The following is a 101,679-nucleotide window of genomic DNA, read 5'->3' as shown; positions in this document are numbered from 1 at the left end:
ACACTTCGGGGAGGGGGTCGTGGAGGTCCGGCTTTTTCCTCTTCCCCCCCCTGCATTCCAACGCCATCCCCCCCCCCCCCCCCCGTTTTCTCCTCCCGCCCCCCGCCTTCGCGTGCGGTGTGGGCGGCGCGGGCGGCGAGGCCGGCCCGGCGGTCAGACGACCAGGCCGGCCAGCTTGCGCAGCGACTCGTTCAGTGCGGCGGTGGCCGAGTCCTTGAGCTTGCCCGCCATCAGGGAGACGGCGGCCCCGGTGAACTCGCCGTCGATGCGGACGGTGGTGGCCTCGCCGTCCGGGGTCAGGGTGTACCGGGTGAGGACCGCCACCCCCATCGGGCCCTTGCCGGTGATGGCGAAGAGGCGCTCGGCCTCCAGCTCCGAGACGGTCCAGACGACCTCGGCCGGGAAACCCATCATCTTCATGTTCTCGGCGAAGGTGGCGCCGACCGCGAGGGTTTCGGGTCCGCCCTTGGGGAAGTTCGTGTGGGTCATGCTCCACTGCCCGTACGCGTCCCAGTCCGTCAGCTGGGACCAGAGCTGCGCGGCGGACGCCTCGATGCGTGATTCCGCGGTGACTTCAGCCATGCGACCACCCCTTCTCGTCGGGTACGTGCGGCGGAAGGTAGCCCCGGCGGGCAGAACATTCAATACTGACGACCTGTCAGATATTGCCGGTGCCGGCGGTGCGTGATCTCGACTCCGTCTCAACAGGTGTCATCCCCGTGACGGTCCTGACCTGCCCTGTCATGATGGCTGGATGCAAGCGTCAGGGAGAAATGCCGGACTGGGCCTCGCCCTCGTCTCGGCGTTCGCGTTCGGTGGTTCCGGAGTGGCGGCGAAGCCGCTGATCGAGGCGGGTCTGGATCCCCTCCACATGGTCTGGCTCAGGGTGGCCGGGGCAGCGCTCGTGCTGTCCCCGCTGGCCTGGCGCCACCGTGACCTCGTGCTGCGCAGGCCCGCGCTGCTCGCGGGCTTCGGGCTGGTCGCCGTCGCGGGTGTGCAGGCCTTCTACTTCGCCTCCCTGTCCCGCATTCCCGTCGGCGTGGCCCTGCTGCTTGAGTACCTGGGCCCGGCGCTGCTGCTCGGCTACATCCGCTTCGTGCAGCGCAAGCCCGTGACGCGCGGCGCCGCCGCGGGCGCGGCCGTGGCCGTCGTCGGACTGGCCTGCGTGGTCGAGATCTGGGCCGGGCTGAGCCTGGACCTGCTCGGCGTGCTCTTCGGTCTCGCCGCCGCCTGCTGCCAGGCCTTCTACTTCGTCTTCGCCGACCAGGGCGCCGACGGGGACGACGCCCCCGACCCGCTCGGGGTGATCGCGTACGGCATGCTCGTCGGCGCCCTGGTGATGACCGTGATCGCCCGGCCCTGGGAGATGGACTGGCAGGTGCTGGGCGGCGACGCCTCCGTGGGCGGCACGATGGTGCCCGCGCCGGTGCTGCTCGCCTGGGTGGTGCTGGTCGCGACCGTCTTCGCCTACCTGACCGGTGTGGTCTCGGTGCGCCGGCTCTCGCCCCAGGTCGCCGGCGTTGTGGCCTTCCTGGAGGCGGTCGTCGCCACCGTGTTCGCCTGGATCCTGCTCGGCGAACACCTTTCCACCTGGCAGATCGTCGGCGGCGGCCTGGTGCTCGGCGGCGCCTTCATCGCGCAGTCCTCCCGGCCCGCCGCCCCGCCGGTGCCGGCCGTGGCCGACCAGGCCGTACCGGTGCGTGAGACGACCGCGGCCGGCAAGGGTTAGACGACTCGTCCAGGGCGCGTCTTGTCGGGTCAGGCCGGGCTCGCGGCGCGACCGACAGGACAGCCCCTAAGGGCTGTCCCGCAATCCCCGGCGGGCGCACGACGTCAGCTACGGTACCTCGCTGCGTTGTCGGAGCGCCCGAATACGCCCAGTATGGGGACGCCCCTCCGCCTTGCGATGCACCGCATCTGACGCCGTGCGCTGATCCACCGGGGATTACGGGACAGCCCTTAGGATGACGGTCATGCATTCGACCGTGCTTCCGCCTCCCGCCGCCTAGCGCGGGCGGCGCCACCACGTCAGGTATCCGGCCCGGGGAGCCCCGGGCGGGTCCGTGCTGCCCGCGAAGCGATGACCTGCTTCTTTCATCCTTCACGCATGCGCGGAGACATCTCGTGTCGAACCATTCGCCCGCCGCCGGGCGCAGTCTGCTGTATCTCGTCGTCGCCGGAGCCGCCTGGGGCACCGCCGGGGCGGCCGCCTCCCTCCTCTTCCTGGCCAGTGACCTGGGCCCGCTCGCCCTGTCCTTCTGGCGGTGCGCGGGCGGGCTCGTGGTGCTGCTCGGGGTGCTCGCCGTACGCGGGTCCCGCCCCGCCACCGGCCGGGTGCGGCCCTCAGTGGCTTCGCTGATCGGGACCGGGCTCCTCTTCACCCTCTTCCAGGCCGCGTACTTCGCCGCCGTGCGCGAGACCGGCCTCGCGGTGGGCACCGTGGTCACCCTCGGCGCCGGGCCCGTGATCATCGCGCTGGGGGCCCGGTCCTGGATGGGCGAGCGGCTCGGCCGCGGTGGCGTGGCCGCCGTCGTGGGGGCGCTGGCCGGGCTGGCCGTCCTGGTGCTGGGCAGCGGCGGCGGCGAGGTGCGGCCGCTCGGCGTCGGCTGGGCGCTGCTGTCGGCCGCCGGGTACGCGGGGATGACCCTGCGGGCGCGGTGGCTCGGGCAGCGCGGGGCGGGCGGGGACCCGCTGGTGACCACGGCCTGGTCGGTCGCGGTGGGCACGGTGTGCCTCCTGCCGCTCGCCGCGGTGGAGGGGCTGCTGCCGCACACCGCCGACCTCGGCCGGGTGCTCTGGCTGCTGGTGTACGTCGCCACCGTGCCGACCGCGCTGGCGTACGCGCTCTACTTCACGGGTGCCGCGGCCGTACGGGCCGCCACCGTGTCGGTGATCATGCTGATCGAGCCGGTGAGTGCGGCGGTGATCGCGGTCCTGCTGCTCGGGGAGCGGCTGACCGGCGCCGTGGTGCTGGGCACCGTACTGCTGCTGACGGCGGTCGGCGCGCTGATCGTGGCGGAGGCCCGTCGACCGGTGGCTGCGCCCACCCCCGTGCGGCGCAGCCCTCAGAGCGCGCTGAGGTAGTCCGGGACGGCGATGCCGGGGGTCAGGTCCGCGGCGGGCACCGGGGTTCCGTACGCCGGGGCCACCGGAACCACGCCCGCCCAGTGGGGCAGGTCCAGGTCCTCGGCGTCGTCGTTCACCGGTCCGCTGCGGATCTTCGCGGACACCTCGGCGAGGTCCACGCGGATCACCGCGGTGGCGGCGAGTTCCCGGGCGTTGGCCGGCCGGGTGTCGGCGGAGCGGCCCGGGGCGACGGCGTCGACCATGGCGTCCAGGGCCGTCCGGCACTCCGCCTCGTCGGTGACCTGGTGGGCGGTGCCGTGCACGACCACCGAGCGGTAGTTGAGCGAGTGGTGGAAGGCCGAGCGGGCCAGGACCAGTCCGTCGACGTGGGTCACGGTCACGCAGACGGGCAGGCCCGGGTCGGTGCGGCGGGCCGCGAGCAGCGGGCGGGAGCCGGTCGAGCCGTGCATGTAGAGCGATTCGCCGACCCGGGCGAACAGCGTGGGCAGGACCACGGGCGCACCGTCGCGGACGAAGCCGAGGTGGCAGATGTAGGCCTGGTCGAGTATCGAGTGCACCGTCTCGCGGTCGTAGCGCGCCCGGTCGCGGGAGCGGCTGGGGACGGTGCGGTCGGTGGGCTCGTAGCTTGCGGGCGATGCGTCCCCCGGGGGCGGCGTCCCGGGCGTCTCCGTGGCAGGCGTGGGGGTCATGGTGCGGACTCCATTGCACTAGTGCATACTGGGGTTTGTGCTAGGAGACTATCGGATCACAGGGCGTCGCGCAGCGGATATCGCCGCCGGCGTGGAGGCGGGCGTGGCTTCGGGCGCGCTCCCGCCGGGTTCACTGCTGCCGCCGATGCGGGAGCTGGCGGGCGATCTGGGGGTGAACCCCAACACCGTGGCCGCCGCCTACCGGACGCTGCGCGAGCGCGGAGTCATCGAAACCGACGGGCGGCGCGGCAGCCGGGTGCGGTCCCGCCCGTCGAGCACGCCGCGGGACGCGCTGCGCATGGTGGTGCCGGAGGGCGTACGGGACCTCGCGGAGGGCAGCCCGGACGTATCCCTGCTCCCCGCGCTGGAGGGGCCGCTGGCGGCGGCCGCCCGGCGGTACGGGCAGGCGCCGACCCTCTACGGGGCGGACCCGGTCGCTCCGGAGCTCGCGGAACTGGCCCGGGCCGGCTTCGACGCGGACGGGGTGCCGCCGGGACCCGTGGCGGTGACCTCGGGCGCGCTGGACGGCATCGAACGGGTACTCACCGCCCATCTGCGGGCGGGCGACGCGGTGGCGGTCGAGGACCCGGGATGGGGCGGGGCGCTGGACCTGGTCCCGGCGCTCGGGCTGCGCGTGCTGCCGGTGGCGGTGGACGACGACGGACCCCGGCCCGAGGCGGTGGCCCGGGCCCTGGCGGCAGGGGCGCGGGCGCTGGTGGTGACCGCGCGGGCGCAGAACCCGACCGGGGCCGCGGTGGGCGCGGAGCGGGCGCGGGAGCTGCGGGCCCTGCTGGCGGACCACCCCGAGGTGCTGCTGATCGAGGACGACCACGGGAACGGGATCGTCGACCTGCCGTTGCATCCGCTGGGCGGGGTGACCCGGCACTGGGTGCTGGTGCGGTCCACGGCGAAGGCGTACGGGCCGGACCTGCGGCTCGCGGTGCTGACCGGCGATGCGGTCACGCTGGACCGACTGCGGGGGCGGCAGCGGCTGGGGCCGGGCTGGGTGAGCCGGCTGCTCCAGTACGCGGTGGTGGAGCTGTGGGCCTCGGGCGCGGTCGACCCGGTGGCGGTGGCCCGCTCGTACGCGGGGCGGCGGGACGCGCTGGTCGAGGCGCTGCGGCGGCGGGGGGTCCGGGCGCACGGGCGCAGCGGCCTGAACGTCTGGGTGCCGGTGGTCGACGAGACGGTGGTGGTGACACGGCTGCTCACCGCCGGATGGGCGGTGTCCCCCGGGGCCGTCTTCCGGGTCGAGGCGGGGCCGGGGATCCGGCTGACGGTCTCGCAGCTGACGGTCGGCGAGGTGCCGGGTCTGGCGGACGCGGTGGCCGCGGCGGTCAGTGTGGGTGCGGCGGGGGTGCGGTACGACTGACGGCGGGCCGCCTGGCCCGCCCCGGCCGCTCGGTCCTGCCCACGGGACCTCGGGGTGGTCAGGCGGCGAGCTCCGGCAGGCCGCCCGGCGCGAGGACCGACCCGGCCAGGGCGATCACGGTGCAGAGGGTGCGGTACAGGCCGCGCGCCATGTGCAAGGGCGCCGGGCCGGGCTTGCCTTGTGCCTGTGTGCGCAGCTCCGCGTCGGCGGCCGCCCGGCGTTCCAGGGACACCGCCTGGCGCTGATCAGGCGGGCCTGCGCGCCCCGGGGCGGGTCTGGGTGAGGGCCGCGCCGGCCAGCACGATCGCGGCGCCGACCGGGGTGTTCCAGTGGAGCTGCTCGCCGAGGACCAGGACGCCCGCCGTGGTGGCGATGACCGGGATGAAGTAGGTGACCATCTGGGCGGTGGTCGGGCCGACCTCCGTCACCAGCCCGTACTGCATCTGCAGGGCCATGCCCGTGCCGAGGGCGCCCAGCGCGATCACCGACAGGGTGGGCCAGAGCGGGAACGAGCTCGGCGCCGAGGTGAACGCGGCGCTCACGAGTGCGAGCTGGAGCGTGGAGACCATGAGCTGGCCGCCGGTCAGGGCCACCGGGGAGCCGGGGGTCCCGGCCAGCGTGCGGCGGACGTAGATCCAGCCGATGGGGTAGCAGAGGGACGCCAGCAGGGCGAACGCGGTGCCCTTGGCGTCGACACCGGAGAAGCCCTGCCAGGCGCCGAGCACGGTCAGGACGCCGAGGAAGCCCAGGCCCAGCCCCGCGAAGCGGCGGCGCGTCGGGCGGTCCTCGGACAGGGCGACCAGCGACAGCGCCATGCCCCACAGCGGCGAGGTGGCGTTGCAGATGCCGGCCAGGCTGGAGGGGATGCTCAGCTCCGCGTACGCGAAGAGCGAGAACGGGGCGGTGTTGAGCAGCAGCGCCGCCACGGTCAGGTGGCCCCAGGTGCGCAGTCCGCGGGGGAGCGGCTCGCGGCGGACCAGCAGCACGGTGAGCAGGGCGAGCGCGCCGAACAGGACCCGGCCCAGCGCCACCTGGAAGGGCGCGTACGCCTCCGTGCCGACCTTGATCAGGAGAAAGCTGAAGCCCCAGATGACCGAGAGGATCGCGAACCGGACCCGCCAGTCCAGGAGGCCGCCCCGGCGCCGGCCGGTGGTGGAGGCGGCGGCGGTCGTGGTGGGGGAGGCCGGGGAGGGGGAGGCGGCCGGGACGGTCGGCCCGGAGGTGGTCGGTGCGCTCATGCCCCTTACTGTGCTCGTATCAACTTCGTAGGACAAGCGAGAGTTTCTCGGGGTATCGCCGTAGCATTGCTTACATGTTGAACCTGGAGCGCCTGCGCACCCTGGACGCCCTCGCCCGCCACGGCTCGGTCAGCGGCGCGGCCGACGGCCTCCACGTCACCACCTCCGCCGTGTCCCAGCAGCTGGCCAAGCTGGAGCGCGAGGTCGGACAGCCGCTGCTGGCCAGGAACGGGCGCGGGGTCCGGCTCACCGACGCCGGGCGGCTGCTCGCCGATCACGCCGCCCGGATCATCTCCCAGGTGGAACTCGCCCAGGCCGACGTCGAGGCCCAGCGGGGCTGCGCCGTGGGCGAGTTGCGGATCGGCGCCTTCCCGACCGCCATGCGCGGGCTGCTGCCCCAAACCCTGGCCGCGCTGCGGGCCGGGCATCCGGAGCTGCGGGTCCGGGTGCGCGAGCAGGAGCCCGAGGAGAGCATGGCGGCCGTCGTGCGCGGGGACCTCGACCTGGCCCTGGCGATCGACTGGCACAACAAGCGGATGCCGGTGCCCGCCGAGCTCACCCGGACCCACCTGCTGGACGACACCGTCGACATCGCCGTCCCGGCCGGCCACCGGCTGGCCGACCGGGCCGGGGGCTCCACGAAGTCCGGGATCTCCCTCGCCGAATGCGGCGACGACGACTGGATCTCCTGGAACGAGGGGCAGTTCTGCCACGAGTGGCTGGTCTTCACCCTGCGCGGTACGGGCATCGAGCCGCGCATCGCCCACATCGCCGAGGAGCACCACACCCAGCTGGCCTTCGTGGAGGCCGGACTCGGCGTGTGCGTGGCGCCGAAGCTGGGCCGCGGCCCGGTGCCGCCGGGCGTGCGGCTGCTGCCGGTGTGCGACAGCGTACGCCGCCACGTGTACGCCGTCTGGCGCGCGGACGCCGACCGCCGGCCCTCCATCCGGGCCGCGGTCGACGCCCTGCGGCAGGCGGCCGCCGGACTTCGGTAGGTCCGCCGTTGCGTGGCCGCCTACAGCTTGCGGAAGTCCCAGGAGACGATCGAGTCGGGGGTCAGCCGGATCCAGGCGTGCCGCCCGTCGTGCGGCATCTCCTCGATGCCGAAGTTCTTGACCGGGAAGATCCGCTCGGCCTCCGCGAGCTCGGGGCAGGGCTCGCCGGTGCGCGGGGCCTCGCCCACGAAGACGGCGCTGCCGGACAGCTCCACTCCGCGCAGTTCGTCGTACGACTCGCCGGAATCCACGACCACCGAGATCCGCGGATCCTTCCTCAGGTCGGACCAGCGGCGGCTGCGCGTGATCGAGTACAGCCACAGTGAGCCGCCGTCCCACGCGAACCACAGGGCGCCCACGTGCGGGCGCCCGTCGGGGGAGACCGTCGCGACCCGGCAGGTCTTCTGCTCGCGCAGGAAGGAGTCCACTTCCGCGTCGCTCATCATGATGCGCCGGCCCCGCCGCTGTGAGGTTCCGGTTCGTGCCCCGTCCACGTCCATCCGTCCTGCACCCCTTCACATCTGACTGTGTGTCAGGAATCATGAGGGCTCTTCCGTCGCCACGCCAGGGGGAGCCATGCCGGATCTCGATCCCGCCACCACCGCGCTGCTCACCGTCGAATGCCAGAACGGTGTCGTCGGCGAGGAGAGCGCGCTGCCGGAGCTGGCCAAGGAGGCCCGGGACTCGGGGATGCTGGAACGGGTGGCCGCGCTGGTCGACGCCGCGCGCGGGGCCGGCGTACAGGTGCTGCACGCGGTCGCCGAGCGGCGGCCCGACGGGCTCGGCGCGAACACCAACGCCCGGCTGTTCCGGGCCGCGGAGAGGCTGCCCGTGCGCCAGCTGACCGGGAGCCGGGCGGTGGAGGTCGCCGCGCCCATCGTCGTCGCCGGGCAGGACCTGGTGGTCCGCCGGCTGCACGGGCTCTCCCCGATGGCCGGTACCGATCTCGACCCCCTGCTGCGCAATCTCGGCATCCGCACCCTCGTCGTCACCGGGGTCTCCTCCAACATCGCCATCCCGAACACCGTCTTCGACGCCGTGAACCTCGGCTACCGGGTGGTGGTCCCGGCCGACGCCATCGCCGGGGTGCCCGCCTCCTGCACCGCCGAGGTGATCCGCAACTCCCTCGCACTGGTTGCGGCCGTCACCACCGCCGAAGAGCTGCTCATGCAGTGGGCTCCCGCGACCTGACCCCCGTAACCTGGGCGGATGCTGTCCGAAGTGATCGCGACCCGTTACGTCACGCCCCTGCGTGAGGGCGGCTCGCTCCCGGGGATCGTCGAGGCCGACGACCTCGGTACCTACGTCATGAAATTCACCGGAGCCGGCCAGGGTCGCAAGACCCTGGTCGCCGAGGTCATCTGCGGCCGCCTGGCCCAGCGGCTGGGGCTGAGGGTCCCACGGCTGGTGCAGATGCAGCTCGACCCCGTGATCGGGCTCGGCGAGCCCGACCAGGAGGTCCAGGAGCTGCTCAAGGCCAGCGGCGGGCTCAACCTCGGCATGGACTACCTGCCCGGCTCGATCGGCTTCGACCCGCTGGCGTACCAGGTGGACCCGGTCGAGGCGGGGCGCGTCGTCTGGTTCGACGCCCTCATCAACAACGTCGACCGCTCCTGGCGCAACCCGAACATGCTGGTCTGGCACGGGGACCTCTGGCTCATCGACCACGGCGCCACCATGATCTGGCACCACAACTGGCCCACCGCCGTGGCGGCGGCCGCCAAGCCCTACAACGCCTCCGACCACGTACTGGCCCCCGTGGGCCCGGACATCGCCGCCGCGTCCGCCGCGCTCGCGCCGCTGGTCACCGAGGAACTGCTCACGGAGGTCGCGGCCGACGTCCCCGACGAGTGGCTCGTCGACGAGCCGGGCTTCGACTCCACCGACGCGCTGCGCCGCGCCTATGTGGAGGCGTTGCTGCCGCGCGCGGCCACGATCCACGAGAGGATCTCGCTGGAGGCCGAGGTGAAGACGCCTGCCGGACCTCCCGGCTGGCTCACCGACCACCTGCCGGGATGGCCCCACAAGACCCACAAGAAGAAGAGCGACATCGAGTGACCAAGCGGGACGTGTTCGAGTACGCGCTGGTGCGCGTGGTGCCCCGGATGGAACGGGGCGAGTGCTTCAACGCCGGCGTGATCGTCTACTGCCGGGCGCACACGTACGTCGCCGCGCGCACCCACCTCGACGAGGCGAAGCTCCTCGCACTGGACCCCGGGGCCGATGTGGCCGGGGTACGGGCCGCCCTGCGCGGGGTCGAGGGCGTGTGCAGCGGCGGCGCCGAGGCGGGGCAGGCGGCGGGTGACGACGCGGGACGGCGGTTCCGCTGGCTCATCGCCCCGCGGAGCACCGTGGTGCAGCCGGGTCCGGTGCACACCGGCCTGACGGCCGATCCGGCGGCGGAGGTGGAGCGGCTGCTGGACCTGCTGGTCCGCTGAGGCGGTCCGGGGGCTCCGCCCCCGGACCCCGGCGCCCGAAACGCAGGCGGGGCCGGATCGGCTGGCGTTGACACCGGGTGCCAGGGCTCCTAGCGTCTCCTCAGCTGAAGCTACTAAGCGGTTGCTCACCTCTGGGCGGCCGCCTCTCAAGGGCGAGGAGATCCAGCATGTCCACCACCGAGCAGCGCGTCGCGATCGTGACCGGGGCGGCCCGGGGCATCGGCGCCGCCACCGCCGTACGCCTGGCCGCCGAGGGCCGGGCCGTCGCCGTACTCGACCTCGACGAGGCAGCCTGCAAGGACACCGTGGAGGCCATCACGGCGGCCGGCGGCAAGGCGCTCGCGGTCGGCTGCGACGTCTCCGACGGCGCACAGGTGGAGGCGGCCGTCGCGCGCGTCGCGAGCGAGCTCGGCGCCCCGACCATCCTGGTCAACAATGCGGGTGTGCTGCGCGACAACCTGCTGTTCAAGATGACCGAGACCGACTGGGACACGGTCATGAACGTGCACCTGCGCGGTGCGTTCCTGATGTCGAAGGCCTGTCAGAAGTACATGGTGGAGGCCAAGTTCGGCCGCATCGTGAACCTCTCCAGCAGCTCGGCGCTCGGCAACCGCGGCCAGGTCAACTACTCCGCCGCCAAGGCCGGACTGCAGGGCTTCACCAAGACCCTGGCCATCGAGCTCGGCAAGTTCGGCGTCACCGCCAACGCAGTCGCCCCCGGTTTCATCGCCACCGAGATGACCGCCCAGACGGCCGCCCGCGTCGGCATGGGCTTCGAGGACTTCCAGGCCGCGGCCGCCACCCAGATCCCGGTCCAGCGCGTCGGCCGCCCGGACGACATCGCCAACGCCATCGCCTTCTTCACGGGCGAAGCCGCGGGCTTCGTCTCCGGCCAGGTCATGTACGTGGCCGGCGGCCCGCTCAACTGACGAGTCCACGAGAGGCAGGGCGTACGACATGACGTACAGCGGTATCGACAGCGGCAAGGTCGCTCTGATCACCGGGGCGAGCCGGGGCATCGGCTACGGCATCGCCGAGGCGCTGGTCGCCCGCGGCGACCGGCTCTGCATCACCGGGCGCAACGAGGAGGCCCTCAAGGAGGCCGTCGAGCGGCTCGGCGCGGACCGGGTGATCGGTGTCGCCGGCAAGGCGCACGACGAGGCCCACCAGGCCGTCGCCGTCGAGCGCACGATGGAGGCCTTCGGCCGCGTCGACTTCCTGGTGAACAACGCGGGCACCAATCCCGTCTTCGGTCCGATCGCGGACCTGGACCTCGGGGTCGCGCGGAAGGTCTTCGAGACCAATGTGATTTCGGCGCTCGGCTTCGCCCAGCGGACCTGGCACGCCTGGCAGAAGGACAACGGCGGCGCGATCGTGAACATCGCGTCCATCGCCGGCGTCTCCGCCTCGCCCTTCATCGGCGCGTACGGGATGAGCAAGGCCGCCATGGTCAACCTCACCCTCCAGCTCGCGCACGAGATGGCGCCCGGGGTCCGGGTGAACGCGATCGCCCCCGCGGTGGTCAAGACGAAGTTCGCGCAGGCGCTGTACGAGGGCCGGGAACAGGAGGCCGCGGCGGCCTATCCGCTCGGCCGACTGGGGCTCCCGGAGGACATCGGCGGGGCGGCGGCGTTCCTCACATCTGCACAAGCGGAATGGATCACCGGGCAAACTCTCGTCGTCGACGGTGGGATGTTCCTCAATGCCGGGGTCCACTGACCGATAATCGGACGTATTTGCCTCCGAAAGAGAGGTAAATGCGTATCGAATATGCACGGAACCGGTCAAGTGCCTCACGAAACCAACCCATTGGATTCGTGGGGCACTGCGGTAGGGTCTGCCGCACCCCTGGCTGATCGAGGAGCGTGCACGTGTTCAACCGGACCAGATGCCTGCAGATCACTGCGGCCCTTGCGTCCATATCCCTGCTCGCCGGATGCGGCCTGCTGTCGGAGGACGACGGCGACGAGATGAAGAGGATCGTCGTCGGTACCACGAGCGCACCGAGCACCCTCGATCCCGCGGCCGCGTGGGACGGCTCCTGGGAGCTGTACCGGAACGTCTACCAGACCCTGCTGGCCTTCCCGACGGGCTCCAGCAAGCCCCAGCCCGACGCGGCCCAGAGCTGCGAGTTCACGGACGCGGCGAGCCAGGCCTACCGGTGCACCCTGCGCAAGGGCCTGAAGTTCTCCAACGGCGAGCCGCTCGACGCCAAGGCGGTCAAGTACTCCCTCGACCGGATCAAGACCATCGGCTCCAACGTCGGCCCCAAGGGCCTCTTCGGCACCCTCGACAAGATCGAGACGCCGGACGCGCTGACGGTCGTCTTCCACCTGAACACCTCGGACGCCACCTTCCCGTACGTCCTCGGCTCGCCCGCCGCCTCGCTCGTCGCGCCCAAGGACTACCCGGCCGACAAGGTCCGCGAGGGCGACAAGGTCACCGGCTCCGGCCCGTACGTGCTCGACTCGTACAAGGAGGGCGCCGAGGCGGTGCTCACCGGCAACACGAGCTACACCGGCTTCGCCAACCGCAAGAACAAGGCGGTGACCATCCGCTACTTCGCGGACTCGCCGAAGATGATCGCGGCGATGAAGGCGAAGGAGATCGACGCCACCTACCGAGGCCTGTCGGCTCCGGAGATCACCGACCTCCAGACCCCCGCGGCGCACGCACTGGGCGTCCAGGTCGTCGAGAACGTCGGCGCCGAGATCCGCTACCTGGTCTTCAACCCCAAGGACCCCCAGGTCGCCAAGCTCCCGGTCCGCCAGGCCATCGCCCAGATCGTCGACCGCGGTGCGCTCGTCTCCAAGGTCTACCAGGGCACAGCCGAGCCGCTGTACTCGATGGTCCCCAAGGGGGTCGTCGGCCACAAGACGCCCTTCTACGACAAGTACGGCGCCGCGGACGTCGCCAAGGCCAAGAAGATCCTCAGGGACGCCGGGATCACCCAGCCGGTCGAGCTGACCTTCTGGTACACCACCGACCGCTACGGCTCCTCGACCGCGGACGAGTTCACCGAGCTCAAGCGGCAGCTGGACGAGAGCCAGCTGTTCCGGATCACCCTGCGCAGCCAGCCCTGGAAGACCTTCCAGACCGGCTACAAGACCGGTGAGTACCCGGTCTTCGGCCGCGGCTGGTTCCCCGACTTCCCGGACCCGGACAACTTCATCGCGCCGTTCGTCGGCAAGGAGAACGCGGTCGGCACCCCGTACGAGCCCGCCGAGATCGTGAACGAGCTGCTGCCCAAGACCCGCCGCGAGGGTGACCGCTCGGCGGGCGTCCAGGAGTTCGAGCAGGCCCAGAAGATCTTCGCCGACGACGTCCGGCTGCTGCCCCTGTGGCAGGGCAAGCTGTACGTCGCGGCGCGCGAGGACATCGCGGGCGCCGAGCGGGCGCTGGACCCGCAGACCGTCATGCAGATGTGGGAGTTCTACCGCAAGACCAGCTGGTAGAACCGGCACCGGTGCGTCGGCCGCCATGGGCGGCCGACGCATTGTCAGTGGGTCCCGGTAGGTTCTGGAGCAGTTGCACGAGCAGTTGCACGAACTTGTACCGGAGGTTGTCGCCGTGACCCAGATGCTGCCCGAGTCCTGGCTCCCCGTCCTCGGCGGAGAGCTGGACCAGCCCTACTTCAAAGAGCTCACCGAGTTCGTCGAGAAGGAACGGGCGAACGGGCCGGTCTACCCGCCCCGCGAGCAGGTGTTCGCGGCCCTGGAAGCCACTCCCTTCGACCGGGTGAAGGTCCTCGTCCTCGGCCAGGACCCGTACCACGGCGCCGGCCAGGGTCACGGCCTGTGCTTCTCCGTGCAGCCCGGGGTCAAGACCCCGCCCTCGCTGCGCAACATCTACAAGGAGATGAAGGAGGAGCTCGACCTGCCGATCCCGGACAACGGGTACCTGATGCCGTGGGCCGAGCAGGGCGTCCTGCTGCTCAACGCGGTGCTCACGGTCCGGGAGGCCGAGCCCAATTCGCACAAGGGCAAGGGCTGGGAGAAGTTCACCGACGCCGTGATCCGCGCGGTGTCCGAGCGGCCCGACCCGGCCGTCTTCGTCCTGTGGGGCGCCTACGCCCAGAAGAAGCTCCCGCTGATCGACGAGGAGCGGCACGTGGTCGTCAAGGGCGCCCACCCCTCCCCGCTGTCCGCCAAGAAGTTCTTCGGATCCCGGCCCTTCACGCAGATCAACGAGGCCATCGCCGCCCAGGGACATGAGCCGATCGACTGGCGGATCCCGAACCTCGGCTGACGTCCCCCCGCGCCTCGGCGCCATTGCCGGTACCTCCGGCTAGCTTCTAGATGATCAGACCGGAGCAGGTCTGGCAGAGCAAGCCGGAGGCCGCCGTGTCGGAGCAGCAGGAGGCGTCGGAGGACGCCGTCATGACCAGGATCGGCCAGGCGGTCATCCTGCTGCACGCCGGGGACCGTGAGGAGGCCCGCAACCGGCTCGGGGAGATCTGGTCCGAGATCGGCGAGGAGGGGGACTCCCTCCACCGCTGCACCCTGGCCCACTACATGGCCGACGCCCAGGACGATCCGGCTGACGAGCTGGCCTGGGACCTGCGGGCCTTGACCGCCGCCGCCGACGTGCCGGGCGACCTGCCGGGCGACAGGCCCGGGACCAGACCGCCCCAGGACGGGCGGCCCGCGCGGTGGGAGCCGCATCCGGCGATGCGCGTGTTCTACCCGTCGCTGCACCTGAACCTGGCAGCCGACTACGTGAAACTGCAGCGGCCGGAGGCGGCCCGGGTCCACCTGGCCCGGGCCCGCGCGGCCACCGGAGCGCTGTCCGACGACGGGTACGGGAACGGCGTACGGGCCGCCATCGCGCGGCTGGAGCGGCGCCTGGCCGCGGAACCGGGAGCCGGACCCGGACCTGGTCCCGGACCCCGGCCGTTCCCCGAGCAGTCCCCGTAGGCCCCAGGGGGCCCGCCGGCGGTCAGTCCCCGTGGACGCCCGAGCAGATGCGGGCCTCCGGGCTGTCGGGCTGCCAGTGGCCGTGCCTGCGGCCCAGCGCGCACACATCGGCCGGCCGCACCGGCAGCTTCCGGACCAGCTCACGCTCCACCTCGGCGTCGCGCCGGGGACGCTGCGGACGGCCTCCCGGGTGCCCGGTGACGGGCTCGGCGGCCCGCCGGGGTTCCGGGATGTCCGGGACGGGCGGAGCCTCCTGAGCGGGCCCGCCGGAGCCGCCCGGTACGGGGCGCTGTGCGGACCGCCGGGCGGGCGCGGGGCCCGCCGGGGCCGCGGGCCGCTCCGGGGCGGTCTCCAACGCCTCCAGCGCCTCCAGGGCGGGCGCGCGGACGGCCACGGGGGCGGCCTCCGGCCCGCCGCGCGGCTCACGGCGGGGCGGTACCCCGGCGGCGGGGGCCGCCGCGGGCTGCACGGGTCCGGGGCTCACACTCACACAGCCGGAGACCGCCGAGACGGCGCAGGCGACTCCGAGCAGCAGCGTTGTCGTGGTTCGGGTTGGATGCACTCGCGCAACTCTGCTGTGCCAGGACCCCGTTGCGAAAACCCGGAGCCGATATTCACCCCGCACGGGTGACGTACCCACCCGCCGGACAGGGCCCCAGGGCCGGTCCGGGACGGCCTTCAGTCGCCGGTGGCGCCGTCGATCTGCTCGCGCAGCAGGTCCGCGTGGCCGTTGTGGCGCGCGTACTCCTCGATCATGTGGGTGTAGACCCAGCGCAGGCTGAACACCTCGCCGCGGTGGTGGCTCCCGGCCTGCGAGACCGCGTCCAGCGAACGGCCCGCGGCGGCCTGGCGTGCCAGCTCGACCTCCGTCTGCCAGACCTGCTCGGCCTCGGCCCAGGTGGCCCCCTCGGGGAAGCGGAAGTCGCCGTCCGGGTCCTCGCTCGTGGAGTACAGCTCGGGGAGGTCCTCGCCCAGCGCGATCTCCCGGAACCAGTACCGCTCCACCTCCGCCATATGCCGTACGAGGCCCAGGAGGCTCAGCTCGGAGGGCGCGAGCGGGGTGTGGCGCAGCTGTTCGTCCTGGAGCCCCTCGCACTTCCAGACGAGGGTGGCACGGTGGTAGTCGAGCCATCCGTCCAGCATGTCCCGCTCGTCGGCGGTGGTGGCGGGTTCGCTGCGATGTGATCCTGAACTGGTGGTCATGGGGCTCATCCTCGGCGAACCGGGCCCCCTTCACCAGGGATTAAGCTGCGGGAATCCCACAAGGAACCAACCTGGAGGCGCCCGGTGAAGGTCGGCTGCATCGGACTCGGCGACATCGCGCAGAAGGCGTACCTGCCCGTCCTCACCACCCGCCCGGGCATCGAACTGCACCTGCAGACGCGTAACCCCGACACCCTGGAGCGGGTCGGCGACACCCACCACGTCCCGGCCGCGCGCCGGCACACCGATCTCGGCGCGCTGCTCGCCGAGGGGCTGGACGCGGCCTTCGTGCACGCCGCCACCGTGGCCCACCCCGAGATCGTCACACGGCTGCTGGAGGCCGGCGTGCCCACGTACGTGGACAAGCCGCTCGCCTACGAACTCGCGCACTCGCGGCAGCTCGTGGAACGGGCCGAGCAGCTCGGGGTCTCCCTCGCCGTCGGTTTCAACCGCCGCTTCGCGCCTGCCTACGCGCAGTGCGCCGACCACGCCCGCGAGCTGATCATCATGCAGAAGAACCGGGTCGGGCTGCCCGAGGACCCGCGCACCCTGGTGCTGGACGACTTCATCCACGTCGTCGACACCCTGCGGTTCCTGCTGCCCGGCGAGGCCGACCACCTCGACGTCCGGGCGGTGGTGCGCGAGGGGCTGATGCACCAAGTGGTGCTCCAGCTGTCCGGCGCCGGGTTCACCGCCCTCGGCATCATGAACCGGCTGTCCGGCTCCACCGAGGAGATCCTGGAGGTGTCCGGCCGCGACACCAAGCGGCAGGTCGTCAACCTCGCGGAGGTCATCGACCACAAGGGCCAGCCGACCGTGCGGCGCCGCGGGGACTGGGTCTCCGTCGCCCGCCAGCGCGGCATCGAGCAGGTCGTCGACCACTTCCTGGAGGCGGTCGCGTCGGGCACCACGCTCAGCGCCCGCGACGCCCTGCGAACCCACGAGCTGTGCGAGCGGGTGGTGAGTTCGGCTCTGGAGCAGGCCTCCTGAGCGAACGGCTGCCCGCCACCGCGCAGTACACCGCCAGGGCGGCGAGGGCGGCGGTCACCGGCCAGTCCCCGAAACGGACGTAGAGGGTCGTGCCGCGGGCGAGCGGCACTTCGTACACGGCCGCCGTGCTCGCGGAAGTGGGCAGGGCCGCGCCGACCCGCGCGCCGGACGGGCCGTTCACGACGCTGATGCCCGTGAGGGTGGCGTGGACCATCGGGCGGCCGTTCTCGGCCGCCCGCAGCGCGGCCAGCGAGGCGTGCTGGGCCGGCGCCCAGCTCTCCTGGAACGAGGAGGTCGCCGACTGGGCGACGAGCAGGGAGGCCCCGTCCAGGGTGAGGCGCCGGCTCATGTCGGGAAAGGCCGACTCGAAGCACACCAGCGGGCCGACGCGGACCCGGCCGGGCCCGTCCGGCCGCCCGGGCAGGTTCATGACCACCGGGGTGTCGCCGCGCACCCGGTCCTCGCCCGCCGCCTTGCCGACCGAGGTGGCCCAGCCGAACAGCGCACGGGCCGGTACGTACTCCCCGAACGGGACGAGCCGCATCTTGTCGTACCGGTCACCGGTGGGGCCCTGGGGGCCCACGAGGACCGCGCTCTTGTAGATCCCGGGGCGGTCCGCCCGCCGTGCGTCCACATTCACCAGCAGCGGGGCCCCGACCTCCGCCGACAGCGCGGCCAGCCGCCCGGCCAGGTCCGGGCGGGCCGTCAGGTCCGCGCCGACGCTGCTCTCACCCCAGACCACCAGATCGACCCGCTGCCGCGCCAGCGGCCGCGTCAGCCGCTCACCGATGTCGAACCGCAGCTCCGCACTGTCCGGGCCGTCCGTCACCGGGCCGGGCTGTACGACGGCCACGCGCAGCCGGCCCGATTCCTCGGGTCGCGCCGCCCACACCCACACCGCTCCCGTCAGCACCGCGCACCCGGTCATGCCCGCCACCGCGGGGATCCGCGCCCCCGGCACCGCGATCAGCAGCACCAGCGCGCAGTTCACCGCCACCACCAGCAGGCTGACCAGCCACACCCCGCCCACCGAGGCCAGGCGCAGGGCGGGCGCCACCTGCCACTGGCTCGCGCCCAGCAGGCCCCACGGCCCGCCCAGCCCCTGCCAGGACCGGACCAGCTCCGACAGCAGCCACCCCGCCGGTACGAGGACGAGCGCGCAGCAGGCCCGGCCCGCCGGCGGGGTCCCGCCGAGGAGCTCCCGCACCAGCAGGGCCCAGGGGATCCAGAGCAGCCCGAGCAGCGCGGCCACCGGGATCAGGAACACGTGCAGGCTGGGCAGCAGCCAGTGGTGGACGGCCAGGATGAACCCCGCGCCGCCGAGCCAGCCCTCCAGCACGGCCCGCCGCCCGGTGGGGGCCGACCGCAGCAGCAGCATCCAGGGCACGAGGGAGGCGTAGGCGAACCACCAGAGCGCGGGGGCCGGGAACGCGAGGGCGGGCAGCGCCCCGGCGGCCACGGCGGCGGGCGCACGCCATCGAGGGGACCACCACCGCATGCGCATCGTGATCATGGCGTGCCTCCGTTTCCAGTGTGGCAGTGCCTGACGTGGCGGCCGAGTCGAGCGGCTCCGGCCCGCTCAGGCGGTCATGTGCCGCCACTTCTCGTGCACGGTGACGCGGGTGAGCCGCCAGCCGTCACGGGTGCGGGCCAGCGCGAAGCCGTAGCGCCCGGCGGCGACGAAGTTGGGCGAGGTGACCGAGGCGTCGGAGTCCGGCCCGGCGAGCCGCATCGGATTGAGGAAATCCGCCCGGACCTCGGCGCTGTCCCCGGGGGAGCCGCCCAGGTCCTCCAGCCGGATCAGCCGGTTCACGATCAGGTGCTGGCGGACGGGGAAGAGCGTCATCGTCTGCGCCAGCCAGTCCGCGACCTCCGCCACCGGACCCTCGATCCCGCCGGCCGAGCTGTAGTCGACCCTTCCGCCGGCGGTGAACAGGGCCCGGTACGCGTCCCAGTCACCGTCGTCGACGGCCACCGCGTAGCCCGTGACCACTTCGTCGATCGCCAGCCGGTCCATCACCGTCGCGAGATCCACACGCTGAGTCATCGGGTCAGTGTGGGGCTGCGCGGGCGCGAGGCCAAGGGCCGTGCGCCCACCGGATCTTCCCGGCGGCGTTCAGTGACCGGAACGGGACTCCCGCTGCCGGACCACGACGAGGAACGCGTCGCTGTCCAGGTCCATGACCACCTCCGCCGGCACGCCCTCGCGCATCCGCTGCGCCGCGTACTCCTCGGCGGGCCAGCTTCCCCGCGGACTTCCGGCGGGAAATCGCTCCAGCACCACTCGACCCATGGGACACCCCCTGCTGTTTGCCTTCCGCTCTCTTCAGGCACAACGACGCGCAGGCCGCCCGGGAACGTTCCCGAACGGCCTGCGGTTCACGCGAAGAGGTGGAGCGGGGGCTCCGCTAGGAACCGGACTCGCCCGCGTGCGGGCTCAGCACGTCCGTGCCGATCAGCACGAACAGCAGGATGCCCAGGAGGATCCGGTAGATCACGAAGGGCATGAAGCTCTTGGTCGAGATGAACTTCATGAACCAGTTGAAGTCGAGGTTCTGAGCGGCTCTGACCTGCTGTTTCCACCACTCTTCAAGATTGAATGGGAGAGCAGTGGGAGATGGCACTTTCCAGTGCTCTCCCTCGCCGGCCACGAAGCGCAGCCACCTGGTTTGCAGCGAATCGGCGATCTCCTGCTCCATGGTCAGGGGAACGTGCGAGTAGAGACCTTCCACGCCGGCGACCTCGCGGCCCATGCGGGTCTCCACGGCTATGCGGCTGTGTCGATCTTCGTCCAGCCACGCCTTGCCGCCGTGACGAAGCAGGTACAGCCGCTTCCCGGCGTACGCGGTCGCAGGGACCTCCGGAAGGGGACGGCGGGAGGTGACCAGCTGGGGCTGGCCCAGGCGAACCCTCTCGAACTCCTCGTTTGCAGGCGTCTCAAGCAGATGATGCTGCAGGCGAGTTGGAGCAGGCCGAGGTGGAGATCGGCGCGTATCTGGTAGCGGATCCGCAGTCGCTTGAACTGGTGCAGCCAGGCGAAGGTCCGCTCCACGACCCAGCGCGTCTTGCTCAGCCCGGAACCGTGCGGGACGCCACGCCGGGCGATCTTGGGTGTAATTCCGCGCCCCCGGAGGAGGCGGCGGTACTTGTCGTAGTCGTAGCCGCGGTCGGCGAACAGCCGGCCCGGCCGGTGACGAGGCCGGCCGACCAGGCCGCGGATGCGGGGAATCGCGTCCAGCAGGGGCGTCAGTTGAGTGACATCGTGCCGGTTTCCGCCGGTCAGGGAGACGGCGAGAGGTGTGCCCTGCCGGTCGACGATCAGGTGGTGCTTGCTGCCCGGCCGCGCGCGGTCGACCGGCGAAGGTCCGGCGTGAGCCCCCTTTCAGCGCTCTGACATGCGAGCCGTCGATCGCGCAGTCGTCCATGTCCAGCAGACCTGCCTTGCGCAGTTCGGCCAGGAGCACTTCGTGCAGGCGGGGCCAGACGCCGGCCTCGGTCCAGTCCGACAGTCGCCGCCGGGCCGTCACCCCACTGCAGCCGGTCCGCTCGGCCGGCACGTCTCTCCAGCTCACGTTCTTGCGCAGCACGTAAACGATGCCCCGCAGGGCGGCGCGGTCATCGGCCGGGCAGACGTCCGGGATACCGATGACGCCGCGGCGGCCGGGGCGGCAGTAGCGGAGCGATGCGTTCCCACAGCTCATCAGGCACAAGATCATCCGACACCCGCCCCACTCTGCCGCCACCAGACCCGACCGCCAAGCCCTCGCGCCGAACTCATTCTGAAACGATCAGTTAAGTGCTCACGTGATGTGTTCCCTGCATTGACGGGCGTTTGCCGCCGTGCGCGCGATGTTCATTGCGTGGATGCAGCGCCTGTCCGGGGCCGTATTGCGAGCACTGAGCTCGCGCTGGGATACGTGCGAGCTTGAGCGGCGACCTTGACGCTGCACGTGTTCATGGATGACGGGGTCCTCGCGCCGCCGGCGCCTTCAGTGATCTCCTTGCCAAGGCGTGCATCCTCGACGACGGCGGCCGTGATGCTGGAGCGCGGTGTTGCTGGGCTGGTTGGTTCGCGGCTTGCATTCCGGCTGGATCGGCCGGCAGGGGAGTGGGGCGGCTCCGGGGGCTCCGGCAGCGTCGGCCCGTCGTCCGGCTTCCCGGGGACCGAAGCGCGCTTTGGTCAGGGCATCAGTGTCCGTGCGCTGTGCGGCTGCGGTCTGGGGTGTTGGTTCGCAGTCGCTGTGGGTTGGGCGCGGTGCCTGCTCGGTACCGGCTGCCGCCTTGCGAGTCCGGCCTGCCGGGGCCGTCAGCCCTGCGCGGTGTGCGGCTGTCGAAGCGGCAACGGCGCCCCCGGCCTGGATGGCCAGTGCGGGGATCGGACGGAGGGCGACAGTGGCCGCAGCTGCAGTCTGTGAGTTGCTGGGGCGCTCGGCAGGCGTCGCAAGGTCAGGGCGGGAAACGGTCCTTGACGAATGCTGCGTGTCGTCCCTGGGCAGAGGGCCGGAGCGTGGCTGCGGGGCCAGCCGTGGATGGGGCGGTGTTGCCGAGAGCGTTGCCATGCTTCCGCGATTCCATCGCGCGGAGTCCCCGATGTGTATTTTTCCTGAATGAGCCTTTTTCATCTTCACTCTGAGCTGGTCAGATGCAGGGTGAGGATGGCTTGGACGAGGCTGGTGATTCGGGTGGTCGAGCACCGCAGTTTGCGCAGGAGTCGCAAGGACTTGAGGGTGGCGACGGCCTGCTCGACGAGGGCCCGGATCTTTGCGTGGGACCGGTTGACCGCTTGCTGGCCTGCGGAGAGGGTTTCCCACCGTCCCCAGCATGGGATGCGGACCGTGCCGTCGGCGCCTCGGCATGCCTTGTCGGCCCAGCATGGGATGTCTGCCTCGGCGAGGGCGTCTATGATGCCGTGTTCGCGGGCTGCGCGGATGTCGTGGACGGCGCCGGGCAGGGCGGGTGAGGCCCACAGCAGCCGGCCGAAGGGGTCGGCGAGGATCTGCACGTTCATCCCGTGCTTCTTGTGCTTGCCGGAGTAGAACGGCCGGTCCGCGGCGATGCGGTCGATGGGCAGGAGGGTGCCGTCCAGGATCAGGTACGCCTTCGCCGACGCGGCCCGGACCGCGTCGGCCAGGCTCGGGGCGAGAGCGGCCAGGAGGTCGACCGCCTCGGTGACGTAGCGGTGGGCCGTCGTGGTGCCGATGCCGAACCCGGCTGCGAGCTGGGCGTAGGTGTGGCCCATCCGCAGATGGGCGAGGGTGAGCAGGGCCTGGCGGCCGGCGGTCAGGCGCCGCCACCGGGAGCCGATCGCGCGGCGGTGGCGCCGCAGCTGCTGCGTGAGGAAGCGGAGGGCGGAGCTGGACACGTCGATGCCCGACGGGTAGACAAGCACGTGAAGCCTCTGGTGGAGACGGTTCTCTTGGTCGAAAACCCATCTACCAGGGGCTTCACCACGTTGTCAGCCCAACTGTGTTACTCCAGCAGCAGGTTGGAAAAGGCTCAGTGATCCTTTCGCGAGACTCTAATCTGGGTGTGTTGACTTTCGTGAGTGCCTGCGGCTCGGGCGGACGCCAGTGTGCGGTTCGACTGGCAGGGGAGGCCCCATGCGGATGGCTCGCTTGCTCACCGGGGCGCTCGCCTTGGCACTTCTCCTGGTGGCGTGCGCAGGAGGTGACCCACCGGTGCGCGTGTCGGGCGGGATCACGGTATCCACCGGCAACCCGGGCGGTGTGTACGCGGAGTACGGAGCCGGCTATGCCGATGTCGTGGAGCGACGGTCGCCCGGGGCGACCGCGCGGGTGTTGCACACCGGCGGAAGCGTGGAAAATCTGCGCCAGGTGGATGCCGGACAGGCCCAGGTCGGCTTCGCCCTGGCCGACGCCGCAGCCGACGCCACCGCCGGACGCCCACCCTTCTCCCGTCCGCTGTCCCTGGTCACGCTCGCCGCGCTGTACGACAACTACGTGCAGCTGGTGGTGCCAGCGGACAGCACGGTGCGCAGCGCGAAGGGACTGCGCGGGTTGCGTGTCTTGGTGGGTTCGGACGGTTCGGGTACGGCGTTGATCGCGGAACGCATCCTGAAGGTCGCTGGCCTTGCACCCGACAAGGACCTCACCTCGCTGCGGCTGGACGTTCGGGAGTCTGCTGCCGCCCTGTCGGCGGGGCGATCGATGCCTTCTTCTGGAGTGGGGGCCTGCCGACAGGCGCGATCACCGAGCTCCGCAGGAGCACTCGGATCCGGTTGGTCGACCTGCAGGACGTGGTGGGGAACTCACCCGGTCCTACGGGGAGCTCTACACCGAGACCGCGGTGTCTGCCGTGGTCTATGGTGCGCAGAGCGCGGTGACGACGGTCAGCGTGCCGAACTTCTTGGTGGTGCGGCGTGACATGCCGGAGGCGGTCGCGTACTGGCTGACTCGGTGGTTGTTCGAGGAGCAGTCGCAGCTCATCCGTGCCCATCCGGAGGCCCGCCGTCTGGACCGGCGATCTGCCGTTGCCACCTATCCGCTGGAGTCGCACCCCGGTGCTGCCCGCTGGTACCGGGAGTCGCATCCCTGAGGCAGGGGTCAGGGCGGATCGGGCTGGGGGGCCGCAGGCAGTCGTACGGTCACGGCGAGTCCGTGCGGCCGGGCGGCCGCCAGGCGCAGTTCGCCGCCGCCGGCTTCGACCAGCAGGCGGGTGAGGGCGAGTCCAAGGCCCGTACCGCGGACGTTCTGGTGGCGCGTGCTGCGCCAGAATCTGCCTCCCGCCTGAGTCGGTTCCGCCTCGGTGAGCCCGGGGCCTGCGTCGCTGACCGTCATCTCGACGATGCCGCTGTCCGGAGAAGGAGGCGTACTGCCGAGGGGGCCGGCGTTGGTGATGGTGGTGCCGGGGAGATGGGCGACTGTGATGTCCACGGGTGTGCCGTCCCCGAACTTGAGTGCGTTGTCGAGGAGGGTGTCCAGGGCGTGGTCGAGGCAGTCGGGCAGTGACAGCGCGCTGACCCGTTCGGGAATCTGCATGGTGAGAGAGACCTCTTCCGCTCCGAAGGCAGCCCGCCAGGCGTCGGCCCGGTGGGTCACCACGGCGGAGACGTCGATGGTCTGTCGTTCTGTGTCGGATGCCTCGGCCCGCGCCATCCGCAGCAGGCCGTCGAGGATCCCCCCGAAGCGGTCGGCTTCTTCCACGGCGCAGTGCAGTTCGTGCAGGCCCTGGGGGTCTTGCACGAAGTCTTCCAGGTTCTCCCCCCTCAGCCGGAGCACGGTCAGTGGGTTGCGGAGCTGGTGGGAGGCCTGTGCCACGAACGCCCGCTGCTGCTCTTGGGAGGAGTACATGCTGTCCGCCATCACGTTGAAGCTGTGGGCGAGGCGGCGCAGCTCGGGGGCGCCGATACGGTCGGAGACGTGGGTCTTCAGGCGCCCCAGGGACACCTCGAGGGTGGCGCGGTCCAGTTCGTGGACGGGGCGCAGTACCCAGCGGACCACAGGGACTCCCACTGCGATCATGACGATGACGAGGGCTGCGAGGCTGCCGAGGGATACGAGTGTCAGGTGGCCGGTGACTTCGCTGCGCGTCCGATCGGCGGGCGAGATGATCAGTACGGCGCCGAGGATCCGGCCGTCACGTTTGACGGTCTGGGCCTGGATGAAGGGCCGGTTGTCCCACGGCCACACGATGTGGGGCTGCTGGGCGGGTCGGTCGGCCAGGGCTTGCAGCAGCGCGGTCCGGATGCGCGGTTGGCCCCCGGCGCGGGAAGCATGTGGGTGCCCGCGCCGGTGAGGTCGCGGCTGGAGCCGGAGGGCAGCCAGCACGCTCGCAGCACAACGCCGGTGAACCAGGGCCTCACCGCCCATGCCCTCGCGGCGCATGTCCAGTTGCTGGTCGGAGGCGGCGTCTTCGGAACTCTGCCCCGAGGGCGGAGCCGCTCGGAGCTGCCGAGGTCACAGACCATTGACACGGGCGATCGCCACCGCAGTCTCCGGGGCGGGGTTCGCCGTAAAGGCACGGCTGCGCCGGCCGCCCTGCCGCACGTAGGCCATTCGAGCCTGGACTATCCGAGCCTGGGCCATCAGCCGTCGGCTGCGCAGAATCAACTCCAGTTCGAATCGGATACGAGGGTCGCGCAGCTGCGGCCCGAAGAGTTTCTCCAGTTGCCGCATGCGGTATCGGATGGTCTGGGGATGCACGCTCAGGCTCTTCGCGGCTTCCGGGGCGCCGCCGCCTTCGAACCAGGCCAGCAGAGTCGCTTCGAGCCGCTCGCTCTGGCGTGACGTCAGGTCGCCCAACGGGCGCAGCCAATGGGCGGCCAGCGCCTGTGTCAGTGGCTCGTCCTGGAGGAGGAGCAGAGTGGAGAAATGGTCCTCGACGAAAACGGGGCGCGTCTCGACCCCGCGGTCGGGGGTGAGTGTGAGCAGGCGGTGGGCCCAGCGCAGGGAGGATGGGGTGTCCTTCAACGAGACCTCGTGGCCCACGGCTGCGAGCCGGCCGCCCATGGGAAGTTCCAGCCGAGCCCGGGCGTCCTCGACATGGCTGGGAACGAGCAGGCAGGGCCGGCCCGCGAACATTCCCGTGAGGGAGTCGCCGAGTAGGGCTGCCAGCTGCTGCGTCTCGCCGGGTGTGGCCATGACGACCCCCCGCACGACCGGCGGGAGAGGCCAGCCGGCCGCCTCCGCCAGATCGGGCAGGGACTGCGGCAGGGTTGCCCTTGCGTCGGCGAGCGCGTTGAACAGATCCTGCCGCCTCTGGACGGGTGGTGTGGCTTGCTCCTCACTTGCGGTGGTGCCTGAGGGTGGGAGTCCGTCCTGGTGCGGGGCTTCGAGGCCGGAATGGCAGACGGGCCCCCCGGTATCGGGGGCACCCGGCTGCCTGCTGCTGAGGACGTCGAGGAGGGCCGTTTCCAGTGACTGCCTGAGAGATCTCTCGTCGATGTCAGCCTCATCGTCGAGGCACGCGGACAGTCCCGGAGTCTTCTGCAGGAGCTGTTGTGCGACCTCGTCTGCCAGTACGTCGAGCTCCGCGCCAAGGACACCGGTCGACCCGCCTGGGTGGCGGGACCGGATGCGGTCCTGGAGTTCACACATCGTTATCTCGTTCCTGCCGGAAGGGGGGAGGGTGACGAGCCAGCCAACCGGTGGTCTGCTCCGGCGTCAGATGCTTTCACTGCTGTGCGGTTCCGCGAGGCGGGGTGGGGTTGGGTAGAGCGGTGGCTGCCGTGACCTTGGTGCAGGATTGTTCGACGCACCGACGCATACGCGACGATTGTCACCTTTCGATAAATTTGTCGGAGGTGCGGTATGGTTCCCCGATCCTGTCGCTCCTGCCTCGTCACGCCGATGCCTTAGAAGGCCAACAGTCGGCGCAGCCGCTGCGTCGGGGCAGTGTGCCAGAGCGGCAGATCGGTGGAGCCGAAGAATTCGCGTCTCCTCGCCGCCGGCTCATACCCGTGCGCCGGGCACCGGCCGCGCGGCCTGTCTGCTCAGCGCCCGAGACCTCCTAGCACCTCCGCGTAATACGGCTCGAAGGTCGGGCTCTCCGGGTCCGCGCCCATGGTGCTCGGAGCCGGGCCGCCGGTGCACCGGCCAGACGACCTGCGCACGTAGGCGCCGCGCGCGGGGCGGTGGATCGACACGGCGGTCATGCCGCTCGGCTTGCCTGCCCGTCTGCGCGTCAGGCCGCCGTAAGACCGGCCTTCGGCGGTCGACGGCATCGGACGGGCGTGCCGTGCCAGGACCTGGCTAAGGCATGCGCAGCCAGCGGAAGGCCGCCGGCGAGAGCTTCGGCGACTCGGTCCCTGTCATCTCCGACGCGCATGGCAACCACCCCCGTCCAGTGTTTCCCCGCTTGCCTCACGCCCGCGGAGTGGTCGGTGCGGTGCAAGAGGCGCAGGGCCTGGGGGCCAGCGTAGAAGTGATCCAGGTCACTGAATCCTAAACCTACGTTAAGAATGCGGGCCTTCTCCCTGTCGCCTTCGTGTCACGGCTGTCACGGTCTGAGGAATCGCACCGTTCAGCCCGAGAAGGCCGCCATGGGCATGATGGAAGTGCCGTCCGAGCCGGTGCAGCGGACAGCCGAGGAACTGGTGGCCGAGTTCGACCAGGAGCGGCCGGCCCGCAAGCTCTCCCTCACGGTGTCCGCGGCCGTCTCCAGGATGTGTGCAGCGTTGTCGGTCTTCGCCCTGTACACGGTCTTCTTTCCGCTGGCCGAGGGCGGTGTTCACCATCCTGGCGCCGTGCTCGACGGGGCCAGCAAGTTTTTCATCGACCTGTCATTCGCGGCCTTCCGCGGCTCGCGCAGCGCCCCCGGGCGCACGGTGACAGCTGCCGGATTTCTGCTCGGCACGGTCTCGGGTTCCGGCACCGCTACCGCAGTCAGCCTGGGATCGGTCGCATGGCCCGTGCTGCGCCGGGCCGGATACAGCAAGGAGCCGGGCGGCGGAGTGCTCGCGGCGGCCGGCATCGGAGCGATCCTCTCCCCGCCCAGGCTGGGTGCGGCGGCGTTCATCATCGCCGAGTACCTCAAGGAGAGCTACCTCACCGTCCTGTATGCGCTGATTCCCACGCTGCTGTACTGCCTGGGCATCCTCCTCGCGGTGGAGATCGACGCCCGCAACCACCAGGCGGCTCCCATGGTCGACGAGGGGAGTACCTCGGCCCTGCGGCTGCTGGGCCGGTTCGGCTACTTGGGTGCGGAGCGGCATCGTGCAGACATGCAGCATCTCCATAGGATTTAGCTAAATCTGACAATTTCTCGCAGCGCGTCTCAGGTGCGTCGAACAATCCGAAAGATCCCCTCCATCCGGAGTTGCGATAGGCCACCGCGCCCTGCCACTACGCGTCCGACGGCAGAAGCGAGGCGAAGCTGCGGGATCGTGAGCATGCGAGCACTCGGAAGGCGGTACGAAGGTCTCACCCACCTCGCAGTCACGAGGGCTGACGACTCGGCCGTCCTCGGTGCTTGTCGCCCTCCCACCGGACAACCACCCTGGCATGAACGAGGAAACGTGTGTGAACTTCTGAGCCGCGTCTGGTCCCGCCCCCGAGGCGAGTGGACCCGCGTACGCGGCCCGCCATGGTGGATGAGTGTTGACCAGAAGCCTCACGCTGCCACGACGCGCCCCGGGCATTTCTTTCTCGCAGGCCGTCCATAACCGTGCCTGCTGGTTGCGAAATTTCCGGCCGCGCACGACGGCACCAGCCACCTTGCTGTCCGCCGGTGGCAGTGCGCCCTCTTGCCGGGACGTCATCCGACAGCAGCTGTATCCGAAGGGCACCGTAGATTCTCATGAGTACACCCAAAGGGCTCCAGGCGAACGTCCTGGGCACTTTCGACAGCATCGTCATGGCGGTAGCCGGCAGCGCCCCCGCCTATTCCCTGGCGGCGACCACAGCCGTACTCGTCGGCACGGTCGGTTTCGCCGCCCCTGCCGCGCTGCTCTACTGTGCGATACCCATGTTCGGCATCGCCTGGGCGTTCAACTACCTCGGCAGGCTCGACATCAATGCCGGCGCCAGCTACTCATGGGTGGCCCGTGCCCTCCATCCCTCCCTCGGCTTCCTCAGCGGCTGGGCGCTGGTGGTCTCGGCCACGATCTTCATGGTCGCGGGCTCTCTGCCGGCCGGCAGCATGACGCTGTCCCTGTTCGCCCCGGACCTGGCCGAGAACACCGCGCTGGCCACCGTGGTCGGCGCGATGTGGTTCCTGGTGATGCTCGTCGTCGTGCTCAAGGGAGCGCGACTGACGGTCCACGCCCAGCTGATCATGTCTGGCATCGAGCTGCTCATACTGCTCGCCTTCGCCGTGGCGGCCTTGTTCCATGACAATGCGGTTCAGCACTTCTCCTGGTCCTGGCTGGGCTTCAGCCACTTCGATGGCGTCCAGGGCTTCGCAGCCGGAGCGTTGATCGCGGCGTTCTACTACTGGGGCTGGGACGTCACCAGCAACCTCAGCGAGGAGACTCGCAACAGCCGCAAGACGTCAGGGCTGGCCGGCTTGGTTGGCCTCGCCGTCGTCTTCGTCCTGTTCGAGGTCTTCACGATCTCTGTGAACCTGCTGCTCACCGCCGAGGAGATCGAGGCCAACAGCGCCAACGTCCTGGCGCTGCTCGGCGAGCGTCTCTGGCCCGGCTGGGGCGGCAAACTGTTGATCGTCGCCGTCATGCTGTCCACGATTGCCACCCTGGAGACCACCCTCATCCAGGTGACCCGCTCCCTGTTCGCGATGGGCCGCGACCGCACCATGCCGACCGCCCTCGGCGCCTCTCACCCCCGCTACCGGACACCCTGGGTTGCGCTGGTGGTTGTCGGTGCGGTCGCCCTCGGGCTCTTCGTGGCGTCCAATGCGCTGGGCTCGGTCGGCGACATCCTGGAGAGCGCTGTGGCCGCCATCGGACTCCAGATCGCCGTCTACTACGGGCTGTCCGGAGTTGCGGTCGTCGTCGCCTACCGCAAAGTGCTGCTGAAGACCCCGGCGAACTTCATCTTCGGCGGGCTGTGGCCGCTGACCGGGGCGCTGTTCCTGTTCTGGGTGTTCGTCGAGTCGCTGGGCGCACTCGATGCCACCGCCATCTGGATCGGCATCGGCGGTCTCGCCGTGGGCCTGGTGCCGATGTTCGTGTACCGGCAGAGCCCCTACTACCGCCCGGATCGGCTCGACGCCGCAAAGACCGAGCGAATCAAACAAGAATACGAAGGCCTGGAACCCGTGTCTGCCTCGTCCGCTGACAACACCATAGCCACGGACTTCTGAAGGGCGCAGCCATGACACCGGGAAGCAAGCCCTTCACTCCCGAATTCGACGCGACGCTCAGGGACCGGGACCTTGCGAAGGCGCGCCAAGACATCGCCATCGGCCGGTGGCAGGGTCTTCCCGAGCTGCTCCACTCCACCGGGCGCGACTGGGACCGCCGCACCCACCGGGTGCGCCTGCTCGCCCAGTCCACGGCCGGCACGACCATCGCCGAGGAGTGGTACACCGCCCGGCCGGGTGATCCGGACGCGCTGGTGCTGCGCGCGGATACAGAGGTGCTGCGCTGCTTCAACCTCGCCGTGGCCGCGGGGGACCCTGGCGCCGCCGGCCAGGACCGGCTGGACATGGCCGTACGGACCTGCCTCCGCGCGGCCGACGCACATCCTTACGACCCTGTGCCCTGGGTATCGCTCCTCACCCTCGCCCGGCTTTACCCGGGTGGGCACCGCCAATTCAACCGCTGGTGGAAGGAGCTGATACTTCGGCACCGGGACAACCGCGAAGCGCACAACCAGGCGCTGCGCCACGTGTCCGCTCGCTGGCACGGCACGCACGGGACCATGTACGACTTCGCCCGGGACGTGGTGGACAGCACTGCGCCGGGCTCGCCACTCGCCGTACTCCTGCAGGTCTCGCGGCTGGAGGAGTACCGCTACCGCCTTGAACGTGAGGGTGACATGGCACTCTTCCTACGTCGGCATTGGAGTTCCGACGTAGCACTCGCCGACACCCGTCGCACCTGGGATACATGGGTCGTCAAGTGGGACGGCATCTACCGGGCGCAGGACGTCGCCGACTTCAACTACTTGCTGCACGCGACGTGCGCCGGCGGGCTGTACAACGAAGCGGGTTACCTCTTCAAGCTACTCGCCGGCCAGGCAACGGTGGTGCCCTGGTCCTATTTTGGCGATCCCGCGACTGTCATCACGCGGTGGCACCGCACTGTCATGCGTCAACTGGGAGTGTAGAACGAAACGAATGGTGTAACCCTTGATCGAGGAACGCGCAGGCGCGGCGTGCGACCGTGCTGGGCAGGCCCATCGAGCACAACCAGTCGCCGGCCACCGAGAAGGCCAAGGAGCGCTCGTCGTGGCTGGCCATGGATGTGGCCTTCCGGGCGCCGTCGTCGCATTCGTGTTCGCTGGCGGCTCCCACGCCGCCAGACCACCGCGTCCGCGCCGTGCTCCTGCAGGTGGATGAGCGTGGTCACCACGACGGGGATGACCGAGTGGTAGGCGGGGGCCCGGAAGTGCGGGTGGTACCGGCGGCCCACTGGGGCGACGACGGCACCCTGTGCGCGTCTGCCAGAAGCAGAAGTTCGCCACGGAGATGGCGGCGGTGATCACGCGGAGCGTCCCGGCGGAGCCGGCCACCGCGGAGGAGCCAGGCACCGAGCCGCCCAAGGGGCTCGGGCGCCGCCGCGGTCTCGCGTGGTTGGGATGCTGGTGGTCGGCGGGGTCGCTGGGCCACCGAGGACGTGCTGCAGCAGCTTGGGGAGGCCGCGCACTTGCCGAGCGCACTCATCGGCACAGGCTGTCCGTTCGCTGGTCTACGCCACGCGGGTCAGCGCATCATACGGCTGCGCCGGGGCAATCACATTGCGGACAGTAAGGGGGCGCACGCGTAATCGCGGCAACGGTGTCCACTATGCGGACGTGCAGCAGGCATGTTGAGGTGTCTCTCTACCCTCACCCGTCGGGGTGAATACTCACAATGCCCTTCAGATGCTGGAATGGCCACCTTGCGGCGGCACTAGTGCCTCGCCTGCCGTGCCCGGCGTCTGTGTCGGCCGTTTCTTGAGGGGGCAGCAAGGAGCAATTTGCTGATGCGGACCAGTCCGCGATGCCAGGGGAACCTTCCTGCCGATATGACGAGTTTCGTGGGCCGTCGTGAGGAACTTGCCGCTGGGCGTGCGGTGCTGTCGCGGACCAGGTTGCTGACGTTGACCGGTGCCGGTGGTATCGGGAAGACGCGCTTGGCTCTGCGCCTTGCTGCCCAGGTTGCACGTGCTTACGCCTTCGGGGTCTGGAGGGTGGACCTTGCGGCTGTGGAACAGCCGGACCTGGTCGGACACGCCGTGCTGGAGAGCCTTGGCCTTGACCACGAGGCGGGACGGCCGATCACGGCCGCTCTGGCCCGTCAGTTGCAGGGCCGACGGATGCTGTTGGTCGTCGACAACTGCGAGCACTTGCTGGAGGCCTCCGCAACAGCGATCGCCACGCTGCTGGCTGCGCTGCCCGACCTGCAGGTGATCGCTACCAGCCGACAGGCCCTCGCGGTCGAGGGGGAGCACCTGCTGACCGTGCCGCCCCTTCGAGCGCCGCACCCCGATGCCCTCGTACCAGCCGATGCAACGGTGGTGAACGACGCGCTTGAGCTGTTCACCCTGCGCGGCGCCGCCGCGATCGGCGCGTTCGCGCCCACAGAGTCGGACGCCCACGCCGCCGCGCTCATCTGTCACCGTCTCGACGGAATCCCCTTGGCCGTCGAACTCGCCGCTGCTCGCCTTCGGACGATGACCTGCCAGGAGATCCTGCAGCATCTGGACGACCGTTTCTACCTACTCTCCCGAGGCAGTCGGACCGCCTTGCCCCGCCACCATACGCTGCTCGCTGCATTGGACTGGAGCTTCGACCACTGCACCCCTGCGGAACAACTGCTGTGGGCGCGCATGTCCGTATTCGCCGGCAGCGCTGATCGCGACGCTGTCGAAGCAGTGTGCACCGACAGCGTGGTGGGTGCTGCCGAGCTACTTGACCTGGTGGCCGGCCTGGTCGACAAGTCGGTTCTCATCCGCGAGGACGGTATCGCCGGTGTGCGCTTCCGCATGCTGGAGACCGTCCGTGCTTACGCCCGCCGACACCTGGAGACACGCAGCGAGCTTGCCACCTGGCGCCGCCGCCACCGCGACCACTACCACCAGCTGGTCCTGCGCGCCGACCAGGAGTGGTTCACCCAACGGCAGACCATATGGATGGCACGTCTGCACGAAGAGCGGTCCAATCTGCGCGCTGCCCTGTCCTTCTGTCTCGAAGAACCGGGTGAAAGTGAGCCCGGCCTGGACATGGCCGCCGCCCTGTGGAGTCACCGGCTGGGGGCGGGCGGCCTGGAGGAGGAACGTCACTGGCTTGCGCAAACCCTCACCATGTCTCCAGAGCCCAACCGTGCCAAGGCATCTGCAGTGTGGTCAGACGGCTGGCTCGCCCTCCTACGCGGTGACCACGATGCCGCCGCCTCACGAGTGGCTCAATGCCGTGCTCTCGCCGAAACCCTGGGCGATGAACGTGCCAGCACAGACGCAGAGCAGCTCGCCGCCCTGGCCGCGCTCTTCCAGGACGACTTCACAACAGCCATACCGCTGCTCGAGAACGTCCTCTCCCGGTACCGGGTACAGGGCGCGCTCGGTGAGACCTGGTCCACGCTCTTCCTCCTGGGACTCGCCTGCTGTCTGGCCGGCGACCCGCGTGCCGCCGACCTCAGTCGTGAAGGCCTTGAACTATGCGAGAGACACGACGCCCGGTGGTCCCGCTCCTGGTCGCTGTGGCTGAGCGGCCTGTTGCACCTGTTGCATGCAGAATACGAACAGGCCGCTGATCTGCTCCAGGAGAGCCTGCGCCTTGGCTGGCCCGCCCACAATCGCCTGGGTGTCGCCCAATGCCTGGAAGTCCTCGCCTGGACCAGGACGCTGCAGGGCCGAGCCCTGGAAGGGGCCCAGCTGCTGGGCTCGGCACAGCGTTTGTGGCGGCAGATCGGAAGCACGTTGCCCGGCGTGGGGTGCCTGCTCCACCACCGCACCGAGTGCGAGGCTCGGCTGCGCCGGGAGCTGGGGGAGGACCGCTTCCTGTCCGTGCTGCAGGCGGGCGAGGCTGTGATGCCCCATCAGGCTGTCGAACAGGCTATCGGTGTTCCGAAGAGCCTCAGGCAGCCGCAGGAGGCGCCTGCGGCATCGCTGACGGCCCGCGAACGGCAGGTTGCCGAGTTGGTCTCTCAGGGACTGGCCGACAAGCAGATCGCTGCCCTTCTGGTCCTGTCGCCCCGCACGGTTCAAGGTCACGTCCAGCGGATCCTCGTCAAGCTCGGCTTCACATCCCGCACACAGGTAGCGAAATGGGCTGACCGCCAATCTTCATCCGCGCCCTGACGAAGCGCCAGGCGCTGCAGCACGCAGGGCACGTGGCGCGCCCTGGTCAGGGGCGAAGCACAGGCCAGGGCTCGGCCATCCACGGGGGCTCAGCACCTTCGCCCGGGTGAGCTCGATCCGGGAGCGCTCTCCCGAGGCGCAAGGCAGGTAAGCGAACGGGTAATTGTGCGCAGGCGCCTGCCCGGCATGAGGGCCGATGCTTCTTCCGCCCCCTCCTGCGGCCGGCGCTCGGCCGATCGCGGGAGGGGCGTGAGAAGAAAGGGACAAGCCCCCGTGGCACCGACTATGACCGCGAGTTCGGGCGTGCCGTCAGCGCCTTCACCTCGCCTGATCACCCTGCTGGCCGCCGCCTTCCTGGCCCTGGCAATTTCCCTGTCGCCGCTGCCTGCAGGCCAGGCTCATGCCGCGACGTGCACATTTACCTCCTCGAACCTGGACTGTCTGAGCTTCGTCGCCATCAACGGAAGGAACATCGACGTGGAGGGCGCCTCCACCAGCGACGGAGCCCGAATCGTCACGATCGACTCAGGACGTCCGGCCACGAGAAACACGGCGAAGTGGCGCTTCAACGTCAACCAGGACAACACGTTCCAGATTGTGAACTCGGGGACGGGCAAGTGCATCGACGTCGGGTGGGGGGACGACGGTCTGCGCCAGTGGACCTGCCAAGGGCAGGCCACCCAGAGGTGGGCGATCCAGCCGACATCCATCGGCTGGAGAATGCGCCACATCAACTCCGGCAAATGCATGGACCTGCTAAACCGCAGCGACCATGACAACGCCTGGGTCGGCCTCTACAACTGCCACAGCGGCGACAACCAAATGTTCTTCTTCGTCGGCAGCAACCCTGCCGACCAGGCCAAGGCCGTGGCCGTGAAGTACGCCGCGGACAGGTGCCAGACCCAGACGTGGTCGTGTTACTGGACGGAGGAGAGCGAATCGGAGGCGGCCCCGCTGCCGACCAAGTGCATCTCAACGCAGTGGTACAACCCGTATGACAATCCGTACAACTACACCTTCACGGTGTCGACGGCGAAGGGCTTCAATTCCACTCTCGGCGTCACTGTCACGGCGGGATTCGAGACCGGCGCGCTCTCGTCCGTCGTCGCGAAGGTAACGTCCTCGCTGAGCGTGTCGAACGAATTCACGTGGACCAGCTCCACAACCACAGCCAACAGCGTCACCCTGTCGGCCCAGCCTCACAAGTACAACTGGGTGGCCCGAGCGGTGCAGGCGAAGACGGTGACCGGCACGTTCACCTTCGATGCCGACGGATTCCCGTGGGAAGCCAACGACAAGATCACCGTCCCCCTCAAGGGCGGCTCCAACGACCCCGTGTTCTACAGCCCGATGAGCACGGCCACGCCCGCCTCCGGTTGCGCGGCTCTTTGAGGATTCTCCCTGATCACCGGTCGCCTGACACTCGCCAAGTGTCAGGCGACCACGAAGATGACCGCTCCGGGATCGGTGGAGGCTCCACCCCGGCCAGGGCCGCCCGGATCACCCTCGCCCAGCTGCGGTCCGGCCTCAAACACATCGGTCGCACCCGCTCCTTAGCTTGACTCTGTCGGGGATCTTGGAGGGCTCGAGTCTGTGCTGGAGCCTGCTGCTTGGCGGCGACTGCCTGACGGTCCGTCCCCCGCGCGAGCGACAACAAGGGCGACAGGGTGTCCCCCCTCGCGAGGGGGGACACCCTGTCCCCTGACCGGGCGTCATGTCACCCTACGGTCGACATCATGGCGCAGCCGGAGTACCGCGATACTTTCGAGTTCCCCGCCAACCTGCTCAGAACGGTCTTCACTGATCTGTCTCGGTAAGGGCGGCGGGTGACGGCGTTGGTGGTGCACCGCCACCCCGAGTCGGGCAAGGAACTCAAGCGGATGGCGTACCTGCGTCGCGTGGATGCCAGCGGCGGCCGAGAGTGCGAGATCCCACTGGCCACCCTGCACGAGACGGCGGAGGTAGACCGATGACGATGACGTTCAAGGACCGTGCGGAGCGATCCGCCCGGCAGGACGACGCGATGCGCGCCGGGGAAGCCGCCGCGGCAGGCATGAAGGAGGCGCTCGCCCGCGTAGGCATTATCGTCCCAAGCCCCGGGGCCGGATACTCGGTCAACGGCACCGGAAGGGTCGAGCTGGGAGGCTGCAACGCGGGGCTGGCCACTCGGTTGGCCGAAGTCCTCAACACGGCCGCGGACGCCCTGCCCGAGCTCCGGGGCAGCCCGTGAGCGCCAGCAGCCTGGCCGGCACTCCACGCGTCGCGGTGACCGTACGGGACGGGGACCTTGTCCGGCTGGAGGACGGCACGCTGCATACCGTGCAGGGCACACCCTCCTCCGCAGCCGGCCCCGAAGGAGACGCCGCGCCGGGTTCCGCGCCCGCCTCTTTCCTCCACGTCCGCCGAGAGGCATGGGTGTCGAGGCGGTCATGCCGCCCCGTATGTTTCAAGGGCGGCGTCGCGGGCGGGGTATGGCAGTTTGGGTGTGGGCGTCGTCGGTTTTTTGGGGCTTGTCTGGAAAGAGGTCGTGGCTGTTTCCGTGGGGGGTGGGGGCGGTGGTGTCATCTCGAACCAGACGGCTTTTCCCGTCGGGGTGGGTGTGGTGCCCCAGTCGGTGGCGATGGCGGCGATCAGCATGAGGCCGCGGCCGCTCTCGGCGTGGTGTGTGCATCCTCGTGGGAAGGGCAACTCGGGTGCGGTGTCGGTGACCTCGACGCGTAGTCGTGTGCCGGTCCACAGGACGGTGACGGTGGATGGTCCGGTGGTGTGCCGTACGGCGTTGGCGATGATCTCGCTGCACAGCAGGGCGAGTTCGTCGAGTGTTTCGCCGGTCAGTCGCAGGTTCCATCCGCGGACGACGGCGAGTACGAGCCGGCGGGTTTTCGGTACTGCCTGTATGTCCGCGGCTATCGGGAAGCTGCGGGAGTGTGACGGTCTGGTGGCGCACATCGTGATCACCCTTGGGGGAGGGCGGCGGTCGGGCACGTGGGCCGGGGAACGCGGGCGCCCTGGGCAGCGGATCGCGGGGGAGTGGGCGGAAAGATTGCTGGTGGTCTGGAGGCCGCCGGTCGGGGTCGAGGTCTGGGTCGTGGGTTGGGGTGTGGGTTTTCAGGGCCTTTGGGTGAGGGCCTTGAGCGCGTTTGCGGCGCCGGGGTTGAGGGGGACGGGGGCGGTGTTGCCGGCCTGGGCGGGGTCGATTTCGGTGGCGGCGGCGTTGACTTTCTCAAGGGCGTTCTTCTTGGCGTAGACGAGGTCGGCGATCTTTCCCGCGAGTCGGGGGTCGAAGCCCTTCTTGACGAGCAGAACGTTGGGCACCACGATCGTGGGCACGTCCGCCGGCTGGTGGTATACGGCCGCGGGGATGGTCCCCTTTTGGTAGACGCCGCCGTGGGTGTTGCTCAGTGCCGGGAGTTGCGCGGTGACGTCGAGGAAGCGGACTTTGTCCTTGAGGCTGGTGACGAGGTCGGTGATGCCGCCGGTGGGCAGGCCGCCGGACCAGATGAGCGCGTCGATCGTGTTGTCCTTCATGGCGTCCACCGATTCGGGCAGGGCCAGTCGTTGCGCCGAGACGTCCTTGACGGGATCCAGGCCGGCGGCGCTCAGCAGCCGTCTGGCGATGACCTCGGTGCCGGAGTTGGGCGCCCCGGTGGAGATTCGTTTACCTCTCATGTCCTGGAGGGAGGCGATCCCGGAGTCTGCTCGGACCAGGATCTGGGTGTAGTTGGGGTACAGGCGGGTGAGGGCTTCGACGGTTTGTGGTTTGTCGAAGCTCCCCTTGCCTTCGACGGCGTCTTGCGCGGTGTCGAGCAGGGAGAAGGCGATGTCGTAGCTTCCGGCCTGGAGGCCTTGGATGTTCTGCACGGACGCGCCCGTGGTGGCGGCGGTGGCTCGGTAGCCGTCGAGGTTGTCGGAGATCAGTTCGGCCAGTCCGCCGCCGATCTGGTAGTAGACGCCGGTGGTGGGTCCGGTGGCGATGGTGAGCCGCCCTCCCTTTCCACTGTTCGCGGCCCCCTTGTCGTCCTGTTTGCCTCCCGCGCAGGCGGTCGCGGCGAGCGCGAGCGCGAAGGCCAGGGCGGGGACGGCCAGGCGTGTGGTTCGCGTGTGGTGCTTCATGAGGGGAGGTGTCCTTCCGTGACGGCTTCGGTTTGAAGGCCGGGACCTGTCGGATCTGTGGTGTGGGGTGTGGGGGAGCGCTGCCCGCGCCGTACCAGGCGGATACCGACGGCGAGAGCCAGGGCGATGAGGCCGGTGGTGATCGCGGCGGGTTCGAGGTAGAGCAGGCACAGGGCGGCGATGACGCACAGCCCACGCTCCAAGGGGCCTGCCGGGCCGAGCAGGCGGCCTCCAGTGGCGACGGCGAGCGCGGCGACCGCGAGGGCGGAGACCGCTGTCGTCCACAGGACGCCTGTCAGGCTTCCGGTGCCCAGGAGTCGGGAGCCGTTGTCGGTGAGGACGAACGCGAACGGTACGAGGAACGCGGGCAGCGAGTATTTCCAGGTCGCCACCATGGTGCGCATCGGGTTGCCGCCGGTGATGGCGGCCGCGGCGGCCGCAGCAAGCGCCGTGGGCGGGCTGACCTCGGACAGTACGGCGTAGTAGAAGATGAACATGTACGCCTCGGGCATGCTCACGCCCAAGGCGAGCAGCGCGGGCGCGATGATGACCGCGGAGATGATGAACGAGGCGGTGACCGGGACCGCGAGCCCGAGGACCGACACGGCCAGGGCCGCGAAGATGACGGTCATGACCAGTTCCACCGTCGGGTTGTCACCGAACATGCCGGCGGCGTCGACGATGACGGAGGCCAGGTTCAGGCCGAGGCCGGTCTGGGTGACGACGGCGACGATGATGCCCGCCGCGGCGCAGGTGGCGACCACCGGGAGTACGGACCTGCTGCCCTCGGCGAGCGCCGTGTACAGCCGGCGCGGGGTCATCCGGTGTCGGGAGTCGAGGAAGGACAGCAGGAACTGCAGGGCGGTGGCGTAGACCACCGCCCGGAAGGGGGGCAGCCCCATCGCCATGAAACCGATGATCATGAAGAGGGACAGGAAGTGGTAGCCGAACCGGCCCAGCAGCCTCCACGCCGAGACGGCTTCCTCGTCGATCACGGGCCGCGCCTGGTGTTTGCGGGCGTCGATCTCCACAGCCAGGAGGATGCCCAGGTAGTACAGCAGCGTGGGCACCAGGGCGTACAGCAGGACGGTGAGGTAGCCGGTCTTGAGGTACTCGGCGATGATGAACGCCGCGGCTCCCAGCGTCGGCGGGGAGAGGATCGCTCCGATGCCCGCGGCGGCCAGGACTCCACCGCCCGCCTCCTTGCTGTAGCCGGCCCTGCGCAGTAGGGGCCAGGCGACCGATCCCAGGCTGACGGCGGTGGCGGTACCGGAACCCGAGACGGTGCCGAGGAGGAAACCGGCCGCCGTCACGGTGCGTCCGGGGGCGCTGCGGGAGCCGCGGAACGCCGCGAACGACAGGTCGATGAAGAACTTGCCGGCCCCTGACATGTCGAGCACGGCGCCGAAGATGGTGAACAGCACGATGTAGGTGGCGGCCACATTCAGCGGTACGCCGTAGACCCCGTCGGTGCTCATGAAGAAGTGGGCGGAGATCGCGTTGACGTCGAAGCCGCCGTGCGCCAGCGACCACTGGTAGGGGAGCAGCCCGCCGTAGTACGCGTACAGCAGGAACGCCGTACAGAACGCGGGGAGTACCCAGCCGGTGGTCCGCCGGCACGCCTCCAGCACCAGCATGATCATGGCGATGCCCATGGTCACGTCGAGCGAGGTGGGCAGCTGACGCCGCTCGATGAAGGCGTCGAACTCCAGCAGCGGGTAGAGGCACACCGCGAGGGCGCAGGCGGCCAGCATCCAGTCGAACAGGCCCGGGTCGTCACGCCGTGCCGTTCTCACCGCCTTCACTGCCCCCGTGGAGGTATCCGTTGCCGCGCCCCGACGCCACGGCAGCGCCAAAGCCGGCACCCGCACCGTTCCGCGGTGTGTCAAGAAGATCAGTGGCAGTGTCGCGGCGAGGAAGAGCGTCAGGTAGTACTGGCCGCCCCTGGCGACCGGGAAGAACACTGCATACAGCACGAAGGCCGACAGCACGGCACACATCGCGGACACAGTCGCGGACACCGCGGGCGAGAGCTTGCGGGCGGGCCGCTCCTGGTCGAACTCGGCCACCAGGTCCTCGGCTGTCCGCTGTCGCGGTTCAGACGGCGCTTCCACCATGCCCATGACGGCCTCCTCGGACTGAACGCTGCGATACCTCAGACCGTGGCAGCCGTGACCGGAAGGGGACAGAGAACGCCGGCCCTCTTAACGTAGGTTTAGGATTCAGTGACCTGGATCACTCCTACGCTGGTATCCAAGGCCGCACCCTGCACCGACCGCACACATTCCCCCGGGCGCAGGACCAGCCAGGAAGCACCGGGAGGACGCGTTGCGCATACTCGTCGTCGAAGACGACAACCGAGTCGCCGAAGCCCTCGCCGGCGCCCTGCGCCGCAACGGCTACGACGTGCAACGCGCCGCCAACGCCGCGCAAGCCCTCAACGCACCCCCCGTCGACCTCGTCCTACTCGACCTGGGCCTGCCGGACCGCGACGGAATCGAGGTCTGCCGGGAACTGCGAGCCAGAGGCGGCGTCCCCGTCATCGCCGTCACCGCCCGAGGAGGCGAGCCCGACCGCGTCCGCGGACTACGCAGCGGCGCGGACGACTACGTGGTGAAACCCTTCGGCACCGCCGAACTCCTCGCCCGCATCGAAGCAGTCCTGCGACGCAGCATGAACCACCCCACCCACCAGGACCGCCCCCTCACCCTCGACGGCCTCGAAATAGACCTCGCACAGCGCACGGTCACCCTCGACGGACAACCCGTACCCCTGACGCGCAAGGAGTACGACATCCTGGCCGTACTGGCACGCGCCGGCGGCGCCGCCGTAGCCCGCGATCAAATCCTGGTCGAGGTATGGCAAACCACCTACGACGGCATGTCACGCACCCTCGACGTACACCTAGCCACCCTCCGCGGCAAGCTGGGTCGCACCGGAAGCCTCGTGCGGACAGTCCGCGGCTTCGGCTACCGCCTCACCATCCCCGACCCCACCCCGCCACCCCCGGCGACCGGCCCCTGAGCCCCCCATGCACCGCCGCCTCCTCGCCATCGTCTGCGCCCTCGTCGCCGGCCTCATTCTTGCCCTCAGCGTGCCCCTGGTACGCACCACTGCCGAACACACGATCCAGACCTCCTTCACCGGCCGTGTCCAGGACACCGCCTGGTTCGCCGACATGGCCGCCACCGCCCTCGAAACAGGACGCACCAGCCGCCTCGAAGCCGCCGCCACCCGCTACACCCACCTCTACGACTCACAAGTCGCCATCGTCGACGCCGACCGAGAAATCGTCGTCGCCCCAACCCCCGTCAACCTGAAAGAACCCCACGTACGCTCCGCACTCCTCCAGGCCCTCGCCGACCGGCCCCCCGAACAACCCACCGTCGTCTGGCCATGGGACAACCGCCCCTTCATCCACGCCGACGCCATCAAACGAGACGGCCACATCCTCGGCGCCGTACTGATCATCTCCCCCACCGACCGAGCACGCTCCGAGGTCGCCGACTACCTCACCTTCGTCATACTCGGCAGCCTCACCGCCCTCACCATCGTCCTGATCGCCGTCGCGACCCCCATCGTCCGCTGGGTACTACGCCCCATCCACGAACTCGACCGCGCCACCCACGAAGTCGCCCAAGGCCGATTGCAAACCCACGTCTCAGACCGGGCCGGCGCCCCGGAACTGCGCCGCCTCGCCAACAGCTTCAACGCGATGGCCGACAGCATGCACGCCTCCCAGGAACAACAACGCGCCTTCGTCGCACAAGCCTCCCACCAGCTACGCAACCCTCTGACCGCGCTGCGGCTGCGGGTGGAGAACGTAGAAGACTATGTGAACGACCCCCAGGGCCTTCACGAACTCCACAGCGCGGTCGAAGAGGCCGACCGATTCGGCAAAATGCTCGACGGACTGCTGCGCATGGCCAGAGCAGAAGCCTCCGAAGCAGAACGAACCCCCATCGACGTATCAGCCGTCGTCACCCACCGCGCCGACGCCTGGCGAGCCGCCTTCGACGCCGAAGGCATCTCCCTCACCACACGGATACCCACCAACATCAACGCACTGTCCCTGCCCGGCTGCCTCGATCAAACACTCGACGCCCTCCTCGACAACGCCCTCAAGTTCGGCGACGGCTCACCGGTGGACGTCTCCGTGACCCGCACCCCCGCCCCCCGCGACGACGACACCGCCAACCGGCGCAGCACCGCGGACGAGGCATACGACCGGGTAGAGGTGACCGTACGGGACCAAGGCTCCGGACTGACCGCGGAGGAACTCTCCCAGGCGGGCGGAAGATTCTGGCGCAGCACACGGCATCAGAACATTCCCGGCACCGGCCTCGGACTCGCACTCACGCGAATCCTGGTCGAAGCCGGAGGCGGCGAACTTCACCTGGCCTCGGCGCAACCCCACGGACTCACCGCAACCGTACGACTACCAACTGCCCCCCACCCCCACGACCACCGCCTGAACCCGGCCACCCCTCAAGGGTGCGACTCCTGATACCAGCGGGCCGCACCCGGATGCAGCTCCAACGGATCAGTGGCGATCGCCGACCGCCGATCCAGCCGCCGAGCCTCCGGATGCGCCCGTATCAACTGCGACTGCCCATCGAACAACAACCGCGTCAGCCAATACGCCTCCGACGCCGGCATGTCACGACGCACAACCAGGAAGTTGGGCACGCTCACAGTCGTCACCGCGCTCTGCGCCCCATAGACCACAGAAGGAACCGTGGTCTCGGTGTAAAGCTCCCCATACGACCGGGTGAGCTCCCCGACCACATCACCCAGGTCCACCAACCTGATCTCGGTGCCACGCCGCAGCTCCGTGATCGCAGCCGTCGGCAGACCCCCACTCCAAAAGAACGCATCAATCCGCCCCGCGGCCAGAGCTGCCGCGGACTCGCGCACATCCAGCCGCAGCGACGTCACATCCTTCTCCGGCGAAAGCCCCGCAACCTTCAAAACGCGCTCGGCGATCAGCCCCGTACCCGACCCGTCAGAACCCACCGACACCCGCAGACCCCGCAGCGCCTTCACACTGCGCACCGGGCTGTCCGCACGAACAACGAGCTGTACATAGTTGTCGTACAACGCAGCGAGCGCCACGACGGGCAGCGGCCGGGAGAAAGGCGGATGCCCGGCCACGGCGTCAGCCGCGGCATCCGCCAAGGCGAAGCCCACCCGCGCCTGCCCGCCATCCACCCTACGCAGGTTGTCGACGCTTCCACCTGTGTGCACAACCTGGGCCGAGACACTCGGCAAACGCCGCCCGATCACCTCGGCGTAGCCGGCCCCGTACTCCGCGTACACCCCGCCCGGGTTGCCAGTGGCCACAACCATCCCACCGGACGGACGATCCGGCACGTCACTTCCCGTGCACGCCGTGGCCGACAGCATCACGGCGAGCGCAATGGCGAGCAGACGTGCCACCCACATGGGACCAACTCCCTCAACAGCGCACCGCCGGCTCGGGACACAGGCAGGGACACCGAGACAGCCGCCTGAAACAGACTATCGCTGCTTTGCGCCTCCAACGGGGACGCTGCTCTGCTTCGACCCCTTTCCGAGACGGTCGGAACCGTTCTGACTTCTGTGCCGCTCTGGTATGAGCCATCAGACAGACGGGCCTCGTGCCCATCGAGATGGGGGCGCTGGCGGTCGTTACCGGGCGGTTAGGCTGACCGAGCATCGTGCGGAGTACTCATCCGAGCGTGGACTGCACATGTCCCGGGAGTCCGTGCGGCGCTGGGTGAGAGTACGAGATGAACGCGGCCCAGGTGGCGGCCGTACACACGGACGAGCGGGAAGAACTGCACAGGAGGAGGGCGGAGAGCAAGGGCGCCTGCGTCGGGGCGACGAGGTCCTGAAGCCCGCGACGATTCTCTTCGCCCGGGAAACGCGCCCCCGAAACCGCTGATCGTGGCCTGCGCCGATCGGATGCAGGTCACCGGGTGTGCCGTCGAGTCGATGCTCACCGCCGTGAAACAGGCGGGGCTGAAGATCACGGCACGAACCTTGCGGCCTGGTGAGCCCCAGTCGGCCCGCGAACCGGGTCGCGGCCCGGACCCCGGCCGAGCTCGCTCGAGGACGCGCCTTTTCGGTTGCCCTTCACCGCCAACGGGAGCTCCCGAAGGCCTATATGGCTGGCACGGAATGCCGGCTCTCGTCCGCCGCACCTCTGTCCGAGGCGCGTTCGGCGTCGTCGACCGCGCCATGCGCTCCCTCCGTCCGCGGCGCCTCGGATGTCTCTTCCGCTCCTAGCTAGGTTTGTACAGCAGTCTGATAAGTCGGCACCTGCCGGCCGACCTGCCGGCCGACCTGCCGGCCGACCTGCCGGCCGACCTGCAGGGCGCGCTTGGCCGCGGCGACGGGCGTAGTTTGGAGGGACAGGCGACAAAACACGCGCCCCGTTCCGCAGCGGCCTCGCACGGTTCCCCGCGGGGCCTGGCCGGACCCTCGCCGTGTGGGCGCCCGCCTCTCGCCCCGGGCGGGGGCTCCTCCGGACAGTTCCGTCGCCCCTCTCAGATTGACCGCCTTCTCCTCAGTAGCCTGACGCGTCGACTGTGTTCACGGCCGTGTGGACAGCAGCTGTGGGACGCGGCTGTTCTGTCCGAGCCACGCGGCGACGTCCTTGTCGATGTACTCGACCAGGCGCAGTACCTCGGCTTGGGCGGCGGGGAGGGTGAGCCGGCGGCCGTGGCCACGACGGTCGGTCTGACCGGGCAGGGGAACGCCACGTACGGCGCGCCGGGTGGGCAGGCTGGCCGAGGTCAAGCGGCGGTGAGCCAGTCGTGGTAGGCGTCTGCGAGGTCGTCGTCGCGGCGTGTGCCGCGTTCGCTGCAGGAGATCACTGCTGGCCAGACGCCGAAGTGTTCGGCGACGGTGGTGAGGGTTTTTGGACTGGCGTGCCGGGCGGAGGTCGGAGACGTCCGGGACTGTGACTGGTGTCGTGAGGTAGCGGAAGACCTCCCGGGCGATCGCCCGCTTGAGCAGGCTGCGTCTCTGCAGGTTGGCGTGGTCAGCGCTCCCGACCCCTACCGGAATGATAGGTAGCTGGTATCATTGAGTCATGCTGTATAAGACTCCCGCGCTCGACGCCGCGGACCTCAAGGTTCTGCACGAGGTTGACGGCCTGCGCGAGCGCCTGCGTGACGCGGTGCAGCAGGCGCCGATGAAGTGGACACAGGATCTGCGCAAGGCGCTGACCGCGAGCGCGATCGCGGCCTCGAACACGATCGAGGGCTACCAGGTCGACGCGAAGGACGTCGCCGACCTGATGGACGGCGAACGCGAGGTCGACGCCAGCGAGGAGAACAAGGCGGAGACCCTCGCCTGCCAGCAGGCGATGACGTACATCCAGTCACTCCACGACGTCGCCGACTCCCGGTACAGCAAGGAACTACTCAACGCGCTGCACTGGATGCTCCAGGGCCACCATCACCCGCTGCGCACCGCCGGGCAGTGGCGCAAGACCTCGATCCGGATCACCGCGCCCGGCGACGAGCTCGCCACCGACTACGACGGCCCCGACCAGGAGCTCGTGCCTGGCCTGATGGCCGAGCTCGTGGACTGGCTCAACGACGGCGACACCGAAGCGCACGTCCTGATCCGGGCGGCGATGGCGCACCTGAACCTGGTGAAGATCCACCCGTGGTCTGACGGGAACGGCCGCCTGTCCCGCTCCCTGCAGACCCTGCTGATCGCCCGCGGCGGTGTACTCGCACCTGAGTTCTCCTCGATCGAGGAATGGCTCGGGATGCCCGGCAACACCTGGGAGTACTACAAGGTGCTCCGCGAGGTCGGCGGTCCGGTGTACTCGCCCGAACGCGACACCCTGCCCTGGATCAAGTTCAACCTGCGGGCCTACCACGAGCAGGCGCAGCGGGTGCAGCACCGGGTCGACCGCTCGAACCAGGTCTGGATCGAGCTGATGGAGCACGCCGACGCCAACGGGATCAGCGAGCGGCAAGTGACTGCCCTCCACGAGGTCGCGATGGTGGGCCGGGTGCGCCGCTCGCGCTACGAGCGGCAGGAAGCGATCAACACCCAGCAGGCAACCCGGGACCTGCAGGCCCTCACGAAGGCCGACGTCCTCACCGCGATCGGGCAGACGAAGGGACGCCACTACGTGGCCGGCCCCCGCTTCCCGCAGAACGTCATGGCGACCTCCCGCCGACCGCACCGCATCATCAACCCCTACGCCACCGCATAGCGCCAAGGCAGCTGGGCTCGGGCTGATCGAACTGCGGCGATGAGCGTCGCCGAACACCTCGGACTCGGCAACTGGACCAGCTCCGGCAAGCTCATGGGCCTGGCCGACTACGGCAACCCCGACCGCTACACCCTCGACTTCCTCACCGCCCGCGCTGGCGGCTCGTCGAGAAGGAGCTGAGCGCCGTGATCGTGACGGCCGCAGTGGCACTTGCCACCATCAGCCCGGACCCGGAGAAGGCGCTCGCCGGCCGTGTCCAGGGCCTGCTGGCGCGCCTCAGCCTCGACTGACCTGGGCCGGCCGCCACGCGGAAGGGCCCGCACGGACGTGCGGGCCCTTCCGCGTGATCCCCTACTTTGCGGACGCACACGTCCTAGTGGGGTGTATCCCGCCTCCCCGGTGGGAGATGAGTGGGAGACAAGTGGGAGATGATCATGGCGTGGTGCTGCAATCAGGCGCTAGGAAATGCTAGATAGCGCGACCTGTACGGCCCTGGTTCAGCCTCCGGATTCGCCCGCGTGCGGGCTCAGGACACCTGCTCCCACCAGCACGAACAGCAGGATTCCGAGCAGGATCCGGTAGATCACGAACGGCATGAAGCTCTTCGTAGTGATGAATTTCATGAACCACGCGATCACGGCGTAGCCCACGAAGAAGGCGATGACCGTCGCGAAGATCGTCGGACCCCAGGAGATGTGACCCGGGTTCTCCATGACGTCCTTGATCTCGAACGCCCCCGAGGCCAGCACGGCCGGGATCGCGAGGAGGAAGGAGTAACGGGCCGCGGCCTCGCGGGTGAAGCCGAGCAGCAGACCACCGGAGATCGTCGCGCCGGACCGGGAGACGCCGGGGATCAGGGCCATCGCCTGGCAGACGCCGAAGATCAGACCGTCCTTGACGCCCAGCTGCTGCAGCGTCTTGCGCTCACGGATCGCGCGGTGCCGGCCGCCTTCCTCGTCGCGGGCGGCCAGCCGGTCGGCGACGCCGAGCACGATGCCCATGAGGATCAGGGTGGTGGCCGTCAGCCGCAGGTCGCGGGCCGGGCCCACGATCGCGTCCTTGAAGACCAGACCGAGGACGCCGATCGGGATCGAGCCGACGATCACCAGCCAGCCCATCTTGGCGTCCTGCTCGGAGCGCAGGGCCTTCGTGTACAGGGAGCGGAACCAGGTGGAGACGATCCGCGCGATGTCCTTGCGGAAGTAGATCAGCACGGCGGCCTCGGTGCCGATCTGGGTGATCGCGGTGAAGGCCGCTCCTGGGTCGTGCCAGCCGGCGAACGCCGCGGTCAGCCGCAGGTGGGCGCTGGAGGAGATCGGGAGGAACTCCGTAAGCCCCTGGACGAGACCGAGGATTAGGGATTCGAACCAGCTCATGTCGGGGTGCGCTCGTCCTTGTGATCGTCGGGCAGTTCGCGTCCGATGCTAGGGCCCGTGCGAAGCGGCGCTGAACACAGGGGGGTGCTGGGGCACCAGTTCGGTCACTCGATCCTCGGTTCGAGGGGGTGCCAGACGGTGTCGCTTGCGCCATCCGAAGACCGCGCCGCCCACCACGGAGACGACGATGAAGCCGAACGAGACGAGGAACGCGGGCGATCCGGGCGAGGAGGCACTGGCGCCCGCGATCACGTACGCGGCGGTGTTCGGGACGACCCCGATCGACGTGGCGAGGAGGAAGGGGCCCCAGCCGCACCGCGACACCGCAGCACAGTAGTTGGCCACCACGAACGGCAGTCCGGGGAAGAGCCGGACCGCGAGCATCGAGCGGAAACCGTGCCGGCTGAGCTGCCCGTCGGCCGCCTGGAGCCAGCGCCCGCGCAGGAACGGCCGCAAAGCCTCCTGGCCCAGGATCCGGCCCAGTCCGAAGGAGATCGCGCCGCCGAGCACCGTGCCGCCGACCGCCGCGACGAGGCCGAACTGGGTGCCGAAGACGGCTCCCGCGGCCAGATTGAGCAGGGGGCGCGGCACGAAGGCGGCCGTGCACACACCGTACGCGGCAGCGAACAGCAGGACCGCCATGCCCACCGGGAGCCCCGGGGGCCAGCCCTCCGAGAGGATGCGCTGGGGCTCGTACAGCAGCACGCACACGCCGGCCGCGACGAGCAGCACGACGAGCACCGACAGCCGGGTCCACGGCGCGAGGAGGAGGGACATCCCGGGAGACTAGCCCACGTATACGGCGGGGCGCCGTAATCTGGGCCTCATGCTGTCGAACGACCGGCGACCCCCGCGAGTTCCCCGCAGCGCCCTCGCGGACACCCTGCTGGAGCGGCTGCCCGGAGCGTACGGGGCGGCCGCCGATCCGGTACGGGCCCGGGCCATGGCCGCGTACATGAAGGACGTCGCGCCCTTCCTCGGCATCCCCACCCCGCTGCGCCGGGAACTGTCGAAGACCGTGACCAAGAACACCCCGGAACCGACCGAGACGGACTGCGCGGCGCTCGCGCTGCGCTGCTGGCTGCTCCCGGAGCGCGAGTACCAGTACTTCGCGGTGGACTACCTGCGCCGCCACGCCGCCCGCTGTTCCTCCGGCTTCCTGCCGGTGGTCCGGCACCTGATCGTCACCGTCCCCTGGTGGGACACCGTCGACCTGCTGGCCGCGCACACGGTCGGCCCGCTGGTGGCCGCCGACCCGGAACTCGCGGCCGTGATGGACGAGTGGATCGAGGACGAGAACCTCTGGCTCGCCCGCACCGCGCTGCTCCACCAGCTCCGCTTCACGTCCGCCACCGACACCGGACGGCTCTTCGCCTACTGCCGTCGCCGGGCCGGCCACCCGGACTTCTTCGTGCGCAAGGCCATCGGCTGGGCCCTGCGCGAGTACGCGAAGACGGACCCCGGAGCGGTACGCGCCTTCGTCGGGGCCGAACGCGGCTCCCTGGCCCCGCTGTCCGTGCGCGAGGCGCTCAAGAACCTCTGACCACGCCGTAATTCGTTCGACGTGCCCCGGAGCGTCCGGCAGGATCAGGGGCATGAACCGGTATGCCTTCCTCGCAGCGCGGTCCGCAGTCGCGGACGCGCCGAAGGCTGCCGCGACCGCAGGCGCACCGGCAGGCGCACCTGCGTACGCACCCGTCTTCGCCGCATTCGACGGCGCACGAAGCTGACCCTTCCCGGATCGTCCGGCGGACCCCGCAGGGGGAGGGTCGGCTCGACCTCGGGGTCCCGTTCCAGCTTCCAGACACGGGAATGAATCATGGCCAAGACGGCCTTCGTGCGCACCAAGCCGCACCTCAACATCGGCACCATGGGTCACGTCGACCACGGCAAGACCACCCTCACCGCCGCCATCACCAAGGTCCTCGCCGAGCACGGCGGCGCCTCCTTCGTGCCCTTCGACCGCATCGACCGGGCCCCCGAGGAGTCCCGGCGCGGCATCACCATCAACCTCACGCACGTCGAGTACGAGACCGACACCCGGCACTACGCCCACGTGGACATGCCAGGTCACGCCGACTACATCAAGAACATGGTCACGGGCGCCGCCCAACTCGACGGCGCGATCCTCGTCGTCTCCGCGCTCGACGGGGTCATGCCGCAGACCGCCGAGCACGTGCTCCTCGCCCGGCAGGTCGGCGTCGACCACATCGTGGTGGCGCTCAACAAGGCCGACGCCGGGGACCCCGAGCTGACCGACCTGGTCGAGCTGGAGGTCCGCGAGCTGCTCACCGCGCACGGATACGGCGGTGACAGCGCGCCGGTCGTACGGGTCTCCGGACTCGGGGCGCTGGAGGGCGACCCGCGGTGGACGGAGGCGATCCAGGCGCTGCTGGACGCGGTGGACACGTACGTACCGACCCCGGTGCGCTACACGGACGCGCCGTTCCTGCTGCCGGTGGAGAACGTGCTGACCATCACCGGGCGCGGCACCGTCGTGACCGGCGCCGTCGAGCGCGGCACCGTACGGCTCGGGGACCGCGTGGCGGTCCTCGGCGGCGACGGCGAGCCGGCCCTGACGGTCGTCACCGGGCTGGAGACCTTCGGGAAGCCGATGGAGTCCGCCGAGGCCGGGGACAACGTCGCGCTGCTGCTGCGCGGGGTGCCGCGCGACGGCGTGCGCCGCGGGCACGTGGTGGCCGCGCCCGGCAGCGTGACGCCGCAGCGCCGGTTCACCGCGCAGGTGTACGTGCTCTCCGGGCGCGAGGGCGGCCGTACGACACCGGTCGCCAGCGGCTACCGGCCGCAGTTCTACATCCGCACCGCCGACGTGGTGGGGGACGTCGACCTGGGTGAGGCCGCCGTGGCCCGGCCCGGGGAGACGGTCACGATGACCGTCGAGCTCGGCCGGGACGTCCCGCTGGAGTCGGGGCTCGGCTTCGCGATCCGCGAGGGCGGTCGGACCGTCGGCGCGGGGACGGTGACGGCGGTACTGGGGTGACGGCCGTATCGGGGTGACGGCCGTATCGGGGTGACGGCCGTACCGGGGTGATCCGGGCCTGATCCGGACCCCTCTGTGGTGGCGGTGGCCTGGCTGCGCCAGACTGCCGTCACCACAGGCATGAGCGGAGGGGCGGGCGGAGATGAGCGCGGACACGGCACTGGTGCTCGGCGGCGGGGGACTGACCGGCATCGGCTGGGAGTGCGGAATCCTGTACGGCCTCGCCCGCGCGGGCGTGGACCTCACCACCGCGGACCTGGTCGTCGGCACCTCGGCCGGTTCGGTGGTCGGGGCGCAGCTCACCTCCGGACTGCTCAGCGCGCAGGAGCTGTACGAGCGTCAGCTCGGGGACCCCGCCGGGGAGGCCACGGCGAAACTGGGAGCCGGTGCCCTCGCCCGGTACGCCGTCGCGATGGCGCGCTCGCGCACCGCCACGGCCTACCGGCAGCGGGTCGGCGCCATGGCGCTGGCCGCCGACACCGGCGCCGAGGCCGAGCGGCGCAAGGTGCTGGCCGCCCGGCTGGTCTCGCACGAGTGGCCCGAGCGGCGGCTCGTCGTCACGGCGGTGGACGCGCTCAGCGGTGAGCTCAAGGCGTTCGAACGGGGGAGCGGCGACGGGCTCGTCGACGCGGTCTCGGCGAGCTGCGCGGTGCCCGGGGTGTGGCCGCCGGTCACGGTCGGCGGCCGCCGCTTCATCGACGGCGGAATCCGCTCCGCCACCAATGCGGACCTGGCCGCCGGCTACGCGCGCGTGGTGATCCTCGCCCCGATGTCGCTCGGCTCCGGGCTGGTCCCCTCGCCGTCGGCGCAGGCCGAGCGGCTCCGGGAGGCGGGCGCGCAGGTCCTGCTGATCACCCCGTCGGCGGCCGCCCGCAAGGCCTTCGGGCGCAACGTGCTGGATCCGGCGCGGCGGGACCCGGCCGCCCGCGCGGGCCTGGCGCAGGCCGAGGAGCACGCGGGGGAGACGGCGGCGGTCTGGTCGGCCGGGGCCGCCTGAGGTCTGTTCGAAGCCCGCCCGGCCGCTGCCGGACAATGGAGCGGTGAGCGACGAACAGATCCCGGTCGTCCGGGACGTGGGCCAGGGCACCGCCAAGCTGATGCCGGACGTGGACCGGGACCGGGCCTGGCTGCTGACCGTCGACGGGGCGCCGCAGTCGTACGTGGACCTGGACGATCCGCAGCACCTGGAATTCGAGTACGTACGCCGCCTCGCGCACGTCCTGGACTGCGCCGCCGAGCCGGGGCTCGCGCTGGACCTCCTGCACCTCGGCGGCGGAGCGCTCACCCTGCCGCGCTACGCCGCGGCCACCCGGCCCGGCTCCCGGCAGACGGTCGTCGAGTTCGACGCGGGTCTGGTCGACCTGGTGGCCGAGCACCTGCCGCTCGCGGCGGGCTCCGGTGTCACCGTGCACACTGCCGACGCCCGCGCCTGGCTGGAGGCGGCGCCCGCGGCGAGCGCGGACCTGGTGGTGGCCGATGTGTTCGGCGGCTCGCGGGTGCCGGCGCAGCTGACGTCGGTGGAGTACGCCCGGGCGGCCGCGCGGGTGCTGCGGCCCGGCGGGCTGTACGCGGCGAACCTGGCCGACGGGGCGCCCTTCGACTTCCTGCGGGCGCAGGTGGCGAACTTCGCCGAGGCGTTCGCGGAGCTGGCGCTGATCGCCGAGCCGGCGGTGCTGCGGGGGAGGCGGTTCGGGAACGCCGTACTGCTGGCCTCCGACACCCCGCTGGAGGTGGGCGCGCTGGCCCGCAGGTGCGCGGCCGACGCGTTTGCCGCCAGGGTGGAGTACGGGGACGGGCTGGTCCGGTTCAGGAAGGGCGCGGCACCGGTGGCCGACGCGGACGCGGCCCCTTCCCCGGCGCCGCCGGAGGGTGCGTTCAGCCTGGGGTGAGCGGCTGGGGTGAGCGGCTGGGGTGAGCGCCTGGGGTGAGCGGCCTGGGCCGACGGTGCGTCAGCGGCCGGCGGCGTCGGCGGGGGTCTGCTCGGCCGGGGCCGCGGCGGCCCCGGTGACCGTCTTGACGTGGGCCTTGCGGGTCATGCGGCGGACGTCCGGGACCAGCAGGACGAGGGCGGTGGGCACGACGACCAGGACCGCGCAGCCCCACAGGGCCTGGGTACGCCCGAAGGCCGATTCGGCGGGCCCGGCCAGGGCGGTGGCCAGCGGAAGCATCGACACCGAGCCGAACCAGTCGTAGGCGGTGACCCGGGAGAACTTCTCCTCCGGGATCTCCTGGTGCATCGCGGTCATCCAGTTCACGCCGAAGACCTCGATCGCGGCACCGCTGACGAACATCACCACGCACAGCCCCCATACGGGCAGCGGCACGGCGAGTCCCGCCGAGGGCAGCGCCAGCGGGAACACGCACAGGGTGCCGACGAGCAGCAGACGGCGCGGTTTCCACGTCATCATCAGGACGGCCCCGGCGATGGTGCCGACGCCGAAGAAGGCCAGGGCCACGCCCCAGGGCGCGGGCCCGCCCAGCTGGTCCCGGGCGACCAGCGGTCCGTAGACCGCGTCGGCGGCGCCGACGACGGCCACCACGACGGAGAACTGGAGCACGATGCTCCACAGCCAGGGGCGGGTCCGGACCTCCACCCAGCCCTCGCGCAGATCGGCCAGCAGGCCGCCGCCGGGGGCCCGGTCGGGTACGTGGCTGACGTCGAGGAAGGTCCGCAGGGCGCCGGCGACGGCGAAGGCCGCCGCGTCGGCGGCCAGGACCCAGCCCGGGCCCACCGCGGCGATCATCGCTCCGCCGAGGGCCGCGCCCCCGATGCCGGCGCCGTTGATCGCCATGCGGAAGAGTGCGAACGCCCGGTTGGAGTGTTCGCCGGAGACGGTGGAGAGCAGCATGCCCTCGGCCGCGGGATTGAAGAAGGCCGTACCGGTGCCGCACAGGGCGGTCAGCAGCATCATCTGCCACAGCTGGGGTTCGCCCGCGAGGACGAGGACGGCGAAGGCGGCCTGCGAGAGGCAGTTCAGGACGTTGGCCGCGACCATCACGCGATGGCGGGGCAGCCGGTCGGCGATGGCGCCGCCGATGAGCAGGAAGAGGACGAGCGGCAGCGTGCGGGCGGCCGCGATCAGGCCCACGTCGCCGACGGACCCGCCGGCCTGCATGACCGCGAAGGCGGCCGCGATGTGTGCTCCGTGGCTCCCCAGGTTCGTGATGATCGCCGCACCTGTGAGCAGGCTGTAGTTGCGGCCGGCCCACTCGGGCCGGCGGCGGTTCGCGGGCGTACGGGGTGCTGCGGTGCGGGGAGAGCTCACCCCGGGACTATCCCCGCCCCGGGCCGGGAATCCAAACGGATTGCCGGCCCGGGACACGGGACGGGGGGATCACGGGGTGGTGAGCCGGATGGAACTGATGATCTTGTCGGAGACGTCGGTCGGAACCTCGTCCTTCACGCCGGCCGCGCTGATGAGCACGAAGCTGGCGAAGTCACCGACGGCGTTCTTGAAGCCGAAGCCGACCGTCTTGCCGTCGGTGGAGCACTTGTGCTCCTTCTTCAGGTTCGGAGCGGTCGCCACCACCAGGTGGCCCTTGACCCCGGAGGAGGTCGTGTACTCCTTGGGAGCGGCCACCTTGACCGTTCCCTTGGGCTCCTTCTGGGCGAAGGCCGCCCAGGCCCAGGCACTGGTGTTGTCGGTCGCCACCTGTGCGGTGTCCTTGGCGCCCTGGGCGCCCTTGATTCCGGTGTCCGCGAGGGAGAACTTCTCGACCCTGCCGTCCGCGTCCTTGTCGACCGTGCACCACTCCTCCTTGAGGGTGGCGGTGCCGCTCATCGTGATGAGGGGCGTGCCGTCGTTCTTGACCTCGTCGTGGAAGGAGAGGATCACGCCGGATTCGTTGACGTTCCACTCGGGGGGCACGTCGTAGCTGACGCCGTACTTCGTGTTCACCACGACCTTCCAGCCCGGGATGACGGGCTGGGCGCTGCCGCCGGCCCGCGGGTTCGGGCTGCTGCCGGCCGGGGCGGGTGCCTCGGACGCCGGCGCCGAAGGGCTGGCCGCCGGCTTGTCGTCGGCCTCGGTCTTCTTGTCGTCCCGGGTCAGGACGAACGCGCCGGTCGCGGCGGCCGCCACGATGACGGCGGCCGCGGCGACGATCGCCACGGTCTTGGTCGAGTACGGGCTCCCGCCGCCGCTGCCGGCGGCGGGCTGGGGCTGCTGAGGCAGCTGGGGCTGGCCCCACTGCTGGCCGGGAACGCCCTGGGGCTGCTGGTACCCCGGCTGCTGCGGGTATCCGTAACCGGGCTGCTGCTGGTACGGGTTCGGCTGCCCCGGCTGTCCCGGCTGCTGCTGGTACGGGTTCTGTTGCGCGTCCTGAGGGTTCTGTTCGCCCCCGGGCGGCTGCTGCTGTCCTGGCCACATGGCCGGTAACGATAGTGGCCGTGGCGGCGGGGAGCCACGGCCGCCCCCTTGGGAGCTCTGGTCAATCAGGACTACTCGTGGGTAACATCGCGTTCCATGAGCGCAGATCAGATGAACGTGGGCGAACTGCTCGCCGCGACCGTACCGATGGCCCGGACCCTGAACCTCCAGTTCCTGGAGACCACCCCCGAGCGCGCGGTCGTCCGGCTTCCGGACCAGCCCGATTACCACAACCACGTCGGCGGCCCGCACGCCGGCGCGATGTTCACCCTCGCCGAGTCCGCGAGCGGCGCGATCGTCCTGGCCGCCTTCGGTGACCAGCTCTCGCGCGCCGTCCCGCTCGCCGTGAAGGCCGAGATCGGCTACAAGAAGCTCGCCAAGGGCGTCGTGACCGCCACCGCCACGCTCGGCCGCCCTGCCGCGGAGGTCATCGCCGAACTCGACGCCGGCGGCCGCCCCGAGTTCCCGGTCACCATCGCCATCCAGCGCGAGGACGAGGCCGTGACCGGCGAGATGACGGTCGTCTGGACCCTGCGTCCCAACGCCTGACGACCGGCCGACGGCAACCGCTGCGGCCACGGTCCGCCACGTCCTGGGGGGTGTCTTGCCGGTAAGGCCGGGCTCGCGGTGTCCGGCACGCACGCTCGCCGCGTTCTCGTCGGTCACCGACGCTCCGAGTCGACTCCCTCCTCGGCCTTGCGATCGCACGCACCAGGCACCGCTCCCTGATCCGGCCCGACCGGCAAGACACCCCCTGAGCTCCATCGCACGACGACGGAGGGAACGCCCGTGGCCAAGGTGGACATCAGCCTCGACGCCGAGCTCGTGGTGGAGGTGATGGTGCTCGCCGGAGTCGGCTCGCCGCAGGACGCGGTGGAGGCCGTCGTACGGGACTACATCGCCCGCGGCCACCGCACCGAGGCACGGGTGCAGCGCCAGGACGAGACCCGGCGCGGCGCCGGCAGTGCGCCGCCGCTGCCGGAGGGCTGAACCTCGGCGCCGCGGTGGCGCGTCTCGGCCGACCCGGCGGGCGCGCGGCGCACAGTGGGCGCGGGAGCGGTCCGGCGCGGGCCGCTCCCGCCGACCCACGCCGCAGGGAGCGCCCATGAGCGAGGCCGTGTCCAGACGTTCCGCGATGCGACTGCTCGCGGCGGCGGGCACGGCGGGCACGGCCCTCGGAGCGGGCGCCTGCGCGCCCGGGGTGCCGCCGGGCGCGGGAGCCCGCAAGGCGCCGCCCGCCGCACCGGCCGCCGCCGAGGCCAAGGGCGCCGCGCGCATCGACGCGCTGCTGGAGCGCCTCACCCTCGACGAGAAGACCAGCCTGCTGCACGGAGCCCCCGATCCCGCCTCCCTCGGCCAGGCCGGCTACGTGCCCGGCGTACCGCGCCTGGGCATCCCGGCGCTGCGCCTCGCCGACGGGCCCGCCGGGGTACGGGTCGCCCGACCCGCCACCGCACTGCCCGCGCCGGTCCTGCTCGCCTCCGCCTTCGACCCGGCGCTGGCCCGCGAGTACGGCCGCGTCATCGGCCGCGAGGGCCGGGCGCTCGGCCAGGACGTCCTGCTGTCACCCATGGTCAACCTCATCCGCACCCCGTACGCGGGCCGGAACTTCGAGACCTTCGCCGAGGACCCGCACCTGACCGCCGACCTGGTGGGCGAGATGATCCGCGGCATCCAGGACGAGGGCCTCATCGCCACCGTCAAGCACTTCGCCCTCAACAACCAGGAGCACGGCCGCGACACCGTCGACGTGATCGCCGCCGAGCAGACCCTGCACGAGACCGAGCTACGGGGCTTCGAGGCCGCCGTGGCAGCCGGCGCGGGCGCCGTCATGGGCGCCTACAACAAGGTCAACGGCGTCCACGCCTGCGAGAGCAAGGCGCTGCTCGACGAACTGCTGCGCGGCAGCTGGGGGTTCGACGGCTGGGTGATGTCCGACTGGGACGCCACCCACAGCACCGTCGCCGCCATCGGCGCCGGCCTCGACATGGAGATGCCCGGGGGCACCCACTTCGGCGGACCGCTGCGCGAGGCGGTGCGCGGCGGCTCCGTACCGGTGGACGCCGTCGACCTCGCCGTCCACCGGATCCTGACCACCATGGACCGCTTCGGACTGCTCGCGGCCCCGTCCGCCGCCCGGCCCCCGCGCGACGCCGCCGCCGGGGCGCGGACCGCCCGCAAGGTGGCCACCGCGGGAGCGGTGCTGCTGCGCAACGAACACGGCACCCTGCCGCTGACCGGCGCCGCCGCCCGCTCGATCGCGGTGATCGGACCGACCGGCCAGGTGCCCTTCGTCGGCGGCGGCGGCAGCGCGCACGTGGTCCCCGACGGGGCGGCCGCCCCGCTCACGGCCATCCGGCGACGGGCCGGGAACGGTTCGACCGTCCGCTACGCCCTCGGTGAGGACCTGTACGGGCGGCCGCTCCCGGCGAAGCTGCTGATCCCGGCCGCCGACCTGGACGCGCGGGCCGTGGACCCCGGGCGCGTCTGGAGCCACGAGGGGGAGTTCCGCCTCGCGGACGACGACGAGTGGACCCTGCTCGTCCACTACACCGGGAAGCGGCCCGTCGTACGCCTCGACGGGGAGGAGCTGTTCCCCGTCCGGCAGGGCGTGGCCGAGTGCTTCGCCGGCGGCCTGCTCGGCTCCGCACCCGACGGGATGAGCGTCCGCCGCACCACCCTCGCCCTCAAGGCGGGCGCCCACCGGCTCGCCGTGACCGCCGAGGGCGGGGACAAGGGCCAGCGCTTCCGGCTCCGGCACACCACCGGGGAGATCCGCGCCGCGGACCTCGCCGAGGCCGTGAAGACCGCGAAGTCGGCCCGCAGTGTGGTGCTGTTCGCCTACGAGGACGCCACCGAGGGCCGGGACCGGACCTCCCTGGCGCTCCCGGGCGGGCAGGAGCGGCTGATCGAGGCGGTGGCCGCCGCGAACCCCCGTACGACCGTCGTGCTCAACACTTCCTCCAGTACGACGATGCCGTGGCTCTCCCGTACCGGGGCGGTCCTCCAGATGTACTACCCGGGCCAGGAGGGCGCGGGAGCCGCCGCCGACCTCCTCTTCGGGGACGTGGACCCCGGAGGCCGCCTCACCCAGACCTTCCCGGCCGACGAGCAGGCCACCCCGGTCGGCGGCGACCCGCTGCGTTACCCGGGCGTGGGCGGCCGGCAGGAGTACTCCGAGGGCATCCACGTCGGCCACCGCTGGTACGACGCCCAGCTGGTGGCCCCGCTGTTCCCCTTCGGGCACGGGCTCTCGTACACCACCTGGCAGTACGAGAAGCTCACCGTCCGGCCGGAGCGGGGAGGGCTGCGCGTGGAGTTCACCGTCCGCAACACCGGTCGCCGCAAGGGCACCGAGGTGGCCCAGGTGTATGTCGGCCCGTCCGCGGAGCTGGAGCTCGACCAGCCGGTGCGCGCGCTGGCCGGCTACCGGCGACTGGTCCTGGCACCGGGCGAGGCGGAGCGGGTCACCCTGGACATCACCGCGCGGGCGCTGTCGTCGTGGGACCCGGAGCGGCATGCCTGGGTGCTGGGTTCCGGCCGACGGCAGGTGTTCGTGGGCCGTTCGTCGCGTGAACTGCCACTGAGGTCCAAGGCGGTCGTGACGAGCCGATAGGCTGCCCGTTCGGCGTGTCACAGGGGGCGCGCCGGGGACGACACGGGAGGACGTACCGGTGCACATCCAGGAATGGCTGGAGACGATTCCGGCGGTCAGCATCTATCTCCTGGTGGGTCTGGTCATCGGGCTGGAGAGCCTCGGCATCCCGCTGCCGGGAGAGATCATCCTGGTCAGCTCGGCGCTGCTGGCCTCGCAGCACGGGGAGATCGACCCCGTGATCCTGGGGCTCTGCGCGATCACCGGGGCGATCGTGGGCGACTCGATCGGCTACGCGATCGGCCGCCGGGGCGGCAAGCCGCTTCTGGAGCGGCTGGGCCGGCGCTTCCCGAAGCACTTCGGCCCCCAGCAGGTGGCGCTGGCGGAACGCTCCTTCGAGAAGTGGGGCATGTGGGCCGTCTTCTTCGGACGGTTCGTGGCCCTGCTGCGGATCTTTGCCGGGCCGCTGGCGGGCGTGCTGCACATGCCCTACTGGCGCTTCCTGGTCGCCAACGTCCTCGGTGGCATCCTCTGGGCCGGCGGCACCACGGCCGTCATCTACTCGGTCGGAATCGTCGCCGAGCCGTGGCTGAAGCGGTTCTCCTGGCTGGCCCTGGCGCTCGCCGTGCTGTTCGGGCTCGCGGTGACGCTCGTGGTGCGCAGCCGGATGAAGAAGGCGGCCGCGGCCGCCGGGGCTGCCGAAGCGGAGATCCCCTCGCAGGCGGCGGCCCGGGCCACCGTAGGCGAGTGACGGCAGTGGCGGGACCGGAAGGGGACTGGTCCGACGAGGGCCGGTCGGACCACTACAACCCGCTGGTCAACGGGCAGGGGTGAGCGGCCGACAGCGGCGACACGTACATCGCCCGGGCCCCCTCGACGCGGGAGCCCCGCCCGGCGGTCCCGCCGGACGGATACGCTACGTGCCGCTGGTCCTGGCGGCCACGCGCAGGGACCGCAAGCACACGGAGCGCGTGGACCTGCTGCTGGACCGGGGCGCCGTCCCCACCGAGCGGACCTTCCGGGAGGGGACGGCGGGGCAGTGGATCACCGCCCGCCGGGGACCCTTCTCGCACGACCGGGACCACAAGGCCGTCAGGACCCTGCTCGCAGCCGCGTGGGCGGCCCGGCAAGATCCGGAAGAGACGGCCTAGCCCTCCGGGGTCACCGACGCGCGGTGCTGCTTGGCCAGCTCCACGTACATCAGGGCGTTGACCTTGATGCCCTCGCGCTCCTCGTCGGTCAGCTCACGGCGCACCTTGGCGGGCACGCCCGCCACCAGTGAGCCGGGCGGGACGACCATGCCCTGCGGGACCAGGGCCTGCGCGGCCACCAGCGAACCGGCGCCGATCACCGCGCCGTTCAGCACGGTCGCACCCATGCCGATCAGGCAGTCGTCCTCGACGGTGCAGCCGTGCACGACGGCGTTGTGGCCGATGGAGACGCGCTCGCCGATCGAGACCGGGAAGCCGGGGTCCACGTGCACCGTGCAGTTGTCCTGCAGGTTGCTGTCCGCGCCGAGCGTGATCGGGCCGCAGTCGGCGCGCAGCACCGCCGAGTACCAGATGCTCGCGCCCGCGGCGAGGGTGACGTCGCCGACCACGACCGAGGTCGGAGCCGTGAAGGCCGTCGGGTCGATGTCCGGGTTCTTGCCGCCGACACCCGCCACGAGTGCCTGGGCCGCCTGGTGCGTCATGTTCTCTTCCTCTGCGTCCGTCGTCCGGTTGCCGCGCTAACGGCACCGTAGGCCACGCGTGCCGCCGCACCGGCGATGGGGTGAAGATCACAGGAGTGTGGCCGGGGCGAGCGGGGCCCGGCGCACTACCGTGGCCGGGTGCCGAAGAAACAGAACACGTTCTCATCTCTGACGGCCGCGCGCCGCCGGCTGGCGAGCCGCGTGGTCCACACCGGCTGGCGCTGGATGCAGCAGGCCGGTGCGGTCACCGCGCAGACCCCGGGGCGGCTCAGGTTCGGCGCGATCGGGGACGGCACCCGGCTCGCCTTCCCACAGGGCACCGTCTTCGGCGAGCGGTGGATCCGGCTCGGCGGGCACTGCATCATCGGCGAGCAGGTCACCCTCACCGCCGGGATGATGCCGGACCTCGACCTGGGCGCCGAGCCGATGCTGGTGCTCGGCGACGGGGTGGTCATAGGCCGCAACAGCCATGTCATCGCCGACGCCCGGATCACCATCGGCTCGAACACCTTCTGCGGCCCCGGTGTCTACATCACGTCCACCAACCACAGCTACGACGACCCGCACGAGCCCGTCGGCCGGCAGTGGCCGCGCAGCGCACCCGTCGAGATCGGCCCGGGGTGCTGGCTCGGCACCGGCGCGGTGATCCTGCCGGGCGCGCGCCTCGGCCGCAACGTGGTCGTGGCCGCGGGCGCCGTCGTACGGGGCGAGGTTCCGGACCACGCCGTGGTGGCGGGGGCGCCGGCGCGCATCGTACGGCGCTGGGAGCCGGAGACGGGCTGGCAGCCGCCGCTGCGCACGCCGACGCCGGTGCCGATCCCCGACGGGATGACCCCGGAGCAGCTGCGCGGTCTGGCCGAGCTGTCGGAGGCCGAGCTCGCGGAGGCCGAGCACTCCTAGGTCGTGCCGGTCAGCCCGCGGCCAGGAGAACCGTTCCGGCGAGGGCCAGCCCGGCGCCCGCGGCCTGCACCGTGCGCAGCCGTTCCTTGAGTACGGCGAAGGCGGCGAGCGCGGTGATCACCGGGTAGAGCGAGGACAGTACGGCGGCCATGGTGACCGGGCCGTTCTGGGCGGCTATGGAGTACGTGCCGTTCGCCGCGACATCCGCGAGGCCGACGAACGCCAGGGCGGGCAGCAGCCCCCACAGGAGCTTCGGGCCGGTGCCAGCCGGAAGGGCGGGGATGCCGCGCCGGGTCTGCGTCCACAGGGCGGCGCCACCCACGGCGACATTGGTGACCCGCTGTACGAACAGTGCGAGGAACAGTCCGGTGACGCTGCTGGACGCCTCCGAGATCAGGGCCATCACCGCGCCGAAGCCGAAGGCCGCGACCAGGGTGAGGATGACGGCCTGCCGCTGGACCGGCGCGCCGCGCAGCTCCGGGCCGCCCGCGAGGACGATGCCGACGACGGCCACCGCGATCCCCGCGAACTGGCCGAGGCCGGGCCGCTCGCCCAGGAGCAGCCCCGCGGCGACGGGCACGACCACGCCGAGGGAGCCCAGCGGCGAGACCACGCCCATCGGGCCGAGGGCCAGCGCCTTGTAGAAGCTGAGCATGGCGACCGGGCCGACCAGGCCCGCGCCGACCGCGAACCACAGCTGCGGACTGGCCTCCCGCCAGGCGCCGGTGCCGAGGACCACCGCGCCGAGCACGACCACGGCGACGACCTGCGAGACGACGACCACCGTGAGTGCCGGGATCCGGCGGGTCAGCAGCCCGCCGCCGAAGTCGGCGAGCCCCCACAGCACGGCTGTGGCCAGGGCGAAGAGGGCGGTCATGGAGCCTCGCAGTACAGTGCAGTGAACGCTGGAGTGCAGCATCGAATACAGAACACGTTAGTGCACTCTGTTGGACTGTGTCATCCAAAATATTGGACGGAATGGTGTCGGATCTCGAACAGCTCACCCAGGCGCTCGCAAGGAACCTCAAGCGGTGGCGCGGCGAGCGCGGTTTCACCCTGGACTCCCTGGCGGCCCGCGCGGGAGTGAGCCGCGGGATGATCATCCAGATCGAGCAGGCCCGTACGAACCCCAGCGTGGGCACCACGGTCAGGCTGGCCGACGCGCTGGGCGTCAGCATCTCCGCGCTGCTCGACCACGACCGGGGCCCGCAGGTCCGCGTCGTCCCGCCGGACCAGGTCGTGCGGATCTGGTCCAGCGAGGCGGGCAGTTCGACGACGATGCTGATCGGCACCGACGAGCGCGGGCCGATGGAGCTGTGGACCTGGCACCTGGTGCCGGGCGAGGGGACGGACTCCGTCCCGCACCCGTCCGGCACCATCGAGATGCTGCACGTCACGGCCGGGGAGCTGACCCTGGTGGTCGGCGAGGAGGAATTCCGCGTTCCGGCCGGGGCCGCGGCCGCCTTCGAGGCGAACCTCGCGCACTCCTACCGCAACGACGGCTCCGTACCGATGGAGATGACCCTCGCGGTGTCGGTCCCGCCGGTCTCGGCCCCGGTGCCCGCGCATGCCCCCGCGCACGCGCACGGGGGCAACGGCAAGGGCACCGGTGCCGGCGCGTCCGCCGGCTAGAGCGCCGGGATCTCGATCGCGGGGCAGCGGTCCATGACCATCGTCAGCCCCGCCTCGCGGGTGCGGGCGTACGCGGCTTCGTCGATCACGCCGAGCTGGAACCAGACCGCCTCGGCGCCGACGGACGCCGCCTGGTCGGCGACGGGGCCGGCCAGCTCGCTGTTCACGAAGACGTCCACCACGTCCACCTTGAACGGGATGTCCGCCAGCGAGGCGTACCCGGGCTCACCGTGCACGGTCTCGGCCTTGGGGTGCACGGGGATCACGCGCTTGCCGAACCGCTGGAGCACCCGGGCAACCCCGTAGGCCGCGCGGTCCTGGTTGTTCGAGAGCCCCACCACGGCCCAGGTGTCGCCGAGCTCGGTGAGGATCTTGCGGATGGTTGCCGGATCGCCGTACACGTGTGCCGCCTCCTGATGCCCTTTGTCCCCGCCGGCCCTGTCCGCTGCTTCTCCACCGCGTCGGACCGGCCGGCGCTCAGCGGCGTCAACCGAAAACTCCCGGGCGCCATTCCCACGGCGCCCCTGTTCATCGGCATGCGGGCGGGCATGCCGGATCGTGCGCGAGAGGTTCCGGGCCGTGCTGGGCTGCCCACCCCGCTGACGGGTCCACGTTCCAGGCCGGTGGCAGGGATGCGTCGCAGAAGACGCAGACGAAGTGCTCCTCCCGGACGATGTTCAGCTGCGCGCAGGCCGGGCAGCGGCGGAAGGCCACCTCGTGGGTGAAGCCGTCCGGGCGCAGGCCGAGTCCGGCCGCGTCCAGGGCGTCCGCGACGGCCGGCCACGAGCCGGTGTCCGGGCAGTATCCGGTCGACTGGTTGCTCACCGCTCGGACCATCCACCGCCCGGACTCCCGCCCGAAGGTGATCTCCCCGGCGCTCAGCACCGTGCCGCCGCCGGCGCAGACCACGTGCTCGCTCCGCCGCGGCGCGAGCCGCAGCACGCCGGCGCGGTCCACGATGAACGTGACGGGCTCGGAGAGCTCGGCCGCCGCCGGGCCGGAGGCCCAGTCCTCGAACTCCGCGGCCGAGCGGATGCTCCGGCCCTCGCCCTCCGGCCGGACGAGCGCCCTCAGCTCGGCCGGTCCCACGTACCGGTAGTTCCGCCCCCGCAGCTCCATGTCCGCCAACCTACCCCCGGCCCTGCCACGGACGGGCGGGAGCCCGTTCTGCACCGCTTAGGGTGGTGAGGTGAAGGCAGACCAGTACGTGACGGTGGCCCGTGAGGGCGTGCACGAGTCCGAGATCAACCGCTCGCGCTTCCTGTGCTCGCTCGCGCCCGCCGCGACCGAGCAGGAGGCCCAGGACTTCGTCGCGCGCATCCGCAAGGAGCACCCCACCGCCACGCACAACTGCTTCGCCTACGTCGTCGGCGCGGACGCCTCCGTCCAGAAGGCCAGCGACGACGGCGAGCCCGGCGGCACCGCCGGGGTGCCCATGCTGCAGATGCTCATGCGCCGCGACATCCGCTACGCGGTCGCCGTCGTCACCCGCTACTACGGCGGCGTGAAGCTCGGCGCCGGCGGCCTGATCAGGGCCTACGGCGGGGTCGTCGGCGAGGCCCTCGACGAGCTCGGCACCGTCACCCGGCGCCGCTACCGGCTGGCCACCGTCACCGTCGACCACCAGCGGGCCGGCAAGACCCAGAACGATCTGCGCTCCACCGGCCGGACCGTGGTGGACCTGCGCTACGGGGCCGAGGTGGAGATCGAGGTGGCCCTCCCGGAGGCGGACCTGCCCGCCTTCGAGGCCTGGCTCGCCGACACCACCGCGGGCAGCGCCGGTCTCACCCTCGGCGGAGAGACGTACGCGCCCTGAGCGCCCCCGGGGACGGGTTAGCGTAGAGGGGTTCAGCGAGCGGGAGACGACCAGGGGGAGACGGCATGCGCGGCGGGGCCGGCGAGTGAAGTTCCTGCACACCTCCGACTGGCACCTCGGCCGGGCCTTCCACCGGGTCAACCTGCTGGGCGCCCAGGCGGTCTTCATCGACCACCTCGTCGAGACCGTGCGCGAGCGCGAGGTCGACGCCGTCCTCGTCGCCGGTGACATCTACGACCGGGCCGTGCCCCCGCTGCCCGCCGTCGAGCTGTACGACCGGGCCCTGCACCGCCTCGCAGACCTCGGCGTACCCACCGTGATGATCTCCGGCAACCACGACTCCGCGCGCCGCCTCGGCGTCGGCGCCGGGCTGATCGACCGGGCCGGGATCCACCTGCGGACCGACCCGGCCGGCTGCGCCGACCCCGTCGTCCTGGCCGACGTACACGGTGACGTGGCGCTGTACGGCCTGCCGTACCTGGAGCCCGCCCTGGTCAAGGACCAGTTCGGCGCGGAGAAGGTGAGCCACGAGGCGGTCCTCGGCGCCGCCATGGACCGGATCCGGGCCGACCTGGCCACCCGCACGCCCGGCACCCGCTCGATCGTCCTCGCACACGCCTTCGTCACGGGCGGACAGGCCAGCGACAGCGAACGCGACATCACCGTCGGCGGCGTCGAGGCCGTACCCGCCTCCGTCTTCGACGGCGTGGACTACGCCGCCCTCGGCCACCTCCACGGCTGCCAGACGATCGGCGAACGGGTCCGCTACTCCGGTTCCCCGCTCGCCTACTCCTTCTCCGAGGCCGACCACCGCAAGACCATGTGGCTGATCGAACTCGGCGCGCAGGGCGAGATCGCCGCCGCCGAGCGCATCAACACCCCCGTCCCGCGCACCCTCGCCCGGCTCCGCGGACGGCTGGAGGACCTGCTGCAGGATCCGGCGCACCAGGTCCACGAGGACGCCTGGGTCGAGGCCACCCTCACCGACCCGGTCCGCCCCGACGACCCCATGGCCCGCCTCGCCGCACGCTTCCCGCACACCCTCACCCTCGCCTTCGACCCCGAGGGCCGCCCGGAGGAGACCGGCGCCTCCTACGCCCAGCGGCTCAAGGGCCGCAGCGACCAGGAGATCGCCGAGGACTTCGTCGCCCACGTGCGCGGCGGCGGCCACGCCGACGAGGCCGAACGGGCCGTTCTCCAGGGCGCCTTCGACGACGTACGCGCCGACGACAGCCACCGGGAGATCCACCGATGAGGCTGCACCGGCTGGCCGTGACCGCCTTCGGACCGTTCGCCGAGCCCCAGGAGATCGATTTCGACGCCCTGTCCGGCGCCGGCATCTTCCTGTTGCACGGACCCACCGGCGCCGGGAAGACCTCCGTGCTCGACGCCGTCTGCTACGCGCTCTACGGTTCCGTGCCCGGCCCCCGCCAGGCCCCCGGCACGAGCCTGCGCAGCGACCATGCCGCCGCCCACACCCCGACCGAGGTCACCCTCGAACTCACCGCGGGCGGCCGCCGCCTGGAGATCACCCGGCGGCCCGAACAGGAGCGCCCGAAGAAGCGCGGCACGGGCACCACCAAGGACAAGGCCCAGAGCCGGCTGCGCGAGCACACCGGCGCGGGCTGGGAGCCGCTCAGCCGCTCCCACCAGGAGATCGGCGAGGAGATCGAGCAGCTGCTCGGCATGAGCCGCGAGCAGTTCTGCCAGGTCGTACTGCTGCCGCAAGGGGAGTTCGCACGCTTCCTGCGCGCCGACGAGGCGGCCCGCGGCCGGCTGCTCGGCCGGCTCTTCGACACCCGCCGCTTCGCCGCCGTCGAGGCCCTGCTCGGCGAGCGCCGCCGGGCCGCCGAGGCCAAGGTCCGGGCCGGCGACGAGAAGGTGCTCCACACCGCCCAGCGGCTCGCCCAGGCCGCCGGGGACAGTGCCGACCTGCGGGCCTGGCCCATGCCCCGACACCAGCCGGGCGACCCCGGGCTCGCCGAGGCCGTCCGGGCCTGGGCGGCCGTCGCCCGGTGTGCGGCCCGCGAGCGCCTCGACGTCGCCGAGTACGCACTGGCCGCCGTCGAGAGCCGGCACGCCGCCGCCCGGCACGCGGCCGAGGACGCACGGGAGCTCGACCGGCTCCAGCGCCGGCACGCGGAGACCCTCCGCCGGGCCGCCCTGCTCGCCGAGGCGGCCCCCGAGCGGGACCGGGTACGCGGCCTGCTGGACCGGGCCCGGCGCGGCGCCCTGGTGGCCCCCGCCCTGGAACTGCGCGGCGCCGCCTCCGCCGCGCACCTCGCCGCCGCGCACGCCGAGACCTCCGCCCGCGCGCAGCTCCCGCCCACGCTGAAGGAGGCGGGAGCCGAGCAGCTGGCCGACATCGAGCAGCGGCTGCGCGAGGCCCTCGGCGCGCTCGGCGCGGCGCAGCGGACCGAACAGCGCAGCGCCGAGATCGGCCGTGAACGGGCCGACCTGGAACGGGAGTCCCGGGCCGCCGAGGAGCAGCACCAGGAGTCCGCCGAATGGCTGGAGCGCTGGGAGGCGACCCGGACGGCGCTGCAGGAGCGCGCGGACGCCGCCCAGCAGGCCGCCACCCTGGCCGAGCAGCTCGCGGGCCGGCTGGAACCCGCCCGCATGCAGCTGAACGCCGCCCGCCGACGGGACGAGCTCGACGCCGACGCGGCGCGCGCCTCGGCCGAACTGCTCACCCTGCGCGAGGAGTCGGCCGCCGCCCGGGAGCGCTGGCTGGAGCTCAAGGAGGCCCGCCTGCGCGGGATCGCCGCCGAGCTCGCCGAGGCACTGGTGGCCGGGGAGGCCTGCACCGTGTGCGGGTCCGCGGAACACCCCGATCCGGCCCGCCCGGCCCCCGGTCACGTGGACCGGGCGGCCGAGGACGCGGCCCACACCCACTTCGAACGGGCCGAGCAGACCCGGGCCGCCGTCGAGCGCCGGCTCGCCGCCGCGCAGGAGGCCCGCGCCGAGGCCGCGGCCGCCGCCGGCGAGGCCACCACCGCCGAACTCCTGGACCTGACCGCCGACCTGAGTGCCCGCCATGCCGCCGCCCACGCCGCGGCCGCCGGCCTGCACGCCGCCCGTGAGCAGCTCGCCCGGGCCGAGCGGGAGCACGACGCGCGCAGCGCCGACCGGCAGGGCGCCGAGACCCGGGCCGCCGCCAGGGCCTCCCGGCGCGAGGCCCTGGACCGCGAGCAGGCCGGACTGGAGGCCGAACTCGCCCTCGTACGGGACGGCGCGCCCAGCGTCGCGGCCCGCGCCCGCACCCTGGAGGACCGGGTCCGGATGGTCTCCGGCGCGGCCGGCTCGCTGCGCCGGGCCGAGACCACCGCGGCCCGGCTGAAGGAGGCCGACGACCAGCTCGCCGACGCCGCGTTCAAGGCCGGCTTCGACACCATCGAGGCCGCCGCCGACGCGGTGCTCCCCGAGTACGAGCGCACCGCGCTCCAGCACCGGCTGGACGCCTGGCAGACGGAGGAGGCCCTGCTGGCGGACCGCCGTCGCGAGACCGGCGCCGCCGAAGCGGCAGCCCTGCCTCCGGCCGCACCGGATGCGGCCGAGGCGTACGAGGCCAAGGCCGCGGCGAAGCTTCGTACGGCAGGGTCGGCGGCCGACGCGGCCCGGGTGCGCTGCGCGGAGCTCGACCGGCTCTCCCGGCAGGCCGAGCAGGAACTGCGCGCGCTCGGCCCGCTGCGCGAGGCCTACGAGCGGGTCGCCCGGCTGGCCGGACTCACCGCCGGCACCTCCGCCGACAACGAGCGCAAGATGCGCCTGGAGGCCTACGTACTGGCCGCCCGCCTGGAACAGGTGGCCGCCGCCGCGACGGTACGGCTGCTGCGCATGTCCGGCGGCCGCTACACCCTGCTCCACTCCGACGCGCGGGCGAGCGGACGGGGGCGCTCCGGCCTCGGACTGCACGTGGTCGACGCGTGGACCGGCAGTGAGCGGGACACCGCCACCCTGTCGGGCGGCGAGACCTTTTTCGCCTCGCTCGCCCTGGCGCTCGGCCTCGCGGACGTGGTCACCGACGAGGCGGGCGGGATGCGCCTCGACACCCTCTTCATCGACGAGGGTTTCGGCAGCCTCGACGACCAGGCGCTGGACGAGGTGCTCGACGTCCTGGACTCGCTGCGCGAGCGGGACCGGAGTGTCGGCATCGTCAGCCACGTCGCCGACCTGCGGACGCGGGTCCAGGCCCAGCTGGAGATCGTCAAGCAGCGCGGCGGCTCCGTGGTGCGCCACCGGACTGCTGCGCTCACGGACTGAGCGGCCTGCGGGGCAGCGGAGAGGAGTAGACGATGCTCGTCGTCACCGAACCGAGCCCCGCGATCCGGCCCGTGACCTCCTCCAGGTGCGACATCGAGCGGGTCGCGACCTTGAGGACGAAGCAGTCGTCGCCCGTGACGTGGTGGGCCTCCAGGATCTCCGGGGTGGCCTCCAGGAAGTCGTGGAAGGGCTTGTAGTTGCCGTGCGGGTAGCGCAGCCGCACCAGGGCGAGGATCGACTTGCCGAGCCTTTCCGGATCCACCACCGCCGTGTAGCCGGTGATGATGCCGGTCTCCTCCAGCCGGCGGACCCGCTCGGTGACGGCGCTCGCGGACATGGACACGGAGCGGGCGAGCTCGGTGAAACTGGCGCGGCCGTCCCGCTGGAGCGCTTCGAGGATCCGCCAGTCAGTGGCGTCAGGGGAATAGTCGGTCATGATGCAGGTCTAGCAGGGGATTCCCCGGTCGGACAAGGAAAAGCCCGGGGAAACCCACTTCCGGCGATGATCAACAGATCGTAGATTTCTTGCCATGACGACGACGCAGACGCACACGGATCAGTCGGGCTCCGCCGCCCCCGCCCCCACCAACCCCGTGCTCCGGGTGCCCCCGGCCTCCCCGGCCGCGGCCGCCGCGTACTTCTCCGCGAGCCTGGCCTTCCACGCGGACGTGTCGGACGTGGCCGCCGCCTTCAAGGCCCACCGCGAGCAGGGCGCCGAGCTCGGCTTCCAGCTCGTCGACTCCCGCTCCACCCCGTCCTGGGACCAGGCCCACGTGCCCGGCGCCGTCCACCTGCCCACCGCCCTCATCCCCGAGCAGGCCGAGCGGCTCCTGGACAAGAACGTCCCCGTGGTCACGTACTGCTGGGGCCCCGGCTGCAACGGAGGCACCCGCTCCGCCCTCGCCCTGGCCGAACTCGGCTTCCAGGTCAAGGAGATGCTCGGCGGCATCGAGTACTGGATCCGCGAGGGCTTCGAGGTCGAGACCTGGCAGGGCAGCCAGCAGCGCGCCGAGGCCGACCCGCTGACCGCGCCGACCGACTCGGACGACTGCGGCTGCTGAGGTGAGCGCCTTACGGGGCCGAGGGCCGGCACCGGGCCCGAGTGCCGGTGCCGGGCCGAGCGCCTGTACCGGGCCCATGCGGACGGGCCGCCCATCCCCCGGGGATGAGCGGCCCGTCCGTCGTTCGCCGCCGGGCGGCCGGGCCGGGCCCAGCCGGCCCGGTCCGGGCTGTCAGAGCTTCGACAGCTCGTCCACCAGGTCGTCCAGTCCCAGCGAACCCTGCGACAGCGCCGCCATGTGCCAGGCCTTCAGGTCGAAGGAATCGCCGTGCGCGGCACGCGCGTTGTCCCGGCCCAGGAGCCAGGCGCGCTCACCCAGCTTGTAGCCGATCGCCTGTCCCGGCATCGACAGGTAGCGGGTCAGCTCGCTCTCGACGAAGTCCGCCGGCCGGCCGCTGTGCAGGCCGAAGAACTCCTGCGCCAGGTCCACCGTCCACTTCTCGCCCGGGTGGAACGGCGAGTCCGCAGGGATCTCCAGACCCACGTGCATGCCGATGTCCACGATGACCCGGGCCGCGCGCATCATCTGGCAGTCCAGGTAACCCAGGCGCTGCTCGGCGTCCTTGAGGTAGCCCAGCTCGTCCATCAGCCGCTCCGCGTACAGCGCCCAGCCCTCGGCGTTGGCGCTGACCATGCCGACGGTGGCCTGGTAGCGCGAGAGCTGGTCCGCCACGTGCGTCCACTGCGCGAGCTGCAGGTGGTGGCCCGGCACGCCCTCGTGGTACCAGGTGGACACCAGGTCGTACACGGGGAAGCGGGTCAGGCCCATGGTGGGCAGCCAGGTGCGGCCCGGGCGGGAGAAGTCCTCGGAAGGGGACGTGTAGTACGGGGCCGCGGGGCCGCCCGGCGGGGCGATGCGGGACTCCACCTTGCGGACGCGCTCGGCGAGTTCGAAGTGCGTGCCGTCGAGGTTCTCGATGGCCTCGTCCATCAGGCCCTGCAGCCAGGCCTGGACCTCGTCCACGCCCTCGATGTGGGTGCCGTGCTGGTCCAGGTGCTTGAGCGCCTCCCAGGGGCCGGCGCCCGGGAGGATCTTGGCGGCCTCGGACTTCATCTCGGCGAGCAGCCGGTGGTACTCCGACCAGCCGTAGGCGTACGCCTCTTCCAGGTCCAGGTCGGTGCCGTTGAAGAAACGGGCCCAGCGGGCGTAGCGCTCGCGGCCCACGGTGTCGGGCTTGCCCTCGACGGCAGGGGCGTACACCGAGCTCATCCAGTCGCGCAGTTCGGCGACGGCGGCGGTCGCGCCGGCGGCCGCGGCGTCCAGTTCGGCGCGCAGGGAGTCCGGACCGGCGGAGACGAAGCCCTCGAAGAAGGGCGCCTCGGAGCCGTCCTGGCCGACCCAGGTCGTGAGCTGGCCGATCATGGTGGTGGTGGCGCGGGGGCTACCGTACAGGCCGCGCTCCAGGCCGAGTCCGAGGCTCTCGCGGTAGCCGTCGAAGGCGGCGGGGACGGCGCGCAGGCGCGCGGCGATCGCCGCCCAGTCCTCGTCGGTGTCGGCGGGGGTCAGGGAGAAGATCTCACGGACGGAGTGCGCGGGGCTGTGGATGTTGCTGACCGCGCACAGGTCCTCGTCGGCCTCGAGTACGGCGAGCTCGGCAGTGAGGCGCTCGCGCAGCAGCCGGGCGCAGCGGCGTTCGGCGTCGCTGTCGGCGCCGGGCGCCGACTCGGCGGCGTCGAGGCGCGTGAGGGTCTCGCGGATGAGCTCGGCTACGGCCGCACGGCCCGCCGGGGAGAAGTCCGGGAGCTTGCTCGAACTCGCGGCGACACCGAGGTAGGTGCCCGTGATCGGGTCGAGGGCGATGAGGTCGTCGACGTACGCGTCGGCCACCTGGCGGGGCAGCCGCGGTGCACTGCCGTTGTGGAGGGTCTCTGACATGCGGACATCTTCGTATGCGGGACGGGTTCCCGTCATCACCGATTGCCGTCGGACTGCTGACGTGGGCCGGAGCAGGGTCGGTAATGCGTGCGAGAAATCTTCAACCACCGTGCCGGACAAGCGACTTCACGTCCCCGGTGCGGTGGCCGCCGGGGACGTGGCGCGCGTAGCTTGGCCGGATTCCGCCGGAGCCGGTGCCCGGTCAGGGCCCCGGTCCGGACGGATCGTCAACGGCGGCGGCGCGGAGCCGACTGCTCGTGCGGGAGCTCGCGGGGATGCTCGTAGGGAAGTTCGTAGGGCGGCCGGGAGCTGACCGGGGTCGCGTCCAGCCGGGCGGTGATCACCAGGGTGCCCTCCTCGATCTGGTAGTCGAGGGGGAGGCCGAGGCCGCGCATGGCGGCGACCATGCCGGTGTTGGAGGCCTGGGTGACGGCGTACACGCTGTCGCACCCGGCCTCGACGGCCATCGAGATGAGCCGGCGCAGCAGCTCGGAGCCGATGCCGCGGCGCTGCCAGTCGTCCTCGATGAGCAGGGCGACCTCGGTCTCGTCGCCGTCCCACAGCAGGTGGCCGAGGGCGACGAGCTTCCCGGAGGCGGTGGTCGCGGCGAGGGTGCGGCCGAAGCGGGGGCTCAGCAGGTGGCCGAGGTAGCGGTCGGCGTCGTGGACGGGGCCGTGGTAGCGCAGCGACAGGGTGCGCTCGGAGCAGCGGTCGTGCATGGCGCGGGCCGCCGGCCGGTCGGAGCCGTCGGCGCGGCGCACGGTGATCTCGTTGCCCTCGGGCAGGGTCAGTACGTCCTGACTGCGCGGGACGCGGGGGCCGAGCCGGGCGTCGAGCTCGACGAGCGCGCGGGCCCGGGCGAACTCGGTCGGGGTGAAGGGAAGGTAGGGCCGCTCCACGGTGATCGCACCGCCGGAGGGGTCGCGCAGCCGCATGACCGTGGCCTCCAGCACCCCCTCGACCGGGGAGTCCGCGCCGGCGTTGGGGCGGCCGGAGAGGGTGGTCGCCGGGATCGAGTGGATCGTGCAGCGGCCGAGCAGCTGGCGCAGGGCGAGGGGCAGCTCGGCGGCGTCCAGGGCGGTGCGGGTGGCGAGACCGAGGACCCGCGTCGGGGTGTCGACCAGGTCGTGGGCGTCGGCGCGCTCGGTCCAGGTGCTGTGGCCGCCGGCCCGGGAGATCGCCCGGGCGAGGTCGGCGGAGGGCAGCTCCTGCGGGGCGCGCAGCAGGAACTCGTCGACCGTGCCGCCCTCGGGGAGCGGGTGTGTCTGGAGGGTCAGGATGTCGACGCCGTTGCGGGCGAGGGCGGTGCACAGGGCGGCCAGGGAGCCGGGCTCGTCCCGTACGGTCGTGCGCATCCGCCAGAGCGTGGTGCTGCTGGCGGTCGCGGTCGCGGTTGCCGTTGCTGTCGCGGTCGCGCCGGAGGTCGTCGACGGGAGCGGCTCCGGATCGGTGGGGGCTGTGCTCCGCGGCGGGGGCGCATGGCTGTGGCGCCGTGCCCACCAGGTGTGGAAGGCCGCCGTCACCAGGAGTACGACGGCCGAGGCCACCAGCAGGACCGGGCCCCTCGGGCCGTGCACGACGAGATTGGCGATGGCGTCGGCCACCGCGACGGCGCAGAACATTGCGGCGAGTTCGACGACGTCGCGGCGCCAGTGGTGACGGTGGGAACGGTGGGCGGAGGCGGGGTTACGGTCAGTCATGCACACCACTGTGGCGCAGGGGTGTTGCGTGATCACGAACGATCTGTGACCGACTGGTTAAGTGTCCATCTGGCCGATTTCACCCAGTTTTCGGGGCCATTTCCGGATCGCGGGTCGGAGGGGCCGGCGGTGCCGGCGGCATCTGGGCGTCACTGACCCACACGCCCGGGCTGGAGCGTCCGGGTGAAGAGTACGTCCCCTCCCTGACGGCGCAGGCGGACGGTGAGTTCCCCGCTGCCGCCGTCGATGTCGACCTCGCCGTAGTACGGAGGGTTCTCGGACGGTGACATGTTGGCGAAGGGAGCCGACTGTACGAAGGCCGTCTCCGGGCCGAAGGTGGTATCGAGCCGCCCGGCCGGGAAGCCGCCGGCGCCGATCGGGCCGGACACGAACTCCCAGAACGGTGCGAAGTCGGTGAAGGCCGCCCGCTCGGGCGCGTAGTGGTTCGCGGCGGTGTAGTGGACGTCGGCCGTGACCCAGACGGTGCCCGTGATGCGCTGGTGCTTGATGTGTCGCAGGAGTTCGGCGATCTGGAGCTCGCGGCCCAGCGGAGCGCCCGGGTCGCCCTGGGCGACGGCCTCGAAGTTCGCGGCCCCGTCGGGGACGACGATGCCGAGCGGCATGTCGGCGGCGATGACCTTCCAGGTGGCGCGGGAGCGGGAGAGCTCGCGCTTGACCCAGGCCAGCTGCTCGGGGCCGAGGATGCCGATGGGGTCCTCGGTCTGGGTGCCGGGGGAGTTGGCGTTGCGGTAGGTCCGCATGTCGAGCACGAAGACGTCGAGCAGCGGGCCGTACCGCATCACCCGGTACATCCGGCCCTCGGCGCGGCCTCCGCGCAGGTCGGTGACGGGGAAGTACTCGCCGAAGGCCTGGCGGGCGCGGGCGGCGAGGGTGTCGGCCTCCTTGACGGTGTAGCGGGGGTCGTCGATGAGCTGGCCGGGGTACCAGTTGTTGCGCACCTCGTGGTCGTCCCACTGGGCGAGGACCGGGACCTGGGCGTTGAAGCCGAGCAGATTGCGATCGAGCAGGTTGTAGCGGAAGTTCCCGCGGAACTCGGCGAGCGTCTCGGCGACCTTCGCCTTCTCCTCGGTGGTGACGTTCCGCCAGAGGCTGCCGTCGCGGAGCGGGGCGGTGGCCTTGATCGGCCCGTCGGCGTAGATCGTGTCTCCGCTGAAGAGGAAGAAGTCGGGGTTGCGCAGCCGCATCTCCTCGAAGACGCGGTAGCCGCCGAGATCGGGGTTGATGCCCCAGCCCTGGCCCGCCAGGTCGCCGGACCACAGGAAGCGCACGTCGTGGCGGCGGGAGACGGGGGTGGTGCGGAAGGTGCCGTGGACCGGCGCGGAGCTGCGGCGGGGGTCGTCGGGGTCGGTCAGGACGACCCGGTAGTGGATCTGCCGGCCGGGCGGCAGGTCGCGCAGCACGGTGGTTCCGGTGAAATCGCTCGACGGGCCGAGCAGCGGGCCGCGGTGGCGGCGTACGGCGTAGCGGAACGCCTCGCTCGGGGAGGTCTCGACGTACATCCGCGCCAGGCGGTCGGAACGGGTCCACACGGTGGCCGAGTGGGCGGTGATCTCGCCGGACTGGACGCCCCAGAGCGCGCCCGGCCGGCCGGAGCGGGCGAAGGCGGGGACGGCGAGCGCCGGGGCGGCGATCAGCGCGGAGGACAGGGCGAGGGAACCGCCGATGAGGGACCGTCGGGTGTGCGGGATCGATGCCATCGGTACGTCTCCTGGGGCCGGCGAGGACGGGTCGGACCAGCGTGCCGTCGCACACCGGCCCGGCCGCGTCGCCCACGCGAACCGCGGATGAACAGCCGTCAGCCGCTCATTCGTTCATCTGTTCAGGTGTTTGGCCGATTCAGCCAACTCGGCGGAATCGGTCGGTCCGGGATCCGGGCCGATCGGCCCGACCGACCGACTGGCCCGACCGACCGACCGACCGACTGGCCCGCCCGACCGGTCCGGCTGCCCGGTCCGGCCCTTCAGGCGGCGACGAGCCGCACGCTGCGGACCGTGTCCAGCACCACCCGGGACACGAGCGCCGGATCGTCGTTCATAGGGACGTGGCCGCAGCCCGGGAGCCGGACCAGCCGGGCGCCGGGGACGGTGTGCTTGGCGCGGATGCCTTGGCGGCGCAGCAGCAGCCGGTCGCGGGTGCCCCAGGCGATGGTGACCGGCAGGCCGGGCACGTCGTCGGTGAACCGCACGGAGCCGCCCGCGGCCAGGGTGTCCTCGAAGCCGGTGGCATCGCGCAGGGCGAGGGTCTCGGCGACGACCGCCTCGGCCGGACGGCGGGACGGGCGGGCGTAGATGGTGCCGGTGAGCGCGGCGCGGCCGGCGGCGGTGCGCGAGAGCCGCCGTACGGCGGGCAGGGGCAGCGCCTTGGCGCCGGCGCGCATCGCGAGGAGGGTGGCGAAGGCGTAGCGGCGCTCGGCCTCGGTCCAGAACCCGGCGGGGGAGAGGGCGGTGACGGAGCGGACGAGGTTGCTCCGGCCCATCTCGAGCGCGAGCAGACCGCCGAGCGAGTTGCCCGCGACGTGCGGGCGCTCGACGCCGAGGGCCGCGCAGAGCGCCCCGAGTGCCGGAGCCACGGTCCCCAGGGAGTACGGAACGCCCTTGGGCAGGGGCTCCGAGGCGCCGAAGCCGGGCAGGTCGACGGCGATCACGTCGTGCTCGGCGGCCAGGATGTCGATCACCGGGTGCCAGGCCTGGAGGTGATGGCCTATGCCGTGCAGCAGGAGGAGCGGTTCGCCGGCGCCTTTGCGCTCGTAGGCGACGGTGGTGGGGCGGGGGCCGAGCGGCGAATCGATCGTGAAGGAGACCGTGGCGGTCATGCTGCTCCTCGTCGGTTGGACGCGTGCGAGACAGGATGTCAGTAGTGCCTACCGCCATGATTACCGTCCGGTAGCCCTTGACTACAAGCCTTCCGCGCCGACGAGAACATCCTATGAACGGCTTGATACGTATGCCCGTTCTGCCCGGCAAAGGTATGAGCATTGGTCTTGACCAAGGGGGTGTGCCGTCCTATCGTCGCAGGGATAGTGCAGGAACCTTTAATAAACAAAGGCGCGGAACTGCCGCTGGAACACACGGCGAGTGCAGCGATGGCAGGAGGAGTCAGGGTGGGGACCACGCAGCTCGAAACGGCACCGGAGCCGAAGTACTGGCACCTCAAGACCGTCCTCAGCGAGGCGCTCGACCAGGACTTCGCCGTCGGCGAGGTGCTGCCCAACGAGCGTGAGCTCGCGGCCCGTTTCGGAGTCGCCCGCGCGACGCTGCGTCAGGCGCTGGAGCAGCTGGAGCTCGAAGGCCGGCTGCAGCGCCGCCGTGGCGTGGGCACCACCGTCGCCCCGCCGCGTGTCGGTGTCGCCGTGGGCACCGCGCAGCACAGTTGGCCCGGCGAGAGCGTCGACGGCTGGGAGCCGGTCGACGCGGCCGAGACCCTGCCGACGGCCGCGGTGCTGAAACTCCTCGGTACCGGGGGCGCCTTCGCCGCCGACCAGCCGGTGCACACGGTGCGCCGGACCCGGGTCACCCACGGCCAGGCCGTCGCCGCCGAACTGCTCTACGTCCCCGCCGCGTCCGTGCCCGGACTCCCCGCCATCGAGGCCCCGGCCGGACCGGCCCGCGCCCGCGCCGTCCTGCGCGAACTGCAGCGGCTGGTACTCGAAGGCCAGGACCGCTCGGTGGAACTCGGCTCCGCCCGCGCCGACGACGCCAAGGAACTGGACCGCCTGCCCGGCGCCCCGGTGCTCCTGGTCACCACGCGCTACTTCACCACCGCGGGCACGGCGGCGGTCTCGGTGGCCACCTACCGCGCGGACACCTGCCGTCTCACCTTCGGCGACTCGGGCAACGTCGAGATCACCCACGAGCCGCGCGTCGCCTCCTGACGCCGTCCGGGGCGACTCTTCGGTCCCCGGTCCTTCCGAGTACGCGGACACGGACGCGGTCACGGCCCGGCCCCAGCCACTGCTGGGGCCGGGCCGTTGCCGCGTGTGCGGGAGGGCGCGGAGCGGGGTCAGCGGCGGGCCGTGACCGTCTTCTCCACCGCGAAGAGCTCCTCCTCGACGTGGTCCAGCGCGAGCCGGAGGGCGCCGGTCGCCACCGCGGCCTCGCCGAGCATGGACTGGGCCACCCTCGGCGGGCGCAGACAGTAGCGCTCCAGCTCCTGGCGGAGGGGCTCCAGGACCCCGTCCAGACCGGCCGCCCAGCCGCCGACGACCACGAGCTCCGGATCCATCGCCAGGACCAGCGCCGCCACGTCGTGCACCAGCCGCTGCAGGAACCTTTCCACGGCGGCCACCGCCCGCTCGTCGCCCCGCTTGGCCATCGCGAAGACCTCGGCGACGGCAGCCTCGTCCAGCGGATGCAGCGGCTCACCGGTGGTCGACAGCAACCGCTCGGGCGTGACCTCACGGCCCAGCAGGTGCAGGGCGCCGATCTCGCCGGCCGCCCCGCCGAAGCCGCGGTGCAGCCTGCCGCCGATCAGCGAGCCGGCGCCGGGGCTGAGCCCGGCCATCACGAACACCATGTCGCCGGTGTCCCGCGCGGCGCCCTTCCAGTGCTCGGCGACCGCCGCCGCATTGGCGTCGTTCTCGACCTGGACCGGGCAGCGGAAGGAGCGCCGCAGCCGTTCCCCCAGGGGCAGTCCGGTCCAGCCGGGCAGCGCGGTGCCGAGGCGGACCGTGCCGTCCGCCTCCACGATCCCGGGGCTGCCGACACCTACCGCCCGCAGCGAGTCCCGTGGCACGCCGGCGCGGCGCAGCAGATCGGCGACGGCCGCCCGTACCCGCTCCAGCCGCTCATCGGCGGACGCCGTCTCCGAGACGTCCTTGGTACCGGCCCCGATGACGCGGCCGTCCAGCCCGGACAGCAGCACCGCGATCCGGTGCGAGCCGATCTCGATGCCCAGCAGGTACCCCGCCTCGGTCCGGAAGCGGAACCGCCTGGCCGGGCGGCCCTGCCGCCGCGCGCCCTCCTCCGCGTCCGCCTCGACGACGAGCCCGGTCCCGATCAGCCCCTCCACGACGCCCTCGACGGTCGGCCGGGAGAGCCCCGTCAGCCGTGTGAGATCGGTGAGGGTCGGCGATCCGGCCGTCCGCAGGGCGCGCAGCACCACGGCGGAATTGATCCGCCGGAGCAGAGAGGGGTCCCCGCCGGTCAGCTGCCCCAACGTGTGTCCTCCCAGGTAGCGAGCTTGTCAGCCGGATCGTACTGCCCGCCCGGTGCGTCGGCGAGAAGCAGCCCCCCATCGGCCGGAAGCAGACCTTCCCTCATGCGGGGGAGACGAACCCCGACTCGTACGCCGTGATCACCGCCTGAGTCCGGTCCCGCGCCCCCAGCTTCGCCAGGATCGCGCTGACGTGGGACTTGACCGTCTCCGTGCCGATGATCAGCTCGGCGGCGATCTCCACGTTGGTGAGCCCCCGCGCCATCAGCCGCAGGACCGCCTCCTCCCGCTCGGTCAGGGCGGCCCGCTCCAGCGCCGCCCGGGCCTGCCGGTTCCCGTACTCTGCGGCCAGGGCCCGCACGGCCGCCGGGAAGAGCAGCGTCTCGCCCTCCGCCACCAGCCGTACCGCGTGCACGATCTCCGAAGGCCTGGCCCGCTTCAGCAGGAACCCGTCCGCTCCCGCCCGCAGCGCCTGGTAGACGTACTCGTCGTTCTCGAAGGTGGTGACCACGAGGATCTTCGGCGGGGAGTCCACCGTCCGCAGCACCGCACGGGTCGCCTCGATCCCGTCGAGGAGCGGCATCCGCACGTCCATCGCCACCACATCCGGCCGCAACTGCCGGACCAGCGGGATCACGGAGGCCCCGTCGGCAGCCTCACCCACCACCTCGATGTCGGGCTGGGCATCCAGGACGGCGCGCAGACCCGCACGCACCAGGGGTTCGTCGTCGACGAGCAGTACGGTAACCGGCATCCGGTCAGCGTATTCGCTCCAGCGGCAGCCGGGCGCGCACTCTCCAACCACCCTCGTACAGCCCGGTTTCGGCCTCTCCGCCGAGCAGCGCGGCCCGCTCCCGGATCCCGCGCAGGCCGCTGCCACCGCCGACCGTGACCCCGGGGCGTTCCGGCAGCGGGTTCGTCACCTCCAGGTCCAGCCGGCCCGCGGCCATGTCCACCCGAATGCGCACCGGCACCGGGCCGCAATGACGCAGTACGTTGGTCAGCGCCTCCTGCAGGATCCGGTAGCCCTCCCGGGTGACCGGTTCCGGCAACTTCTCCAGCGGCCCTGTCAGTTGCGCGTCCACCACGGAGCCGGAGGCCCGGGCCGACTCCAGGAGCCGGTCGGCCTCCGCCAGCGTCGGCCACTGCGACGGCGGCTGTCCCGACTCCCGCAGCACCCCCAGCACCCGCTCCAGATCCTCCAGCGCGGCCCGGCCCGTCTCCTCGATCGCGCACAGTGCCCGGTCGGTGAAGGCGGGATCACCCGCGGCGCGCGCCGCACCCGCCTGCACGACGGCCACGGTGAGCGCGTGCCCGATGGAGTCGTGCAGTTCCCGCGCGATGCGGGTGCGTTCCAGCAGCTGCTCCGTGCGTGCCTCCAGCGCGGTCAGCCGTTCGGCGGCGGACGGGCTGAGCAGGCGGGTGGCGGCCGCGGTGATCAACTCGCCGAGCACGGCCACGACGGCGATGAGTACGACCAACGGCACGGGCACGAGCAGTGCGGCGGCCCACCGCCCGGGCACGAACGGCAGGAAGTGATCCGGCCCCATGGGATGCCCGATCGCTATCGCGACGAGCTCCACGGCCATCGCCGACAGCCAGACCGTGGCGCCGAACGCACCTACGGCGATGACCAACCGCGTCTCCAGCCACAGCACGGTTCGCCAGCGGTCCCCCCAGCGGGCCGACGGAGCGAGGCTTATGGCGCTGTCGGAGGAGTCGCGGTCGTACGGTGTGAGCAGGAACTGTGCCTGAAGACCTTCCGCCAGTCGCACCCAGGGGACCAGCCCGAACGGCAGGACGAGCAGCAGCGGCACCCAGGGCCACCGGGGCATGATGAACATCCATACCGCCAGCAGAAGCAGCGGCACGCACAGGTGCAACCAGCGTGAATAGGTCACCGGTTGGAACGGGGCGCGCAGCAGTCGGTTCATGACTCCATGGTGGCAGCGCCCTGTTCACGGCCGTCTCCCCCACGTGGGGGAGACGGCACCCTCGCATGGGGGAGGGGAGGGGGTGGGGCCGGCGGCGAGTCTTGAGCCATGAACAGCATCGAGATCCGAGAACTCACCAAGCGATACGGCACCCACCGTGCGGTGGACGGCCTCACCTTCGATGTCCTGCCCGGGCGGGTGACCGGATTCCTGGGCCCCAACGGCGCGGGTAAGTCCACCACGATGCGTCTGCTCCTGGGTCTGGACCGGCCCACGTCCGGCACGGCCACGATCGGTGGCGTGCGCTACCTGGACCTGACGGACCCGCTGCACCGGGTGGGGGCGCTCCTCGACGCCCAGGCGGCCCACGGCGGCCGCACCGCCCACGACCACCTCCGCCTGCTCGCCGCGGCCGGCCGGATCCCGATGCGCCGGGTGGAAGAGGTCCTGGAGCAGACCGGCATAGCCTCCGTCGCGAAGCGGCGGATCAAATCCTTCTCGCTCGGCATGCGCCAGCGCCTCGGTATCGCCGCCGCTCTCATCGGCGACCCGGGAGTGCTCCTGCTGGACGAGCCCACCAACGGCCTGGACCCCGAGGGCATCATCTGGATCCGCGAGCTGATGCGCTCCCTCGCCGCCGACGGACGCGCCGTCCTGGTCTCCAGCCATCTGATGTCGGAGACTTCGGCGCTGGCCGACCACCTGGTCGTGCTCGGCAAGGGCAAGCTCCTGGCCGACACCTCGATGGAGGCGTTCATCGACGCCCGCAGCACCCCGAGAGCGCGCCTGCGGACCTCCGACCCCGCCCGGCTGCGGGCCGCACTGGCCCGCGACGGCTTCGAGCTGGCGGCCGCGGACGACGGGCGGTGGAACGTCGAAGGCATACGGGCCGAGCAGCTCGGCGGCCTGGCCGCCCGTGAGGGGGTTCCCCTGCTGGAACTCTCCGACGAGCGCGCCTCGCTGGAGCAGGCCTACCTCGACCTCACCGCCGATCACGCGCAGTTCAGCGCGGCCCACTGACCGTCCACCCGCTCCCGTACCCTCTGGAGGCTTCGCCATGAGCGTCGCACTGCCCACGACCCCCGTACTGCACTCGGAATGGATCAAGATCAGGTCTCTCAGGGGCACCTTCTGGTCGCTGATATCCGTGCTCGTCCTCACCGTCGGCATCCAGGCGCTGGTGGCTGCGGCCCTGGGCCGGGCCGAGGAGGGCAGCATGGGTGACGACCCGCTCCTCGCGGCCTTCTACGGACTCAACTTCGGCCAGATAGCGGCCATCGCCTTCGGGGCCACCGCCTTCTCCGCCGAGTTCCACAACGGAGCACTGCGCACCAGCCTCACCGCTGTGCCCGACCGTACGCGGTTCTACTTGTCGAAGATCTCGATGCTGGGCGCGCTCGCTCTCGTGGCCGGCCAGCTCGCGGGCTTGCTGACCTTCGTGGCCGGACAGTCGTTCATGGGCCACGACGCCCTTGAGCTGGGCGACCCCGGCACCGTGCGGGCCGTCGTCGGCTGCGGTCTCTACCTGACGCTCATGACGCTGTTCGCGGCCGGACTCACGGCGGTGCTGCGCAGCGGGTTGGCCGTCCTGAGCATTCTCATACCCTTCGTCGTCATGGTGTCCTTCATCGTGGGCGCGGCGGCGACCGGGGTGGGGCAGTTCATGCCGGACCGGGCCGGGCAGGCGATGATGCGCAGCCAGCAGTCCGGCGACCTCGGTCCGTGGGCCGGGCTCGGGGTGCTGGCGCTGTGGGCGCTGACCGCGGTGCTGGGGGGCTGGCTGGCGATGCGCCGCCGGGACGCGTGACGCCGGGCCAGTTGTCAGTGGCCCTCGGGATACTGACGGTATGACCACGGCAGAGCACCTCGACACGATCGACCGGCTCCGGGCGAGGGAGTTCCCGCCCGAGCCGGTCCGGACCGGAGGAAACAGCAGCGGCCCGGGATTCCACCTGGTTCAGCTCGCCCGGACGCGGGGCTTCTGGGACGACGACGGTTCGGACCGGATCGAGGCAGCCGACCAGATCGGAGCCGAGTACGGGGCGTTCGTCCAGGCCGCGACCGACCGGTGGGGGGAGCCGCAGGTCTTCGGCCTGGGGACGCTGAGGGACCGCGGATTCGCCGGGGAGGAGATACCGCAGCCGTGGGACGAGCTGGGCAGCAGCACCGACCACGTGCACCTGTGGCGGATCGGCGCCCACTGGCTGGTGGTCTACGTGGCGCAGTGGGCCGATGAGGACCCCTACCAGCTGATGGCAGGGGTCACGGTCACCGACCCGCCCTAGACGATCTGTTGGCCGGTAGGTCTAGTCGGGCTGGGGCTCGTCGGCCTCGGCGGCGCTGCGGAGGCGGGCGTACTCCTGGGCCATGGAATCGGCGGTCCAGTGGGCGTTGAGACCGCTCGGGTTGGGGAGGGCCCAGATGCGCGTGGAGCCGATGGTCCGCTCCTGGGGGCCGATCTGTGCCTTCTTCTCGCCGAAGGCGGTGCGGTAGGCAGTGACGCCGACGACCGCCAGCCACTGGGGGCGCAGGAGTTCCACCTTGGCCGTCAGGATGCGGCCCCCCTCGCGGAACTCCTCGGCGCTCAGCTCGTCGGCGCGGGCCGTGGCCCGGGCCACGACGTTGGTGATGCCGAGACGGTAGGTCAGCAGCTCTTCCTGCTCCGCGGGGGCGAGGCGGCGCGGGGTGAAGCCCGAGAGGTGCAGGACGGGCCAGAACCGGTTGCCGGGGCGGGCGAAGTGGTGGCCCGTCGCGGCGGAGAGGAGTCCGGGGTTGATTCCGCAGAAGAGCACACGCAGACCGCCCGCGACCACGTCCGGGAGGACGCGGTCGCGGGCGGCGTTCAGCTCGTCGGGGGTCAGAGGATCGACCCCGGCGCGTACCCGGCGGCCTCCGGGTGCTGCTTGGCGATCGTCTCGATACGGGAGACCACCACCGCGACCTGGTCGCCCGCGGCGCCCGTGAACGACAGCTTGTCGGCCATCAGGGCGTCGAGCTGGGCCCGGTCCAGCGGCATCCGCTCGTCCGCGGCCAGCTTGTCCAGCAGCTCGTTGCGCTCGGCGCCCTGCTCGCGCATGGCGAGCGCGGAGGCCACGGCGTGCTCCTTGATGACCTCGTGGGCGGCCTCGCGGCCCACGCCGGCCCGTACCGCGCCCATCAGGACCTTGGTGGTCGCGAGGAAGGGCAGGTAGCGGTCCAGCTCGCGGGCGACGACCGCCGGGAAGGCGCCGAACTCGTCGAGGACCGTCAGGAAGGTCTCCAGCAGGCCGTCGAAGGCGAAGAAGGCGTCCGGCAGGGCCACGCGGCGGACCACGGAGCAGGAGACGTCGCCCTCGTTCCACTGGTCGCCGGCCAGCTCGCCGGTCATCGAGGCGTAGCCGCGCAGGATGACCATCAGGCCGTTCACGCGCTCGCAGGAGCGGGTGTTCATCTTGTGCGGCATCGCCGAGGAACCGACCTGGCCGGGCTTGAAGCCCTCGGTCACCAGCTCGTGGCCGGCCATCAGGCGGATGGTCTTGGCGATCGACGACGGGGCGGCGGCCAGCTGCACCAGCGCGGTGACCACGTCGTAGTCGAGCGAGCGCGGGTAGACCTGGCCGACCGAGGTGAAGGCCTGGGCGAAGCCGAGGTGGGCGGCGATCCGCTGCTCCAGGTCGGCCAGCTTGGCGGCGTCGCCGCCCAGCAGGTCGAGCATGTCCTGGGCGGTGCCGACCGGGCCCTTGATCCCGCGCAGCGGGTAGCGGCCCAGCAGGTCCTCCAGGCGGTCGTAGGCCACCAGCAGCTCGTCGGCCGCGGTCGCGAAGCGCTTGCCCAGGGTGGTGGCCTGCGCAGCCACGTTGTGGGAGCGGCCGGCCATGACCAGCTCGGCGTGCTCGCCGGCCAGCTTGCCGAGGCGGGCGAGCACCGCGACCGTGCGGTCCCGGGCGAGCTCCAGCGAGAGCCGGATCTGCAGCTGCTCGACGTTCTCGGTCAGGTCGCGGGAGGTCATGCCCTTGTGGACGTGCTCGTGACCGGCGAGGGCGTTGAACTCCTCGATGCGGGCCTTCACGTCGTGCCGGGTGACCTTCTCGCGCTCGGCGATGGAGGCGAGGTCGACGGTCTCGAGGACGCGCTCGTAGTCGGCGAGGGCCTCGTCCGGGACCTCGATACCGAGGTCCTTCTGGGCGCGCAGCACGGCGAGCCACAGCCGCCGCTCCAGCGTCACCTTGTACTCGGGGGACCACAGGACGGCGAGCTCCGCGGAGGCGTAGCGGCCGGCCAGGACATTGGGGATGCGGGGCTTGGCAGTCACGTGGAGGGATTCTACTTGGGCCACCGCTGTGTGTTTACGCAGGTAGGGCCACCACTCGGGATTGTGCCTTGCTACGAGAGCGGCGAGTCCCCGTACGGCAGCAGCTCGGGCCGCTTGGCCGGGCGGCCGTCCCCGGAGGAGCGGCCCGTCAGGCGGCGGCCGATCCAGGGGAGCAGGTGCTGCCGGGCGAAGCTCAGGTCCTGGGTCCGGCGTACGGTCCAGCCCGGGGGAGCGGAGAGCGGCAGTTCGGTGCGCCAGTCCAGTTCGGCGGGCAGGCCCAGTGCCTGCCAGACGGCCTCCGCCACCCGGCGGTGGCCTTCGGCGGTCAGGTGCAGCCGGTCGACGTCCCACATCCGGGGGTCCGCGAGCACGGAGGCCCCGTACAGGTCCACCACCACGGCGCCGTGCCGGGCGGCGAGCTCCTCGATGACGGCGAAGAGCTCCTCCATGCGCGGCCGGAAGCGTTCCATCACCGGCCCGTTGCGACCGGGGGAGCGCATCAGGACGAGGCGCTTGCAGGAGGGGGCGAGGAGTTCCACCGCCGACTCCAGGTGGTCGCGGACCCGGCTCATGTCCACCTTGGGGCGCAGGGCGTCGTTGAGCCCGCCCACCAAGGTCACCACGTCGGCGCCCCCATCGCCGCCGCGACCGGTACCTGGTCCCCGGTGATCTGGCCGATCAGCTTGCCGCGGACCGCGAGGTTCGCGTAGCGGAAGCCCGGTTCCCGGGCGGCGAGGCGGGCGGCCAGCAGATCGGCCCAGCCGCGGTAGGAGCCGTCCGGAAGCAGGTCGGACATGCCCTCGGTGAAGGAGTCACCGATCGCGACAAAACTGGTGTAAGAGGCATTCATCTCCATGGCGGAGTGATGTTACCGCGCGGTACCCCGGCCCCGCAGGGCCGGGGACCACACGCCTCGAAGGATCACGTGGACGCGGGCCTGCCGAACAGCTCCCGCAGGACGTCCTCCATCGTCACCAGGCCCGTCATGGCGCCGTCCGTCCCGAGTACCGCCGCCAGGTGCGTACGGCTGCGCCGCATGGCGGTCAGCACGTCGTCCAGCGGGGTCTCCGCCCGCACCTGGGCGATCGGCCGCAGCGCCGACACCGGGAAGGGCTCGTCCCGCTCCTCGTCGTCCGCGTCCAGGGCGTCCTTCACGTGCAGGTAGCCCAGGATCTTGTGCTGCGCGTCGATCACCGGGAACCGGGAGTACCCGGACTCGGCCGACAGCAGTTCCAGGCCGCCCGGAGTGATGCCCTCCCGGGCCGGGACCACCCGGTCCGCGGGCAGCACCACATCGGTCACGGGCCGCCGGCCCAGTTCCAGCGCGTCGTGCAGGCGCTCGCTCGCCCGGTCGTCGAGGAGCCCCGCGTCACTGGAGTCCTTGACCATCCGCGCCAGCTCGTCGTCCGAGAAGGTCGCCGCGACCTCGTCCTTGACCTCCACCCGCAGCAGCCGCAGCAGGACGTTGGCGAAGGCGTTGATCGCGAAGATCACCGGTCGCAGCGCCCGCGTGAGGGTCACCAGCGGCGGCCCCAGCAGCAGGGCGGTGCGCACCGGCTCGGACAGCGCCACGTTCTTCGGCAGCATCTCGCCGAAGAGCATGTGCAGGTACGTCGCCAGCGTCAGCGCCACCACGAAGGAGATCGCGTGGGTCACGCCCGCCGGTACCCCGACGAGGTCGAACAGCGGGGTCAGCAGATGGGCGATGGCCGGCTCGGCCACCACGCCCAGCACCAGGGTGCACAGCGTGATGCCCAGCTGGGCCGCCGCCATCAGCGCCGACACGTGCTCCAGTCCCCACAGGACGGCGCGGGCCCGCCGGTCGCCCTGCTCGGCGTACGGTTCGATCTGGCTGCGCCGGACCGAGATCAGCGCGAACTCCGCGCCGACGAAGAAGGCGTTGACGACCAGGGTCAACAGGCCGATCAGCAGCTGGATGACGGTCATCGGGCCTCCTCCGTTCCCGCGGCGGGCCCGGCCGGGGCGTGCAGCAGCACGCGCGCGGCCCGTCGCCCGCCGGCGTCCACCACGTCCAGCTGCCAGCCGTTCAGTTCCATGCGGTCGCCGACCGCCGGGATCCGGCCGAGCTCGGTCGCTATCAGGCCGGCCAGGGTCTCGTACGGACCGTCCGGCACGCGCAGTCCGATCCGCTGCAGCTGGTCGGTGCGCGCCGCGCCGTCGGCGGAATAGAGCTGGCGCCCGGAGTCGTCCGTACCGGCCGGGGCCAGGTCCGGGGTCTCGTGCGGGTCGTGCTCGTCGCGGACCTCGCCGACGACCTCCTCGACGATGTCCTCCAGCGTGGCCACCCCTGCCGTGCCGCCGTACTCGTCGATGACCACGGCCATCGTCTGCTTGCCGGACAGCCGGTCCAGCAGCCGGTCCACGGTCAGCGACTCCGGTACGAGGAGGGGCTCGCGCAGCAGCTGCGACACGGGGCGGCGGCGGCGCTCCGCCGCCGGCAGGGCCAGGACGTCCTTGATGTGGACGATGCCGACGACCGTGTCGAGGCTGCCCCGGTACACCGGGAAGCGGGACAGGCCGGTGGCCAGCGTCGCGTTCGCCACGTCCTCGGCGGTGGTCTGCACGTCGAGGGCGGTCACCTGCACGCGCGGGGTCATCACGTTCTCCGCGGTCAGGTCGGCGAGGTTCAGGGTCCGGACGAAGAGTTCGGCCGTGTCCTCCTCCAGTGCGCCCGCCTTCGCGGAGTGACGCGCGAGGGCGACCAGCTCCTGCGGGGTGCGCGCGGAGGCCAGCTCCTCGGCCGGCTCCATGCCGAAGCGGCGCACCAGGTGGTTCGCGGTGGTGTTGAGGTGGCTGATCAGGGGCCTGAAGGCCCGGCTGAAGACCCGCTGAGTGGTCGCCACGCGCTTGGCGACCGCCAGTGGGGAGGAGATCGCCCAGTTCTTGGGCACCAGCTCGCCGACGACCATCAGGACGACGGTCGAGATCGAGGTGCCGAGGATCAGGGCGGCGGAGGAGGCGGTGGCGGCCGACAGGCCCATGGCCTCGAAGGGGCCCTGGAGCAGGGCGGAGATCGACGGCTTGGAGATCATGCCGATGACCAGGCCGGTGACGGTGATGCCGAGCTGGGCGCCGGAGAGCTGGAACGTCAGGGTGCGGACGGCGGCCAGGGCGCTGTCGGCACCGCGGTCGCCGCGTTCGACGGCCCGTTCGAGTTCGCTGCGCTCGACGGTCGTGAGCGAGAACTCGGCCGCGACGAAGACTCCGCAGGCAAGGCAGAGCAGCAGTGCCACGACGAGCAGGAGCACCTCGGTCATCGGTCGATCACCTCCGTCCCATGATCGGCCAGGAGGAGGGGTGCCGCGCGATGTCGCGAACGCGTATGTCGTGGACCGGGAGGCTCGCCCATGGGCGGACGCTCACACCTTTCACTCAAGAGGGACCTTTCACCACATGGTAAAGGAGGAGCAAAGGGAACGGATCATTCTTTTGGCGGAGCGCGCGCGGATGATGGGATTCGGCCATGACTGATCTTCATATCGGCTCCGCGTCGGCCGCAGACCTGGGTGCAGTCCTGGCCTTCTGGAAGACCGCCGCGGAGGGAACGAGTATCAGCGACGATCTCGCCGGGGTCGAGCGGCTGCACGACCGCGACCCCGGGGCGCTGCTGCTCGCCCGGCGCGACGGGGAGATCGTCGGCACGGTGATCGCCGGGTTCGACGGGTGGCGCTGTCACCTCTACCGGCTCGCCGTGCACCCCGGGTACCGGAGGCAGGGCATCGGGGCCGCGCTGCTGGCCGCCGCCGAGGAGCGGTTCGTGGCGCTGGGCGGGCGGCGCGGGGACGCGATGGTGCTCGATCGCAACGAGCGGGCGCACCGGGTGTGGGATGCGGTGGGCTACCGGCCCCAGGAGCAGTGGACGCGCTGGGTCAAGCCGCTGGGCTAGCCGCCCGTGCCTGGGACTGGGCCGGCGGGTGCGGGGGGGGGGGGGGGGGGGGGGGGGGGCCCAAAAAAAAGGGGGGAGGGGCCGCGGGAAACAAAACAAAAAAAAAAGAGGAGGGGGGGGGGGGGAAAGGGGTGGGGAGGGGGGGGGGGGTGGGTTTTCCTCCCCTCTAGGGGGGGGGGGTGATCGTGGGCACGATTGGTTGTTCCCTCCTTCTTTGGGGGGGGTGGGGTGGTTGCCCCCCCCCCCCCCCCCCCCCCCCCGCCCCAAGGACTCGGGGCTCCGCCCCGGACCCCGCGCCTCAAACGCCGGCGGGGCTGGAATGTGCGCCGGCGGGGGTGAAGGGTGGTGGGGGCCAGGCGGACAGGAAGGACTCCGCCGACCAGGTGCCCGACAGGGACGGGGCCAGCCAGGACGGGGCCGACGCGCGGAAACGGTCAGGCGCGAGGGTTCCCGAGGCCTCCGGGACCGCGCCCAGCAGCGGCAGGCCCGAGGACTTCGTGAGGTCCGCCAGGTTGCAGCGGGCCGCCAGGTCCGGGTCCTTCGGCCAGCTGCCCACCACCACACCCCGCGGGGTCAGTTCCCGGGCCCGCAGGGCCTCCGCCGTGAGGGTGGTGGAGTTGAGCGTGCCGAGACCCGCCTGGGCGACGATCAGCGTCGGCGCGCCGAGCAGGCGGGCCGCGTCGGCCAGCGTGTGGCCCGACTCGTCGAAGCGGACGAGCAGCCCGCCCGCACCCTCCACCAGGACCAGATCGTGGTCCAGCGACAGCCGTTCCGCGGCCTCCGCGATCTGTGCCGGGGACAGCGTCGGCAATCCCGAGCGGCGGGCCGCCGTGTCCGGGGCCAAGGGCTCCGGATAGCGGACCAGTTCCACCGCCGTGACGGAGGGACCGGCCAGCCGGACCACCTCCGCGGCGTCCCCCGGCTCCTGCGGGCCGACACCCGTCTGCGCGGGCTTGAGCACCGCCACCGATCGGCCGGCGGCCACCGCGGCGGCCGCGATCGCCGACGTGACCACCGTCTTGCCGATCTCGGTACCCGTCCCGGACACCATCAGTACGGACATCTCAGCCTTCCTGCGCCGCCGCGCACACCGCACGGCAGATACGGTCCACGTCCTCGTCACCGGTCACGAACGGCGGCATCACATAGATCAGGTCCCGGAACGGGCGCACCCACACGCCCTCCCGCACCGCCGCCCGGGTGGCCGCCACCACGTCGATCTCGTGGTCGAGCTGCACCACGCCGATGGCGCCCAGGACGCGTACGTCCTTCACCCCGGGGATGCCGGCCGCAGCCGACAGGCCCTCTCGCAGCCCCGCCTCGATCCGCTTGACGTCGGTCGCCCAGTCCTGGCCGAGCAGCAGCTCGACCGAGGCCAGGGCCACGGCCGTGGCCAGCGGGTTGCCCATGAAGGTCGGCCCGTGCGCCAGCACCGGGACCTCGCCCTGGGAGATGCCGCTCGCCACCCGCTCCGTGCACAGGGTCGCCGCCAGAGTGAGGTAACCACCGGTCAGCGACTTGCCCAGGCACATCACATCCGGGGTGATCCCCGCGTGGTCGGCCGCGAAGAGCGCGCCCGTACGGCCGAAGCCCGTGGCGATCTCGTCCAGGATCAGCAGGACCCCGTACTCGTCGCACAGCTCGCGCAGCACCCGCAGATAGCCGGGGTGGTGGAAGCGCATACCGCCCGCGCCCTGCACCACCGGCTCCACGATGACCGCGGCCAGCTCGTCCGCGTGCGCGGAGACCGTCGCGCGCAGGTGGTCGGCGTACGCCGGGTCCACGGGCGTGTCGAAACCGGCGGGCGGCGCGTCCGCGAAGACCTGCCGCGGCAGGTGACCCTGCCACAGCTCGTGCATCCCGCCGTCGGGGTCGCAGACCGCCATCGGCTGCCAGGTGTCCCCGTGGTAGCCGCCGCGCCAGGTCAGCAGCCGGGTCTTGCCCGTGTGCCCCAGCGAACGCCAGTACTGCAGGCACATCTTGACCGCGACCTCGACGGACACCGAGCCCGAGTCGGAGAGGAAGACGTGCTCCAGCCCCGGCGGGGTGATCTCGACGAGCTTCGCGGCGAGCCGGACGGCGGGCTCATGGGTGAGCCCGCCGAACATCACGTGCGACATCAGGCCCAGCTGCGCGGTGGCGGCCTCGTTGAGCACCGGGTGGTTGTAGCCGTGGATCGCCGACCACCAGGAGGACATGCCGTCGACCAGCTCTTCGTGACCGTGTCCCTGGGACGGGTCGGCGAGCCGCAGCCGCACTCCCGAGGCGGAGGCGATGATCAGCGGTTCCTGCCGCCCGGGCATCGGGCCGTACGGGTGCCAGACGTGCTGCCGGTCCAGTGCGAGCAGTTCCGCGCCGGCGGCCAGCGGTCCACGCTGATCAGGCATTGGGGGCGACGTCCGTCCCCGCGCCGCGTCGGCGGACCGCCACCAGCTCCGGGCGGACCTCGCCGGCCTCGGCCTGGACCGGTACGGGCGTCCGGTCCGCCGGCGCGTGGCCGGAGCAGCCGCCGCAGGCAGAGCCGCAGCCCGCGGCTTCACCCTCGGCGGGCGCGCCCGAACCGCAGAGCGAGGCGCCGCCGTTCGAACCGCAGCCCCCGCCGGTGGCGGCGGCCGCGACGTCGGAGCGGTGCGCGGGAAGGGTCGACGTACCGGCGCCCTCCACCTCGAAACCGGCGTCCGCGATCATGTCGAGGTCGGCCTGACCGGCCTGGCCCTCACTGGTCAGGTAGTCGCCGAGGAAGATCGAGTTGACGATGTGCAGGGCCAGCGGCTGCATCGAGCGCAGGTGGACCTCGCGGCCGCCGGCGAGGCGGACCTCGACGTCGGGGCAGACGAACCGCGCCATCGCCAGGATGCGCAGGCAGCGCTGCGGGGTGAGGTTCCACTCCTTGGCCAGCGGCGTGCCCTCGAACGGGATCAGGAAGTTGACCGGCACCGAGTCCGCGTCCAGCTCGCGCAGCGAGAAGACGACGTCGACCAGGTCCTCGTCGCTCTCGCCCATACCGGCGATCAGACCGGAGCACGCGGACAGACCGGCGCCGTGCGCCTTCTGCACCGTGTCGACGCGGTCGGCGTAGGTGTGGGTCTTGGTGATCTGCCCGTACGTCGCCTCGGACGTGTTCAGGTTGTGGTTGTAGGCATCCGCGCCCGCGTCCCGCAGCCGCTCCGCCTGGCCGTCCGAGAGCAGGCCCAGGCACGCGCAGACCTCGACGCCCTCGTTCTGCTCCTTGATTGCCGCGATCGTCTTGCCGACGCGGTCCACGTCCCGGTCCGTCGGCCCGCGGCCGCTCGCGACCAGGCAGACCCGCTTGGCGCCGCCCGCGACACCGGCGGCGGCGGCCTGGGAGGCCTCTTCGGGCTTCAGCCACGTGTACTTGAGGATGCCGGCCGTCGACCCCAGGCGCTGGGAACAGTAGGAGCAGTCCTCCGGGCACAGGCCCGACTTCAGGTTGACCAGGTAGTTCAGCTTGACCCGACGGCCGAACCACTGGCGGCGCACCTTGCCGGCCGCGGCCACCACGTCGAGCAGTTCGTCGTCAGAAGTCGCCAGTACGGCGAGTGCTTCTTCGCGGGTCGGCAGCTCTCGCCGCAGCCCCTTGTCCACCAGGGTGTTCAGCAGGTCCATGAACCCGATCCTGGACCACACCCCCGCTCCCGGCCAAGGAGAGATCGCACAACATGGCCGGATGGGTGTGTGTGTATCACCACACCTGGCGCAGCGGTCACGCGAGCTAGGGTCGGGGCAGGTCTGTGGACTGCCGACAAAACACGAGGACGTGCCGATGCCCGAGCTCACTCCCGACCCGGTGGACGTCTTCGCGTGGATCGATGACGCGGAGCGCGCGCGGGAGGAGGCCGGCCTCGTCCGCACGCTGCGCCCCCGGCCGCCGGTGTCACCGCTGCTGGACCTCGCGAGCAACGACTACCTCGGCCTGTCCCGGCACCCCGGGACCGTCCGGGGAGCGCAGGAGGCGGCTGAGCGCTGGGGCGCCGGAGCCACCGGTTCGCGGCTGGTGACGGGTACGACCGAGCTGCACACCGAGCTGGAGCGGGAGCTCGCCGCCTTCTGCGGTTTCGAGGCCGCGCTCGTCCTGTCCTCCGGCTACGCGGCCAATCTCGCCGCCGTCACCGCGCTCAGCGGCCGGGGCACGCTGGTCGTGTCCGACGCCGGGAACCATGCCTCGATCGTCGACGGCTGCCGGCTCTCGCGCGCCGAGACGGCCGTGGTCCCGCACGCCGACCCGGACACCGCACGCAAGACGCTCGCCGCGCACGAGGGCCGCGCGCTGCTGGTCAGCGACTCGGTGTTCTCCGTGGACGGGGACGCCGCCCCGCTGGCCGAGTACGCCGCCGCCTGCCGGGACGAGGGCGCCGCCCTGCTCGTCGACGACGCCCACGGGCTGGGCGTGCTGGGCGCGGGCGGTCGCGGCGCGCTGCACGCGGCCGGCCTCGCGGGCGCACCGTACGTGGTCGCGACCCTGACCCTCTCGAAGTCCCTGGGCAGCCAGGGCGGAGCCGTGCTCGGCCCGGCCCGGGTGATCAGGCACCTGGTCAACACCGCGCGCACCTTCATCTTCGACACCGGACTGGCCCCGGCCGCCGCCGGGGCGGCGCTGGCGAGCCTGCGCCTGCTGCAGCGGGAACCTGAGCGCGCGGACCGGGCCCGCGAGGTGGCCGCCCAGCTGTACGGGCGACTCACCGCGTCGGGCCTGACCGCGGCCCGGCCGGACGCGGCCGTGGTGTCGGTACGGGCCCCGTCGGCGTCGGCGGCACTGCGCTGGGCCGCCGACTGCCGCGAGGCGGGTCTGTCCGTGGGATGTTTCCGTCCGCCGTCGGTGCCGGACAGCATCTCCCGGCTGCGGCTGACCGCCCGGGCCGATCTCACGGGGGACGAGATCGATCGGGCGGTCGCGACGATCCTGGCGACCGCACCCGCGGGAGCCACGGACGGCCAGGGCCTGTAGGCCGTATCGGCCGGGGTCCTGGGCGTTTCCCGTGTGCTGGGTGTTCCCGGGTCCAGGGCGTTCCCGGGTGGTCCCGGACGGGGCTACGCGTGCGCGTCGGCCCGTACCGAGGCGAGGAAGCCGGTCCAGGCTGGCCCGGTGAAGAGCACGGCCGGGCCGTCCGTCCGCTTGGAGTCACGGACGGCCAGCAGGCCGCCGTCCAGGACGGCCGCTTCCACGCAGTTGTTCATTCCGGTGCTACGGCTGCTCCGCCGCCACCGCGCGCTGATCAGAAGTCCGCTGCTGGATAAGGGGGTTGCGGACACGGGGGGTGCCTCCTTACGCGTCGTCAGCGAGTGAGCTGATGAGATCCGACGAGTCCTGGGGCGGGAGGGCGTGCGCCTGGATGGTGCGGAACGCGGCGCCGTACGCCTCAAGGTCTTCCTTCCGCTCCAGATAGAGGCTACTCGTCAAATGGTCGAGTACCACCACATCCAGATCAGCGATGTCCGGAAATGAAAAAATAACGAACGGTCCGGTCAGGCCGAGATGCCCTCCGACGCTGAACGGAAGCACCTGCAGGCGTACTTGAGGCAGCTTCGACACCTCCGCCAGGTGCCGCAATTGCCCGGCCATCACCCCGGGCCCGCCGATCTGCCGGCGCAGGACCGCCTCGTCCAGTACGGCGCTCAGTTCCAGCGGGGGATCGGCCCGCAGCACCGACTGCCGGGCCAGCCGTACGTCGACCAGCGCGTCCACCTTCGGCTCCGGCAGCCCGCCCAGCGCGGCCCGGGTCACGGCCCGCGCGTACCCGGGGGTCTGCAGCAGCCCCGGCACCACGGACAGCTCCACGGTGCGGGCCGACCTGGCCCCCGCCTCCAGGCTGATGAAGTCCCGGTACTCCTGCGGCAGCAGCCCCCGGTAGTCGTGCCACCACTGGCGGCCACGCCCGGTGTCGCCCGCCGGACCGGGGCCGGCGGCCGAGGCCGACAGTGCCTCCAGCAGCGCGCGCTGCTCGGGGCTCACGATCTCCCCGTAGGCGTCGAGGAGGAGCCGGATGTCCTCCGGCTTCACACCGCTGCGGCCTGTCTCGATGCGGCTGATTTTCGACTGGTGCCATCCCATGATCCGGGCCGCCTCACCACTGGTGAGTCCGGACCGGTCGCGCAGGGCACGCAGTTCCTCGCCGAGCTTGCGTCGGCGCACCGCGGGACCGTGCTGCACACCCGCCTCCTTCCACCGGCACAGCTCGCACCAGTCTGCCGTCCAAATACGCTCTTCCGTAGCAGAGTTCACCGCATCGAGCGACAGATATATGCATATCTTGGGGGAAAGGCAGATGTGACGGCACGATGGGTGGCACTCTGGCGTCCAGCACAGATCCGGGGCTTTTCGCCCCGGTGGGAAAGGGACCGTCGCCATGGCAGATCACCAGGAAGCATCCGTCACTCTGCCGAGCGATCCCGCCTCGGTCGCCACTGCCCGACGCTACGTCGCGGAGGTGCTGAGCGAATGGGGACTCCCCGATGACGCCGATGCCGCCGACAGTGTCCGGCTGATCGTCTCGGAGCTCGCCACCAACGCCGTACAGCACACTTTCGGCCAGTCGCCCACCTTCACCGTCGACGTCCGGCTGGAGCGCCAGGAGTGGCTGCGCGTCGGGGTGACCGACAGCCACCCGCGCTGGCCCAAGCGGCTCCCGGCCGCCGTCCAGCAGGACAACGGCCGGGGCATGGTCATCATCCGCTGGCTGACGGCGGAGGCGGGCGGCCGGCTCTCGGTCACCCCGACCGAGGACGGCGGCAAGACGGTGTGGATCGCGCTGCCCTGGAGCGTCGGGGCCCCGGCGCGGAGCGCCACCGGCTACTGACCTGCCGGCGGCCTGCCGGACCCGGACCGGGACCCGCTCAGGCGAGGCCGCGTTCGACCGCGCTGCGCTCGATGCACAGCTCATTGCCCTCGGGGTCGGCGAGCACGACCCAGCCCGCGACGCCGTCCGCGTCGCGGCGGTCGTCCACGAGCTTCGCACCGAGCCCGATCAGGCGCTCGACGGTCTCGTCCCGGGTGCCGGTGGGCGGCTGGATGTCCAGGTGGACCCGGTTCTTGACGGACTTGCCGTCCGGGACCCGGATGAACAGCAGGCCCGGAACCCCGGGCAGGCCGGGCTCCAGCATGATCTCGTCGTCACCCTCCACGTCGTCGGGATGCATCGTGAAGCCGGTCACCGCGGACCAGAACTCGGCGACCCGGTAGGGGTCGAGGGCGTCGAAGGTGATGTGCCGGACGGGGTTGACGAACATCTGTCTCCTCGATGGGGATCCGTGTGCGGAGCCGTATACGGAATCGGGCCCGCGGGGCACCGGAGTTGAACCGGGTACCTGCCTGAAACGTGGGTTAACTCAGCGGAAAAGCGCAGCGCTTAGCGTGGCGGCCACGTTCGACCGCCAATGATCATCCATGATCCGGTAAAGCGGTGGTGGTCGGGACGGAAAGCCTTTCCTTGTGTTGGGCAAGAGACGCTTGGTTCGGATATGCGCAGGTCAACGAAGTGTTGAAGGGCGGTAGGGTCGCCCCGCCCCTTGTTGATCTTGTCCCGGAAGCTTGGTGATACGAGTGCAACTGACACCGCACGAGCAGGAAAGACTGCTCATCCACGTGGCCGCCGACGTGGCCGAGAAGCGAAGGGCGCGCGGGGTCCGCCTCAACCATCCGGAGGCGATCGCGCTGATCACGTCGCACCTCCTGGAGGGAGCCCGCGACGGCCGGACCGTGGCCGAGCTGATGGCTTCGGGCCGCACCGTCCTGACCCGCGAGGAGGTCATGGAGGGGATCCCCGAGATGATCCACGACGTCCAGGTCGAAGCGACCTTCCCGGACGGCACCAAACTCGTCACGGTCCACGACCCGATCGTCTGAAACGGAGTACCCCCGCATGATCCCCGGCGAAATCGCCTACGGGGACGGCCCGGTACCCCTCAACGAGGGCCGTCCCGTCACCCGTCTCACCGTGCTCAACGTGGCCGACCGGCCGGTCCAGGTCGGATCCCACTACCACTTCGCCGAGGCCAACCCCGGCCTCGACTTCGACCGCTCCGCCGCCCGCGGGCTCCGGCTCAACGTCGCCGCCGGTACGGCCGTCCGCTTCGAGCCGGGCATCCCGGTCGCGGTGGAACTCGTACCGCTGGCGGGCCTGCGCACCGTACCCGGGCTGCGCGGCGAGACCGGAGGGCAGCTCGATGGCTGAGCTCTCCCGCCAGGTGTACGCCGACCTCTTCGGGCCGACCGCCGGTGACCGGATCCGGCTCGCCGACACCGACCTCTTCGTGGAGATCGAGCAGGACCTCGGCGGCGGCCCCGGGCGGGCCGGTGACGAGGCCGTCTTCGGCGGCGGCAAGGTGATCCGCGAATCCATGGGGCAGGCCCGCACCACCCGCGCCGAGGGCGCCCCCGATACCGTGATCACCGGGGTCGTCGTCCTCGACCACTGGGGCATCGTCAAGGCCGACCTCGGCATCCGCGACGGCCGGATCTGCGGCATCGGCAAGGCCGGCAACCCCGACATCATGGACGGGGTCGACCCCGCCCTGGTCATCGGCCCCGAGACCGAGATCATCGCCGGCAACGGGAAGATCGTCACCGCCGGCGCCATCGACGCCCACGTGCACTTCATCTCCCCGACGGTCATAGAGGAGGCGCTGGCCTCCGGGATCACCACCCTCGTCGGCGGCGGCACCGGACCGGCCGAAGGGAGCAAGGCCACCACCGTCACCCCCGGGCCCTGGCACCTGGCCCGGATGTTCGCGGCCCTGGAGGCCTACCCGGTCAACATCGGCCTGCTCGGCAAGGGCAACACCATGTCCCGCGAGGGGATGCACTCCCAACTGCGCGGCGGCGCCCTCGGATTCAAGATCCACGAGGACTGGGGGGCGACCCCCGCCGTCATCGACGCCTGCCTCTCGGTGTGCGAGGAGACCGGCGCCCAGGTCGCCATCCACACCGACACGCTCAACGAGGCCGGATTCGTCGCCGACACCCTCGCCGCCATCGCCGGGCGGACCATTCACTCCTACCACACCGAGGGTGCGGGCGGCGGGCACGCGCCCGACATCATCACCGTGGTCTCCGAGCCGAACATCCTGCCCAGCTCCACGAACCCCACCCGGCCGCACACCGTCAACACCGTCGAGGAACACCTCGACATGCTGATGGTCTGCCACCACCTCAACCCGGCCGTCCCCGAAGACCTCGCCTTCGCCGAATCGCGGATCCGGCCCTCGACCATAGCGGCCGAGGACGTCCTCCACGACCTCGGAGCCATCTCCATCATCTCCTCCGACTCCCAGGCCATGGGCCGGGTCGGCGAGGTCGTGCTGCGCACCTGGCAGACCGCCCACGTGATGAAGAAGCGGCGCGGCTTCCTCCCCGGCGACGGACCCGCCGACAACCACCGGGCCCGCCGCTACGTCGCCAAGTACACGATCAACCCCGCGGTGGCCCAGGGGCTCTCCCGCGAGATCGGCTCGGTCGAGACCGGCAAACTCGCGGACCTGGTGCTGTGGAACCCGGCCTTCTTCGGGGTCAAGCCCGAACTCGTCATCAAGGGTGGCCAGATCGCCTATGCGCAGATGGGCGACGCCAACGCGTCCATCCCCACCCCGCAGCCCGTCCTGCCCCGGCCCATGTTCGGCAGCCACGGCCGCGCCCCCGGCCTCAACTCCCTGAACTTCACCGCGCAGGCCGCGCTCGACGACGGACTGCCCGAACGGCTGGGACTGGGCAAGCAGTTCGTGGCAATCGAGGGCACCCGCAAGCTGAGCAAGGCCGACATGCGCAACAACGACGCCATGCCGAGGGTCGAGGTCGACGCCGACACCTTCACGGTCACCATCGACGGGGAGGCCGTGGAACCGGCGCCCGCCGCGGAACTGCCCATGGCCCAGCGCTACTTCCTGTTCTGAGACGAGGTACCTGCCGATGAGCCGCGCCGCGCTGCTCGTCCTCGCCGACGGCCGCTTCCCCGCCGGGGGTCACGCCCACTCCGGCGGGGCCGAGGCCGCCTGCAAGGCGGGCCGGATCCATGACGCCGCCACCCTGGAGGACTTCTGCCGGGGCCGGCTGCACACCACCGGCCTCACCGCCGCCGCGCTCGCCGCGGCCGCCGCCCTCGGGCTCGACCCGGCCGTGCTCGACGCCGCCGCCGACGCCCGTACCCCCTCGCCGGCGCTGCGCACCGCGGCCCGGCGGCTCGGGCGGCAGCTGCTGCGCGCCGCCCGGGCCACCTGGCCCGCCGCCGAACTGGAAGCCCTGGCCGCGGCGTTCCCGCGCGGCGCCCACCAGCCCGTGGTGCTCGGCGTCACCGCCCGGGCGGCCGGGCTCGGGCCCGGGGACGCCGCGCACGTGGCGGCGTACGAGAGCGTCGGCGGACCCGCCACCGCGACCGTACGGCTGCTGGGCCTGGACCCCTTCGAGGCGAGCGGGGTGCTGGCCCGGCTCGCCCCCGAACTCGACGCCGTCGCGGCCCGGGCGGAGCGGGCCGCGCTGCGGGCCCGCTCGCAGGGCCCGGACGCGCTGCCCGCGGCCTCCTCGCCGCTGCTGGACATCTCGGCGGAGGTCCATGCCGACTGGCCGGTACGCCTCTTCGCTTCCTGAATCCCCTGAAGGAGACCCCCCATGCACCTCGACCACGCCGTGGCCTACCCCCACCGGCACACCCACAGCGCCGATCCCCTGCGGCCCGACGGCACCCGGCGGGCCCTGCGCATCGGACTCGGCGGACCCGTCGGCTCCGGCAAGACCGCCACCGTCGCCGCCCTGTGCCGCGCGCTGCGCACCGAACTGTCCATGGCCGTCGTCACCAACGACATCTACACCCGCGAGGACGCCGAGTTCCTGCTCCGCGAGGCCGTCCTGCCGCCGGAGCGGATCACCGCTGTTGAGACTGGGGCCTGCCCGCACACCGCCATCCGCGACGACATCTCCGCCAACCTGGAGGCCGTGGAGGAACTGGAGGACGCCTTCCGGGAGAACGGCCGACTGGACCTGATCCTCGTCGAATCCGGCGGGGACAACCTCACCGCCACCTTCTCCCGCGGACTCGTCGACGCCCAGATCTTCGTCATCGACGTGGCCGGCGGGGACGACATCCCCCGCAAGGGCGGCCCCGGCGTCACCACCGCCGACCTGCTCGTCGTCAACAAGACCGACCTCGCCCCCCACGTCGGCTCCGACCTCGACCGGATGGCCCGCGACGCCGCCGCACAGCGCGGCGAACTCCCGGTCGCCTTCCAGTCGCTGCGCGGCCCCGAGGGGATCGCCCCGGTGGCCGCCTGGGTGCGCGAGCGGATCGCCGCCTGGTCCTCGCGGTGAGCGCCGCGACCACCACCGGCACGGCGCCGGCGCCCCCGGCACCCCCGGCGTCCCCGGCGGGCCTGCGGGCCACCGCCCGCATCCACGCCGTCGCCGACGGGCGGGGCGGCACCGCCCTGCCGCTGCTCGCCGGGGAGGGACCGCTCGCGCTGCGCCGCACCCGCTCGCCGTCGGCCGCCGAGGCCGGGGTCATGCTGGTCGGCGCGATGAGCGCCCCGCTCGGCGGGGACCACCTCACCGTCGAGGCCACCGCCGGGCCCGGGGCGCGCCTCGCCCTCGCCTCGGCCGCGGCCACCCTGGCCCTGCCCGGGCGGTCCGGCGAGCCCGCGCGCTACGACGTACACCTCACCCTGGGGGAGGGGGCGTCGGTACGGTGGCTGCCCGAGCCGCTGGTCTCGGTGCGCGGCAGCGACCTGAGGGTGCGCACCCGGGTCCGACTCGCCCCCACGGCACGGCTGGTGCTGCGCGAGGAGCAGGTGCTGGGCCGCACCGGGGAGGTTCCGGGCCTGCTGAGCAGCCGCCTCACCGTCGACCGCGGGGGCCGTCCGCTGCTGGACCAGGAGGTCGCCTGCGGCCCCGGCGCTCCCGGCGGCTGGGACGGCCCGGCGGGCCTGGCCGGGTACCGGGCGCTCGGTCAACTCCTCGTCGTGGACCCCGCGTTCGCCGCGGATCCGCCCGACGCGGCGGTCCTGGGGGAGTTCGCCGCGGTGACGCCGCTGGCCGGCCCGGCCGTCCTGGTGACCGTCCTGGCCGCGGACGCCCTGCTGGTGCGCGAGCTCCTCGACGAGGCCTGCCGTACCTACGGGTGGTGAAAGCGGGACGCAACCGGCACCGCTCAGCGGTACACGCCTTTCCGGTTATCGGGTTGGCAAAGAAGTCGATCCGGCCCTGTCGCCGGGTCCCGGTCAGACGACAGGATCCCCCTGCACGCCGACGACCGAACCCGACCAACCCGGCCGCCCACGGCGGCACCTGACGCAGGGGGAACAACCACGTGATACGCAACGCGGCGCTGGGGAGCGCCGCCACACTGATCACCGGCACACTCGCGGCGAGCCTGCTGCTGGCTCCGCCGGCCGCGGCGGCCTCGGCCGGCAGCGACGGCAGGCTGCCGGAGGCGCTGGGCGTTCAGATCGCCGCCGCCCGGGCCGCCCGCACCGGGATCGACTGGAAGGACTGCCCGGCGGACTGGGGCTTCGAGAAGCCCATCCAGTGCGGCTGGGTGAAGGTCCCGCTCGACTACGCGAAGCCGTACGGCAAGACCATCGACATCGCCGTCGACCGGATCGGCAGCACGGGGACCAAGGAGGAGCGCCAGGGCGCGCTCGTCTACAACCCCGGCGGCCCCGGTGGCTCCGGCATGCGCTTCCCGCGCCGCGTCACCACCAAGAGCCCGCTGTGGGTCAACACCTCCAAGGCCTACGACTTCGTGGGCTTCGACCCCCGCGGCGTCGGCCACTCGGCGCCGATCTCCTGCATCGACCCGCAGGAGTTCGTCAAGGCCCCCAAGGCGGACCCGGTCCCGGACTCCGAGGCCGACAAGCGCGCCCAGCGCAAGCTCGCCGCCGAGTACGCGGACGGCTGCAAGGAGCGCAGCGGCGAGATGCTGCCGCACATGACCACGCCGAACACCGCGCGCGACCTCGACGTGATCCGGGC

The 101,679-nt window shown here is 71.5% G+C and carries 99 protein-coding genes and 3 pseudogenes (1 of these 102 running past the window's edge); 55 read left to right on the top strand and 47 right to left on the bottom strand.

Features of this window, described 5'->3' with window-relative positions; genetic code table 11:
- Nucleotides 1-153: 153 nt before the first annotated feature.
- A complete protein-coding gene (locus ACZ4YL_RS27835) occupies nt 154-582 on the bottom strand; it encodes a type II toxin-antitoxin system Rv0910 family toxin (RefSeq protein WP_314251349.1) in 429 nt (142 codons plus the stop codon).
- Nucleotides 583-754: 172 nt separating this feature from the next.
- Between ACZ4YL_RS27835 and ACZ4YL_RS27830 the strand changes: the two genes are divergently transcribed.
- The gene (locus ACZ4YL_RS27830) at nt 755-1,729 is read left to right on the top strand and encodes an EamA family transporter (protein ID WP_468120271.1); all 975 of its coding nucleotides are present in this window, start codon (nt 755-757) and stop codon (nt 1,727-1,729) included.
- A gap of 395 nt (nt 1,730-2,124) precedes the next feature.
- Entirely contained in the window at nt 2,125-3,084 is a 960-nt protein-coding gene (locus tag ACZ4YL_RS27825) for a DMT family transporter (protein WP_468120269.1), read from the top strand.
- On the opposite strand, the gene ACZ4YL_RS27820 is transcribed toward ACZ4YL_RS27825, so the two are convergent.
- Nucleotides 3,066-3,776, bottom strand: coding sequence for a pyridoxamine 5'-phosphate oxidase family protein (locus tag ACZ4YL_RS27820; protein WP_468120268.1), 711 nt, complete (start codon nt 3,774-3,776; stop codon nt 3,066-3,068). The genes ACZ4YL_RS27825 and ACZ4YL_RS27820 overlap by 19 nt on opposite strands.
- Nucleotides 3,777-3,813: 37 nt before the next feature.
- Between ACZ4YL_RS27820 and ACZ4YL_RS27815 the strand changes: the two genes are divergently transcribed.
- Nucleotides 3,814-5,148, top strand: a complete 1,335-nt coding sequence (locus ACZ4YL_RS27815) for an aminotransferase class I/II-fold pyridoxal phosphate-dependent enzyme (protein ID WP_468120266.1) — start codon at nt 3,814-3,816, stop codon at nt 5,146-5,148.
- Nucleotides 5,149-5,206: 58 nt separating this feature from the next.
- On the opposite strand, the gene ACZ4YL_RS27810 is transcribed toward ACZ4YL_RS27815, so the two are convergent.
- Together ACZ4YL_RS27810 and ACZ4YL_RS27805 are read right to left on the bottom strand one after the other, a co-directional pair.
- A complete protein-coding gene (locus tag ACZ4YL_RS27810) occupies nt 5,207-5,380 on the bottom strand; it encodes a hypothetical protein (RefSeq protein WP_468120264.1) in 174 nt (57 codons plus the stop codon).
- Nucleotides 5,381-5,393: 13 nt separating this feature from the next.
- Nucleotides 5,394-6,422: a DMT family transporter gene (locus ACZ4YL_RS27805; protein WP_468120262.1), complete on the bottom strand. Its 1,029-nt coding sequence runs from the start codon at nt 6,420-6,422 to the stop codon at nt 5,394-5,396.
- A gap of 38 nt (nt 6,423-6,460) precedes the next feature.
- On the opposite strand from ACZ4YL_RS27805, the gene ACZ4YL_RS27800 reads away from it, so the two are divergent.
- Nucleotides 6,461-7,381: a LysR family transcriptional regulator gene (locus ACZ4YL_RS27800; protein ID WP_468120260.1), complete on the top strand. Its 921-nt coding sequence runs from the start codon at nt 6,461-6,463 to the stop codon at nt 7,379-7,381.
- A 20-nt stretch (nt 7,382-7,401) separates the two neighbouring features.
- Here ACZ4YL_RS27800 and ACZ4YL_RS27795 read toward each other — a convergent pair whose 3' ends face one another.
- Complete coding sequence (locus ACZ4YL_RS27795) at nt 7,402-7,827, bottom strand: pyridoxamine 5'-phosphate oxidase family protein (RefSeq protein WP_468120305.1); 426 nt, start codon at nt 7,825-7,827, stop codon at nt 7,402-7,404.
- A 130-nt stretch (nt 7,828-7,957) separates the two neighbouring features.
- On the opposite strand from ACZ4YL_RS27795, the gene ACZ4YL_RS27790 reads away from it, so the two are divergent.
- From ACZ4YL_RS27790 to ACZ4YL_RS27755, 8 genes are all read left to right on the top strand, one after another.
- Nucleotides 7,958-8,572: a cysteine hydrolase family protein gene (locus ACZ4YL_RS27790; protein ID WP_468120258.1), complete on the top strand. Its 615-nt coding sequence runs from the start codon at nt 7,958-7,960 to the stop codon at nt 8,570-8,572.
- A gap of 18 nt (nt 8,573-8,590) precedes the next feature.
- Nucleotides 8,591-9,439 carry a HipA family kinase gene (locus ACZ4YL_RS27785; RefSeq protein WP_468120256.1) on the top strand — a complete coding sequence of 283 codons (849 nt, stop codon included), beginning with the start codon at nt 8,591-8,593 and terminating at the stop codon, nt 9,437-9,439.
- Nucleotides 9,436-9,819 carry a DUF3037 domain-containing protein gene (locus tag ACZ4YL_RS27780; RefSeq protein ID WP_030009794.1) on the top strand — a complete coding sequence of 128 codons (384 nt, stop codon included), beginning with the start codon at nt 9,436-9,438 and terminating at the stop codon, nt 9,817-9,819. The genes ACZ4YL_RS27785 and ACZ4YL_RS27780 overlap by 4 nt, the downstream gene beginning before the upstream one ends.
- A gap of 167 nt (nt 9,820-9,986) precedes the next feature.
- A complete protein-coding gene (gene fabG / locus ACZ4YL_RS27775; protein ID WP_327734427.1) occupies nt 9,987-10,748 on the top strand; it encodes a 3-oxoacyl-ACP reductase FabG in 762 nt (253 codons plus the stop codon).
- A gap of 28 nt (nt 10,749-10,776) precedes the next feature.
- Nucleotides 10,777-11,538 (top strand): SDR family oxidoreductase, encoded by a 762-nt coding sequence (locus tag ACZ4YL_RS27770; protein ID WP_468120254.1) that lies wholly within the window; start codon nt 10,777-10,779, stop codon nt 11,536-11,538.
- Between the two features lie 152 nt (nt 11,539-11,690).
- A complete protein-coding gene (locus ACZ4YL_RS27765) occupies nt 11,691-13,274 on the top strand; it encodes an ABC transporter substrate-binding protein (protein WP_468120253.1) in 1,584 nt (527 codons plus the stop codon).
- Between the two features lie 124 nt (nt 13,275-13,398).
- Entirely contained in the window at nt 13,399-14,067 is a 669-nt protein-coding gene (locus tag ACZ4YL_RS27760; protein ID WP_030009790.1) for a uracil-DNA glycosylase, read from the top strand.
- A 95-nt stretch (nt 14,068-14,162) separates the two neighbouring features.
- A complete protein-coding gene (locus tag ACZ4YL_RS27755; protein WP_468120303.1) occupies nt 14,163-14,735 on the top strand; it encodes a hypothetical protein in 573 nt (190 codons plus the stop codon).
- Nucleotides 14,736-14,757: 22 nt separating this feature from the next.
- On the opposite strand, the gene ACZ4YL_RS27750 is transcribed toward ACZ4YL_RS27755, so the two are convergent.
- Both ACZ4YL_RS27750 and ACZ4YL_RS27745 read right to left on the bottom strand, forming a co-directional pair.
- Nucleotides 14,758-15,297, bottom strand: a complete 540-nt coding sequence (locus tag ACZ4YL_RS27750; RefSeq protein WP_468120251.1) for a hypothetical protein — start codon at nt 15,295-15,297, stop codon at nt 14,758-14,760.
- Nucleotides 15,298-15,413: 116 nt separating this feature from the next.
- The gene (locus ACZ4YL_RS27745) at nt 15,414-15,938 is read right to left on the bottom strand and encodes a DinB family protein (RefSeq protein ID WP_468120249.1); all 525 of its coding nucleotides are present in this window, start codon (nt 15,936-15,938) and stop codon (nt 15,414-15,416) included.
- A gap of 84 nt (nt 15,939-16,022) precedes the next feature.
- Between ACZ4YL_RS27745 and ACZ4YL_RS27740 the strand changes: the two genes are divergently transcribed.
- Nucleotides 16,023-16,928: a Gfo/Idh/MocA family protein gene (locus tag ACZ4YL_RS27740; protein WP_468120248.1), complete on the top strand. Its 906-nt coding sequence runs from the start codon at nt 16,023-16,025 to the stop codon at nt 16,926-16,928.
- Here ACZ4YL_RS27740 and lnt read toward each other — a convergent pair.
- The 6 genes and pseudogenes from lnt to ACZ4YL_RS27710 all read right to left on the bottom strand — a co-directional run bounded on the left by lnt (nt 16,852) and on the right by ACZ4YL_RS27710 (nt 22,317).
- Nucleotides 16,852-18,441: an apolipoprotein N-acyltransferase gene (lnt, locus tag ACZ4YL_RS27735; protein WP_468120247.1), complete on the bottom strand. Its 1,590-nt coding sequence runs from the start codon at nt 18,439-18,441 to the stop codon at nt 16,852-16,854. The genes ACZ4YL_RS27740 and lnt overlap by 77 nt on opposite strands.
- A 66-nt stretch (nt 18,442-18,507) precedes the next feature.
- Entirely contained in the window at nt 18,508-18,975 is a 468-nt protein-coding gene (locus tag ACZ4YL_RS27730) for a nuclear transport factor 2 family protein (protein WP_468120245.1), read from the bottom strand.
- Nucleotides 18,976-19,044: 69 nt separating this feature from the next.
- Nucleotides 19,045-19,221 (bottom strand): hypothetical protein, encoded by a 177-nt coding sequence (locus tag ACZ4YL_RS27725; protein ID WP_181382610.1) that lies wholly within the window; start codon nt 19,219-19,221, stop codon nt 19,045-19,047.
- 115 nt (nt 19,222-19,336) lie between these two features.
- Nucleotides 19,337-19,468 (bottom strand): annotated as a pseudogene (locus ACZ4YL_RS27720) (undecaprenyl-diphosphatase); the annotation flags it as partial.
- A 386-nt stretch (nt 19,469-19,854) separates the two neighbouring features.
- A pseudogene (locus tag ACZ4YL_RS27715) lies at nt 19,855-20,651 on the bottom strand (IS5 family transposase); the annotation flags it as partial.
- 901 nt (nt 20,652-21,552) lie between these two features.
- The gene (locus ACZ4YL_RS27710; protein ID WP_468120244.1) at nt 21,553-22,317 is read right to left on the bottom strand and encodes a transposase family protein; all 765 of its coding nucleotides are present in this window, start codon (nt 22,315-22,317) and stop codon (nt 21,553-21,555) included.
- A 217-nt stretch (nt 22,318-22,534) separates the two neighbouring features.
- Between ACZ4YL_RS27710 and ACZ4YL_RS27705 the strand changes: the two genes are divergently transcribed.
- Nucleotides 22,535-23,311: a TAXI family TRAP transporter solute-binding subunit gene (locus tag ACZ4YL_RS27705; protein WP_468120242.1), complete on the top strand. Its 777-nt coding sequence runs from the start codon at nt 22,535-22,537 to the stop codon at nt 23,309-23,311.
- On the top strand, nt 23,235-23,483 hold the full coding sequence (locus ACZ4YL_RS27700) for a TAXI family TRAP transporter solute-binding subunit (RefSeq protein WP_468120241.1): 249 nt from the start codon (nt 23,235-23,237) through the stop codon (nt 23,481-23,483). Before ACZ4YL_RS27705 ends, ACZ4YL_RS27700 begins: the two co-directional genes overlap by 77 nt.
- 8 nt (nt 23,484-23,491) lie before the next feature.
- On the opposite strand, the gene ACZ4YL_RS27695 is transcribed toward ACZ4YL_RS27700, so the two are convergent.
- Complete coding sequence (locus ACZ4YL_RS27695) at nt 23,492-24,577, bottom strand: HAMP domain-containing sensor histidine kinase (protein WP_468120239.1); 1,086 nt, start codon at nt 24,575-24,577, stop codon at nt 23,492-23,494.
- A gap of 267 nt (nt 24,578-24,844) precedes the next feature.
- Nucleotides 24,845-25,984 carry a PucR family transcriptional regulator gene (locus ACZ4YL_RS27690; protein WP_468120237.1) on the bottom strand — a complete coding sequence of 380 codons (1,140 nt, stop codon included), beginning with the start codon at nt 25,982-25,984 and terminating at the stop codon, nt 24,845-24,847.
- A 944-nt stretch (nt 25,985-26,928) separates the two neighbouring features.
- Between ACZ4YL_RS27690 and ACZ4YL_RS27685 the strand changes: the two genes are divergently transcribed.
- From ACZ4YL_RS27685 to ACZ4YL_RS27655, 7 genes are all read left to right on the top strand, one after another.
- A complete protein-coding gene (locus tag ACZ4YL_RS27685) occupies nt 26,929-27,633 on the top strand; it encodes a TRAP transporter large permease subunit (RefSeq protein WP_468120236.1) in 705 nt (234 codons plus the stop codon).
- Between the two features lie 551 nt (nt 27,634-28,184).
- Nucleotides 28,185-29,648: an APC family permease gene (locus ACZ4YL_RS27680; protein ID WP_468120235.1), complete on the top strand. Its 1,464-nt coding sequence runs from the start codon at nt 28,185-28,187 to the stop codon at nt 29,646-29,648.
- An 11-nt stretch (nt 29,649-29,659) separates the two neighbouring features.
- A complete protein-coding gene (locus ACZ4YL_RS27675) occupies nt 29,660-30,616 on the top strand; it encodes a hypothetical protein (RefSeq protein WP_468120233.1) in 957 nt (318 codons plus the stop codon).
- Between the two features lie 899 nt (nt 30,617-31,515).
- The gene (locus ACZ4YL_RS27670) at nt 31,516-33,789 is read left to right on the top strand and encodes an ATP-binding protein (protein ID WP_468120231.1); all 2,274 of its coding nucleotides are present in this window, start codon (nt 31,516-31,518) and stop codon (nt 33,787-33,789) included.
- A 285-nt stretch (nt 33,790-34,074) separates the two neighbouring features.
- Nucleotides 34,075-35,181 (top strand): RICIN domain-containing protein, encoded by a 1,107-nt coding sequence (locus tag ACZ4YL_RS27665; protein ID WP_468120229.1) that lies wholly within the window; start codon nt 34,075-34,077, stop codon nt 35,179-35,181.
- A gap of 434 nt (nt 35,182-35,615) precedes the next feature.
- Nucleotides 35,616-35,762, top strand: a complete 147-nt coding sequence (locus ACZ4YL_RS27660) for a hypothetical protein (RefSeq protein WP_468120227.1) — start codon at nt 35,616-35,618, stop codon at nt 35,760-35,762.
- Nucleotides 35,759-36,019 (top strand): hypothetical protein, encoded by a 261-nt coding sequence (locus tag ACZ4YL_RS27655; RefSeq protein WP_468120225.1) that lies wholly within the window; start codon nt 35,759-35,761, stop codon nt 36,017-36,019. The genes ACZ4YL_RS27660 and ACZ4YL_RS27655 overlap by 4 nt, the downstream gene beginning before the upstream one ends.
- 197 nt (nt 36,020-36,216) lie before the next feature.
- Here the strand turns inward: ACZ4YL_RS27655 and ACZ4YL_RS27650 are convergent, their stop codons facing one another.
- From ACZ4YL_RS27650 to ACZ4YL_RS27640, 3 genes are all read right to left on the bottom strand, one after another.
- Nucleotides 36,217-36,738, bottom strand: a complete 522-nt coding sequence (locus ACZ4YL_RS27650) for an ATP-binding protein (protein WP_468120223.1) — start codon at nt 36,736-36,738, stop codon at nt 36,217-36,219.
- 159 nt (nt 36,739-36,897) lie between these two features.
- Nucleotides 36,898-37,902 (bottom strand): TAXI family TRAP transporter solute-binding subunit, encoded by a 1,005-nt coding sequence (locus ACZ4YL_RS27645; protein WP_468120222.1) that lies wholly within the window; start codon nt 37,900-37,902, stop codon nt 36,898-36,900.
- Nucleotides 37,899-40,025, bottom strand: a complete 2,127-nt coding sequence (locus tag ACZ4YL_RS27640) for a TRAP transporter permease (RefSeq protein ID WP_468120220.1) — start codon at nt 40,023-40,025, stop codon at nt 37,899-37,901. Before ACZ4YL_RS27640 ends, ACZ4YL_RS27645 begins: the two co-directional genes overlap by 4 nt.
- A 205-nt stretch (nt 40,026-40,230) precedes the next feature.
- Here ACZ4YL_RS27640 and ACZ4YL_RS27635 point away from each other — a divergent pair, with 205 nt between their 5' ends.
- Together ACZ4YL_RS27635 and ACZ4YL_RS27630 are read left to right on the top strand one after the other, a co-directional pair.
- Nucleotides 40,231-40,926, top strand: coding sequence for a response regulator transcription factor (locus ACZ4YL_RS27635; RefSeq protein WP_386391030.1), 696 nt, complete (start codon nt 40,231-40,233; stop codon nt 40,924-40,926).
- Nucleotides 40,927-40,933: 7 nt separating this feature from the next.
- Nucleotides 40,934-42,409 (top strand): sensor histidine kinase, encoded by a 1,476-nt coding sequence (locus ACZ4YL_RS27630; protein ID WP_468120219.1) that lies wholly within the window; start codon nt 40,934-40,936, stop codon nt 42,407-42,409.
- Here ACZ4YL_RS27630 and ACZ4YL_RS27625 read toward each other — a convergent pair.
- Nucleotides 42,391-43,347 (bottom strand): TAXI family TRAP transporter solute-binding subunit, encoded by a 957-nt coding sequence (locus tag ACZ4YL_RS27625; RefSeq protein WP_468120218.1) that lies wholly within the window; start codon nt 43,345-43,347, stop codon nt 42,391-42,393. The two genes, ACZ4YL_RS27630 and ACZ4YL_RS27625, sit on opposite strands and share 19 nt — an antisense overlap.
- Nucleotides 43,348-44,478: 1,131 nt before the next feature.
- The gene (locus tag ACZ4YL_RS27620) at nt 44,479-44,685 is read right to left on the bottom strand and encodes a hypothetical protein (protein WP_468120217.1); all 207 of its coding nucleotides are present in this window, start codon (nt 44,683-44,685) and stop codon (nt 44,479-44,481) included.
- A gap of 295 nt (nt 44,686-44,980) precedes the next feature.
- On the opposite strand from ACZ4YL_RS27620, the gene ACZ4YL_RS27615 reads away from it, so the two are divergent.
- Nucleotides 44,981-46,123 (top strand): Fic family protein, encoded by a 1,143-nt coding sequence (locus tag ACZ4YL_RS27615; protein WP_468120216.1) that lies wholly within the window; start codon nt 44,981-44,983, stop codon nt 46,121-46,123.
- A 39-nt stretch (nt 46,124-46,162) separates the two neighbouring features.
- A complete protein-coding gene (locus tag ACZ4YL_RS27610) occupies nt 46,163-46,303 on the top strand; it encodes a hypothetical protein (protein WP_468120215.1) in 141 nt (46 codons plus the stop codon).
- Between the two features lie 317 nt (nt 46,304-46,620).
- On the opposite strand, the gene ACZ4YL_RS27605 is transcribed toward ACZ4YL_RS27610, so the two are convergent.
- Complete coding sequence (locus ACZ4YL_RS27605) at nt 46,621-47,499, bottom strand: undecaprenyl-diphosphate phosphatase (protein WP_468120213.1); 879 nt, start codon at nt 47,497-47,499, stop codon at nt 46,621-46,623.
- Between the two features lie 48 nt (nt 47,500-47,547).
- Complete coding sequence (locus ACZ4YL_RS27600; RefSeq protein ID WP_468120211.1) at nt 47,548-48,276, bottom strand: TVP38/TMEM64 family protein; 729 nt, start codon at nt 48,274-48,276, stop codon at nt 47,548-47,550.
- A gap of 49 nt (nt 48,277-48,325) precedes the next feature.
- Between ACZ4YL_RS27600 and ACZ4YL_RS27595 the strand changes: the two genes are divergently transcribed.
- The 4 genes from ACZ4YL_RS27595 (at nt 48,326) to ACZ4YL_RS27580 (ending at nt 52,389) form a co-directional block, all read left to right on the top strand.
- A complete protein-coding gene (locus tag ACZ4YL_RS27595) occupies nt 48,326-49,042 on the top strand; it encodes a DNA alkylation repair protein (protein ID WP_468120210.1) in 717 nt (238 codons plus the stop codon).
- A gap of 276 nt (nt 49,043-49,318) precedes the next feature.
- Nucleotides 49,319-50,500, top strand: a complete 1,182-nt coding sequence (gene tuf / locus ACZ4YL_RS27590; protein WP_382539479.1) for an elongation factor Tu — start codon at nt 49,319-49,321, stop codon at nt 50,498-50,500.
- A gap of 142 nt (nt 50,501-50,642) precedes the next feature.
- Nucleotides 50,643-51,497: a patatin-like phospholipase family protein gene (locus ACZ4YL_RS27585; RefSeq protein ID WP_468120208.1), complete on the top strand. Its 855-nt coding sequence runs from the start codon at nt 50,643-50,645 to the stop codon at nt 51,495-51,497.
- Between the two features lie 100 nt (nt 51,498-51,597).
- On the top strand, nt 51,598-52,389 hold the full coding sequence (locus ACZ4YL_RS27580; protein WP_468120302.1) for a spermidine synthase: 792 nt from the start codon (nt 51,598-51,600) through the stop codon (nt 52,387-52,389).
- A gap of 60 nt (nt 52,390-52,449) precedes the next feature.
- On the opposite strand, the gene ACZ4YL_RS27575 is transcribed toward ACZ4YL_RS27580, so the two are convergent.
- Entirely contained in the window at nt 52,450-53,766 is a 1,317-nt protein-coding gene (locus ACZ4YL_RS27575) for an MFS transporter (RefSeq protein WP_468120206.1), read from the bottom strand.
- A 69-nt stretch (nt 53,767-53,835) separates the two neighbouring features.
- Nucleotides 53,836-54,870: a DUF8017 domain-containing protein gene (locus ACZ4YL_RS27570; protein ID WP_468120204.1), complete on the bottom strand. Its 1,035-nt coding sequence runs from the start codon at nt 54,868-54,870 to the stop codon at nt 53,836-53,838.
- 96 nt (nt 54,871-54,966) lie between these two features.
- On the opposite strand from ACZ4YL_RS27570, the gene ACZ4YL_RS27565 reads away from it, so the two are divergent.
- The 5 genes from ACZ4YL_RS27565 to ACZ4YL_RS27545 all read left to right on the top strand — a co-directional run bounded on the left by ACZ4YL_RS27565 (nt 54,967) and on the right by ACZ4YL_RS27545 (nt 59,616).
- Nucleotides 54,967-55,419, top strand: coding sequence for a DUF4442 domain-containing protein (locus tag ACZ4YL_RS27565; protein WP_181382609.1), 453 nt, complete (start codon nt 54,967-54,969; stop codon nt 55,417-55,419).
- Between the two features lie 240 nt (nt 55,420-55,659).
- A complete protein-coding gene (locus ACZ4YL_RS27560) occupies nt 55,660-55,860 on the top strand; it encodes a DUF2191 domain-containing protein (RefSeq protein WP_468120202.1) in 201 nt (66 codons plus the stop codon).
- Between the two features lie 115 nt (nt 55,861-55,975).
- Nucleotides 55,976-58,486, top strand: a complete 2,511-nt coding sequence (locus tag ACZ4YL_RS27555) for a glycoside hydrolase family 3 protein (protein WP_468120201.1) — start codon at nt 55,976-55,978, stop codon at nt 58,484-58,486.
- A 58-nt stretch (nt 58,487-58,544) separates the two neighbouring features.
- Entirely contained in the window at nt 58,545-59,216 is a 672-nt protein-coding gene (locus ACZ4YL_RS27550) for a DedA family protein (protein WP_468120200.1), read from the top strand.
- 169 nt (nt 59,217-59,385) lie between these two features.
- Nucleotides 59,386-59,616 (top strand): hypothetical protein, encoded by a 231-nt coding sequence (locus ACZ4YL_RS27545; RefSeq protein ID WP_468120199.1) that lies wholly within the window; start codon nt 59,386-59,388, stop codon nt 59,614-59,616.
- On the opposite strand, the gene ACZ4YL_RS27540 is transcribed toward ACZ4YL_RS27545, so the two are convergent.
- Nucleotides 59,613-60,158 carry a gamma carbonic anhydrase family protein gene (locus tag ACZ4YL_RS27540; RefSeq protein ID WP_468120198.1) on the bottom strand — a complete coding sequence of 182 codons (546 nt, stop codon included), beginning with the start codon at nt 60,156-60,158 and terminating at the stop codon, nt 59,613-59,615. The two genes, ACZ4YL_RS27545 and ACZ4YL_RS27540, sit on opposite strands and share 4 nt — an antisense overlap.
- Nucleotides 60,159-60,296: 138 nt before the next feature.
- Here ACZ4YL_RS27540 and ACZ4YL_RS27535 point away from each other — a divergent pair, with 138 nt between their 5' ends.
- Entirely contained in the window at nt 60,297-61,058 is a 762-nt protein-coding gene (locus ACZ4YL_RS27535; RefSeq protein WP_468120196.1) for an acyltransferase, read from the top strand.
- Between the two features lie 10 nt (nt 61,059-61,068).
- On the opposite strand, the gene ACZ4YL_RS27530 is transcribed toward ACZ4YL_RS27535, so the two are convergent.
- On the bottom strand, nt 61,069-61,935 hold the full coding sequence (locus tag ACZ4YL_RS27530) for an EamA family transporter (protein ID WP_468120194.1): 867 nt from the start codon (nt 61,933-61,935) through the stop codon (nt 61,069-61,071).
- A 104-nt stretch (nt 61,936-62,039) separates the two neighbouring features.
- On the opposite strand from ACZ4YL_RS27530, the gene ACZ4YL_RS27525 reads away from it, so the two are divergent.
- On the top strand, nt 62,040-62,690 hold the full coding sequence (locus ACZ4YL_RS27525) for a cupin domain-containing protein (protein WP_468120300.1): 651 nt from the start codon (nt 62,040-62,042) through the stop codon (nt 62,688-62,690).
- Here ACZ4YL_RS27525 and ACZ4YL_RS27520 read toward each other — a convergent pair.
- Nucleotides 62,687-63,091 carry a CoA-binding protein gene (locus ACZ4YL_RS27520; protein WP_314251420.1) on the bottom strand — a complete coding sequence of 135 codons (405 nt, stop codon included), beginning with the start codon at nt 63,089-63,091 and terminating at the stop codon, nt 62,687-62,689. The genes ACZ4YL_RS27525 and ACZ4YL_RS27520 overlap by 4 nt on opposite strands.
- Nucleotides 63,092-63,218: 127 nt before the next feature.
- Nucleotides 63,219-63,809, bottom strand: coding sequence for a hypothetical protein (locus ACZ4YL_RS27515; protein ID WP_468120192.1), 591 nt, complete (start codon nt 63,807-63,809; stop codon nt 63,219-63,221).
- 70 nt (nt 63,810-63,879) lie between these two features.
- Between ACZ4YL_RS27515 and ACZ4YL_RS27510 the strand changes: the two genes are divergently transcribed.
- From ACZ4YL_RS27510 to ACZ4YL_RS27500, 3 genes are all read left to right on the top strand, one after another.
- Nucleotides 63,880-64,506 carry a YigZ family protein gene (locus ACZ4YL_RS27510; protein WP_301372608.1) on the top strand — a complete coding sequence of 209 codons (627 nt, stop codon included), beginning with the start codon at nt 63,880-63,882 and terminating at the stop codon, nt 64,504-64,506.
- Nucleotides 64,507-64,591: 85 nt separating this feature from the next.
- Nucleotides 64,592-65,761 (top strand): exonuclease SbcCD subunit D, encoded by a 1,170-nt coding sequence (locus tag ACZ4YL_RS27505; RefSeq protein ID WP_468120190.1) that lies wholly within the window; start codon nt 64,592-64,594, stop codon nt 65,759-65,761.
- The gene (locus ACZ4YL_RS27500) at nt 65,758-68,769 is read left to right on the top strand and encodes an AAA family ATPase (protein ID WP_468120188.1); all 3,012 of its coding nucleotides are present in this window, start codon (nt 65,758-65,760) and stop codon (nt 68,767-68,769) included. The genes ACZ4YL_RS27505 and ACZ4YL_RS27500 overlap by 4 nt, the downstream gene beginning before the upstream one ends.
- Here ACZ4YL_RS27500 and ACZ4YL_RS27495 read toward each other — a convergent pair.
- Nucleotides 68,759-69,205 (bottom strand): Lrp/AsnC family transcriptional regulator, encoded by a 447-nt coding sequence (locus tag ACZ4YL_RS27495; protein ID WP_030008650.1) that lies wholly within the window; start codon nt 69,203-69,205, stop codon nt 68,759-68,761. The two genes, ACZ4YL_RS27500 and ACZ4YL_RS27495, sit on opposite strands and share 11 nt — an antisense overlap.
- 94 nt (nt 69,206-69,299) lie before the next feature.
- Here ACZ4YL_RS27495 and ACZ4YL_RS27490 point away from each other — a divergent pair, with 94 nt between their 5' ends.
- Nucleotides 69,300-69,830, top strand: a complete 531-nt coding sequence (locus ACZ4YL_RS27490) for a rhodanese-like domain-containing protein (RefSeq protein ID WP_468120186.1) — start codon at nt 69,300-69,302, stop codon at nt 69,828-69,830.
- Between the two features lie 171 nt (nt 69,831-70,001).
- Here ACZ4YL_RS27490 and ACZ4YL_RS27485 read toward each other — a convergent pair whose 3' ends face one another.
- The 4 genes from ACZ4YL_RS27485 to ACZ4YL_RS27470 all read right to left on the bottom strand — a co-directional run bounded on the left by ACZ4YL_RS27485 (nt 70,002) and on the right by ACZ4YL_RS27470 (nt 76,238).
- Entirely contained in the window at nt 70,002-71,705 is a 1,704-nt protein-coding gene (locus ACZ4YL_RS27485; RefSeq protein ID WP_468120184.1) for a DUF885 domain-containing protein, read from the bottom strand.
- A gap of 227 nt (nt 71,706-71,932) precedes the next feature.
- The gene (locus ACZ4YL_RS27480; RefSeq protein WP_468120183.1) at nt 71,933-73,405 is read right to left on the bottom strand and encodes a GNAT family N-acetyltransferase; all 1,473 of its coding nucleotides are present in this window, start codon (nt 73,403-73,405) and stop codon (nt 71,933-71,935) included.
- A gap of 149 nt (nt 73,406-73,554) precedes the next feature.
- Nucleotides 73,555-75,123, bottom strand: a complete 1,569-nt coding sequence (locus tag ACZ4YL_RS27475) for an alkaline phosphatase D family protein (protein WP_468120181.1) — start codon at nt 75,121-75,123, stop codon at nt 73,555-73,557.
- A 263-nt stretch (nt 75,124-75,386) separates the two neighbouring features.
- Entirely contained in the window at nt 75,387-76,238 is an 852-nt protein-coding gene (locus ACZ4YL_RS27470; RefSeq protein WP_468120179.1) for an alpha/beta fold hydrolase, read from the bottom strand.
- Nucleotides 76,239-76,526: 288 nt separating this feature from the next.
- Here ACZ4YL_RS27470 and ACZ4YL_RS27465 point away from each other — a divergent pair, with 288 nt between their 5' ends.
- Entirely contained in the window at nt 76,527-77,297 is a 771-nt protein-coding gene (locus ACZ4YL_RS27465; protein WP_468120178.1) for a GntR family transcriptional regulator, read from the top strand.
- Nucleotides 77,298-77,425: 128 nt separating this feature from the next.
- On the opposite strand, the gene ACZ4YL_RS27460 is transcribed toward ACZ4YL_RS27465, so the two are convergent.
- From ACZ4YL_RS27460 to ACZ4YL_RS27450, 3 genes are all read right to left on the bottom strand, one after another.
- A complete protein-coding gene (locus tag ACZ4YL_RS27460) occupies nt 77,426-78,580 on the bottom strand; it encodes an ROK family transcriptional regulator (RefSeq protein ID WP_468120176.1) in 1,155 nt (384 codons plus the stop codon).
- A 100-nt stretch (nt 78,581-78,680) separates the two neighbouring features.
- Nucleotides 78,681-79,331 (bottom strand): response regulator transcription factor, encoded by a 651-nt coding sequence (locus ACZ4YL_RS27455; protein ID WP_150256360.1) that lies wholly within the window; start codon nt 79,329-79,331, stop codon nt 78,681-78,683.
- 4 nt (nt 79,332-79,335) lie between these two features.
- The gene (locus ACZ4YL_RS27450) at nt 79,336-80,511 is read right to left on the bottom strand and encodes a sensor histidine kinase (protein WP_468120174.1); all 1,176 of its coding nucleotides are present in this window, start codon (nt 80,509-80,511) and stop codon (nt 79,336-79,338) included.
- Nucleotides 80,512-80,619: 108 nt separating this feature from the next.
- Between ACZ4YL_RS27450 and ACZ4YL_RS27445 the strand changes: the two genes are divergently transcribed.
- Genes ACZ4YL_RS27445 through ACZ4YL_RS27435 form a run of 3 tightly spaced genes read left to right on the top strand, consistent with a single transcriptional unit; the run spans nt 80,620 to nt 82,796 of the window.
- A complete protein-coding gene (locus tag ACZ4YL_RS27445) occupies nt 80,620-81,531 on the top strand; it encodes an ABC transporter ATP-binding protein (protein ID WP_468120172.1) in 912 nt (303 codons plus the stop codon).
- A 37-nt stretch (nt 81,532-81,568) separates the two neighbouring features.
- Nucleotides 81,569-82,318 (top strand): ABC transporter permease, encoded by a 750-nt coding sequence (locus ACZ4YL_RS27440; protein ID WP_468120170.1) that lies wholly within the window; start codon nt 81,569-81,571, stop codon nt 82,316-82,318.
- 40 nt (nt 82,319-82,358) lie between these two features.
- Entirely contained in the window at nt 82,359-82,796 is a 438-nt protein-coding gene (locus ACZ4YL_RS27435) for a hypothetical protein (protein ID WP_468120168.1), read from the top strand.
- 21 nt (nt 82,797-82,817) lie between these two features.
- On the opposite strand, the gene mug is transcribed toward ACZ4YL_RS27435, so the two are convergent.
- The 5 genes and pseudogenes from mug to ACZ4YL_RS27410 form a co-directional block, all read right to left on the bottom strand.
- Nucleotides 82,818-83,372, bottom strand: coding sequence for a G/U mismatch-specific DNA glycosylase (mug, locus tag ACZ4YL_RS27430; protein ID WP_468120298.1), 555 nt, complete (start codon nt 83,370-83,372; stop codon nt 82,818-82,820).
- The gene (purB, locus tag ACZ4YL_RS27425; protein WP_351154562.1) at nt 83,369-84,802 is read right to left on the bottom strand and encodes an adenylosuccinate lyase; all 1,434 of its coding nucleotides are present in this window, start codon (nt 84,800-84,802) and stop codon (nt 83,369-83,371) included. The genes mug and purB overlap by 4 nt, the downstream gene beginning before the upstream one ends.
- 71 nt (nt 84,803-84,873) lie before the next feature.
- Nucleotides 84,874-85,658: pseudogene (locus ACZ4YL_RS27420) on the bottom strand (SGNH/GDSL hydrolase family protein).
- 65 nt (nt 85,659-85,723) lie between these two features.
- Nucleotides 85,724-86,749, bottom strand: a complete 1,026-nt coding sequence (locus ACZ4YL_RS27415; RefSeq protein ID WP_468120166.1) for a hemolysin family protein — start codon at nt 86,747-86,749, stop codon at nt 85,724-85,726.
- On the bottom strand, nt 86,746-88,080 hold the full coding sequence (locus ACZ4YL_RS27410) for a hemolysin family protein (RefSeq protein WP_468120164.1): 1,335 nt from the start codon (nt 88,078-88,080) through the stop codon (nt 86,746-86,748). Before ACZ4YL_RS27410 ends, ACZ4YL_RS27415 begins: the two co-directional genes overlap by 4 nt.
- A 206-nt stretch (nt 88,081-88,286) precedes the next feature.
- Here ACZ4YL_RS27410 and ACZ4YL_RS27405 point away from each other — a divergent pair, with 206 nt between their 5' ends.
- A complete protein-coding gene (locus ACZ4YL_RS27405) occupies nt 88,287-88,709 on the top strand; it encodes a GNAT family N-acetyltransferase (protein WP_468120162.1) in 423 nt (140 codons plus the stop codon).
- A gap of 298 nt (nt 88,710-89,007) precedes the next feature.
- On the opposite strand, the gene bioD is transcribed toward ACZ4YL_RS27405, so the two are convergent.
- From bioD to bioB, 3 genes are read right to left on the bottom strand one after another with little or no spacing between them, the layout of a single operon-like run.
- Entirely contained in the window at nt 89,008-89,772 is a 765-nt protein-coding gene (gene bioD, locus ACZ4YL_RS27400; protein WP_468120161.1) for a dethiobiotin synthase, read from the bottom strand.
- Nucleotide 89,773: 1 nt separating this feature from the next.
- Nucleotides 89,774-91,096 (bottom strand): adenosylmethionine--8-amino-7-oxononanoate transaminase, encoded by a 1,323-nt coding sequence (locus ACZ4YL_RS27395; RefSeq protein WP_468120159.1) that lies wholly within the window; start codon nt 91,094-91,096, stop codon nt 89,774-89,776.
- Nucleotides 91,089-92,336, bottom strand: coding sequence for a biotin synthase BioB (bioB, locus tag ACZ4YL_RS27390; RefSeq protein ID WP_389121621.1), 1,248 nt, complete (start codon nt 92,334-92,336; stop codon nt 91,089-91,091). Before bioB ends, ACZ4YL_RS27395 begins: the two co-directional genes overlap by 8 nt.
- Nucleotides 92,337-92,493: 157 nt before the next feature.
- On the opposite strand from bioB, the gene ACZ4YL_RS27385 reads away from it, so the two are divergent.
- Entirely contained in the window at nt 92,494-93,675 is a 1,182-nt protein-coding gene (locus ACZ4YL_RS27385; protein WP_468120157.1) for an 8-amino-7-oxononanoate synthase, read from the top strand.
- Nucleotides 93,676-93,758: 83 nt separating this feature from the next.
- Here ACZ4YL_RS27385 and ACZ4YL_RS27380 read toward each other — a convergent pair whose 3' ends face one another.
- Nucleotides 93,759-93,980, bottom strand: coding sequence for a DUF397 domain-containing protein (locus tag ACZ4YL_RS27380; RefSeq protein WP_468120155.1), 222 nt, complete (start codon nt 93,978-93,980; stop codon nt 93,759-93,761).
- A 13-nt stretch (nt 93,981-93,993) separates the two neighbouring features.
- Nucleotides 93,994-94,878, bottom strand: coding sequence for a helix-turn-helix domain-containing protein (locus ACZ4YL_RS27375; RefSeq protein WP_390801081.1), 885 nt, complete (start codon nt 94,876-94,878; stop codon nt 93,994-93,996).
- A 196-nt stretch (nt 94,879-95,074) separates the two neighbouring features.
- Between ACZ4YL_RS27375 and ACZ4YL_RS27370 the strand changes: the two genes are divergently transcribed.
- A complete protein-coding gene (locus tag ACZ4YL_RS27370; RefSeq protein ID WP_468120153.1) occupies nt 95,075-95,524 on the top strand; it encodes an ATP-binding protein in 450 nt (149 codons plus the stop codon).
- Nucleotides 95,525-95,561: 37 nt separating this feature from the next.
- Here ACZ4YL_RS27370 and ACZ4YL_RS27365 read toward each other — a convergent pair whose 3' ends face one another.
- A complete protein-coding gene (locus tag ACZ4YL_RS27365) occupies nt 95,562-95,954 on the bottom strand; it encodes a VOC family protein (protein WP_468120151.1) in 393 nt (130 codons plus the stop codon).
- 313 nt (nt 95,955-96,267) lie between these two features.
- Between ACZ4YL_RS27365 and ACZ4YL_RS27360 the strand changes: the two genes are divergently transcribed.
- From ACZ4YL_RS27360 to ACZ4YL_RS27330, 7 genes are all read left to right on the top strand, one after another.
- Nucleotides 96,268-96,570, top strand: a complete 303-nt coding sequence (locus ACZ4YL_RS27360) for an urease subunit gamma (RefSeq protein WP_030011137.1) — start codon at nt 96,268-96,270, stop codon at nt 96,568-96,570.
- 16 nt (nt 96,571-96,586) lie between these two features.
- Entirely contained in the window at nt 96,587-96,898 is a 312-nt protein-coding gene (locus ACZ4YL_RS27355) for an urease subunit beta (protein WP_468120149.1), read from the top strand.
- A complete protein-coding gene (locus tag ACZ4YL_RS27350; RefSeq protein ID WP_468120147.1) occupies nt 96,891-98,612 on the top strand; it encodes an urease subunit alpha in 1,722 nt (573 codons plus the stop codon). Before ACZ4YL_RS27355 ends, ACZ4YL_RS27350 begins: the two co-directional genes overlap by 8 nt.
- Before the next feature lie 16 nt (nt 98,613-98,628).
- The gene (locus ACZ4YL_RS27345) at nt 98,629-99,303 is read left to right on the top strand and encodes an urease accessory protein UreF (RefSeq protein WP_390172866.1); all 675 of its coding nucleotides are present in this window, start codon (nt 98,629-98,631) and stop codon (nt 99,301-99,303) included.
- 21 nt (nt 99,304-99,324) lie between these two features.
- Nucleotides 99,325-100,020, top strand: a complete 696-nt coding sequence (gene ureG / locus ACZ4YL_RS27340) for an urease accessory protein UreG (RefSeq protein ID WP_468120146.1) — start codon at nt 99,325-99,327, stop codon at nt 100,018-100,020.
- On the top strand, nt 100,017-100,832 hold the full coding sequence (locus tag ACZ4YL_RS27335; RefSeq protein WP_468120144.1) for an urease accessory protein UreD: 816 nt from the start codon (nt 100,017-100,019) through the stop codon (nt 100,830-100,832). The genes ureG and ACZ4YL_RS27335 overlap by 4 nt, the downstream gene beginning before the upstream one ends.
- Nucleotides 100,833-101,014: 182 nt before the next feature.
- A protein-coding gene (locus ACZ4YL_RS27330) for an alpha/beta hydrolase (RefSeq protein WP_468120142.1) crosses the window boundary here: on the top strand, nt 101,015-101,679 show its start. Its footprint extends 1,009 nt past the window's final position; 665 of the gene's 1,674 nt are visible here — the first part of the coding sequence; its start codon is at nt 101,015-101,017; the stop codon falls past the right edge of the window.

Source organism: Streptomyces sp. NPDC030021, from assembly GCF_055574035.1.
Note: the sequence above shows the minus strand (reverse complement) of the source record. Positions and strands in the feature narration are given on the sequence as shown.

Coding starts and splice junctions, on each gene's coding strand:
- ACZ4YL_RS27500 (WP_468120188.1), top strand. CDS start 65,758: ATGAGGCTGCACCGGCTGGCCGTGACCGCCTTCGGACCGTTCGCCGAG.
- ACZ4YL_RS27655 (WP_468120225.1), top strand. CDS start 35,759: ATGACGATGACGTTCAAGGACCGTGCGGAGCGATCCGCCCGGCAGGAC.
- ACZ4YL_RS27610 (WP_468120215.1), top strand. CDS start 46,163: ATGAGCGTCGCCGAACACCTCGGACTCGGCAACTGGACCAGCTCCGGC.
- fabG (WP_327734427.1), top strand. CDS start 9,987: ATGTCCACCACCGAGCAGCGCGTCGCGATCGTGACCGGGGCGGCCCGG.
- ACZ4YL_RS27790 (WP_468120258.1), top strand. CDS start 7,958: ATGCCGGATCTCGATCCCGCCACCACCGCGCTGCTCACCGTCGAATGC.
- ACZ4YL_RS27565 (WP_181382609.1), top strand. CDS start 54,967: ATGAGCGCAGATCAGATGAACGTGGGCGAACTGCTCGCCGCGACCGTA.
- ACZ4YL_RS27685 (WP_468120236.1), top strand. CDS start 26,929: ATGGGCATGATGGAAGTGCCGTCCGAGCCGGTGCAGCGGACAGCCGAG.
- ACZ4YL_RS27515 (WP_468120192.1), bottom strand. CDS start 63,809: ATGGAGCTGCGGGGGCGGAACTACCGGTACGTGGGACCGGCCGAGCTG.
- ACZ4YL_RS27595 (WP_468120210.1), top strand. CDS start 48,326: ATGCTGTCGAACGACCGGCGACCCCCGCGAGTTCCCCGCAGCGCCCTC.
- ACZ4YL_RS27495 (WP_030008650.1), bottom strand. CDS start 69,205: ATGACCGACTATTCCCCTGACGCCACTGACTGGCGGATCCTCGAAGCG.
- ACZ4YL_RS27385 (WP_468120157.1), top strand. CDS start 92,494: ATGCCCGAGCTCACTCCCGACCCGGTGGACGTCTTCGCGTGGATCGAT.
- ACZ4YL_RS27645 (WP_468120222.1), bottom strand. CDS start 37,902: ATGAAGCACCACACGCGAACCACACGCCTGGCCGTCCCCGCCCTGGCC.
- lnt (WP_468120247.1), bottom strand. CDS start 18,441: ATGATCACGATGCGCATGCGGTGGTGGTCCCCTCGATGGCGTGCGCCC.
- ACZ4YL_RS27770 (WP_468120254.1), top strand. CDS start 10,777: ATGACGTACAGCGGTATCGACAGCGGCAAGGTCGCTCTGATCACCGGG.
- ACZ4YL_RS27480 (WP_468120183.1), bottom strand. CDS start 73,405: ATGACTGACCGTAACCCCGCCTCCGCCCACCGTTCCCACCGTCACCAC.
- ACZ4YL_RS27625 (WP_468120218.1), bottom strand. CDS start 43,347: ATGTGGGTGGCACGTCTGCTCGCCATTGCGCTCGCCGTGATGCTGTCG.
- ACZ4YL_RS27455 (WP_150256360.1), bottom strand. CDS start 79,331: ATGCCGGTTACCGTACTGCTCGTCGACGACGAACCCCTGGTGCGTGCG.
- ACZ4YL_RS27435 (WP_468120168.1), top strand. CDS start 82,359: ATGACCACGGCAGAGCACCTCGACACGATCGACCGGCTCCGGGCGAGG.
- ACZ4YL_RS27600 (WP_468120211.1), bottom strand. CDS start 48,276: ATGTCCCTCCTCCTCGCGCCGTGGACCCGGCTGTCGGTGCTCGTCGTG.
- ACZ4YL_RS27640 (WP_468120220.1), bottom strand. CDS start 40,025: ATGGGCATGGTGGAAGCGCCGTCTGAACCGCGACAGCGGACAGCCGAG.
- tuf (WP_382539479.1), top strand. CDS start 49,319: ATGGCCAAGACGGCCTTCGTGCGCACCAAGCCGCACCTCAACATCGGC.
- ACZ4YL_RS27445 (WP_468120172.1), top strand. CDS start 80,620: ATGAACAGCATCGAGATCCGAGAACTCACCAAGCGATACGGCACCCAC.
- ACZ4YL_RS27760 (WP_030009790.1), top strand. CDS start 13,399: ATGCTGCCCGAGTCCTGGCTCCCCGTCCTCGGCGGAGAGCTGGACCAG.
- ACZ4YL_RS27350 (WP_468120147.1), top strand. CDS start 96,891: ATGGCTGAGCTCTCCCGCCAGGTGTACGCCGACCTCTTCGGGCCGACC.
- ACZ4YL_RS27365 (WP_468120151.1), bottom strand. CDS start 95,954: ATGTTCGTCAACCCCGTCCGGCACATCACCTTCGACGCCCTCGACCCC.
- ACZ4YL_RS27470 (WP_468120179.1), bottom strand. CDS start 76,238: ATGACCGCCACGGTCTCCTTCACGATCGATTCGCCGCTCGGCCCCCGC.
- ACZ4YL_RS27675 (WP_468120233.1), top strand. CDS start 29,660: ATGACACCGGGAAGCAAGCCCTTCACTCCCGAATTCGACGCGACGCTC.
- ACZ4YL_RS27345 (WP_390172866.1), top strand. CDS start 98,629: ATGAGCCGCGCCGCGCTGCTCGTCCTCGCCGACGGCCGCTTCCCCGCC.
- ureG (WP_468120146.1), top strand. CDS start 99,325: ATGCACCTCGACCACGCCGTGGCCTACCCCCACCGGCACACCCACAGC.
- ACZ4YL_RS27615 (WP_468120216.1), top strand. CDS start 44,981: ATGCTGTATAAGACTCCCGCGCTCGACGCCGCGGACCTCAAGGTTCTG.
- bioD (WP_468120161.1), bottom strand. CDS start 89,772: ATGTCCGTACTGATGGTGTCCGGGACGGGTACCGAGATCGGCAAGACG.
- ACZ4YL_RS27745 (WP_468120249.1), bottom strand. CDS start 15,938: ATGACCACCAGTTCAGGATCACATCGCAGCGAACCCGCCACCACCGCC.
- ACZ4YL_RS27820 (WP_468120268.1), bottom strand. CDS start 3,776: ATGACCCCCACGCCTGCCACGGAGACGCCCGGGACGCCGCCCCCGGGG.
- ACZ4YL_RS27450 (WP_468120174.1), bottom strand. CDS start 80,511: ATGAACCGACTGCTGCGCGCCCCGTTCCAACCGGTGACCTATTCACGC.
- ACZ4YL_RS27395 (WP_468120159.1), bottom strand. CDS start 91,096: ATGCCTGATCAGCGTGGACCGCTGGCCGCCGGCGCGGAACTGCTCGCA.
- ACZ4YL_RS27475 (WP_468120181.1), bottom strand. CDS start 75,123: ATGGCATCGATCCCGCACACCCGACGGTCCCTCATCGGCGGTTCCCTC.
- ACZ4YL_RS27705 (WP_468120242.1), top strand. CDS start 22,535: ATGGCTCGCTTGCTCACCGGGGCGCTCGCCTTGGCACTTCTCCTGGTG.
- ACZ4YL_RS27650 (WP_468120223.1), bottom strand. CDS start 36,738: ATGTGCGCCACCAGACCGTCACACTCCCGCAGCTTCCCGATAGCCGCG.
- ACZ4YL_RS27690 (WP_468120237.1), bottom strand. CDS start 25,984: ATGTGTGAACTCCAGGACCGCATCCGGTCCCGCCACCCAGGCGGGTCG.
- ACZ4YL_RS27670 (WP_468120231.1), top strand. CDS start 31,516: ATGACGAGTTTCGTGGGCCGTCGTGAGGAACTTGCCGCTGGGCGTGCG.
- ACZ4YL_RS27730 (WP_468120245.1), bottom strand. CDS start 18,975: ATGACTCAGCGTGTGGATCTCGCGACGGTGATGGACCGGCTGGCGATC.
- ACZ4YL_RS27570 (WP_468120204.1), bottom strand. CDS start 54,870: ATGTGGCCAGGACAGCAGCAGCCGCCCGGGGGCGAACAGAACCCTCAG.
- ACZ4YL_RS27355 (WP_468120149.1), top strand. CDS start 96,587: ATGATCCCCGGCGAAATCGCCTACGGGGACGGCCCGGTACCCCTCAAC.
- ACZ4YL_RS27405 (WP_468120162.1), top strand. CDS start 88,287: ATGACTGATCTTCATATCGGCTCCGCGTCGGCCGCAGACCTGGGTGCA.
- ACZ4YL_RS27605 (WP_468120213.1), bottom strand. CDS start 47,499: ATGAGCTGGTTCGAATCCCTAATCCTCGGTCTCGTCCAGGGGCTTACG.
- ACZ4YL_RS27585 (WP_468120208.1), top strand. CDS start 50,643: ATGAGCGCGGACACGGCACTGGTGCTCGGCGGCGGGGGACTGACCGGC.
- ACZ4YL_RS27485 (WP_468120184.1), bottom strand. CDS start 71,705: ATGTCAGAGACCCTCCACAACGGCAGTGCACCGCGGCTGCCCCGCCAG.
- bioB (WP_389121621.1), bottom strand. CDS start 92,336: ATGGACCTGCTGAACACCCTGGTGGACAAGGGGCTGCGGCGAGAGCTG.
- ACZ4YL_RS27540 (WP_468120198.1), bottom strand. CDS start 60,158: ATGACGCACCAGGCGGCCCAGGCACTCGTGGCGGGTGTCGGCGGCAAG.
- ACZ4YL_RS27580 (WP_468120302.1), top strand. CDS start 51,598: ATGCCGGACGTGGACCGGGACCGGGCCTGGCTGCTGACCGTCGACGGG.
- ACZ4YL_RS27785 (WP_468120256.1), top strand. CDS start 8,591: ATGCTGTCCGAAGTGATCGCGACCCGTTACGTCACGCCCCTGCGTGAG.
- ACZ4YL_RS27490 (WP_468120186.1), top strand. CDS start 69,300: ATGACGACGACGCAGACGCACACGGATCAGTCGGGCTCCGCCGCCCCC.
- ACZ4YL_RS27555 (WP_468120201.1), top strand. CDS start 55,976: ATGAGCGAGGCCGTGTCCAGACGTTCCGCGATGCGACTGCTCGCGGCG.
- ACZ4YL_RS27440 (WP_468120170.1), top strand. CDS start 81,569: ATGAGCGTCGCACTGCCCACGACCCCCGTACTGCACTCGGAATGGATC.
- ACZ4YL_RS27415 (WP_468120166.1), bottom strand. CDS start 86,749: ATGACCGTCATCCAGCTGCTGATCGGCCTGTTGACCCTGGTCGTCAAC.
- ACZ4YL_RS27410 (WP_468120164.1), bottom strand. CDS start 88,080: ATGACCGAGGTGCTCCTGCTCGTCGTGGCACTGCTGCTCTGCCTTGCC.
- ACZ4YL_RS27530 (WP_468120194.1), bottom strand. CDS start 61,935: ATGACCGCCCTCTTCGCCCTGGCCACAGCCGTGCTGTGGGGGCTCGCC.
- ACZ4YL_RS27830 (WP_468120271.1), top strand. CDS start 755: ATGCAAGCGTCAGGGAGAAATGCCGGACTGGGCCTCGCCCTCGTCTCG.
- ACZ4YL_RS27370 (WP_468120153.1), top strand. CDS start 95,075: ATGGCAGATCACCAGGAAGCATCCGTCACTCTGCCGAGCGATCCCGCC.
- ACZ4YL_RS27725 (WP_181382610.1), bottom strand. CDS start 19,221: ATGGGTCGAGTGGTGCTGGAGCGATTTCCCGCCGGAAGTCCGCGGGGA.
- ACZ4YL_RS27665 (WP_468120229.1), top strand. CDS start 34,075: ATGACCGCGAGTTCGGGCGTGCCGTCAGCGCCTTCACCTCGCCTGATC.
- ACZ4YL_RS27680 (WP_468120235.1), top strand. CDS start 28,185: ATGAGTACACCCAAAGGGCTCCAGGCGAACGTCCTGGGCACTTTCGAC.
- ACZ4YL_RS27795 (WP_468120305.1), bottom strand. CDS start 7,827: ATGATGAGCGACGCGGAAGTGGACTCCTTCCTGCGCGAGCAGAAGACC.
- ACZ4YL_RS27800 (WP_468120260.1), top strand. CDS start 6,461: ATGTTGAACCTGGAGCGCCTGCGCACCCTGGACGCCCTCGCCCGCCAC.
- ACZ4YL_RS27835 (WP_314251349.1), bottom strand. CDS start 582: ATGGCTGAAGTCACCGCGGAATCACGCATCGAGGCGTCCGCCGCGCAG.
- ACZ4YL_RS27630 (WP_468120219.1), top strand. CDS start 40,934: ATGCACCGCCGCCTCCTCGCCATCGTCTGCGCCCTCGTCGCCGGCCTC.